This is a genomic window from Absiella sp. AM29-15, assembly GCF_003434225.1.
In the GTDB taxonomy this organism is placed as follows: Bacteria; Bacillota_I; Bacilli_A; order Erysipelotrichales; family Erysipelotrichaceae; genus Hoskinsella; species Hoskinsella hominis.
The window spans coordinates 288,357-401,873 of the sequence record NZ_QVFL01000001.1; the positions used below are offsets into that span (position 1 = coordinate 288,357).

A 113,517-nucleotide genomic window follows, 5' to 3' on the forward strand; every position below is an offset into this window, starting at 1 on the left:
TATCGCAAGCGAAGGTGTTTGATCATCGATATGCCCATAATCATTCATTATTCTAATCCATACAGCACCCACAATTTCATGATTCATTTCTGCCAAAAAGCATATATCATCTTTTTTACTCCCAAAATCTTTGATATAAACCTGTAAATCTTCATTATTTATAATACTTTTATCTGGTGGTTTTACACCTTGAGGGATGAATATTGCATCATAAAGGTAATCTTTCAATAGTGGATATTCTTCTGTTTTTATGTTTCTTATTATCAAATTCATCTTATTCATCATCAAACACGCTTTCAAATATCACTTGTGTTTCCTCGCTCATTTTTCTAACAAAACCACTTAATGATACCGCCGTAGGTATCCCATCTTTGTTTAATCGTAAGGGTTTCTGTGTACTTTTGGTGGGGCCAAAACGTAAATTCTTTAAACAATCTTTTGGTAGAGGGCGTGCCATAATCTCACTGCCATGCATACTTAATGCCGCAATTTCTGCGCAACAGGTTTGTGGTTCTTGATGCTTTTTATGTGGGATTTCCTTTTGTTCATCTTCTGATAGAATAGTTGTGATTGTTTCTGGTAATTCATCTTGATGGTTATAAAATTTTGCATTTGCACAGGCGTAATAGATAGCACCATTTACTTTCCTTCGACATATTGCTACATCTTTTGGAATTAGTGCGCCATATGTGTTCCCTGTGTTTGTCACAAGATATGTAAATGCATTTACTATCTTTTCTACTGGCATTCTTGCCATAACGCATAATGTGCCTTGTAGTAAAGCAACAGGATACAGCACATCCCCTTCTTTTAGACGCTTGATGGAAGGCATTTTTGAATGATGGCTTCCATAAATAACAGATAATGGTCCAGTATCTTTTGCTTTTTGTAACTCTTTGATATGTTCTTTTGACCAGAATGTAATATATCCTGCCATATGAATACCTCCTGCTATTTTTTAATTATAACACTTCTTTTCGCAAGTTTAATTATCAAATAATTTTTTTTACTGAAAAAGCAAAGATATGCCTGGATTCTATCAGGCAACATCGTTTTATAAAGATATCAAAGCACAAAAAAACTATACATGTATTTATGTATAGCTTTATTCATCCTTATCTGTTTCTGCAGTATTTTTACTTGGAAGCTTGAATACCTGTTCTCCAGGTTTACTTACCATGTATTTACCACGAGCAAAACGTTTCACATATTCAGGATCATTTAATTTGTTTTTTTCATCCGTTAACTGTTCTTTTTGTGTTTCTAAACTAGAAATTGCTGATTCAGATTCCGTGATTTCCTTACGTAGATTCATGGTTGTAATGAAATCAGAAGCAGCCATCCATATCATAAAGCATGATACTAAAATTGCCACAAGACTAAGAAATGTCCGAATCGGATGCTTTTTCTTTTTTACTTTTTTTGTTTCGTTTTTTTCTGACATTCCTTCTCCTCCTCTTCAGCATTTTTACAGGTACTTTTATTATACCAACTATTTTTGAATTTACAAGGAGAATTTTATGCTGTAAAGGTTTAAGAAAGCGCTTGATTCCATTGAAAAATTGTAAAAAGACCGATAAATAAAAGCGATAATAAATCATGATACCTAAAATAAAAAATAAAATAAGATACGCATCTGTGACGCCACCATTGATATGAAACAAGCCATAGAATAAAATCATTGTGAAAACGATAGGATACAGGAACTCCAGCGCTGCCTTTAAGAAACCAAAACGAAACGCTTTTTTGAAGCTGACAAGCATACTAAAACCAAAAGCAAAAACCCAGCCCATAAGAAAATGATAGAGAATTGATTGTACTTGGGTCGCAAGCAACATTATTTAAAGATTTTACTAATCATGGATTCTGAATTTTTGCCTTTTTTATTACTGACATAAGATAAAGATTCGATGAGTCCTCGAATAATGACATCTCCTCTTTCTGTGTCCAGCTTGCCTAATGTCAGATCCTTGCCACTAATGACCATCCAGCCTTGGGCGGTTTCGAGTAGAAACTCGCTGGCATCAAAACTGTCAATCTGTTTTACTCCTGTGATTTCTAATATTTTACGATCCTTTAATACCACATTATGGTAGGGATTCGTTTCAAAGCGTAATGGATTGCTAGATGTATCTTCCATAAATGAAACCTCCTTTTTCTCTATAGCTTATGATATAAAAAAACAGATAGAACTTATTTACTATCTGTTTTCTTTCTCTGTATAAAGCCAATCACCAATAATCCTGCTTCCGCAATAATCGCTGTTATCAAGGAATACGTACGTATCTGTTGGAAAGTATCTGCCATATCTGTCTGAATCACATACGCTTCATAGATCCCCTGAAGTTTGGCTGAAATAGATGTAATCATAGATTCATCTAAATGATAAGCTCCAGCTTTTGATACCTTTTCTAAAGCTTCAGCGCCTCTTTTTTGAATATCTAAAGAAGATGTGTTATGTTCAATATCTTTTGGTGTAACAATGGCTGTTAATGTTTTCTCATCAACGCCTAGTTGTTTAGCAATATCCTGATAAGAAGTGTGAATTTTATTCACGATTGTTTCAGAAGTAGGTGTAGATGGTTCATAAACAGCTGGTATAAAGGTGGATACAAATACAAGTATGCCTGCACATAATATTGTATATAATACGGATTTTAAATATTTCATTTTACATCCTCCCGTATCGCTGGACCGGATACTAAAGATGCATACACAAAGAAACGCTGTGGGGCAGGTGATTGATCAAATGGGTAACAGCTGTACATGATAAGATATTCTTTTTGGTCATTTAAACAATCTGTATCAAATTCTTCTGGTGTCATGATTTTGATATCATATACTTTATACTCATAATTTCCCCAACTAGTTTTTAGTTTCACGATATCGCCTTTTTCTACATATTGCAGCTGGTTAAAATGTGTCCCATTATGACCTGCCAATAAGATGGGACGTCCTTCTCCTGGCAAGCCGCTGTTCATATATTGTCCAACACCGATATCAAGAATTGATTCGTTATCTCCATAATATACAGGCTTATCTAAATGTACACGATCAATAGAAACATTGGCATATTGTTGCCCCTCTTTTGGAATTTTGATATCTTTTTTATTAATCAGTTTTTGCCCTTCTGACACCAAAGTTTTTACTTCTTCTACAGCATCTTTTGCGCTTTCTGAAGCTTTTGCATATGTTTGATCATATTGCTTCTGAAATTGTGTTCGATAGAATAAAACTACTGCTATACTACAGATCAATGCAATAAATACTATTATGATTTTATTTTTCATATACCCACCTCACTTCATTTGTAAATTATAACAGGTTTTGATTTGATATCAAAGAAAAAAGATATTCTCTAATCCTGGAGAACATCCTTTACATCTTCCTTTTTAATTAATTTTTCTTCTATTACCTCAAACATCAATGCGGCATCATTTTTATTTACCTGTTTGGGTGTAGATAAGACACGTACACTTAATTCACGATATCCAAAGATAACCTTAATGGTATCTCCTGGTTTTACATCGGTACTTGGTTTCGCTATTTTTCCATTCACGTAAACACGTTCATTGTCTGCAAGCTCTTTGGATACAGTTCTTCGTTTTAATATACGTGCGGTTTTTAAGTATTTATCTAAACGCATGATATCACCTCTACCCCAATAGTTTACCATTTATTCCTGTTGTTGGCGAGATAAAAGTTGTACAAATGCTTCTAATGCATAGGTTTCTTCCTGGGTTAATTCTTTTTTATCAAATAAAACCACAAAGGCCCCGTACCAGTCGCCATAGGCATTGATGGGATAAATAATACCACCATATTCTTTTGGATCTTTTTCATACACCTGACGAGGTTCAAAGACACGTTTACGATGAATATGACAATCTTCTAAGAAGGATTCCTTCAAAACAATCTCTTTCTTATGCAGCCATTCTTCCTGTATAAACATGACAGTATTTTGATACATCGCATGTAATGTAGAACACATAATTTCAATTTCTTCCATATGTTTTGACATCGCATCAAATTTTTGTATGACAATTCTACCGTTATCTATAAAAAATTCTATAGAATCTCCTTCTTTCAAACGATATTGCTTCCTTATCTCCTTAGGAATGACCAGTCTTCCCAGATCATCTAATCTTCTAACAATTCCTGTCGCTTTCATATTTATGACACTCCTTCATTCATTGTACTCATAGTATGCTCATGTGTTTTTTTTATATACAAATGAAAAATTTTGTCATTTAAAAAGTAAAATAAAAAAAATAAATATTATATATGTGATAATAACTTTAAAGGGTTAACATTTAATAAATAAAAAAGAGTAAAATGGGTATGTCATAAGAAATAGGAGTGATAGACATGATTAAAACAACTGGAGATGCTTGTTGCGACAGAATCCACGAACTTTGTGAAGAACGTAAAATTTCTTTAAACAAATTAAGTATCGTTTGTGGAATGACTCAGTCAACATTAAGCAACATTACTTCTGGAAGAAGTAAGAACCCAACTGTTTCTACAATCAAAAAAATCTGTGATGGATTAAACATCTCATTGACAGACTTCTTTGATTCAGAACACTTTACTAATTTAGATCAGGAAATTAAGTAATTGGGTAAAAAAAGCCAGGTCCTTATGGATCTGGTTTTTTTATACGCTGATTTTCCAAAGACATTGTTTCATATCCACTTTGCCAGATGGTTTAAAGACAACATGCTCTGCTTCTAAAAGCGCACGCTGTTCCTCCCATCCTGCCACTAAGGAACCATCGCTGTGTACAACACGATGGCATGGATAATCACCAAAGTAATCTGCATTGCGCAATGCTTTTCCTACCATACGACAGTTTTTGGGATGTCCGCATAGTTTTGCGATCAACTGATAAGATGCGACACATCCTTTTGGTATCTCTTCAACAATCGCATAGACATTGTAGTAAAAATCTTCATTCATCTAATCACCTTACTTTATTTGTAATATTTCTAAAACCCGTTTATTGCCAAGGGTTTTCACCAACTGTTTATAATTTGCCATACGTTCTTTATAATCTACTTTTGATTGACACATAAAAGATTCTTCTTCACATGCCTTGTTATCGCAAAAGTATACATTGTTTTTGATATATAATCGTATGGAAATCCCTTTGATTTCACCCAATTTCATGATACCACCATAATCAAATTTTACACGATTAGAGAATTGATGGCAGGTTGGACAATATGCTCCATTTTTTAAATTAAACACCTGAATAGTAATCATATCATCTTTCACTTCATGTGATAGATAATCAAATTCATAGCTGATAGCTTTCACAAGTTCTTCTACTGTTGAGATAAGTGAAAAGTCCACGACTTCTGTTTTTGGTTCAAAATGAATATCCCGAAGTAATGTAGTCCCCTGTATTTGCGCCAATGTTTGTAGATACCATATCCAAAAATCAGCTTCTCTTTGTTTTCTGGCATTTTCATCAGCGGATTCATCTTCATATTTATAAATCATACATGCGCAATATATTGTATCCAATTCTTCATATTCTAAATCTTCATCATTGTTGTTTTTATGATTATCATGCGATTCATTTTGTATCATATAAGCAAATGCCTGATATAGGTATCCCAGCATAAAATGCTCGTTAGTTTTTAAAACATTTTGGATATCCTCCAAATATTCGTTCATGATTTGTCTATGGTTCCATTCTTCTTGTTCATGATTTTTCATATATGTAAGGATTTCTGCCACTTTATTTTTTGGATAAATGGAATCAGGCCATTCTGATAATATTTTTTCCATACTGAAAAGTGCCAGTTTATTTCTTTCTTTTTGTTTTGCGCAAAGTAACTGGCGTGTCATAAGCAATAATTTGCCTGTATCTTCGATTTCCTGTATTGCTTGTACATAGATATCTTCCATTAGATCTACCCCTTTTTTAAAATGTATTCTATCAATAATTGAATATTCTCACATTTCTTACATAAACCTCCGATATAGACTTTTGTTTGACCATCTTCCATGATATAAGTAGCTTTGCGTACTTGAAATACATCATTCTTACAATTGGAACATTTTTTTATTTTAAGCTTTGATGGTTGTGTAGATTGGTTATTTATATTTATTTCCTTTCCACATGAAGCACAGATCAATTGTACTGTGTTGGTTTGTTGATCAAGTTTTATTCTAAATTCCTCTTGTTCGCAAGTACAGGCGATTGCCTGCATGTCTAATGGTTCCTTCGTCAATGATTGTAAGTAATTATCTACATCCTGTATAGTGATTTCTTTCCATCCTTCTTCATTACTCATTGTTTCATAAGAATATTTTGTTGTATGTGGATAATCATACGGGTGTAATTTATGGCATCTTGCCCAAGCAAGTTCTGGTACTGTTAATATTGCCTCAAAACCAAGATCACTCTTTAATTTTTTTCTACCTGCTACTACTGCATTATAATATGGCTTTGCGTTGATCAAGGCAACACAGCGAGCATACAAAAACTCATCTGCGGAAAAGTTTTCACCTTTATAAACACTTTGCGCAATCTTTCTGGTATCTAATCGATACAACAACTCTGCCATCATTTCATCAAAAGCAAAAATCAAATCATCGCCATATTTCGCCAATAATGCAATCAATGGTTCTAACACCGCATAATCATCTCCTTGTTTATCCCAATCCAGATAATCCGTAAAATAGAAAAAATCAATAGGTGTCATCTTTTTACTATGTAATATAAATTGTATAAAAAGTGGTGGTTTATTAGGTCCTGGCATTGCATAAAAACGTTCTTTTTCTGGCATTATATTCACCCCACATTTTCTTTATAATCCGCATATGCTTCATCAATGATATGTTCAAATCGATGATAATCTTCCCATGTTCCTACAAATTCTAAAGGTAAATCACAAAGATCATTGACTACCCAGACATTGTATTCATGGATATATTGTTCATAATATGCGCCCACAAATGGTAATATTTCATTACTGAAATCAGATATCCATAGCTTTCCATCGCAGTAATCTAAGAAAAAATCAACACCCAGCATTTCTTCTTTTCTAACCTTTTCTAATGCCTCTGGTTCATCTTCATGTATTTCGCCTTCAAAGTGATGTTGAATGATCCATGTCATAAAAAATCCTATATGGTTTGCGGCCATACGTTGAATTTGTATTTCATTTTCTTCTGTAATTTCCTCTGGCTTTTTCTTATACAGAAATAAAAAATTCTCATACGCCGCATCATAATAGTTATCCATACGATCGTAACTACTTTCCATACGCACAACATTTTTACCATATTTCCATTCTCTTTGCTGTTTTTCCGGTTGTTTTTCTTGCGTATTTTTTACTTTTTTAAACTTATCAAATAATCCCATTTTATACTCCTTTCACAGAATCCATTGTGATTCATTTATTATCTGAAAATCATTACCTAATTCTTTTTTTATATCCTCCAGCAATGATAAGCCAGTTTCGTATAAAGCTTTTCGCTCATCTTTGTGCATGAAAAAAGGCCCGGCTGGATCCTTCCAATCTATCAAAGACAATATCTTTTCATCATATGCTTCCAATGCTTCTATTAACGCTTTTGATAATCCTAATGATTGATAGGAAATTTCATACCCATAGATATCTTCTGTTGCCTGATCTTGCGCCCATAAGCTTGTGGCATAGTATTCTGGCATAAAGCGTAATTTATATTTCATGCCTGCCTGCATTTTGTTTCCAGAATATATCGTATCAAAATGTTCTATCATCTTATCACCTCTGTATCTCATAATGTCACAATTATAGACAATATTTTTATGAAGTTAAGTAAAAATTAGATTTCATTATCAGTTCCTTTGCCTGATTTATTTGTTTTTCATGCCATTTTGCGTACATGTTTTCATCATTTAGAATGGTGAAAAGCTCTTGCGCAATTGCTAAATGCTCCATATGTTTTTGCATATATTCTGTATAGTAATCGATTTGGGCTTTATCCATCCACGCTGTTTTATTTTTTGGATCATTTGATGAATTTTGATATAACTCCAACAAATTCTGGTTTGTTTTTTCATATTCATTTTTAGATTCTAATAATAAATTTAAATCTTTTTTTGCGCTTTCTTTATCATTCATACCTAAATAAAACGCGGCATTTTTTAGCAGTAAAATATAGTTTCTTACATCTAAAATATCCGATTTTTTATATTCTTTTATATAGAAATTTTTAATAGCTTTTATATCAGGATATTGATCAAAAAATGGAAAAAGTTCTTCTGTAATTAATTCTTTTATATCCTGTATTGCCATTTTTATATTTTTTTTGTTGAACAATCAAATACAAAAGGAAAGTTCTTTTCAGCTGCGACTTTACAAAACGACTCATCACTTTTTTCATCATAATATACCATACATAATGGATAAACATAACCTTTCAATTTACGAATGCCTTTATTTGTTTTCCTAATAGATGTTACTTCTATCTCATATACAAGCTCACGGTAAATCTTACAATAACGCTGTCTGGTTTTTGAAACTTTATGAAACCCATTTTGTTTTAATAATTCAAGAATATTTAATTTAATTTCTGAATCGATCATTGTTTTGATTTCCTTACTTGTCAATTCAGAAGCAACAATCTCATCATATTCTGATATTCTCCATGGTTTATTCTTTAAACACTTTTTTAATTCCTGATTAGATAAATTTGATTTCATTTTTAAATTCATAAAATGTATAAATCTAATTGCTACCACTATTATTGATATAAATACAATTAATTTCAATACTTTCACCTTCTTTTATCTTATCCATTCCTAAAACATAACTCATATCTTATTCTTAATATTCCACTCCTTTTCTGGCTGGTATATTTTGATCATATGGGTGCTTTTTCGCAATCATTTCCGTTTCATAATCGCATAATTCTTTTAATCTTGCGTCTGGATTTCTTCCAGTTAATACAATTTCTTTTGTGTCATGGTTTTCTATTAAAAATTTTAAAACACGTTCTAAGGAAATCATTTCCAAACCAATTACATCCAGTATCTCATCTAAAATTATACAATCATATCCAGTAGATGATGTTACTTCCTGCCATAGCTGTTGTTGAGCTATTATACACTTTGTCTTTTCTGTTTCATCCATTTGAAAATAGAACTTTCTGAATGGATAATGATATCGTACATCTATATGGGGTTGATTTTTTAAGAAGATGATTTCCCCACTTGTGCCATCTTTCAAAAATTGCGCAATCAAACATTTTTTGTGATGACCTGCCATACGTATCGCAAGACCAAGTGCAGCAGTTGTTTTACCTTTTCCTGAACCGTGATAAATATGTATCATAAAACACCTCCATATTTACCTTTAGTATATCATTTTTTCTTATATCTCTATAGAAAAAAAGTGCCCAATTTTCAGACACTTATAATTCATTTTCTGCATCTTCATCTAATGCTTCTATCAAAAAACTAACAGGACGAAACCCATCGTTACAGGATATCATCGCAGACTTTTTGTTTTTCATCCAGCCTTCATAAAAATCTTCTGCGCCATGTGATAATGCCATCACAAAAGACGACATACTTTCCCATGCACTATCGCACATTCCTTCAGGCTTACACCATCCATTTGTGATAAACACCATGCCTTCTTTCATATCACAAGCATGCTCTATTGAATTTTCATATTGCGCCATTAAGTCCTGATAACACGCAACTCTCATAACTGTAATTTTACATTTTTTCATAAACTATCCTGCCTTATTTAATCTTTGAAGATTCTTTTGCGTATAATTAAACATAACCACATTTGGGATATACGCAGCATATAACTTAATCAATATAAGTTAACTTCTCTCATTTCCATATCACATTTACAACTTTTCATATCATCAACTCCTATTCATCCCAATGCTTCGGTTGTGATAAGCATTCTTTGAAACTATTTGCGACAAAATAGCATTCATCTTCTTCCCATCCCATATCACCTGCACATACAGCATAAACTGATGCATCATCATATCGCATATTAAAGATGTAGAAATTGCCACATCCATCCATCGCAAATGGATAAGCAAACGGCATAAATTCAGAGAAATGATATAAGTCATAATATTCAATGACTTCTTCTAATGCTAAAAACTGATACTCTCGCTCGCCATATAAAAAGATACCACCATTGCTTTCAGATATCAATGTCTTATAATCTTCTGGAACCACTTGCGAAGGAAAGTTTTGTCCACGTAACCACGCATATAAGTTCTTGAAATCGTCATTAGTTGCGCCTTTATTTCTGGTATATATTGTATCAAAATGTTCTATCATCTCATCACCCCATTTATCTCATAATGCCACAATTATAGATGTTTTTTTACCGTAAGGATGTTTCAAAACACCACATTTATAAACATTCATTATATCTCCTATTACCATTATAACAAATATAGTTCTAAATTTTAAAATCGAATATGTAAATTGATAATACATGTTATAATTGTAACAAAGGCTGGTGGTTCATATGGTACAATATGAAATGTATTTTACAAATGAATATACAGAAGAAATCATTTCAGACTTGTGTAATATCATGAAATTACCTTATTCAGATGAAAAAGTAAATAAAGCAATGTCTGAAAAAGATATTTATAGTAAAGATAATTTATTAATTATACAAAATGAAGAGTGCTTTATATGTACGAATTGTAGTAATATTGAATACATTTACCCACTTATTATTCGTTGTCCTGATGCTTTATCAGAAGCTGTAAATCAATGTATGTTTATATGGGATCAACAGATTAGACTAGAATATTGTCAGGAACCATCAAAGGGTATTCCAAATGTTTATGGTAACGATAACACTCTTTTAAAGTATTTAGAGGATGTTTATCAAATGAGATTTTTATAAAATATTATATAAGTCACATACGATCAAAATATTAATTTTAAATTATACGTTTTATAAACAATAAAAAAGGCGAATGTATATTGATGATATGCACTCGCCTTTCTATTCATTACCATTTTATATATGTGTAATTTTTTCAATCAAACATGTATGTTTCTTATCCTTTTTCGCATAATTAATGCCAACAAATAAACACTCTTCTGCATAGTTGATTTTTTCTATATAGTTCTTATCTTTAATTTGCTGAATTGCTTCTTCAGCTGTTTTATCATATTTTAATTCTAAAATGATTGCAGGATAACCTGATATTTTAGGCGTAAACAAGAAATCTACATATCCTTTCCCTGATTTATCTTCTCTTGTGATTTCGTAATCATTCCTTGCTGACAAATAACATAGTGTGATAACACAAGACATACTGTTTCACTCTGTGCACCTGTCGGCGTCGTTATTATACTGCAAGAATGGTATCTCTTTATCATGAGCAATTTCAATCATTTCCGCTACTTTATCAGCATCGCCATCCATTGTAGCCTTTAATATCTCATTAGATTGTCTTACGATTTCTGATACTCCACCCATGTATTCTTCTTTTAATACATTTTGAAACTTGATCATTAATTCATGATTAGGTATCATTAAAAAGCCATATATGACCATGGAAGATAAGATTTCATCACGTGTATCTAATTGTAATTGTGCAGCATTATATCCTTCTAAATCAGCTCTTACTGGAATTCCAGAAACCATCTTCACAACATCTTCTCTTACTGCTTCTACATTATATTTGATACAATTTGAAATTTCATGCATTGGTCCTGTTTCTGTCCAATAGTTTTGACATACACCATCACTTAAAGCATTATTTACTGACCTTGGATTAAATAAACTACTACCATCACTTAGATGATATCCATCATACCAGTATTTTAATTCCTCATATGATACATCTTTACAATGTTATTAAAATATTCTTGAAAAGAAGTCCATGGATCAGGCAGCCTACTTAAATCAATATAAATTACATGGTGTTGATTCATATGTTCTTCAAATTCAGCTATTTTTGATATTTTTAATCCTTTGAATAATTCTCTACTATCATAACCTTTTGCGAAATAAGCAGCCAACATATTTGTATATCCTTTATCCAAAAACAGGCAGAAGACTCCAACTTCAATGGCGACAAGTAAGTTGGAATACACGCTGTGCACCCTTTAGATGTGAATGCAGCAATATGAAAATCTTGTCTTTTCTTCCTTCTTGTTTCTGTTTTTTCTATCACAATATTCCACATAATCTTTATAAGCATTTCACCTCTTTTCATGCTATCATTAGCTTAATTACAAAATAGAAAGGAGAGAATTAGATGAATCTAAATAATTTACAAGCATTTGCTCATAGTTTGATAGAGAATAATCGTGCTGAATGTGATTTTGTGGAATACAAAAAATCTTATAAACAAGAGGATAAGATTTTAAAAACAATTTGTGCATATGCGAATAATTTTATGAATCGAGATTATGGTTACTTGTTTATTGGTATTGAAGAACAAGATGATAAAGCTAGTGGTGTAAAGGCTATTCCTATTAGACCTATTACAGGTTTATTAGAGGGAGAATTAGAAGTAGCTGAAAATCATATAAAGTCTTTATTTAAGTATATACAGCCAACACCAACATGTCATTTCATCTCTGATCAAATTGATGGTAAATGGTATTTCATCGTTGTTGTAGAACCTAGCAATCGTTTAACAGAAGTCATTGATAAGGGAGCACATAAAACAAAACTTTCTAAAGGTGGTCGCTATATTCGTGTAAACAGAGATACTGTATTGCCTAATACTAGACAAGAATATGAGTTATTAAGAAAATTTGCAGGTTATTCATTTTGTGATGATTTTCATGCAACTGCAACCCTTGATGACTTAAATTATGAATATATGAAAGAATATCTTGTGAAAACAAATGCTGCACAAGATTTAAGAAAATTGCCAAAAGAAGAAATGGCGAAAATGCTAAAACTTATTGGTGAAGAGGAATCAAATAAAGACAAAATAAAGAACTTTGCTTTGTTAATGTTTGCCGATCGACCTGAAGATTATATTTCAGGTGCTCATATTGAAATTATTACAGAAAGTAGAGATGGTACTTCTAGGATGAGTGCAGAAAAGTTTGAAGGTCCTATTTGGATTCAAGCTCAACAAGTTAGAAACTATTTTAAAGACAGAATCGAACATTCCTATACAATTAGAGAAAGTGGAAATATTTATCATCGCATCGTCAAGAATTGGCCAGATATCGCTTGGAATGAGTTTTCAACGAATATGATTTTACATAAGAACTATGATAATCCTAATTATGGTGGTATTTATGTGTATTCAGACCATATTTCCTTTGCAAACCATAATCGCCCATTACCTCCTGTTTCCATTAAAGATTTAAATGAAAAAACAATTTTTGATATTCGTGCTTATTTAAATCCACAAATCAAAGATATGTTTTATAAGCTTCATTTAATTGAATCCTATGGTTCAGGTATTAGACGAGCTAAAACAGCTTTAAAAGAAAATGGCAATGATGCACCAATGTTTTTACCAGATAATGAAACAGACGATTATACACAAGTGATTATGTATATCAATAAAGAATATAAAGAATATGAAGATCTAGATAATAAACCAATTCAAAATGAAACAATCAAATTGCCTAAAAATCAGCAAATTGTTTATGACACGATTTTAAATAATCCAGGATTAAGAATTCCTGCATTAAGTAAATTATGTGGATTAAAAGAAACAAGTGTTGATAATGCAATTAGACAATTAAAGAAACATAATTTAATTGAATATATCGGAAATAAAAAAGATGGAGGTTACTTCAAAAAGTAAAAAGTACGGATTAAAGTACGGATTAAAGTACGGATTAAAAAAAGGGACTATAATGGTTAATTCAAATGCGTTCGTAATTGCTAATATCAATCAACTGTACTATGTATCTAATAACGCTCTACTCCTAATATAAAATTCATCTTTTTCAAATAATTACCCACATACAAATCCAAATTATGATGTTTAGGATTACAAAGACAACATTGTTTTTTAGAGAAATATCTTTATCCTTTTTCACTAACCAATCCGCATAGAACAGATATCCTATGTTTAATAAAATGCCAAACATGATCCACAAACCAAATAGCATTCCTTTTGTTGAATTATTTTCAATATGACAAAAAAAAGCTAAGATAATCGCAAGAATGATAAAGATAACGATGTCTAAAAATACCACAATTGTAGATACTGACATACGTTTTGCGTTTTGTTGGTCTTTTTCATTAAGAAACATCTTTTCTCGATATTTGATATTTAACACGATAATGGAAACAAATATATCTAAAGCAAGGATTCCACAACTTAATGCTGGCATCCATACAATATCTAAGAATATATCCATAATGAAGCTTAAAATCAATACAGAAACAAATACCTGTAGCGAGTGCATTTCAAAATCCAGTAAAAAATTTGTAAATTCTTTTTCATTATATCGAATCTGATCATCATATCCTGCGATAAGTGAAAACTCCTGATTGTTGATACAATATCCATAAGCAATAATAATTGTGCCACATACCAAGTTCAAAACTACCACATAAATCATATTCGTAATATGTGCTCCCTTAAAATATATTGCGACCATATAAATCAAAGAAAGAAGCAGCGACAAGCAAAATCCCCTTGTGAGCTTTTTTTGACATTCTACTTGTTGAAATGTATCATCAATTTGAAGTAATGTATCAACATGTATATGAAATATATTGGATAGTTTCGTGATACTATCAATATCTGGTTCAGATATATTACGTTCCCAATTACTGATTGCTTGTCGGCTCATACAGAGTCGATCTGCCAAATCTTGTTGCGAAAGTTTTTCTCTTTTACGATAATATTGAATTTGTTTGCCTATCATTGCCATAAGAATACCTCCTGTTCACAAACAGCATATAGGATACTAATGGAAATGTCCAGTAGATAAAGCGCAATGGTTTGTTGCGAAGAGTTACAGCTTTGCTTATTTACCAAATATGTCAAATATTTAACCAATCATGTAAATAACTTCGCCATTTTCTTCTATTATATTTATAATAATAGAGAAAGAGGTGGAGATCATCATGAAAACAGTACAACGTGCAGTATTAATGTTACGACGAAGTAAAAAAGAAACGATATCCTTTATCATGACATTAACAATATCCATTGGATTACTGTATTTGTTCGTTAATCTACAAATTGCGACAAAGCAAAATGAAATTAATATATTGGAAATCAGCGATACAACAGATTTAATTATGTTAATATTCACATTAGCAATTGCTGGGATTTGTGCATGGAACAGTTTTAACGCAAATACGTTTTTCCAAAAAGCAAAATCAAAAGAGCTGTGTGTTTATTTAAGCAGTGGAATGAATATTGTGACATTGTCAAAATATTTATTAGTCCAAAATTTTATCCTTTTAATAATTTCTACCATTTTAGGTGGTATCCTTGGCATAATCTTTAATCCCATTGTCAATCTTTTGATTATGATACTTACATCAACATCTTTGCCATTATTCAACATTACCATATATGGTACACTTACCTGGATAGCGATTCTGATTTTTGAATTTATATTTATGGTCATGTCAAATGTTGGCTATGCCTATCGTACAGAATTAAAATATCTTTTAGATAACAGTCATCGTTTAGATATTGGGGATACCCGAATGTTTAAAGCAAAAGATCCTTTATATTCTGTATTCTTTATTTTAGGCGCGATTATGCTGCTTATCCTGCCCGCAAAGGATATTTTTCCGATGGTAGGCTGTGTTATCGGTATTTTTGGTCTTCAAGGAATATTGCGATATGCAATTCCAAAACGTTTAGAACTTATGAAAAATCAACATACAAATCTAAACTCTGAGAAAATATTAATCGTCGGTGCGCTATACTCATTAGTAAAAACGATGTGTTTTTATATCATTATTTTATTTGCTTTATTAATCCTGATGAGTTGTTTCTTGTTTGCTTATGATATGTCAAATTATATGCGAATTGTTTTATGTATTGGCTATATGCTGCTGCTTATTATGATTGGAATCAGTATCTACTATAAATTAATCATTGAAGCAAAAAAACAGGTAGATGAATATTATCACCTACAGTTGCTTGGTTTCTTGAAAAAAGATTTAGAAAACATTGTAAAAAAAGAAATTCGTTTAATATTCTTAATCATATTGGCTGCGCCATTCCCCTATGCCATCATTATAGGTTTGAGATTTTTATTTATACAGAAGATAAGTTTCATTTTATGTTTATATGTTTTATTAAGTTATATAGTAGTTCTATCCTTGATTGGTTTATTTACAGAGCATATATATCTGAAAATCATTTTTCAAAAAGATAAAGGAGAAGAATAATCATGGAAAAAATAATTGAAGCAATAGATATTTCAAAAATATATGGCAGTCATTATGTTGGAAAGAATGTTACCAACAACCCAATTGCGGACGTTTTTCAGGCAAAGATTGCGGAGGTCATCAATAAAGTTCCGACAACCGTTGCACTTGATCATGTGGATTTAACGGTTCATCGTGGAGATTTTGTCTGTATTATGGGACCTAGTGGATCTGGTAAAACAACCTTGTTGAATGCAATTTCCACAATAGATCCTCCCACAAAAGGAAAGGTTCTGATCGAAGGTAAAAATATCAAAAAAATGGGAGATATTGAGATTGGAAATTTCCGCCATCAATATTTAGGTTTTATCTTCCAGAAATTCAATTTATTAGAAAATCTAACAGTTTTTGAAAATATCGCCATACCATTAACCATTGCGAAAACTAGTGATAAAGAAATTGAAACCCGTATTTTTGATATTGCAGATAAGGTAGGTATTAAAGAATTATTAGATAAATATCCAACGGAATGTTCTGGTGGACAATGTCAACGTGTAGCCATCGCCAGAGCATTGATTACTAATCCAAAACTAATTGTTGCGGATGAACCTACAGGAAATCTGGATTCCAAAAACTCTCATGAGATATTGCAGTTATTGAAAAAGTTAAATAAAGAAGAAGGTGTTACCATCTTAATGGTTACGCATGATTCTATGATTGCAAGTTATGCAAAACGTTTATTATTTATTATGGATGGCAAGATTGCGCAGGTATTGGATCGTGGAGATATGAAACAAAAAGAGTTTTATCATCAGATTATGGAAATCACTTCACATGAAGCAATGGAATTATTAGAAGACGAGGAATAATGAAAAAGTGATTTATAGTATATTACGCTATAAATCACTTTTTTCTTTTCATTACAAATTATGAGCGTTCGTTACAATATCAATTGAAAAATTTTATATAGAGTTCCTCCATTTTAGCGATATAATTATATAATCATTAATTTTTAGGTTCATTACCTTTCTCTAATTCTTCAATTGCCTCTTTAAATTGAGGTAAATAATCTTTTTCCAAAATTAGTAGCTCATTCAAAGCTGCCTTTGCATGATCATAAGAATTAATTAGTGGATTCGCTACTAAAGCTTCTAATGCAGCATGATAACTTCCAGTAACGGCAGCCTCCACAGCCAATTTTTCATATTCTTTAGCTGCATATATTTTACTCATCATATGTCCTGGCAATTTTGGAAAAGCAATTGGATGTATACCAGAAGCATTTACTAATGAAGTTGTAGTACATACACAATTAGGATCAAAATCTTGAATTGTTCCCATGCTTCTTACATCAGGACTAAAAATTTCATTTGTATTATTCCATAAAGCATTAATCAATGTAATGCCTGCTTCTCCATAGCCTTTTCCTCCACGTGTATTGCATGCAAGCTGATATGCTCTTGGATCTAGTTTTTCATATAATTCAAACGTTCTTTTTTCAATTACTTTAACACATTCTGCGCGTGTAGCATTTTCAGGCATTGTTAAATCATCAATGACATCACCAACATGTTTTTGTACATGTTTAACCATACCTTCCCAGTGATTTTTAGAATATTTCTGTAAATCTTCAAAGTTTCCTGGAAAATCATAATAGAAACCTAAATATGGTCCCATTGGGATATAGCCAATAAACTCTTGTAAACTTACATCAACAAATTCTTTTCTTAATGCTGGTAAATTTATTTCTGACCATTTTAATAGTTCTTTGAATGCGTCATTTGTAACATCTTCCCCTTTATAGAAGACTTTACACCAAATCAAATGATTTAAGCCAATTACTTCTACAAATACATCATCAGGATTTTCCTTTCCATAGATTTCTTTCATCGCATTTCGAATAACTGTTGGACCATTGCATAAACCTGCAAATTTAATATCTGTATGGCGATTTAAAGCTTCCGCAATCATGCCTGATGGATTCGCCAAGTTTATTAAATAACAGCCAGATTTAGCATATTTTTTAATTGCGTCTGCAATATCTAACATAGCTGGAATAGTTTTAAATCCCATAATCATGCCACCTGGCGCTGTCGTTTCTTGACCAATTAAACCATGTTTGAAAGGAATTGTTTCATCTATATTTCTCATATCAGATTTACCTGGACGAATTGTAGAAATAACAAAGTCACAATTTTTTACTGCTTCCTCAAGATTCATTGTTAATATGATTTTGGTATTCATTCCAGCATCTTTAAACATCTTTTTTACATAGTTTCCAGTACAATTTAGACGATAACTATCTATATCCATTAAACGCCATTCTTCTACTTTCATTGTTTCTCTTCTTTCAATCAGCATTTCTGCGATATCAGGTAAATAACTTGACCCTGATCCAATGTTTGCTAAAATCATTTTCTTTTCTTTCATAATATTTTTCCTCCTGTTTTTTATATCATATAGATTAGATTTCTATTTAATAGACCTTTTTATTTTTTTTCTGTAAGATTAACATTATTACAAGAGCACAAACAAACGCTATCCCAGCTCCTATACATCCATGTAAGAAATTAGTAGATGGACCTCCAATAAATCCCATAACATTTAAAAACGAACTTGGTCCAAATACATAATAACCTACATTCATAATACCTATATATAAACCAGAAACAGCACCTGCAATAGCTGTCGCAATCAAAGAATTTTTATTATTCAAAAATACTCCAAACACGCCTGGTTCAGAAACACCTCCAAGAAATAATGAAACAAAACAAGTAATGCCAAATTGTTTCTTATCTACTGATTTTTCTGTAAATATATATCCTGCTAAAGCACCAAGCATAACCCAATTGCCAATTACCATTGCTATTGGTAAGAATGTATACTCAACACCAGTAGACATAAGTGTTGTCACGCAAATGAAGAAAATTGGTTTTGTAAATCCAAACACAATTGAAAATACGCATAATGCTCCAACAAAAGCAGTTTCTAATGGTCCTGCTACACTATATAACCATGCTATAAATTGACCTAAAAATACCCCAATATAATTACCAATTGGTCCTAATAAACATAGACTTATTGGTAACATAATTAATATTGTTCCACAAGGTACAAAAATTACTTTTATAACATCAGGTATGTAGCGATTTAAAAATCTTTCTAAATAACTTTGAACCCAAGGTATTAGCATCATTGGAATCAAAGAATTGCTATAATCTACTAACGGCATTGGTAATCCAAATATAGTAAACGATGTGCCTTCTTTAATAATCTCTGTCAAAGCTGGATATAGCATAAAAGCTGCTAACGCCAATGTTATCAATGTATTGCATTTAAAATGTTTTGAAGCTGTGTAAGCTATCATTATTGGTAGAAAGTATAATATAGCTTGAGATACATAATAAAAGTTCTTATAAATATCTGATTCTTCACTTACAAGTTTTAAAAATTGTGGTCCTATCAAAACTGCAATCATATTGAAAATACCGATAACTACAAATAATGGTATCAATGGCGTTATACAAGCAGAAAATACATTTAATATATCATTACATATTTTCTTAATTGACCATTTTTCTTTTTGATTAAGGTTATCTAAATCTTCATCAATTTGTGATGTTTTAGCTAAACCCGTAATGTCGATTACTTCATTGTATACAGATTCAACTGCTGGTCCAATAATAACTTGAATTTCACCTGAACAAATTTGAACACCTACAACTCCTTCGATTTGTTTAACATCTTCTAAATTAACTAATCCTATATCTTTTAAGTTGAATCTAAGTCTTGTCATACAATGAAATACATTTGAAATGTTTTCCATACCACCCATTTTTTCTAAGATTTTTTGAGCCATTTCTCTTTTATTTTTCATTTTAATTCTCCTCGTATTTTTTTATAACGAATCATATTCGCGCGCAATATGATTTATTACTATAATAAAAACCTCACAAATTAGCTGTTTATAAGCTCTTTGTGAGGTTATGCCCTAATGGTAACAGTCCTCGTTATTACAAAGTCTATTTATATGTAACATAAGATATAACATTTCTTCTTCACTTATGTTCCACTTCAATTCTTCATCAAAATATTGATGAATATCTTTAATACATTGATAAGTATATGGAAATTCGTCAATCATTGTTTGAAATAATTTTTCATTATCACTTGATAATGCACTTTTTTTATTTCTCCGCTGAATCAAATATTGTACATGTGTAACAAATCTACAATAATTGAATCCGTCTTTATTTATTTCAATATTAAGGTTTCTTGTTAATATTTTACATATTTCTTCCATAAGATGATTGATATTAATATCGTTGTTTATATTTTTATCATAATGAGTTTCAGCTTCTAGTAAATGCATTGCGATAACTGCTGCTTCATCTTCTGGTAATTTTATTTGAAATCTCTTATTTAATATTTTAACGATATATTCACCAATTATCATTTCTTCATGGTGGAGATATTTCATTTCATAAGTAATACCAAATTCAAATTTAACTCCTTGTTTATATCTTTTTATTGCAAAATTTATATGATCTGCTAATGTAAAAAATAAGTTAGGATTTAATTTTTGTTGTAGTTTTGATGATGCATAATCAACAATTTTAGTAGATAAATTTACAATATCCTCAGGTAATTGTTGAATAAGATCAATGTATCTTTCATCGACGTCATAATAAGTTCTTGCTATTTTACTTAAATCTTTTATTTCACTTGGCATTTTTTCAAATCCAATACCTTTGCCAGAAACAATAATAATCTGACCCAAGCTATCTCTAGCAACAGCAAAATTATTATTAATTTTTTTAATTAATTCCATTTAATCACCACTTTCAAATTCAATTATTTTATCTCCTGCTATTATATTACCATTTAAAAGTCTTTTTTTATATCTAAATTTATCACCATTTAATAATATAATGATTGTTGACATATCTATATCATTCTTTTCCATATACTGTTGATCAAACGTTATCAGTTTTTCCCCTTTTTTTATTTTATCCCCTACAGAAACATATGATTGAAAATGCTCTCCATTAAGATTTACTGTATCAATACCAATGTGAATTAATATCTCTTTTTTATCCTTTGTTATTATGCCTATTGCGTGTTTTGTTGGAAAGAGTGAAGATATTTTCCCATTACATGGAGCTTTTATTGTGTTTTCACTAGGTATTATCATAACCCCATCCCCTAGTGTTTTAGAAGCAAATACATTATCTTTACAATTTATAATATCTTGGCATACTCCTGCAACTGGCGCACATAAATCGTTATCTTTTTTAAATAAATTCATCATAAGTATCCCTCCTACAAATAAAAACTCTCGCATGACTAACCTATAATGGTTATGCCTCACGAGAGTTACAGTCCATTTAATTCGCTTACATATTAGCATCAAATGAAAACGCTGTCAATGCTTTTTAGAAACTTTTTTAGTTGATTTACTTATTTATATAGTAACAACTACCATCTTTCTCACGCATTAGAAATTTATAATCTATTAAATATCTTCTAAGTAAAACAAAATCATCATAAACAGGTTTTAAAATTTCATTTACTTCTGCTTCAGAATATTTTTTGTTTTCATCAAATTGTGTTGCAATCATATTTAACACTGCTATTTTCTTATTTTGCTTTTTTGGCATCACATTTAAGTGCATTGGTTCTAATGTCATAAAATTACTTACATCACTTATCTTTACATCATTATTTATTTCCATATCACTTACCTCCTTAACTATTTTATTAATTATACCATAATTAGTATCAGAAAATTATATATGTAAAACTTTGTTCAAAAAATATTGCAGTTCATCACAAAATTATGCAGTTCATCACATATCTGTTGACTTAATTGAAACACCGCAGTTCATAACAAAATTCTACCATTCACAACAATTTTCTTGACATATTATCATTCTTCTATGAACGGGTATTCCACTTGTTGCAGATTTCTGCCGTTCGTTACAACTTCTATTGACAAGTTACTCTCCAATTTATCTTACATATAGAGAAAAACTGATGATATTCTCATCAGTTTTATGCATTTTTTATAACTAATTCATCTGTACGCTCTAAGATTTCTACCATCTTATATAACCAATCTTTCGTCTTAGGTAGCTTCATAGAAATTTTGCTGTTCACATAACGAATACGTGTATCTTTTGATATAGATGTCATCATTTCAAACAATTTTACACCATCAATTCTGGTAGACCATGCACTCGTAAATGTCACATTGACGAACTTCTGTTCCTCAGTAATATTTTCTACATGAGGTTCATTCAATAAGATATCCAGACGTTTCTTTTCAAATAATAATTGCACTGCTTTAGGCAGTTTTCCATAATTATCTTTGATTTCTTCCTGCATATCCAATAGCTCTTTTTTAGTTGTGATCGCATCCATACGCTGATACAATGTGATTTTTTCATAATCTTCATTCGCAAATTCGTGTGGGATATACGCATCTACTTTCACATTTGCTTTTTTCATCACAGGTTTTACTTCTTTTTTAATACCCTTCTTTTCCATGATGGCACTATTTAACATTTCAATGTACATATCAATACCTACAGTATCAATAAATCCTGCCTGCTGAGGTCCCAGCATATCGCCAGCACCACGAATGGTCAAATCTCGCATGGCAATTTTATATCCACTGCCCAATTGTGTAAATTCTTTGATAGATTTTAATCGTTTCATCGCAATTTCACTTAATTGTTTATCAGGTGAATACATCAGATATGCATAGGCCAAACGATCACTTCGGCCTACTCGGCCTTTGATCTGATATAACTGACTCAAACCAAAATGATCGGCATCTTCTATTAAAATCGTATTTGCATTTGGAATATCAATACCAGTTTCAATGATAGTTGTACATACCAAAACCTGATATTTATTATCCGTAAACTGCATCATGACATCTTCGATATCATCTCGCTCCATCTTTCCATGGGCAACTCCGACTTCAATATCCGGCAGCGCTTCTCTTAGTTTAGCGGCTACGTTATATATTTCTTTTACATTGTTGTATAAATAGAATACCTGCCCATTTCTTGCCAGTTCTCGTTGTATGATTTCTTTGATCATAGAGAAGTTTTTTTCAATAACATAGGTTTGTACCGGCATACGATTTAATGGTGGTGTTTCTAGTTGTGATAAAGAACGAATACCAATCAAAGACATTTGCAGGGTTCTTGGAATTGGCGTTGCACTCAGGCTTAATACATCGACACTGTTTTTTAATTCTTTGATTTTTTCTTTATGTTCTACACCAAATCGCTGTTCCTCATCGATAACTAAAAGTCCTAAGTCTTTATAAACAACATCTTTACTTAACAGACGATGGGTACCAATCAATATATCAATCGTTCCCTCTTTTAATCCTTCTAAGATTTTTCTTTGATCTGCAGGTGTGATAAATCGATTGATAACTGCGATCGTGACAGGGAAATTTTCAAATCGTTTGATAAAGGTTTTATAGTGCTGTAAAGATAAAATTGTTGTTGGACATAAGAATGCGACCTGTTTATTATCCACAACTGCTTTGAATGCTGCACGGGCTGCGACTTCTGTTTTCCCAAATCCTACATCCCCACATAATAAACGATCCATTGGTTTATGGCTTTCCATATCCTTTTTTATTTCTCGAACAGCAATATCCTGATCTACTGTCAATTCATAAGGGAAATCTTTTTCAAATTGTTCCTGCATGGGGGTATCTTTACTGAAAGCGAATCCGATATTTTCATCACGGTTAGCATACAGATGAATCAAACGATCTGCCAGTTCCGCAATCTTTTCACTAACCTTTTTCTTGGTCTTTTCCCAATCATTGCTGCCAAGCTTATTCAGCTTTGGCGAAGCACCTTCTTTGGATACAAACTTTCTAATCAAACGGAATTGTTCAAGTGGTACCAATAGCTCCGCATCACCTTTATATACGATATGTAAAAAGTCCTTGTGGACACCATCCATCACTTTATTGATAATCCCCATATAGCGACCAATACCATGCTGATTATGTACAACATAGTCGCCAACATTCAACTCTTGATAATCGTGTAAAACTTCCGCTTCTTTAAATTTATTACTAAAACGGCTAGCTTTTTTTATTGTGTGAAACAGTTCTTTACTAGTATATACGCTGATATTTTCTTTTAGACAGGTAAAACCTTCTACCATCTTCTTACAAAGAATGGAAATACCTTCTTCCAGTGTATCCTGTTCCTTAACCTTACGATAAGCGATATTTTCTTCATTTAGAATCTTTTCTACTTGTGGAATTTCTTTATCATCCAGACATAACAATACACGGCGTTTTCTGGATTCAGTGATGATTTCTTTCATTGTTCGCTCTAAGTTGATATCTCCCAGAGCCATCGTCATGATTTGTGAAGATACAGGTTTTTTATAATCCACAAACATGTTAAATTCAATGGTTTGATGTTTGGCAAGTACTTTATTTAATTCTTCAAATACCTGAAATTTATATAATGCCTGTCCTTCTTGAAACAGTTCCTGAAGATAGGCAATATTTTCTTCCAGGATATGCTTATTTGCTTCTTTGACTTCTTCTTTACTGGATACAATAATCCATGCTTTCTGCATATAATCAAAGATTGTCGCATGTTCATCCAGATATGCATAGTAACGATATAGTCTTGCTTCCGGCATACGATTACTGATGGCATCTAAATCTTCATCTATACGATTTTTTAATGTTTCACGATAGCTTTCATGTAGCTGCGTTTCTTGTTTTGATAGTTCTTCATTTACACGTTCTGTGATACAGGCAATTTCTTTATCTGTGAATAACAGATCACTTGCTGGTACAATGTGTGCTTCCTTGATGACCTCAATGGTTCTTTGTGTAGAAATATCAAAGAAACGAATACTATCAATGATATTATCAAAGAATTCTATACGCAAAGGATGTTCATAATTCATGGAATAAACATCAATGATACCACCACGGGCGGCATAGCATAATGGCTGATCTACACGATTGACATAGGTATATCCTGCCTCAAACAGTAACGCTTTTAAATCATCGTATTCAATTTCTTGATCTGTTTTCAATGAGATGAAATGCTGTTGAAATACTTCTGGAGATGGCATATAGCGAATAGCGGCTGCCGTATTCAATACCACAATACGTGGTTTTCCATCCATCATTGCTGCCATAGACTCCATCTGATTTGCTTTACTTTCAGGTGAAGCTGCAATTGCTTCTACACGTAAAGAATCTTCCATGACGAAAAGCAGCACATCGTCTTCTAGCAGGGTGGTTAAACGCTCGTAAAGCTTTTGTGCTGTATAAGTATTATTCTTGATCACAAACAGATTTTTTGGCTGTTGTTTGAAAGCCGCAGCCAATAGTAATGCTTCCTCACTTAAGGATAAATTGCCCAGATTGCTTTGCTTATGCAGAATGCTTTGTAAGGCTTCATTATCCTTTAGTTCTCTTAATAAGATATCCATGTTCTCACCTATTTCTTATTGAAATTACTCATGGTATCCACAAAGGAATGCGTGATGGAAAAGATAGCGGCATCTTTCGCATTTGCGACAGCTTTTTCATACTCTGCCTGATCTTCTTTTCTAATTTTTCCAAGTACCCAGTCAACAACAGGGACCCGTGCATCTTTGCCGATACCAACGCGAATACGTTTAAAGTCTTGGGTATGTAAATGTGCAATGATACTTTTTACACCATTTTGTCCTCCGGCACTGCCTTTTTCACGTAGACGGATTTTACCAACTGGCATATCCATATCATCATAAATGACAAGAATATCCTCCACATCCACATGATAGAATTTCACAGCTTCAATCAATGCCTCTCCACTGTTATTCATATACGTTTGTGGTTTCATTAACATGACCTGTTCCCCACCGATACGGGTAGTCGCAATGAGTGCCTTAAACTTTTTCTGTTCGATAGAAACTCCACATTCTTTCGCAATTTCATCCATGACTTTGAATCCAGAATTGTGTCTTGTATTTTCATATTCCTTACCAGGATTTCCTAATCCTACGATAATTTTCATGTTCATCACCTCAATAGCTTTTACATTATAACGCAAAACTATGAAAAAGCATAACTATTTTGTTCTTTTTTCTATAATATATTTTCAAGTACCAAAACATTCTTCAAAAATGTAGAAACCATGTAAAAATTCTTTTCTTTATATATGAAAAATGACCACTTATATGAAAATATAGGCCACCTATCGTTTTATACTAGATGAAAGAAGGATTGATTGCTATACTGTAACTGTCAAAGGGGTGATCGTATGCAGGTAGAGGTAAAAATTGATGATCATTATACAGAACCAAAAGTTATCATCTTAACTGATAAAATGAATGATGAAATAAATGAACTCATCAAAAAGATATCAGATGAAACACCACAGGTGATTTTAGGTTTTCAAGATAATATCATGCGAATTTTAGAGGAAGAGCATATCATACACATTTATTCAGAAAATGGTAAGATACTGGCAGAAACAGATGATGGCATATATCAACTGCGTTTACGTTTATATGAAGTGGAGAAACGTCTGGATTCACATCGATTTATACGGATTTCTAATTCAGAAATTGTCAATCTTAGTAAGATTAAGGAATTTGATTTAAGTTTTGTCGGCACCATTTGTGTTTCTTTATCAAATGGTAAAGTCACTTATGTTTCACGCCGTTATGTCACAAAAATGAAACGTATATTAGGAATATGAGGTGAAGAAAATGAAAAAACAAATGATTCTAAGAGGTTTATTAGGCTTTCCATTAGGTATCGCTATTGGTTATGTTATTACAATTATCATTTCTTTGATATGGGCACATGGATATTATTCTCCTGTGATTCCAGATTTAATTGATTATGTAGGAAGTGAAATTTATGCTGTGATTTTACAGACTTTCCTGTGTGGTGTTATGGGTAGTGGCTTTGCGATGGCTTCGATGATATGGGAGCATGAGGAGTGGAGTATCGCAAAACAAACAGGATTATATTTTATGATATCCGCTATGTTAATGCTGCCAATTGCTTATGTTTTAAACTGGATGGAACATACATTCATGGGATTTATCACATATCTTAGCATATTTATCTTTATCTTCGTTATCGTTTGGCTCACGCAATATTTTATATGGAAAATTAAAATAAAAAGATTAAACAGGGGTGTATATCATCTAAAAAAGAAGTATACTGAATAAGAATAAAATAAGGGAGGATTTCGTATGAGAATTATTGTTTTAGTGGATAATCATACACATTCTGATTTAAGCGCTCAGCATGGTTTGTCAATATATGTAGAAACACAAAAGCATCGAATTTTGATAGATTGTGGGCAGGATGATACATTTATCAAGAATGCTGAATTATTAGGAATTGATTTAAAGCTTGTGGATATTTGTATTATCACACATGGGCATTATGATCATGGTGGTGGATTGCCATATTTTATGGAAATCAATAAAACTGCGGATATCTATATTCAGGAGCAGGCTAAACAAGCATTTTATTCAGGAAGAAATGATGGATATCATTACATGGGATTACCGAAAACTATCCTACACTCTTCACGTATTACCTGGTTATCTTCCAATTTTACCATAGATGATGGTATGATGATAATACAAAATACTTGTCATTTATACCCGGAACCAGTGTTGAATTCTTCTTTGATGGTAGAACATCAAAATGGTTTAGAAAAAGATTCATTTAATCATGAACAAAGTGTGATTATCAAAGATAAAGAAACCGTCTTATTTGGAGGATGTGCACATCAGGGTATCTTAAATATTTTATCCTGTGCGAAAAAGATTGCGCCTGATATTGCTTATGTTTTTAGTGGTTTTCATTTATCCAGTAATTCCCGTGGCGTATTAGAAAATGATGAAACCATGCATCAATTGATGGAATGTTTAAAGAAGGAACCCATTGCGTTTTATACAGGACATTGTACAGGGGAAAAATGTTTTGAAGATTTAGAGAAAGCTTGCCCGAATGTTCATGGATTTTATTGCGGTTTTACTTTAGAAATATAAAATATCCGACCATATTGGAGTTGTATTCCATTTTGGTCGGACTTTTTTAATGTTTTTTCAATAGATGTTGGTAAATGATATTGAAGGAAACAATTTGAAAGATAAGAAATGCTGCCAGATAAAATACCATAACTTTTGTGTTTTCCAATACTTCTAATGATCCTAATATTGAGAATATTACTGTAGAAGCACTAATGATCATTATATTTATGATGAATATATATCGTGCTGATTGATTAGCAAGTTTATTTTTTAATTCATCATGTTGCTCGATATGTTGATTTTCAAGTATTTCTGTGAATTCTTGTTTATGATCAGGATGATTCCAGTAGAAATATTTCATCACAAATGCAATTCCTGGCACAATGCCGGCTCCGGCAAATCCAAACAATAAACCATCAAGCTTCGTTTCTGTAGTAAGAGCAAAGTATAAACAAACCGCACCAATGAAGATGTATATGATACCAGTGATAAAATTACTTTTTTTCATTTGATTTACTCCTTTCATGAAGAAATATTTCTTCTATACAAATGCCAAAAAAATCAGAGATGATAAAGGCCAATTCCAAAGAGGGATTATATTTGCCATTTTCAATAGAACTGACTGTCTGTCGGGATACTTTGATTGCTTTCGCAAATTCTTCCTGACTTAATCCTAAGTTCTTTCTTAACTCTTCAACCTTATTTTCCAATCTTAGGCCTCCTCTCTAATGTAAAGGTTCCTTTACACCTATAATTTAACATACCTTTCGTATTATATCAAGGTTCCTTTACATATCCATATGAATATTATTCGATACTACTTAAATTTAAACTTTTTCCAATAAAAGATACAACATCATGATGATTGAATCCTATCAGCCATTCATATTTTTTTGAAACAATATAATAATCTGACCAGCCAATATCTAAAAATGCGGTTTGATTTAATAAATCTAGTGTTTGAATTAAATCTTTCACATAACTTTCAAATATCCAAAACTTTTCACCTGTATCATAAAAACCTCCACGATCAATCAAAAAATATACCATATTCTTTTCCGATATAATATTTGTTAACTGATGATACCACTCTGTATAATTTACAGGATAAGATCCCCTAAAATCTTTCATACTTTTCTTACTGTAGCCATTTATATTCGCCCAATGTAAGCCATTTTTATATGTTTTAGATTTATCCGCATAACGCTCACAAATTTTATAATAAACATCTTCTGCTTGTGTATCAGAAAGCTTATGAAAACGTTCTTTTGAAACACCACTTTTTTCAATAAGCTCACTTTCAAATCGTAGTAATGCAATTCCTTCTAAATATTTTTTCATATAATCTATCCCCTTTTTCTTGTCTATTATATAACGATTTTTCATAAAATATATATTTTTATTCATACATAAAACATCCATCTAGCATATCACCAGATGGATGTCATTCTACAATAGTTCATTTAATTTTTTCAATATACTTGCTGCATTGATTTCATATTTCTCTAATAATTCTTCTGGCTTACCACTTTCTCCAAAGGTGTCCATCACTGCAACTGGTATCACTTTACATGAATAATCATTTTGTACGATTACTTCACTTACTGCACTGAATAAACCGCCGATTACACTATGTTCTTCACATGTGATGATGACATCATAAAAACTTATCTTATTATACCTTCTCAAATCATATTATTCGCGTTATACTTAATATATTAATATAGAAAAATGGGAGAAATATATATGAATGAACAGAAAATAATACAATTAAAAGAACACATAAAAGCTGTATTCTTTGATATTGATGGAACATATTATGATCAAATTACCCATCGCATCCCTGATTCAAATATTCAGGCTGTCAAAGCACTTCAACAACATGGATACAAAGTAGCACTAGCAAGTGCCAGACCTTTTTCCAGTGCTATAGAGCTGCCTGTTTTAAAAGATATAAACTGGGATGGAATCGTATCCGCTGGTGGTCAAGAGGTTTATGATGAACATTATCAACTGATTGAGGAAAATAGCTTCTCACAAGATGAATTAAATGAAATATTTCGTATTGCCCAGAAACATCAGATTCCTGCTTATATTGTAGGCGATGACAACTTTTTTACAATGGATAGTTCTCTTTTAGAACCCTTTAAATCACGCTTTCACTTAACCGTTGATAAGATACATCCCTATCATGGAGAAAAGGCTTTATTGATAACATTGCTTATGCCGATTGGTTTTTCATATGAACCTTATTTTCAACATATGCCAAATGTTCGCATTCAATATACTGGAGGAACCAATACTGATTTATTCCCTAAAGATGTCACAAAACCTAGTGGTATTCATACATTAATGAAATATTGGAACTTAGCAGATAATGCATATATGGCATTTGGCGATAGTGGAAGTGATATTGAAATGATGGAAGATGCCATGCTTGGTGTATGTATGGGCAATGGCAGCGAACAATGTAAACAATCAGCAGATATCTTATGTGGCAGAAGTGATCAGGATGGTATTTATAACTTTCTAAAAAGTTTTGATTTCATATAATCTTTGATATTAAACGAATTTTTGGGATATAACGACTACATATATAATTATAAAAGAAAAAAAGCCAGACATTTTGTCTGACTTAATTATTCTCTAAATCCGCACCATTAGATGCTATCACTTTCTTGTAGTAATAGAAAGATTTTTTCTTACTACGTTTTCCAGTACCATTTCCATAATCATCATAATCTACATAAATCATACCATAACGTTTTGTCATTTCTGATGTTCCAGAAGATACTAAGTCAATAGGACCCCACCATGCATATCCAAATACATCCACACCATCTTTGATAGCTTCATGCATTTGTTCGATATGAGCTTTCATATATTCAATACGATAATCATCCTCTACATAACCATTTTCATCTACATGATCTACAGCACCTAAGCCATTTTCTGAGATAAAGATTGGCAAATGATAACGATCATAAATATGATTTAATGTAATTCTAAATCCGATTGGATCAATTGGCCATCCCCATGCAGACATCTTCAAGTTAGGATTTTTAATATCTGATACTAATCTTCCTGTTGGCTTAGGTACTGTTTCACCTTTGTAACGCATAACATATGTCATGTAATAACTGATTGTGATGAAATCTACACAGCCTTCTTTTAAAATCTTTTCATCATTTGGTTCCATTTTGATATGAATATCATTTTCATCAAAGAAGCGTTGCATGTAATATGGATATTCCCCTTTTGCCTGTACATCTGTAAAGAACCAGTTGAAATGATCTTCAAATAATACCTGTAGCTGATCTTCTGGTTTTGCGCTTTCTGCATAGTTTTCTAAACGACACAGCATATTTCCCATTTTTGCGTTTAGATCGATTTCATGACATTTCTTAACTGCTAATGCACTTGCGACCATTTGATTGTGTACAGCCTGGAATTTCAATTGCCAATTACCCAGATAGTTATTACCTGATTCTGGTGTTGGTGCACCATCTAAGATCATTCCACTACTTGTAAAAGGATTAGATAATACATTATTGATTTCATTAAATGTTAACCAGTATTTTACTTTTCCCTTATATCGTTTAATGACTGTTTCTACATATTTTACAAAGGCATCTACCGTATGACGACTTAAGAAACCGCCATATTCTTCCGCTAAGTGTAAAGGTGTATCAAAATGAGATAATGTTACCATTGGTTCGATTCCATATTTTATACATTCATCGAATACATGATCATAAAATTGTAGACCTTCTTCATTTGGTGTATCATCATCGCCATTTGGAAAAATTCTTGACCAGGAAATACTCATTCTAAAAACTTTAAATCCCATTTCTGCGAATAGTGCAATATCTTCTTTATAATGATGATAGAAGTCAATGCCACGTCTTTTCGGAAGCTCCCAGTTTTCCGGATGTAGTTTCATATCTTCTACCATTTCTTTTGATGCGGCATTGTGTGGTACATGTACATCATAAGGTCCTTCTGTTGCTCGTATTTCTTTTGTGATCAATCGTGCAAAGTCAGAAGTCGCAGGTCCTCTGCCTCCTTCATTCCAGGCACCTTCTATTTGATTTGCGGCAGTTGCGCCACCCCATAAAAACCCTTTTGGAAATTCTGAATTCATAATAAATTAGCTCCTTTTTCTATTTATTCATCTCATATAAAGCATTAAAGACTGGCATCATTTTCTGAGCCATTCTCAGCTCTGTATTGATTGTCATAATGGTATCCTGTGCATGGATAAACAGTAATGAATATTCTGTTTCTTCTCCACTTACCTGTCCCTGTATTACTTTTGTTTGTGCAATATGTGCTTTTACAATATCATCTTCTGCTTTTTTTAACAGTTCCTCTGCTTTATCAAAATGGAATAATGCCATTTCTTCTAAGGACTGATCAATATTTTCTCTACCATTACCAGCATTTAAAATTACTTCCATGGCAACAACATTAATATCTGTTTTATTTTCCATGTGCAACACATCCTATTCTTCAGTTACTTTTGCTTGTTTAGCGGCAAGCTTTGCGGCTTTTTTAGCTGCCTTTTCTTTTTCTTTGATGATTTCTTTCTCTGCCATATCTTTATCAGCGGCTTTAAAGAATGGATACCATACAACAGCTGCGACTGCTAAGTTGATCAAAACGATAACTGCATTTCTCCAATCTCCACCAGACATGATAAATGCACAAATTGGATTTGGTAAGAAGTTCATGTCGAAGTTTACATAATGAATTGTGCCAAAGCCGTATGTTAAACACAACCATGTAATTGCAGGCAATAATATACTTAAAACAACGGTTGGTATAAACATGAATGGGTTATTAACAATTGCGCCATACTGCAATGGTTCATTGATATTGAAACAGCTTGGAATAATTGTCGCTTTCCCTAACAGACGATAACGTTTGCTTTTTGCGAATAACATCATGATAGCGACAGGTAGTGTTGCGCCCTGTCCACCAATGTGATAATAACGACTTGCGCCAAAGGAATATACATTTGTTGCGGCTTTACCAGCAGCCATCATTGCTGCATTTTCTGCAATCGCTGCCTGTGTAATTGTACGTGTAACAGGAGTAAATACCCATCCACTGATACCAAAGAAATAGAAGATATTCTGTAAACATACGATTGTAATAAATCCAGGCAAACTCTGTGCAAACCCGGTTACTGGTTTCATTAAGAACTGAACCATTGTAAATACATCAACCTTAAGCACAAATGTCACAATATATCCTGCAAATAAGCTTAGTAAAATTGCGATAATATTATCAAACCAGTTTTTTACGAAATCTGGCAATACACTATCTTCACCAAAGAAAGAAAATCTTGCCAGACAACGATAGATCACTGCCACAATTAATCCTACAAACATTGCGGTAAACATACCACCAGCGCCAAATTTACCTAAATCAACAAGGGAACCACCATCGGTTTTTGTGATATTCATACATAACATGAACGTACCGATACCTGTAAAACCAGCAATCAGGGAACGGTCTTTCTTTTCTTCCTTTACCAGACAGTTATAAGGAATAATAAATACGACAAACAATCCGATTAAGCCAAAGGAATACTGGCTAAGTGGTGATAAATCTGGTAATTCTGGGAAAAACTTTAATAGAATTGACCATAAACTTGGAATGGCACTTACCATTGAGAATGGTACGATATACAAGATAGCATCTGCCACAATACTGAACCAGTAATTTGATGTTATCTTATTTGAAATTGGTACTAAATACTTTTCTATCCATGCTTGAATCTTTTTCATAATCCTTTTCCTCTCTTATTTTTATTCTTCCATTAAATCTAATGCTGTTTCTAAAATACTTTCCCCATCCAAAGCAGCATAATCATCAGGGTCTATGGATGTAACTTTTACACCATGATCATTTAGCTGATTTTGATATTTCGCTACTTCACTTGAAAAGTGAGGTCCCAGCAACAATACATCAATTTTATCTGCGTATTCCATTACCTGTGATTTACTGACTGCATGTACACTAACGTCTAATCCCTGCTGTTTCGCAATCTTTCGCATATTTGCTGCCATAAATCCGGTAGATGCGCCAATTCCACATGCTAATAAAATTCTTATCATTTTTCATTTCTCCTTTCTCTTTCGACACCTATACTATAATCAAGATTCAAGTTTTCTTCTAACACACTTTTTTCCGACATGCCGGCAATATAGATGACTTGCCACCTAAGAGGAAAAATTATAATTTTTCTTTATATCACATTTGATATAAGATATATATATCCTACCATAGTAAGGTATAAAATAAATAGGATTCATAAAATACATATGATATAATCAAACAAGGGATAACAGGAGATATTAACATCATGAAAAAGGATAAAATGATTGAATTGATCAATGTTTTAAAAAGTTCATCTGCATGGCTTTCATCTGCCTCTTTATCAAAAATGATAGGTGTTAGTGAAAGGACAATTCGCAATTATATTAATGAAATAAATGAAGAACAGTGCCAGCTGATTGAATCTTCAAAATATGGCTATCGTATCCGTACCGATTTACCAGATACAATCGAAGATAAAACAGAAGAAATTATAGATGCACGTTCCCATCTGGTTTTATCAAAGCTACTATCATCTAAAGAAGGTATTTCTGTATTTGATATCGCAGAAGAACTGCATGTGAGTGAAAGCACCATTATGAATAATGTCTTGCCAAAGATTAAAAAGTTAGTGAAAAATTTCAATATAAAAATTCAAACGCACGATTACCAATTTTATTTAAGCGGCAATGAACAGGATAAAAGAAAACTGGTAGGTCATATTGCGACTAATAATGTATATGGCTATTTTACATCTACAGAAACCTTAAAAAAGCTGTTTCCTTCCTTTGATATCGATCAGGTTTTACATGAACTGTACAACATCTGTCAGGATTGTGAATTGTTGTTGAATAATTATGCTTTAAACAATCTTCTGGTACATATATTGATTATCATTATTCGCTTAGAATCAAAAAATACGTTAAATACATCGGATAACTTAATTGATGCCAATAAATTGATTGAACATTTTGACCAGAAGAATGAAATAATCGAGCTTGCGAACAGAATTGCACAATTCTTTGAAAATACATATAACAGTACCATTCCTGAAAAAGATTTCCAACAGATTCTTATATTAATTGCTTTATCAATAGAACACTATTCATTTGATGATTTAGATTTTAATAAACTTTCTAATTTTATTGATCAACGGTTTTTAGATAATATCATGTTGATTGCGCAGGAAATGATTACCCGTTATGATATTCCAAAGATTGATGATGATTTTCTTCTTCAATTTACTTTGCATATGTATAATGTTTATCAACGTGCTACTTATCATGTAAGTTATCCAAATCCAATTGGTTCTCAAATAAAGAAGGATTATGCGCCAATTTATGATATGGCTGTATTCTTTGCACATAAATTTGCGGTACTTTATCATATAGAAATTAATGAAGATGAGATTGCCTTTATCGCATTCCATATTGGTGCTTATTTAGAACGAAATAAGAGTAGAAAAGATATTGTTTCCTGCATTGTGATTGTGGAAGATTATCATGACTTTGCTAGAAAACTTGTGAATGATTTAGAAGCTAATTTCCATGATGAAATGGTTATTTTAGATGTAATGTCCTATAATCGTTTTGTATTACTTAAACCTAAAAGTGATCTATTATTAACCACTATACAATCAACAATCCAACATCCGCATAAAATTACAATTAATCCCATTCTGACAAAACAGAATATATTTAAAATATGGAATGAAATTGAAGAAATTCAAGAAGTAAAGAAACGTATTTACGCAAAAGTCTTTCTAGAACAGATGCTATATCCAGAGCTGTTTGTGAGAAATGTATATTTGAATAATGTTCAAGAATATATTGAATATTTAGGACAGCTTTGTATTGATCAAAAATTTATACAGCCAAATTTCATTAAAGATGTATTATTGAGAGAATCCGTTTCTAGTACGGCTTTTACAGATTGTCTGGCAATTCCACATGCGATCAATCAATATGCAGAGCACTCTTTCATTTGTGTATTACATAATGATACGCCAATTCCATGGGGCAGGCATCAGGTAAAATTTGTGTTGATGATTGGTATTGCTCAACAGGATATGAAATATTTTAAAGATGCTTTTGACCTGATTATTGATTTGTATTCTTCTGTTGATAAAACCGTACAAATATTAAATACAGACACCTTTGAAGAATTTAAAGAAGTATTTATATCATCTAAAGCATAACAAAAATTGGAAGAATTACTCCTCCAATTTTTTTACATTTTCACAAGTATAGCGTGGCAATCCTTTACTATGTTTCCCATATTCTATTGCCTCTTTAGGGCAACGAGAAATACATGCCATACAGTGGGTACATTGATTTCCCCATACCGGTTTGCCATTTGAAAGCTGAATATTATGGAGAGGACAAACATTTGCACACTTGCCACAAGAAATACAATCATCAAGAACATAGAACTTTTTCGCATGGACAAACAATGGATAAAAGAGCTTATTTATAACACTACTGCTGATTTTGTCATTAAAAGATACATTAGGATGCTTAAAGCTTTGTCCATTTTTGATACAAACCGCAGCCAGATCGATAACCTTTTCTGCACGACCAATTATTTTAGAAGCTTCTTCCTTTGTTGGAGTAGAAAACATCGCTATATAATTCTCTGGCATGATAATTTCCATACAGCCACGATTGTTCATCTTTATATCCTGACAAAGTTTTTCAATATATTTACCAGCATTACCAATACTACCACCACAAGTCATCACAAAATAGATATCCTGATTACCTTGAAGTGGTGTATTCTTTAACCAGTGTTCTACAATACGTGGAATTCTCCATGCATAAGTAGGCACAACGATTACCCATGGCCGTTTGGATTGTAATGGTGAAAAATCGTTATCTTTGATTTTTTCAAATAGATGCAATACTTCATCATTAATCATTTTACCTATTCTTTTCGCAATATATGCACTGTTTCCTGTGCCTGAAAAATATAATATCATAAACACTGCCCTCCTATTTATAATATATGATAATAGATAAGTTATCTTCTTTTAATTCTGCCTCAACCCGCCAATGCATAGCTTCTGCCATATCTTTTACATTCGCAAGTCCTAATCCACTGGATGTATGATGACGTGATGGATCGCCTTTGTAGAAACGATCAAACAGCTTATCTACTTCAAGATTTTCTTCATTTACCTGATTACTAAAACGCATGAAATTCTGTTTTTGAATAATAGAAAAAGAAGTGTTTCCGTATTTTAATACATTATGAATTAGATTCTGAAAGATTCTTGTCACAAATTCTTTATTTGCATGAACCATAAGCTGTTCATTTTCAAATGCAATATATGGCTCTATTTGTTTCTTTTCAAAATCATAATAATAGGACGCAAATACTTTACACAATATTGGATATATTTGTATTTCAGAAGTTTCAATGGTAAATTCATCATCATTTAATTTAGAATGCATAAATAAATCTTCTAACATATTTTTTAAGGATATCAATCGTGCCCGGATAACATCAATATATTTATTTCTTTCTGTTTCCTGTTTACTTTCCTGTAACAGATCTAAATATCCCTGCATGCTGGTTAATGGTGTTCGCATATCATGTGACATACCCGCAATCAAAGTCTGCATTTCTCGTTCCTTTTTCAATGCAATTTCTTCATGCTTAGAGATCTCTTCATATAAGCCATTAATATCTTTACAAAGCTCTTTTATTTCTTGAAAGCTTGTGGATGATGCGATTTCAAAATGACTCATACACTCATTTTTATATGTAATTTGACGATGAATGGTCTGTATATCTTTTTTCAGCAACAAAAAAGAGGTTAAGCTTATGATAAAACAAATGCCTAATATCAGACAAAGTATCCACATATGCTTACCCTCCCATCTTATATATCTGTTTTCTGAAGTACAATTGCACTGCCTATATTATATACTAAAATAAAAGCTATGGACATCATAAATGCATGTGAAACTACAGGCCCAGATACTGGTAATATGGTTGAAAAGAAATAGCTTAATGTATATTCGCTCGCAAATGATATATGTAAAAGATTAAAGATAGAATCTAAGAATGGTTGTAACATACCAGATGCGATAAGAAATAATAACACGATACCAAACGTTTTATTATGAAATATCGTGGATAAGAAAATAATCAATGAAAACAGTGCGCACATAAGTAATAACATCATAGAAAAATCTATAAAAATCTCCTGTGCAGGATTTATCATAAAGTTATCAATAAAACATATGCCAAGTATCCAGCCAATGAGGTAGTTCAATGCCAGAATGATAAATGAAATTACCAATGCTACCATTATTTTTGAAAGAATGACTGCTTTTCTACCACCTTCTAAAACAGCTGTATTTTTAATATAGCCACTGGTGTATTCACTACATACAAATGAAGTAAAATAGATACCTAATACAAGACTTCCAAAGCCAAAACCGAAAGTTTGTACCAACTGATTCAAAGATTTGATGGATGCATCTACCGATATATAAAAACCTGGTTCTTTTGATATACCTTCATCCACAAAGCTTGTGGACTGTTCTGCGGACAACTGCATATAAAAACATGTGATAAACACTAAGATATATATCAATACAGATATCCAAAAGCCTTTACTTTTGATCAATCGTTTAGTTTCTGCTTTTATCATATTCAACATGATCATTCCCTCCGATTCTTTCTAAAAAATAAGATTCTAAGTCCTGTTTCTGATAAAACATGGAAGAAATCGCAATATCATTTTGCGCAAGGATAAGATTCACCTGTGCACTATCAATATCATCAAATATCCATAGTTCATTTTGTTCATGTACCTGATAATGCTGCATACCTAATTTCGTTTCTAATAGTGTCACAGCTTTTTGTATATTATCCACTTTCACAGATAAATAATCCATGCATTTTAGGGCGAGTTCTTCCTTACTGATTTCTTCAATCAGCTTGCCATCACGAATCATGCCATAACGAGTCGCAATTTTACTTAACTCTCCTAAGATATGACTACTGATAATAATCGTCATTTTCTTTGTTTCATTCAGATATTGAATCATCTCTCTGATCTCACGGATTCCTTCTGGATCAAGGCCGTTGATTGGTTCATCTAAAATTAATAAATCAGGATTTCCTAGCAAAGCCATTGCGATTCCTAATCGTTGTTTCATCCCAAGTGAGAATTTTTTTACAGGCTTTTTACTTTTTGAATCGAGTTTCACCAACTTCAACAGTTCATGAATCTTTTGTGTATCATGTAATCCCATGGCAGTTGCTTTGATATCCATATTATCGTAAGCACTCATTCCAGGATATAAACCAGCATTTTCTATCAAAGAACCTATACGTCTTGCGCTCATGCGGTTTCTTTCTTCTCCAAACAGTTTAATTTGACCACTATCAGGTGAAACAAGACCACAGATCATCTTTAACGTTGTGGATTTACCAGCACCGTTTCTTCCAATAAATCCATAAATATCTCCTTTTTTTATTTTCATATTTATATGATCCACTGCGTAAATATGTTTATACGCTTTTGATATATTGGTTAGTTCTACAACATCACTACTCATATCGTTTCCTCCTTCAATTTACATAAGCATTATAAAAAATAAAGTATTAGAAATTATCAAGCAAATATAAAGAAAGTATAAAGAAATAACTGAATATCATCATTCAGCCATTTTAAATCCGATTCCCCATACTGTTTTTATATACTCCTCAGCTACTTGTGTTCTTATTTTTTTACGTATATTACTCATATGTGTATTGATGGTTTTATCATCCCCATAATAGGTATCATTCCAAGCGTATTCATATATTTCTTCCTTTGTGAAAACCCGCTTGGGATTTCTGATCAATAGCTCTAATATTAAATACTCATGCTTTGTCAGATTTAGATATGTATCGTTTATTTTCGCATCATATTGTTCACTATCTAATAGTAACTGTTTATATTGTAAAGCTGTATTTATACTTGTTTTATTGCTTTTTCTAAGCTGTACCTGAATTCTAGCCAATAATTCTTCTAGTTCAAATGGTTTACATAGATAATCATCTGCGCCTGCACCTAATACATTTACCTTACTGTCTAAGCTATCCTTTGCGCTTAATACAATCACTGGTACATTTGAATGCTTACGGATATCCTCTAAAAGTTCTTCACCAGATAATCCTGGCAACATCAGATCTAAGATAATTAAATCATAATCATTTATGGAATAATATAATCTGCCTTCTGTACCTGAATAAGCCTGATCACATTGAAAACCTTGCTTCTGTAGATAATCCTGAATCATTGCGTTGATATCATTATGATCCTCAATAATTAATAAATGCATGTTATCACAATCCTTTACATCACATTATTATACATTCATTCGATATTGATTGCCACCTGATTTTTTCGCCTCATACATTAAAGCGTCTGCCTTTTGAAAGATATCCTGGTAGTTACATGCTTGTGTAATCATTTGAACGCCAATACTTGTCGTAATTGTGATATCATAATTTTCTAATTCGATTGCCTTTACTTTTTTCAGGATGCTCTCTGCTGTTTCTTTTACATATTCTAATGTAAAGATATTCTTCATAAATATACAGAATTCATCACCGCCGATTCTTCCAATATCATCAATTTCTCTAGTTTCTTCTTTTAAAATTTCCACGACTTTCAATAAAAGCTTATCACCGGATAAATGTCCATAATGATCATTTATGTTTTTGAATTTATCTATATCGATCACAAATAACGCCATATATTGATCACTTTGATAATTTTCTACTGCCTGCGTTACATGTTTTTGGAAGGCTGTTTTGTTTAAGAGCTTAGTGAAATCCTCAATTTCTGAATTACGTTGAAGTTCTTCATTCTCTTTTAAGATTGTCTTTTGTTCATTTAAAAGTTCTTCCAATTCTACTTTATTTAATAAACTCTTTTTCAGGTCATTTTGCCATTGTTCATCTTCTTTACACTTGTCCAGATAATATTTATAAAGAGAATCTGGCAGCTTTTCATCCTCATGAAACATAATATTCATTTTGATACGGCAGTCATCTAAACGTGACTGATTTTTATAATCTGGATAATTTTCTAATATACTTTCCATGAATTTAAAAACTTTTTCACACATCTCTTTTTCCTGTAATTCAATTAGAAAAGAAAAAGCATCAAAAAGGTTTTTTAAAATATGTAAATGGTCTAAACTTTCTTGATAAGTAAGATACATTTCATCTACACACTCTTTGATTTTGTCATGATCTTTCTTTTTACATGCGAGAATCAGTTTGTAAAGCATAAAATCATCTTCCACTGTTTTTAAGTGATAATGCTTCAGATAGTAATCTAAATAAGGATACCATTGATCATAGATGTCTTTATTATTAGTTTTAATACTACAGCCAATCATATTCACAATGTTAATCCCATCACTTTCTTTGATGGATGCGATATCTGTCAGATTTCTGGTAGCGGCACTTTTCAATAAAAATTCATATGCTTTTTCATACATTTGCATATTAAAAAACAAAACCCCAATATTATTTTCTATAAAGTAGGTAAAGTTTAATTCTGGATGCTCTAATGCTATATAATAAGCTTTCAACATATATTCTATTGATGATATTTGATCCCCCAGTGCACCATAAAGAATGCCCGCAAGATTATTTAAAATCATTTCATAAAACACATTTTCAGTTTTCTTACAAAGCTGCAGGCCATGTAAAGATTGTGCTAAGGATTTTGTATATTCTCCTATGACATAATAATATTTGGATATATGATAAACGCCAATTACTTCATGATAAACACTTTTCTGTTTTTTTGCTTCTACTTCAAGTTCTAAAGCTACATGATATATACTTTCTTCATCACTTTTTGCTCTAAATGCTTGTATTTTTGAAACATATTCATCAAGTAACACGAACATCACATCTCCTTTACAAGTTTATTTCTAGTATAACACAATTTCTTTGAAACATAGAAAAAAAAGGAGAAACATTTTCGTTTCTCCGAGTGTTTTTAAGCTTTTTCAGGACTGTAACAGATTTTTAATCTTCTTTGGTTTCCTTCGCCTTCGCTAACTGTGGAAATATTTTTCATATTGGATAAGCAGTTATGTATTGCTTTTCTTTCATCAGCTGGCATTGGATCTAATACAGCATCTGTTTTTGTTCTCTGCACTGTTTTTGCGACACGGATAGCTAAAGAAGTAACCTTCTGATATTTTTCTTCTTTATAGCCATTGATATCAATCAATACCCCTACACGGCGTTTAAATTCACTTGATGCCGCAGATTTTAAAACGTTGTTCATAGACTGTAAAGTCTGTCCGTTTTTACCAATTAAAATGGCATTGTTTTCTGCGTCAATGTTCACATGGAAGAATCCATTTTCTTCACTTACCTCTACTGTAGCAGGCATGTTGATACCATTGAAATAATTCATCATGTATTCTTTCATGAATTCTTTGATATCATTGTCACAATATACGCTTGCAGTTACCTTGCTGCCTAAGCCAAGGAAACCACTTGTTTCTTCCAAAATCGTATATGTCAGATCTTCTACATTTACACCTTTATCAGCAGCGGCTTCTTTTAAAAGTTCTTCCAGATTTTTACTGGTATATGTTTTCATAAGAAACCCTCCTAGTCTTTAATGAAGAATTTATGAATAATAATATTCTGGATAACTCTCGCAATAGAGTTTACTAACCAATAGAATGACATACCAAGAGGCCAGTTAATCGCTAGGATTGCGATCATACCAGTACTCATATACATCATCATATTCATAGAACCCATCATACCCTTAGGTGCATTTTTAGGTTCTGCATATTTTTTTTCTTTTACATGGTTCTTTTTCTTTCTGTGTTCCTGCAGCCATTGAGGAAGTTTGAAAGAAATCAACTGGAATAATACCATCAATACAAAGATTACCATTGCGGCATAGTGTCCAGCATTGAATCCCTGAATTGGTGTATTTACCAATGAGATACCAGCAAATTTACCAGTAACAACGCTATAAGCACGCATGGTTGCCTGATACATACCAAGGATAACAGGGAACTGAATGAATGTAATAACGATTGTTCCAAATGGATTAATCTTATATTTACTATAAAGTGCCTGTGTTTCCTGCGCCATCATCAGCTTACTGCGTTCATCATTTTTACCAGCATATTTTGCCTGAATACGATTCAACTCTGGCTGAAGTGTCTGCATACGCTGACTTGCGACCTGAGATTTGATTGAGAATAAGAAGATTAATAACTGAATCAATAATGTAGCGGCGATAATACCAATACCACCATCTGTAAATCCAGCTACTAAGTTAATCAACTGTGCAATTGGGAATACGATCAATCCTTCAAACCAGCCTTCATCCATCATGTCACCAAAAGATGTTGGTTTCAATGTGATTAAATCCGTATCCTTTAAATCTTTATACTCTTTTTTTACTTCTTCATTGTAATCTGTAGATACGATTTTCTTTTCTACGGTTTCTTCTTTTAAAGTAATAATGCTTTTTACATATGTCTTACCAGAACGATCACGTGGAACTGTACATCCAGTTAATGTAATCATCATCAGCATTACTACCAGGAGAAGTTTCTTTTTACTTTTTAAAATACTTTTCATCACTTAGTCTCCTCACTATTTTGTCTACCTTTATATTTTAACTTTTTTAACCAATCTTTCCAAGAGTTTTTTGTTGTTTTGATAACTTTCTTCATGATATTTTGGACGAACAAGTATAATTGTGTCAAAATTCTCATCAAATGTATAGATATCGTGTACCATTTCACGCACTTGACGCTTTATTTTATTTCTAATAACAGCGTTTCCCATTCTTTTACCAACAGAAATACCTACACGTGCATGATCCTCTTTTCTTGGTTTTACATAAATGGAGAATGAAGGGCATGCATAAAACTTTTTATAATTCATAATTTCTGAAAATTCCTGTGTTTTCTTTACACGAAATTCTTTCTTCATGTTTCATCTCTCCTTTCAAAACTTAGAAATCAAAAAAATCGCCTTTAAGGCGACTTTTTATGCTGATAACACTTTTCTACCTTTGCTACGACGACGTGCTAATACTTTACGTCCTCCAACAGTAGCCATTCTGGCTCTGAATCCATGTGTTTTCTGGTGTTTTCTTTTGCTCGGTTGATATGTTCTTTTCATAAGAGCCACCTCCACTTCTTTTCACTTTTTATACAAATTGAGCATTGCTGTTAAATTATACATAAAATCAATAGTAAAGTCAATAAAACATGAAAAGAAAATGAAAATAACCATGTGACATCTATCAGAAATTTATGGAAATCAAATCATCATCATGATAAATGAGAATAAATTATTTCCTGCATGAATCCCTACGGATACAATAATCGTATCACTTCGCTCGTAGGCATATCCTAAGATCAATCCAATTCCTGCATATAATATAAGGTATACAAAATCATTGATATTACCATTAAAAAGGGAACTGGATACATGAATCAATCCAAAAAATATACTACTGATGACAAGAGCTGCTGATACACCCATTTTTTCTTTGACAAAAGTATATATACCACCTCTAAAAATGGTTTCTTCTAATACAGGTGCGATCAAACAAGTATAAAAGAACGTATAAAAAGGGGAAATTAAAGAATTTGTTTCAATGATCTGCTGGTTTTGGCTGGTATCTGTCTGCGTCACAAAGCTAATGATGATACTTAAACCAAAGTTTACCACCAGAATAAGTACAATCGCATAAACAATCATCCTTATATACTTCTTAGGCTCTGAGCGAAACTTTTCCACAGAAGGTTTCCAAACAGTTCTTGCGATATAAATACTTGCGGCTGTAACCATTAGATATAAGACCACAAGTACGGGTATACTCATGATTGTTGCATATGGATTTAACATGAGTGTAATCTTTTTAGCGATTTCTGGTACAAATTTAAGAAAAATTACGAAATATATAATCAAAAGCAATAAAACACGCCTGCTATTCATTGTGGGTTTCTTATTATCTTCAAGCATTTTAACACCTCCAATGTTCGTATTATAGCATATGTTGTGGAATTCTATCTATCCTATGCGCTGAAATGGTGGAAAAGAACTGGTTTTATACACCAAAATGTTCCCAATTTTGAAAGTTTTCCACCAAAACAGGGGAAATCATGGCGAAAATCCCACTATTTTTTACTTTTCCCCATGTTTTTCTGCTTATCCACATGCTTTCCACATGTGTTTTTTGCCCACTTTTCCACATAATGTGGAAACTGTGGATTGTGCAAATAAGCCTTATTTTATCGGTTATTTTGATGTGGATTATCTTTCCACAATGCTGTGGAAATCAACTTTTTTTTCCACTTTTCCACTTTCTACACTTATCCACTGTGGAGTTTCCACCAGTTTTCCATGTGGATAAATGTGTAAAAATAAAATACACCCTTAAAATTGCATGTTTTCAACCTATTTTCCTGTGGAAAACTATTTTTTACTTATCTGTCATAGAATTTTTCCACACATTATAGTAAAATAGAACACAAAGGGGTTGTGTGAAATGGCAAATATGGTAAATGAACAGTTAGAAGAAATATGGCAAAGCACCTTGGCACTCATCAAAAGCAGTAATCACTTTGATGATGCGAACTTTAATACCTGGTTCAAAGAGAGTGCCCAATTGTATGATATCGTCGATGATATGGCCACCATTGTCGTTCCTTATAAGATACATAAGCAGGTATTGATGGAGAATATTGATTTTCTTCAGGAAAAACTTTCACAGGTTGTGGAAAAACCAGTATCCATTCAGATATTATTGAAAAATGAAGTCGCACAGATGACACCACAATCCGTTGTAAAGCGAAGAAATGATATCTTATTTGAAGATAAGATCAAAAAGGATTATACATTTGACAGCTTCGTAGTAGGGAAAAACAATCGTGAAGCCCATGCCGCTGCCTTATCTGTATGTTACTATCCTGGAAAATTCAACAATCCACTCTTTATCTTCGGTAATTCAGGATTGGGGAAAACCCATTTACTACATGCGATTGGCAATTATGTAAAAGAAAACAAGCCGGATGAAAAACTATTGTATATCTATAGTGAAGACTTTGTGACATTATTGATTGAAGCGATGAAAAACAAAAATGTAGAGGAAATAAAAGAAAAGATATGTGAAGTTGATTATCTGTTGATTGATGATATCCAGCGTTTAAAACAGAGTACCTCACAAGAGATCTTCTTTAACCTTTACAATAAGCTGGTAAATGATAATAAACAGATCGTTATCACCAGCGATATTCATCCAACAGAGTTAAAAGGTATTGAAAATCGTTTGATTTCACGTTTCAGCAGTGGCTTATCCGTATCTGTGGGAAGTCCTGAATTTGAAACAGCAAAAGCCATCTTAAAGAAAAAGATGGAGGGCAGGAAAGATGAAATACTGATTGAAGATGAAGTATTAGACTATTTGGCAACAAAATTTAGCAGTGATGTAAGAAAACTAGAAGGAAGCTTAAATGAGTTATTCTTTAAAGCAATATTATATAACCCGGAAACTATAGATTTAAAATTCGCAAAAGAAATTTTTAAAGAGAACCCAAGTATTCCACAAGATGATGCATTAGACGCAAAACGTATCAAAACCGCCGTATGTGAGTATTATGGCTTAACCAGAACACAGATTGAATCAAAATCAAGAACGAAAAATATCGCCAATGCAAGACATATTGCTGTATATTTATGTAGAACATTATTAAATATGCCGTTTGTAAAGATTGGATTTGAATTTGGGAACCGTGATCACTCAACAATCATGGCTTCTTATGAGAAAATGGTAAAACTTTTAAAAGACAAAGAAAGCTTTCAAACAGCTGTATTTCAGATCAAAAACAAGCTTGGTGTAAAAGATTAAGAGTTTTCAACACAATTCCACATTTACTACACAGTCAAAATTTGTTAGAATATACGTATGTTATGCGGTATTTTGGAGTTTTCCACATTTTCCACATACTTATTATTATAGTATTATAAAAGAAAAAGAAAGAAGGGAGTCTACCCATGTATTTTAAAGTAGCGAAAAAGAATTTCTATAACGCATTGTCAGTAGCAGCAAGAGCAATTTCAACATTCTCACCATTACCTGCATTCTCTGGTATTAAGATTGACGCAAAAGAAGACTGTCTGGTGTTGACGGGAAGTGATTCTGATGTATCTATTCAAACCAAACTGGTAAAGAGTGAAGATTGTAATTTAGAAATCCGTGATATGGGATCAATCGTTATTGAAGCAAAATATATATTGGAAATCGTTCGTAAAATCAATGCTGATGAAATTGAATTTGAAGTGATTGATGGATGTTCTACCAAGATCAGTGGCAACACTGCAGAATTCAGAATTAACGGTATGCGTGCAAACGAATATCCTGCCATTGATTTCTCTAAACCAAAAGAATGCTTTACAATGGAAGAAGATATTCTTCGTCGTATCATTTTACAAACAAGCTTTGCGACAAGTGATAAAGAAACACGTCCTGTATTAACAGGTGTAAACTTTGCATGTGATGGCACAACATTAAACTGTGTTGCGACAGACTCTTATCGTTTAGCGAAGAAAACAATCGAAATTAAAGAGAGCTTAAATTTTAATATTACAGTACCTGCCAAATCTTTACAGGAGGTTGTAAAGACATTAGAAGATGAAGGTGAAGTTGAAATCGCAGTAAATGATAAGAAAGCACAGTTTATTATCAATGATACGATTGTACAGACACGTTTGATTGATGGTGTCTATCCAGAAACAAACCGTTTGATTCCATTGACATTTGATTATGAACTAACAATTGATGCGAAAGATTTATTAGATGCTATTGACCGTGCTAGCTTTATCAAAAATGATGGTGTTTCAGTCATTAAATTCTCATTAAGTGAAGATGAATGTGTCTTATCAAGTAAATCTGTAGAGGTTGGATCTTCTACTGAAGTCTTGAATAGCGCAAGCTTTGTGGGAAACAGATTAGAAATCAGCTGTAATGGACGCTATGTATTTGATGCAATCAAAGCATTGAGCGGTTCCTTAGTAAAATTCAGTCTGTGTGGAGAAATGAAACCATTCATTATCCAGTCTGTGGATGATGCTTCTGTATTACAGCTTGTATTGCCTGTACGTACATACGCTTAATATTTATGATGGACTCTCTTATGAGAGTCTTTTTGTTTTTAAGGGCATGATAGATAATGAATATTGCAAAGGAGAAAAATATGTATATACCAGATTATGAAAAGGGGATTTTATCCACAATGAGTGCAATCAGGGCTTACTTTGGATTAGATACCTATCAAAAAATAGATGATGAATTATACGCATGGTTACAAGATCATTGCTTTCAACAAGTTGTGGTGATGTTGATTGATGGTATGGGTGCTTATCAGATTGATCGATATTGTGAAGAAAAGGGCTTTTTAAAGACGTATCAAAAGAAAATTGTTGATACAGTATATCCACCAACCACAGTAGCCGCTACCACCGCCATATTGAACGGAAAACAGCCTTGTGTAAATGCATGGTTAGGATGGCAACAATACTTTTTAGAATGTGATGAAAATATTGTGATGTTTTTTGATGAAGATTTTTATACAGAACAAAAGAAAGAAAAAGGTTATGTTCAAAAACAGCTTCCTGTCACCAATATGATAGAAGAATGTATACAAAAGGGAATTCAGGCGAGTTCTATATATCCAGCATGGAGAGAAAATGGCGCAAAAAATTTTCAAGAACTTTGTGATAAGGTAGTTGAAAAAAGTCATGGAAATGATCGATTGGTTTATGCCTATTGGGATCAATATGATAGTATCATGCATACGTATGGCGCTACACATAAGAAAAGTGTAGAAATGTTACGTAGTTTTGATGACATTCTACAACACACGATGAAAGAATTACCTGAAACAACAGGCCTTATGATCATCGCAGACCATGGGCATATTGATGTTAGAAATGACTTTTTAAATCGTTATCCTGATCTTGTGGAATGTTTTGAGCATCTGCCTGCACTTGAACCTAGAACCATAGCTTTTTATATCCAAAAGGATAAACAAGAAATATTTAAAAAATTATTTTTATCCTATTTTGGTAGTGATTTTAAATTATTTACAAAACAGGAAATCATCGATATGAAATTGTTTGGAAATGAAGCATCACATCCAAGATTTCAAGACTTTTTAGGGGATTTTATCGCATGCGCCATATCTGATTTGAATTTAGATTATGATGATTGTAATATTATTTTAGGCTCTCATGCGGGTGCAACGAAGGAAGAAATTCAGATACCGGTTATTTTATATGAAGGTAAGAAAAAAGTGAGAAATTTTTCCAATTAGATGTTTCTTAACTTTTATATAAAAAAATGGAGAATTTTGATTTCTCCATCTTTTTATAAATTATTGAACGCATTAAATATTTAATTTTTTTATTTGCATACTCACTTGGGATTGTTCATTTTTGGATAATTCATCTTCGTTACTTATTTTATGAATACTATCTTTTACTATATAATAACCTACCATTTTGTCTTTCTTCTTAAAGACATACAATAATGGAAAACCTTTAGCAGAAAAGCTGTTACAAAATTTATAGTATTTTTCTAGCATAGCATTTGGATTATCGAATCGAATATTTATTTTCTCAATCATTATTTCTTTATCATAAATTTCTTCTTGATAATTAGGTATATATATGTGTGAGAAAACATAGGTTAATGCTTTTTCTTGTTCATTTTTATTTAATTCAAATAAACTTATAACATCTATCTTAGTTAATACACTTTCGTTTTGTTTCTTTAATTTTTCGTAACCCTTTATCATGCTTTTTTCATTCTCCTTTAATTTCTCACTTTTCTTTTCCAAAGACACGTTTATGTTCACGTTTCCAATAAAGATCATCTAAATATTTATAAAAATCTTCACGAGAATCATCTAGATGTTCAATGATGTGATAAGGATCAATGACTTTATCCGCATGTTCCTTTAAAATTTCTACCGTTAATTTTACTTTTTCATCACTGACACCAAACATACCTGTATTGATACGTAGTAGTTCATCATCTTTGGTATATAGAAATAAGTCTATTTGATAAGCATTGCCACCATTGATTGGTGCTTTTGCGACCATATGAAACCATATTTTTAAAATACGGATATCATCATAGGCTACATATTGGTAACAGCTTTCTACATCGTTTTTCCATGCTGCTTTCAATAGTTGAATATATTTTCGTTTAGTTTCATCAAAATAATAAATCCCTTTTTCATGAAATTCATATAAATCATATGGAAACTTATCTACGACAATAAAATCAGACCAGCTGACGATAAGCGCAAAAATAAATGATAGTAATAAAGTAAACCAGTGATATTGTATGTCTATCTTTTGCGTTTCTAAGATATGTGGGATATTTGCGATGAATAATACAATCCATGAGCTAAAAAACCAGATGATAGGAAATGTAATACATTCTATCAAAATAATTTTTTTGCGACTGTGTTTTTGATGATTCCAGGAAGATATCAATGAACCAGCTTCTTCGTATGGCGTTTTTTCTTTTTTGTGTTGTAAGATTTCTTCATACTTTTCTACCGTATAGGCAATTAAGGGGGCATTACTGTCTTTGATATCCGCACATAATTTTTCTTTAAGTTCCATGTCATTATGCTGTGCTTTTAATTCAATTAGTTGATGATCCATCAAATCTTGTAAAGATATTTCATTCGCATAATAACGCTTGATTTCCTCTATGGTGATTCCCAGTTCTCGAAACAGTTTAATCTCTTTTAGCTTTTTTACATCATGTTCCGTAAAGTCACGATATTTACTATCTTCTTTTCGCTGTATTTTTATTAAGCCCATTTCTTCGTAAAAACGAATAGAATGAACAGAAATACCAACTTCTTGTTCCACTTGTTTGATTTTCATAGTGTAACACCTCATCTTTCACCTTCAGTTAACACCTTAGAGGTACTCTAGAGTCAACCTTTTTTGTATAAATACTTTATTTTACCTATATAATGGGTGGTTTTATGTATTTTGTCAATCATTGAAATAAATTATATATCGTTTGGTCATGATAAATGTTAAATTACAGGAGTAATGGTCATGATAAATGTTAAAAATATAAAAAGATGGTCATGAAAATTGTTGAAGTGCATAAAAGAATGGGATATACTAAGAAATATCAAGGAGGTGCTTATATGGAACGTTTCATTATGGATGAATTGGTGAAATGGAAAACGAAAAAGAAGCGTAAACCATTAATTATTCATGGGGCTAGACAAACAGGGAAAACCTGGATTATGCAAGAATTTGGTAAAAGATATTTTGATACATGTATTTATATAAATTTTGAAAATAATGAACGAATGAAAAATACATTTGAACAAGATTATGATATTAAACGAATATTAACAGCATTGAAAATTGAAGCAAACCAAAGCTTTCAAGCAGAGAACACGTTGCTGATTTTTGATGAGATCCAAGAGGTACCCAAAGCCATGACGGCTTTAAAATATTTTTATGAAAATGCTCCAGAATACAATATCGTAGCTGCTGGTTCTTTGCTAGGAATGTCTTTACATGCAGGCACTTCATTTCCTGTAGGAAAGGTAGAATTCCTACATCTTTATCCTTTGAATTTTAGAGAGTTTTTAACAGCATTAAATGAAGATGCTTTAGCTGATCTTCTGATTCAAAATGATTTTGCATTATTAAACACATTTCGTACAAAGTATATAGAATTATTGAAAAAATATTATTATATCGGTGGAATGCCAGAAGCTATCATGACATTCATAGAAACAGATGATATGAGAGAAGTACGCAAAGTTCAAAATGAATTATTGTTGTATTATGAAAGTGATTTTTCCAAACATGCGCCAGTAGAACAATATCCCAGAATTCAAATGGTATGGAATAGTATTCCTGCACAATTGGCAAAAGAAAATCGTAAGTTCATCTATGGAATTATTAGAGAAGGGGCAAGAGCAAAAGATTATGAGATAGCAATACAATGGTTGATGGATTATGGATTAGTTCATAAAAGTTATCGTATAAACAAGCCAGGATTACCTTTGATATCTTATATGGATCAATCATCTTTTAAAATGTTTATGTTGGATATTGGTTTGTTGGCGGCAAAAGGTGAATTATCTGCCAAAACATTGTTGGAAGGAAATCGAATATTTGAAGAGTTTAAGGGTGCATTGACAGAGCAGTTTGTTGCACAGGAATTCGTTTCTAATCAACATAAACTCTATTATTATGCTTCTAACAATTCATCTGGAGAAATTGATTTTATGATTCAAAAAGAAGAACATGTGATACCGATCGAAGTGAAAGCAGAAGAAAATTTAAGAGCACAATCACTAAAAGCTTATTGTAAAAAATATGAACCTGAAATAGCGATACGTGCCTCGATGTCTGCATATCGTAAAGAAGATTGGATGTGCAATGTTCCATTGTTTGATGTGGCTTATTATATAAATTCAATAGATTAATATATTCTACAATTTTTGAGGTATTTTTATAAAAGCAATCAGTGATGGTACTGACTGCTTTTTTTGATAATCATATAAAAAAACATGATTTTCTAAAAATTCATCAACTATGTCTGATATGGATGACACAGGAATGGAACAAGTTGGAAAAAACATGAAAAAAAGGTTGAAAACATAGGATAAAATCAACAAAAACAGCTTGAAATATGATATAATATAGAAGTATGTGAAAGAGGTTTTGTGATGAAAATAAAGATAAACAGTGAGTACATTACATTAGGTCAATTATTGAAGATGACAGACTTTATCCAAAGCGGTGGAGAAGCAAAGTTTGCGGTAAAAGAATTACATATTACGGTAAATGGAGAAATGGAAGATCGTCGAGGAAGAAAGCTGAGAAGTGGTGATGTCATCATCATAGAAGACCAAGAATTTACACTTGTATGATGTTGTCACAGTTGAACCTGTATCATTATCGGAATTATGATCAGGTTGATATTTCTTTTTCCAAAGGTATTCAATTACTGACTGGTAAAAATGCTCAGGGAAAAACAAATATACTGGAGGCAATTCTTTATTTGTCTACGACAAGATCTCATCGGACAAAAGATGATCAGGATTTGATTAGAAAAGGCAGTGATGCTTTTTTTATGAAGGGAATGATTTTAAAAGAGAATCGTAAAGAAGATATCCGTATCACGGTTAATGAAAAAGGGAAGAATCTGTTTATTTATGGAAATCCTATCAATAAAGTAAGTGACTTTATCGGAGAATTTAATGCGGTGATGTTTTGTCCGGATGACATGATGCTGTTTAATGCCTCTCCAAGGGTTAGAAGACGCTTTGTGGATATGGAATTGAGTAAGGTAAGTAAAAAGTATACGATTACACTTACAAAGGCTCAAAAGCTCTTAAAAGAGCGAAATTCATATTTAAAACAGGATAGTGTGGATGATACATTCTTGGAAGTAGTGACAGATCAATTGATTGATGCATCTGTCATTGTAATGAAACAGCGGTTTTTTTTCTTGAAAAAACTGCTTGTGAAGTGCCAGACTTTTTATGAAAAGCTGACACAGGATGATACTATGCTGGATATTGAATATATCAGTTGTGTTGAATTTGATGAAAATGAAGAAGAATTAAAGAAACGTTTGAAGCTTCGATATCAAAAATCACTCCAAAGAGATAAATTCATGAAACAGACGACGCATGGGATACATAAAGAAGATTTTATTTTTAAGCTGAATGATCAAGATCTCAATAGTTATGCTTCACAGGGACAAAAACGCAGTGTGCTGCTGGCAATGAAAATCGGTATGGTATACATGATTGAAGAAATCATCCATGAATATCCGGTGTTGCTGCTGGACGATGTGTTTTCAGAACTTGATGAAACAAGAAAAATGAAATTACTAACCTTTCTGCCGGAAAGTGTGCAGATATTTATAACAACGACAGATCAGCTGGAATTAAAGGATATTGAATGTAAAAGAGATGTCTGTGTCTATCATGTTGATCATGGTACGATTCAAAGATGTGAAGGAGGAAATGCGCATGGATGAGAATCAGTTGAAAGAGATAGAAGAAATGGAAAATATCAAGGTTGACCATTCCTATACCGCGGATGATATACAGGTATTGGAAGGATTGGAAGCAGTCCGTAAAAGACCTGGTATGTATATTGGTTCTACCAGTGAACGAGGACTTCACCATCTTGTATGGGAAATCGTCGATAACTCTATTGATGAGGCGTTGGCAGGGTTTGCGACAGATATTGAAATCACAATTGAAAAAGATAACATCATTCGTGTTGTCGATAATGGACGTGGTATGCCAACCGGTATCGTTGAAAAAACTGGTATTTCTGGTGTAGAAACCATCTTTACCGTACTACATGCTGGAGGTAAATTCGGTGGTGGTGCCTATAAGGTATCTGGTGGTCTGCATGGTGTAGGTGCCAGTGTCGTGAACGCATTGAGTGAATGGCTGGAAGTTACTGTTTATCAAAATGGAAAGACGCATTTCTTACGTTTTGAGGATGGAGGAAAACCAGCAGCACCATTAAAAATCATTGGTGATAGTGAACGTCATGGTTCTATGGTACGTTTTAAAGCAGATCCTACGATTTTCCAGGAAACACAGGTATATGATTTTGAAACACTAAACGTCAGAATCCGTCAGCTGGCATTCTTAAACAAAGGAATCAAACTGGTATTAACGGATGAAAGAGAAGAAGAACCTAAGCGAATTGAATACAAATACGATGGTGGTATTCAGGAATATGTCGCTTATCTGAATAAAAATAAAGCACCACTACATGAACAAATCGTTTATGTGGAAGGTGTAGAAAATGGAATCTTAGCAGAAATCGCAATGCAGTATAACGATGGCTATATTCCAAATATCTATTCTTTCTGTAATAACATCAATACTGCAGAAGGTGGAACCCATGAAGATGGTTTCCGTCTGGCATTATCACGTACGGTGAACGCTTATGCCAGAGAAGCAGGTATGATCAAGAAAGATGAAACACTTGCAGGAGAAGATTGTCGTGAGGGATTGACCGCAATCATTTCTGTGAAGCATCCTGATCCTCAGTATGAAGGACAGACCAAAACAAAATTAGGAAACAGTGAAGTCAGAAAAATCGTTTCCAGTATCCTGGGAGAACAATTAGAACGTTTCTTCTTAGAGAATCCGGAAACAGCAAAGATTATCATTGATAAATGTATTCTTGCCAGCAAGGCACGTATGGCTGCGAAAAAAGCCCGTGAATTAACACGTCGTAAGAGTGCGCTTGAAATCAGCAGCCTGCCAGGTAAACTTGCGGACTGTAGTAGTAAAGATGCATCTGAATGTGAAATCTATATTGTCGAAGGGGATTCTGCCGGCGGTAGTGCCAAACAGGGCAGAAACTCCAAATTTCAGGCAATCCTGCCACTTCGTGGTAAGATTCTAAACGTAGAAAAAGCTAGATTACAACGTATCTTTGAAAACAATGAAATTCGTTCCATGGTCACAGCCTTTGGTTGTGGTATTGGTGAAGAAATGGATATCAGTAAGCTTCGTTATCACAAAATCATTATCATGACCGATGCCGATGTCGATGGCGCACATATTTGTACATTGATGTTAACGTTCTTCTATCGTTTCTTACGCCCAATCATTGAGGGTGGATATGTATATATCGCAATGCCTCCATTGTTTAAATTACAAAAGGGCACGAAGGTCGAATATGTATATACAGAATCTGAACGTGATGAAAAACTTGCGGCAATGGGTGATAATGTTGGTATCCAACGATATAAAGGTTTAGGAGAAATGAATCCTGAGCAGTTATGGGAAACAACTATGGACCCAGCGTTCCGTACATTGAAACAGGTAAATATTGAAGATGCAATCAAAGCAGATGAAGTATTTGAAATGTTGATGGGCGAAGACGTAGAACCTAGACGTCAGTTTATTCAGGAAAATGCAGAATATGCAAATCTGGATATTTAAGGAGGGAATGATTAGATGGATATAAACAAGGATAGATTATTACAGGTTGATATATATGAAACGATGCGTTCCTCCTTTCTGGACTATTCTATGTCCGTTATTGTCGATCGTGCGTTGCCAGATGTACGTGATGGATTAAAACCAGTACATCGTCGTATCTTATATGCGATGAATGATATGGGAATTGTGGCAAGTAAGCCATTTAAGAAATCAGCACGTATTGTCGGTGAAGTTATTGGTAAGTATCACCCTCATGGTGATACTGCTGTATATGATGCAATGGTTCGTATGGCACAGGATTTCAGTTATCGTTATATGTTGGTGCAAGGTCATGGTAACTTTGGATCTATGGATGGCGATGGCGCTGCGGCTATGCGTTATACGGAAGCACGTATGAGTAAAATCGCAATGGAAATGATGAAGGATATCAATAAAAATACAGTTGATTTTCGACCTAACTATGATCAGGAAGAAATGGAACCAGTTGTTTTACCTTCACGTTTTCCAAACTTATTAGTAAATGGTGCAGTTGGTATTGCGGTAGGTATGGCAACCAATATACCACCACATAACCTAAATGAAACCATTGATGCGGCACTTGCGATTATGGATAATCCAGAAATTACAGTGATGGATTTAATGGAAAATTATATTCAGGGACCAGACTTTCCAACAGGTGGTATCATCCTAGGAAGAGCTGGCATTAAACAGGCTTATGAAACAGGTAGAGGAACCGTTGTTGTACGTGCGAAAACGCATGTGGAGGAAATGGATAACGGTAAACACCGTATTGTCGTTACTGAAGTTCCTTATCAGGTAAATAAAGCAAATTTAATTGAAAAAATCGCCAATTTGGTAAGAGATAAACAAATCGAAGGTATCACGTACCTTAACGATGAATCTAACCGTGAAGGTGTGCGTATCGTCATTGAATTAAGAAAAGATGTACAAAGCGATGTTGTATTAAATCAGCTGTTCCGTTTGACTTCTTTACAGACATCCTTTGGATGTAATATGTTGTCACTGGTGCCAAAAGGCAATCAGAGTGCTCCTAAGCAAATGGGCTTAAAAGAGATGTTGCAGCATTATATTGACCATCAGATTGACGTCACCATACGTCGTACACAGTTTGAATTGAAAAAAGCAGAAGATCGCGCACACATCTTAGAAGGTTTACGTATTGCGTTAGATCATATTGATGAAATTATACATATTATCCGTTCTTCAGCGAATGAAGCTACCGCTCGTACAGAGTTGATGGAACGCTTTGATTTAAGTGAAATTCAGGCCAATGCAATTCTTGAAATGAGACTTCGTCGATTGACAGGTTTGGAACGTGATAAGATTGAAAATGAATATCAGGAATTATTGATTCAGATTGCGGATTTAAAAGATATCCTGGCAAATCATTCCAGAGTTGTTCAGATTATCCGCGATGAATTAACAGAAGTAAAAAATCGTTTTGGTGATGAACGTCGTACAGAAATCAGTGAAGCTGACTTCGATATGCAGGATGAAGATTTAATTCCAGTGGAAGATGTTGTTATCACGATGACGACAAATGGATACATCAAACGTATGCCAACGGATACTTATCGTACACAAAATCGTGGCGGTCGTGGTGTCAAAGGTATGGCAGTCAATGAAGATGATGTTGTGGATATGTTGATTACAATGTCTACACATGATTATCTATTGATGTTCACAAATATTGGTAAAGTATATCGTATTAAGGGATATCAGATTCCAAATGCTTCAAGAACCGCAAAAGGTTTGCCAATCGTAAATCTGTTGAACCTAGATAAAGAAGAAAAAGTTTGTACATTAGTACCTGTGAAACGTGAATCAGAATCAGCTTATTTATTCTTTGTCACAAAGAATGGTTTAATCAAACGTACGCCAATGGAAGAATTTGATTCTATACGTCAAAATGGTAAAATTGCTATTTCTTTACGTGATGGTGATGAACTTGTAGGCGTAAAAGAAACAACAGGTGATGATGAAATCATCATTGCTGGTTCTAATGGCAAGGCAGTTCGTTTCAATGAAAATGATACACGCCCTATGGGTAGAACCGCAAGTGGTGTCAAAGGCTTCAATACAGATGGAAGCATCGTTGTTGGTGTAGCAACCAATCGTGATGGTACACATCTATTGGCAGTAAGTGAAAACGGTTATGGTAAACGTACACCAATTAGTGAATATCGTTTGACAACACGTGGCGCAAAAGGTGTTAAGACAATCAATGTCACTGAGAAAACAGGAAATCTGGTTTCTGTACGTGCAGTAAATGGCGATGAAGATGTCATGATTATCACAAATGCTGGTATTATTATCCGTATTTCTGTCGATAATATTGGTGTTTACAGTCGTAATACACAAGGTGTTCGATTGATTCATGTCGGTGATGATGAATCTGTTTCTAAAGTCGCAATCGTTGAGGCAGAAGCAGAGGAAGAAGAAGTAGAAACATCAGAAAATGTTGTAGAAAACAACGAAACTTCTGTGAGCGAACAAGAAGTCATTGACAATGAAAACAAAGAATGATATAAAATAAACAAACGTTGATAAGGATAAGTAATAAATACATTCAGGCATAGAGAGATAACGGTTGGTGTAAGTTATCGCTGAAGATTTATGAAATCAACCTTGGAGTGAACAGGTGAATAAAGTAATCTGTTTCGGTAGCACCGTTATCGCTTTGAGATATTTGATTCTTAGGAATCAAATAAAAAAGGGTGGCAACACGAGGTATCGTCCCTTTAGGACAATACCTCTTTTTTATTTATATGGAGGTATAGAATATGTTAGATATGAAGTTTCTACGCAAAAATCCTGAACTTGTGAAAGAAAACATTCGTAAAAAGTTCCAGGACCACAAGATTGAACTGGTTGATAAAGTCATCGAATTAGATAAGGAAAATCGTGCCTTAAAACAAAAAGGTGATGATTTAAGAAACCAGCGTAACAAATTAAGTAAACAAATCGGCGCATTGATGGGTCAGGGTAAAAAAGAAGAAGCTGAACAGGTAAAAGCTCAGGTTCAGGCAATGGCTGATGAAATGAAAACTACAGAAGAAAAGGAAACTGAATTAAGTACTGAAATCAAACAGATCATGATGCAGATTCCTAATATGATTGATCCTAGTGTTCCTATTGGAAAAGATGATAGTGAAAATGTTGAACTTGAAAAATTCGGTGAACCTGTTGTTCCTGATTTTGAAATTCCTTATCACACAGAAATTATGGAAGCCTTTGAAGGCATTGACTTAGACAGTGCTAGAAAAGTTGCTGGTAATGGTTTCTATTATTTAATGGGAGATATCGCAAGACTACATTCTGCTGTTATCTCTTACGCAAGAGATTTTATGATCAATAGAGGATTTACTTATGTTGTTCCTCCATTCATGATTAGAAGTGATGTTGTAACTGGTGTTATGAGCTTCGCGGAAATGGAAGGTATGATGTATAAAATTGAAGGTGAAGATTTATACTTGATTGGTACTTCTGAACACTCTATGATTGGTAAATTTATTGATACGATTTTAGATGAAAAGAAGCTGCCTTATACGTATACAAGTTATTCTCCATGTTTCCGTAAAGAAAAAGGTGCACACGGTATTGAAGAACGTGGTGTTTACCGTATTCACCAGTTTGAAAAACAGGAAATGATTGTTGTATGTAAACCAGAAGAAAGTGCAGAATGGTTTGTGAAACTGTATATGAATACAGTAGATTTATTCAGAAGCTTAGATATCCCTGTTAGAGCGTTAGAATGCTGTTCAGGTGACCTAGCAGACCTGAAATGTAAATCTGTGGATGTAGAGGCTTGGAGTCCACGTCAGAAAAAATACTTTGAAGTTGGTAGCTGTTCTAATCTAACTGATGCGCAGGCAAGAAGACTTGGTATTCGTGTAAAAGGTGAGAATGGAAAATATTTCGCTCATACATTAAATAATACAGTTGTTGCGCCACCTAGAATGTTAATTGCTTTCTTGGAAAATAACTTAAACGCTGATGGCTCAGTGAATATTCCAGAAGTATTAAGACCATACATGGGTGGCACTGAAAAATTAGTTCCTAAGAAATAAATCATTTAAAGAATCCTAAAGTTTGGATACTCAAACAAAAAGGATTCTTTTTTAGTTTCACGTGAAACATAATTAATATAATCATTTAATGATTAAAAAAACTATTTTATATATCTTGAAAAATTTAAAAAATGATAAGTGTTTTGATTGAGTTAAATAGCTGATATTTTTCTGAAATTCTTTGGTGCTTTGATTTTATGACAAAATAACGGCTTGAAATAATACGTATATTAATTTATAAAATACACTATTATTATAATATAAATTAAAATTTAATAATATATGAATGGCATTTGTGATATGCAATGAAATTTACTTTTACGAGTATTTATCTTATTTAATTTAATAGATTTTAGTAAGTAAATGTTTCACGTGAAACAAATTTATTGGGATTAATAAAAAATCATGAAATAGTATTAGCGATTAATTAAGTGTATTATGATTTTGATGAATGAACATACTGTGGATATTCTATTATAAGTAAAATTCTATAAATAACATTATTGATTTTTTAACATGAAGAAAAAGTAAAAAAATTTTTTTGATATTAGTCGATAAATTATACTTTTTATAACCATAGAATACAATCATCTTTATAGAATTTTCATATTCTAGTTTATGATAGAAAAAACATTTATCTTTCTATCATATTTCAATTTGAATAAAAAAAGATAACCTAATAATCAAAAGTATACTTATAGAAAAATATGGTATCATTTGAAATGTTATAATTATATAGATCTTTTTATATGAGTAATTTAATTATAAATCAAAATTTTATTATGTTGAAAAATCATCAATTTAATTTTTAAAATCATTGTTAAATATAGAGTTGATCTAAAAAACTTTTATTGATTTAATGAATTATTTAACTGAATGGAAAAGTTGAGCATTTGTGATTTTGAAAACAATAAAAACATCAAAAAGCATAAAAAAACGAAAAAAACAAGGCTGAAATATTTAATATATTATAATATAAATTTACCGATGGATATTGGATATTTAGATAATTAATAATACATTTTGTGTTCTTTTGATTTGCATTGAAATATAAAAAGCAAGATAACTACGCATCTCGTTGCAACAAAAAAAACGAAAAAATTGTTTCACGTGAAACAATAAAAAAGCCAGGTTGTATTATCCATAAAAAGTGGTTGAAATTTACTTAATCTGTGTTATAATATAAAAGCTACTACAATGATACACACTGAATTAGGTCAGGTCGGGAACGAAGCAGCCTTAAGGTGGCTCTGTCATGTGTGGTAGCACTTTTTTATTTCTGAGGTAAAAACTATGAATGAAAAGTATATGAGAGAAGCAATCAAACTTGCAAAAAAAGCTGAAGAAAAAGATGAAGTGCCTATTGGCTGTGTCATTGTGAAAAATGATAAAATTATTGCAAGAGGATATAATTTAAGAGAGAGTAAACAACAATCTATTGCTCATGCAGAAATTATGGCAATTCAAAAAGCTTGTAAAAAAGTTGGCAGTTGGCGTTTAGAAGATTGTGAATTATATGTTACATTAGAACCATGTTCCATGTGTACTGGCGCTATTTTACAGTCAAGAATAAACAAAGTCATATATGGTGCGAAAGATCCTAAAGGTGGATGCATTGAGAGCTGTATTAAACTATATGAATATAAAGGGTTTAACCATTATCCAAAAACAACTGGTGGTATATTAGAAGAAGAATGTGCACAGTTGCTAAAAGATTTTTTCAAAAAGAAACGAGAAAAGAAGAAAAAGCAAATAACCAAGGATTAATAAATATCCTACTATTTGCTTTTTTTATTATTTTTTCCTCAATAGAATGATATATTTATATTTTAGAAATTTTTTGTTCAATGGAAAATATAATAAGAATACTGCAGATATAAATCTTCTTTCTTATATGAAGAAAGATAATTTCTTCGTATAAGAACATTTTCAATTTAGCTTAAATATTGCTGTATTCCATGGTATAATAATCACTAGAGAAAGCAGGTGAAGTATGGCATATAAAGCACTATATCGTACCTATCGTCCTAATAGTTTTGAAGAAGTTGCAGGACAGGAACATGTTGTAAAAACACTACAACATGCTGTAGAACAAAATAAGATTGCACATGCATATTTATTCTGTGGACCTAGAGGTACTGGAAAAACTTCAATTGCAAAAATATTTGCTAAAATGGTGAATTGCGAGAGCAAAGATCATAGACCATGTGGGGAATGTGAAAACTGCAAGGCTGTAGTAAATGGTACGCATCCAGATATTATTGAAATAGATGCAGCAAGTAATAATGGTGTTGAAGAAGTAAGAAATCTGATTGAAAAAGTAAAATATGCGCCATTAAAAGGGCGTTATAAAGTATATATTATTGATGAGGTTCATATGATGTCAGCTGGAGCATTTAATGCTTTGCTGAAAACGATAGAAGAACCACCTGCACATGTTATCTTTATACTGGCCACTACGGAGCCTCATAAAGTATTGCCTACAATCATTTCTAGGTGTCAGCGATTTGATTTTACTAAAGTACCAGATAGTGATATCATAAATCGATTGCATACAATCTTAGAAGCAGAGCATATTACATGTGAGGATGAGGTAATCCGCATTATAGCACAGCTTGCTGATGGGGGATTAAGAGATGCTTTATCAATTCTTGATCAGTGTATTGCATACGCACAGGATAATATTGAAGTTCATCATATCAATGAGATATATGGTATTACTACAGTACCTGATAAACTAGAATTATTAAATCAAATATTCGATAAAAAAGCATTAGAGTTAATGGATAAAATTGATTATCTGATTAATAAAGGAATTGATATCAAAAGATTAACAAACGATTTGATAGAAATATTAAAAGAAACAATTATTTTTGAATACACGAAAGAAGCAAAGCTACTTCATGTATTGAATTCTGATGAAGCTTTAGGTATTATTCAAAAAGTTTCTATTAAGAAACGGTTTGATATGATTAGCTTATTGATGGAAACATATGATAAGTATAGAACTGCTGCAAATGCTAGCTCTTATTTTGAGGTTTGTTTATTGAAAATGCTTGATCTAGCTGCTTCAACTGAACAGGTGGTACAAGTACAGCAGATTCAACAACAGCCTGTAATACAAAAACAACCAGAAAGGGTTGTGAAACAACAAACAAATGTTTCACGTGAAACATTTGTGCCAAAACAGGAAGCACCAAAGCCACAGCTGTTTGTACCAGAAGATGATCCATATGAGGAAGAAGTACAACCAACATTCTTTGAAGAAGAACCTATGCCAATAAAAGCACCAGTACATCGCGAGAATAAGAAAGCACAGCCAATAGATGATGAGTATATCTTAGGTTTATTAGCTGGTGCAAATAAACCAGAGAAGGCAAGTGATTTGGAGAACTTTAAACACATTGAAGAATATACAATTAATTTAAAATGGGCAAAATTTGCAAATTTGATAAAACATGGTAAAATCGTTGGTGCTGGCAGTAACTATATCGTACTTGCTGTTGATAACCAGGCAGAGGCAAATCAAATAAATGAATTAGATAGCAATAATGAGTTATGTGCATTCTTACAGGAGTTATTGAAGAAATCGAAAAAGATTTTCGCAATTTCAGCTGAACAGAATAAGAGGGTTATAGGCGCATTCAAAGAGCGAATGGTAAATGGCACATTACCAGATCCTATCCGTGTTGAAAGTGTCATCGTCAATAACGAAGAAACAAGAGAAAAAACACAAGAAGAAATTGTGTTAGATTTATTTGGAAAAGACAATATAACAGTGATGGAGGAATAAGATTATGAATATGCAAGCATTATTGAAACAGGCACAGAAGATGCAGAAAGATTTAGCAAAAGTAGAAAGTGAATTAAATGAAAAAGAATATGAAGCTACGATGGGTGGTGGAGTTGTAAAAGTTGCAGTTAAAGGTATGCAGGTTGAGTCAATTCAAATAGATGAAACTTTATTAGATAAAGATGGAAAAGAAGATTTAGAAGAAATGTTAAAAGCAGCATTAAATGATGCTTTCAATCAAGCTGTAGAAGATAAAGAAAAGACAATGAATGCAATTACTGGTGGAGTGAAAATGCCAGGAGGCTTCTAATGTATCCTAAACAATTTGAGAAGCTTGTAGAATGTTTAAGAAACCTTCCAGGTGTAGGTTTGAAAACAGCAGAACGATACGCATTCCAAATATTGGAATGGGATGAAGATAAAATAAATGAGTTCATCGATTGCTTAACACACATCAAAGAGGGAAGTTTAAAACATTGTCAGATATGTGGCAATCTTGCGGAAGATGAAAAATGTGAGATATGTAAAGATCATACAAGAGATGATTCTATTATCTGCGTGGTACAGAGTCCTAAAGATGTTATCGCCATGGAAAAGACAAGAGAGTATGCAGGTGTCTATCATGTGCTTAACGGAGTCATTTCTACATCAAAAGGTATATTACCTGATGATATTAATATTGCTTCCTTATTAGATAGAATCAATGAAGATACAAAGGAAATCATCCTTGCGACAAATCCTACAGTGGAAGGAGAAACGACTGCATTATATATATCTAAATTATTAGAAAAATATCCAGTAACAGTTACAAGAATCGCTCATGGTTTGCCAATGGGTGGTCATTTAGATTATGCAGATGAGTTAACATTGATTAAAGCAATTGAAGGTCGTAAAAAAATGTAAGAAATCGTGGAATACACGATTTTTTCTTTGCCAATTCATGATAAAATATAGATAAAGAAAAGGTGGGATACTATGTCATCTATCGCTTATATTACAGATCATCAGATGATTGAATATCATCGGCTTAATGGTAATCGAATCATTAATTTCTGGAAACCCAGCACCATGAAAAAAATCAGTGATTTTAATCTAGGCGATTACTTGTTTTTTCTTGCAAAAGGCACAGAAAAAGGTGAAAAACGAGAAAAAGGTATCTTAGGTTATGGAAAATTAGAAAAGACATATACCTTGACTTTTTCTCAGATGTGGGCTAAGTTTGGCACAAAGAATGGATATCCTACCAAAGAAGCATTAGAAGAAGCAATTATAAAAATCACAAAGACGCATGAACTACCTGAATATCTAAGTTGTTTTCAATTGGAAGAAGTAACATTCTTTCAAGCACCTGTTTATTTAAGTGAAATAGGTATGGAAATTTCCAACAAAATAGAAAGTTATATTTATATTGATAAAACAGATGTTCAAAATACTAGTAAAATCCTTCAGTTAGCAAATGATGTAGGTATAGATATGTGGTCAGCTTTATTTCATAAAGAAACTGAATCGGTATTTATTAAAGACGCACAAATTAATTTTATTCAAAACATATGTCAAAAAGTAAAAACAAATATGTATAGTCGTTATGAAGAAACAAGAATACAAAAATATTGTAAAACGATAATGACGGATCATCAAAAAATGATAAGTAAAACAGAATTTATCGATGTACAAAAAGATATGATATCCATATATATTCCATGTTTAATCAATGTGAGTGATTTTAATATGAAGCTACAATATTGCATTGGACATTATATGCTATATGAAAGTTATATCAAAATGAGTGAATTTGCTGAGGAAATGGAAGTGTTTATAGTATTCAATCGAGAAATTGATGAAAGCACAAGAAAATTATTAAAAATAGGAAATATTAAATATAAAGAAAAGCTGGCTATTGTATAATCAGCCAACATAGAGAAAGTTGAAGAATTGCAGAAAATACTGCCATAATCTGAAACTTTCTTTTCTTTGTCTTATGATGGAAACATAACATACCCAGGATAGCACCTAAAGCTCCAAAGAAAAACATATAACATAGTAATGTAAATTCTGAAATACGATATTGGTGATGTTTCGCTTTGTATTTATCCCATCCATATATAAAAAATACAAAACAATTCCACACACTATAAATAATTAATAGCTCATTCATAGCGCAGATAAAGCTCGTTTGCTTTTTGAAACACAATTATGATCATATTGAATATTGATGATATCCAAAATATCTTGAAACATCTTTTTGCCATCATGATCTTTTTTATATTCATATTCAATCTCATAATCTTCTTTACCATTATAGTAATTATGATCTAAACAAATTTCCGCAAAACCATTGAAAATCACAGCACGATCAGTCGTCAAAGAAGTCAACTTTACAATCGGCTCATCAATTTTCATATCCTGAAACAATTGTTTGATTTCAGAATCATTAAAGGCAGAGATATCATTGGTTGGCACAAGTTTTTCAAACTCTAATAAACCATCTTCTGTATGTTTCTTCAAAGTAAAAATAAACTGACCTTCTTTTTCACGGATACGCATAGAACCATAGTTCTTTCTAATCTGAAGATCCTTTGTATCATAATACGTATTGACTTGACGTATAAACTTGACATCATCATATTGACTTACAAGTTTTTCAAACTGTTCTTTTGTTAATAAAACCTTATATTCTATTTCTAAATTTTCATTCATCTTTTCATCACCCTAGGTTATATGGTACAATATTATCAATGTAAAAGGAAGTGATTTGTGATGAAATATGAAATCGTTTCAAAAGTAGATGAAAAATCTCATATTGTATCTGATAAAATCAGAAAGACATTACAAGGGGCTGGATGGATAGAAGATGAAAAAACTGCAGAATTAATTATCTGTGTTGGAGGCGATGGAACATTATTATATGGTGTTCATCAATTTCTTGATCGAATCAATGATTTAAAATTTATTGGGATCCATACAGGCACTTTAGGGTTCTTCACAGATTATACGGAAAGCGAATTAGATGAGTGCCTTCATGATATGCTTCAAAAAGAACCACATATTTATGAATCAGGTTTATTACGTATGGACTTAGATGATCGTGATGAACCGATTTATGCGTTAAATGAGATGCGTATTGAAAACGTCATAAAATCACAATCCGTAGATGTTTATATTGATGATGAGTTTTTTGAAACATGTCGTGGATCAGGAATATGTTTATCAACGCAGGCAGGCTCTACTGCATACAATCGGGGACTTGGTGGGGCAGTGATTGATTGTGGTCTGTCTGTTATGCAGCTGGCAGAAATCACAGCGATACAACATTCAAAACACCGTTCTTTGGGTAGTCCATATATCATGATGGAAAATAGAATCGTAACACTTCGTGCAGATACATTTGATACGGCAATTTTGTGTTATGACCACTTGAATACACCATTAAAAAATACCAAAACCATTATTTGTCAAATGACAGATAAGAAGGTAAAGTTCGCAAGATATCGTCATTATAGTTATCTAAAACGTTTAAAAAATCTATATTAAAAAAGTCAGATCCATTCGATCTGACTTATTCATATACGTAGTCTGATAATTTCTTTGCTTTACGGCTGGTATTCATAATAATACCGAATACAATCATGTAAGATAACATACTGGAACCACCATAAGATAAGAGTGGTAATGTGATACCGGTAATTGGAAGAAGTCCAATCAGCATGCCAATATTTTGAAATTGCTGATACAACAACAATCCTAGAAATCCGGTAATCATATATTTTTCTATCATGTTCTTCGACAAGGAAGCAATATGACAGATATGTAAATCCAGGAATAAACATAAACCAACGACAAATACAGTTCCTATGAATCCCCAGGTCTGACCAATCACAGCAAATATCAAATCGGTTTGTGCTTCAGGCAGGGTAACATACGCCTGACCCATGCCATGACCCATTAAACCTGCAGAGCCAATCACCATCTGTGAAAGATATAGCTGATGGCCTTTCCCGTTGATATCCGATTCAGGATTTAGCCAACTGGTTATACGCCCTAATTTATAACCACCTTCACCACCAATTAATTTATTTAAAAGGTCAAAGTGGAAGAAATACATATAGAAGAATAAGGCAAGTACAAATGCAATACATCCAAATATAATCATAATCCATTCACGCTTAATACCAGAACACATGACCATAGCGCCGATGGCAATTACAATAATCAATACAACACCGGTATCTGGTTGTAATAGAATTAAAATCATAGGTGGAAGTGCCCATTTCGCAATTTCAATGATCATATTGAAATCTTGTTCATACGATTCCGTGATTTTTTGTTTGTTATGTTCATCTATAATATTTGCGACGATAATAATTAATACGATTTTTATAAACTCACTTGGCTGAAAGGTCCCAACTCCGGGAAAGATATACCAGGAAGTCGCACCATTCGCTGTATGAAAAAAAGGAATATCTCTTAAAGTAAAGTGATAAAATACTTTATCTACCAGCAATAATGCCAGCAACGCTAATAATATCCAGTATCCAATCTTCGCAAAGGAATACAGGGAATCATTTCCTAAATACATCATCGCACCAATTACGATATAACCAAATACATACCACATAATTTGTTTCATTAAGTAACTCATTCCAGCATCAGTACCTAACATACCAAATGCAGAATAAATAGCCGTAAGACTTGTAAACATCATCACAATGATAATGCCCATCAATGTATAATCAAACTTATCGGTGCTCTTTGCACGCGATAATCCCAGCTTCATTGGCATCAACTCCATTTTCTCAAGCGTATTTATTATAACACGTTTTAAAACTGTTATGTGATGGTTACGTGTAAAACTTCTTAAGATTTAGACTGATTTTTCAAAAGGAAAGAAAAGCCTTTGAAAAAGGGAGAAAAAAGATATTTTGATCATGTAAAATAAACAAGCGAAAACCTCACAAAAACAAGTGAAAATTTGATATAATATATAATCGAAGTGGAGTTGATACTATGAGTAAAAAACCTAGCTATACACCGATGATGAAACATTATCTGGAAGTAAAGGAACAACATAAAGACGCAATTATATTTTATCGATTAGGAGATTTTTATGAAATGTTTTTTGATGATGCGAAAACCGCTAGTCAGGAGCTTGATCTGGTTTTAACAGGTAGAAATGCTGGTGTGGAGGAACGTGTGCCAATGTGTGGTATTCCTTATCATGCCGCAAAAGGATACATAGAGCGCTTGATACAAAAGGGATATAAAGTCGCAATTGTAGAACAGCTGGAAGATCCTGCACTTGCCAAGGGGCTGGTAAAACGTGATGTTATCAAAATTGTAACTCCTGGAACCATTATGGATGAAGTAAGTGATGAAAAGAATACAGTATACATTGCTTCACTTCATGATTACCAATTTGGTTTGGCAGTAATTTTATGTGAAATGACAACTGGTGAAATGCGTGCACAGTTAATTGATAAGCAGGTTATGGCAATTCAAAAGGTATTGCTGGGCAATAATGTAAAAGAAGTTGTTGTGGAGGAAAAATTTGATAAAAAGATTATTAAAATGATTGAAGATATCCAGTCTATTACGATATCTTATGAAAATAATATTGAGATCAAAGAAGAATACCAGCACTTATTAAGCAGGGTAGAAGATGCTCGTATCCATCATACATTCGGTATTTTAATGAATTATCTGGAAGAAACACAGAAACGTAATATGGCGCATCTGCAACAGGTGGAAATGGTATATGAAAATGAATTCCTACAGATGGATTTCTCCACGAAACAAAACCTAGAATTAACCCAGAGTATCCGGAATAACTCCAAATCTTTGACCTTATGGAGTTTTTTAGACAAATGCCGCAGCTCTATGGGTTCTCGTTTATTAAAAAAATGGATAGAATATCCTTTGGTTAATCCAATCGCTATTAATAAACGTCTGGATGCTATTGAATACTTAAACGATAATTTTATCACAAAGGATGAGTTGAAAGAACATTTAGGTTATGTATATGATATGGAGCGTTTAAGTGCCCGCGTGGCTTATGGAAACGCCAATGCAAGAGATATTTTGCGTTTAGTGAAAACACTGGAACATGCACCAATGATATTTGATGTATTTAAAGATTGCGCAAGCTATAGTGAATTTAAAGATATTGATCCATGTAGTGAATTATATGATATGATCAATGGCGCTATCGTAGATAATCCACCATTAACATTGAAAGATGGCGGTGTCTTTGTGGATGGATATAATGAAGAACTGGACCGTGTTCGTGAAATTGGTAAACATGGCAAGGACTGGATTCTGGAGCTTGAAAATAAAGAACGTGAACGTACAGGCGTGAAGTCTTTGAAAATAGGATATAATCGTGTATTTGGTTATTATATCGAAGTCACAAAAGCTAATCTTTCTTCTATCAAAGAAGAATTCGGCTATGTTAGAAAACAGACCTTAAGTAATGCAGAACGTTTTGTTACACAGGAATTAAAGGAAAAAGAAGATGCCATCGTTCATGCACAAGAACGAAGTATCCGCCTAGAAACAGAGTTGTTTAATGATTTGTTGAATCAAATAAAAGTATATTTACCAAAACTGCATGATTTATCTGCGGCATTGTCTACGATTGATGCCTTATTCTCACTATCTGAAATCAGCAGTGAAAATGGTTATACCAGACCAAAATTCCATCCGGAACATAAAATATATTTAGAAGAAGCACGTCACCCGATTCTTGATAAAATGATGAAAACAACACGCTATGTTTCTAATAATCTGGATATGGATGAGAATCATGATATTTTAATTATCACCGGTCCAAACATGGGTGGTAAATCTACGTTTATGCGTCAGACTGCATTACTTGTAATTATGGCACAGATTGGTTGTTTTGTGCCCGCAAGAAAAGCAGATATGCCAATCTTTGATCAAATCTTTACCAGAATTGGCGCAAGTGATGATATCATGAGTGGGCAGTCAACATTCATGGTAGAAATGATGGAAGCAAATAATGCCTTGAAAAATGCAACAGAAAATTCATTGATTTTGTTTGATGAAATAGGGCGAGGTACTTCTACTTATGATGGTATGGCACTGGCACAGGCAATGATTGAATACATTGAACGCAATATCAAAGCAAAAACGTTATTTTCAACCCATTATCATGAATTGACGGATATGGAAGATAAGAGTCCTTCTATCCATAATGTACATGTGGATGTACATGAAGAAGATGAACATGTTACATTCTTGTATCGTGTTGTGGATGGAAAAGCTGATAAATCTTATGGTATCAATGTCGCAAGATTAGCGCATTTGCCTTCCTCTGTTTTAGATCGTGCAAAACAAATTCTGGATAATCTGGAAACACAGCCTAACACATTAAAAGATTTAAAAGAACCGGTTGTGATTGAAAAAGAAAATCCAAAACATGTTGAAACAATCGCTAAAATTTCGGCAGTCGATGTTAATAAAATGACACCAATGGAAGCAATGCAATTTTTATATGAATTAAAAAATCAATTAAATTAACATAAGGAGGTGGCCGCATGGGAAAAATCAATCGTCTGGATGAACATTTATCCAATATGATTGCTGCCGGTGAGGTAGTAGAAAGACCAATGGGTATCGTAAAGGAATTAGTAGAAAACTGTATCGATGCACATGCAAAGAATGTTGAAATTCAAATACTGCAGGGTGGTATTGATACCATAACCATTATTGACGATGGGGATGGTATGGATGCCCAGGACGCTACACTGGCTTTTGAACGACATGCGACCAGCAAGCTGAAAGAAGTCAATGATTTATGGAATATTCATACCATGGGATTTCGTGGAGAAGCACTTCCATCTATCGCTTCTGTTTCACATGTATTACTGCGTACCAATAATGGCACAGACTCTACTGAAGTTGAAATCAATTATGGTAAATTGATGAGCGCAAAGCCATGTGGAACACCACGCGGCACAATGATTGAAGTCAAGAATCTTTTTCAAAAGACGCCAGCCCGTTTTAAACACTTGAAAAGTCCACAATATGAATTTTCATTAATCAGTGATGTTGTTCAGAAATTTGCATTATCCCATCCGGAAATTGGTTTTAATTTATCCCATGATGGCAGAACCATATTTAAAACACGTGGTAATGGCTCTTTATTAGAAGTGCTTATGCAAATCTATGGTAGGGATACTGCCAAAACAGCTATCCAATTAGATGGCAGTGACAATGATTATAAAATCAGTGGTTATGCTATGCAGCCACAATTTAATCGTGCCACAAAGTATTATATGTTGATGTATATCAATGGTCGTATGATACGTAATTATCACTTACAAAAGGCAATTATGGATGCTTATAGCCATTATCTGCCTAAGGAAAGATATCCAATCGTTGTGATGAATATGGAAATGGATGCCCAGTTAGTGGATGTTAATGTCCATCCCAGCAAATGGGAAATTCGTTTATCTAAGGAAAAGCAACTAGAAAAACTCGTATATGAAACCATCAGTGAAGCATTGAAAAATCAGTTACAGGTACCTGAAGTCAAGAAGAGTGAATTAAAGAAAGAAAAAGTAGAAATACAAGAATTTGATTTCACATATGAGCGAGAAGAACCAGTGAAGAAGCTTCATGATGATATCAATGATTCTTTTGTTCACCCACAAAATAATCCAGAACCGATCATTGAGGATATCCCACTTCCAGCACCAAAGGAAATAAAAAAGGAAAAACCTGTGATTACATATCCACAAAAATCCTATCCGACTGGAGTACGTGAAACATTTGTGAAAGAAAAGGATATCAAATATCAAACATCCAAAAAAGTAGAACCTGTTAAAGAAGAAAAGAAAACTGAACCAATTCAAAAAGAACCAATTACACCAAAGCCAGAGAAAAAAATAGAAGAAGTCAAAGAGCTGGAAGTCATCGTGGAACCACCAAAGCAGGAAGAAGTAAAGCCTGTATTAGAACCTGTACTTGCGAAAAATCCAAGTCTACCACAGCTTCAGGTCATTGGGCAATTTCACAACTGTTATATCATTGCACAGGGTGAAAAAGGCTTATATATCATTGATCAGCACGCTGCACAGGAACGTTATCATTATGAAATTATACGTAAACAGATATTGGAGGGTGTGAAGGATACCCAACCATTATTATTGCCAATTACCATTGAAAGTTCTATTTCTGCCGTATCCCAAGTTGATACCATCAATGCAATGCTAGAACAGCTTGGTATTCATTTAGATGTATTTGGAAACAATACCTTTATCGTTCGTGAGCTTCCTGTATGGATGAAAGATACAGAAGAAGAAGCATTTATTCGTGATATGATTGATTATTTTGAACAAGATAATGAAACGGGTATTGATAAATTAAGAAAACACGCCATCGCAACCATGGCATGTCACAGTTCTATTCGTTTCCATCGCACACTTACCATGGAGGAAATGAAACAGGTCATCGCAGATTTAGGCAAATGTGAACAGCCATTCCACTGTCCACATGGCAGACCAACTTTGATTTGTTTAAGCGATAATGATTTAATCAAAGAATTTGAAAGAGGGTAGTCAAATGGAAAAAGTTTTAGTAATCGTTGGACCTACTGGCGTAGGCAAAACAGCATTAAGTGTGAAACTTGCACAGTCATTTCAAGGTGAAATCATCAGTGGTGACTCCATGCAGGTATATAAAGAAATGAACATCGGTACTGCCAAGGTAAGACCAGAAGAAACACAAGGCATTCCACATTACTTGATAGATGATTATGCTCTTACGCAGGAATATAATGTAAAAGTATTCCAGGAAAAAGCCAGAGGATATATGCATCAAATATCAGAAAATGGAAAATTGCCGATCATCTGTGGTGGAACGGGATTATATATCAAATCAACATTATATGATTATGAATTTGTAGATCAAGAAGAAAACAATGAATTTATGGATTTCTTACATACCCTTGGAAAAGATCAGTTATGGAGTCTGTTAAAGGTGATTGATCCTAAGGCATGTGAAAACCTTCATCCTAATAATCGTCAGCGTTTATGTCGTGCTTTATATATGGCACATACAGGCCAAAAGAAAAGTGATATTGTAGAATCACAAACACACCAGCCTATCTATGATGCTTATATCATCGGTTTAACAATGGAGCGTGAACAGCTTTATGAAAGAATCAATCGTCGTGTAGATATCATGATGGAGGAAGGTTTATTAGAAGAAATTGAAGGAATTGTGAAACAATATCCGGATTGTTGGAATTTTAATAGCTTTAAAGGCATTGGATATAAAGAATGGAAAGGGTATTTTGATGGAACTTCCACGAAGGAAGATTGTATAGAATTAATCAAAAAGAACTCCAGAAACTTTGCGAAGCGCCAATACACTTGGTTTAAAAACCAGATGCAGGTACATTGGTATGATATACAAGATCAAGAATATCCAGAAAATGTCATGCATGATATAGATGAATGGATGCATCATAAATAAAAAAGGAGACACCTATGGAAGAAACGCCGTTACAGCGAATGGAGCTGTTAATACAAAAAGAAGGTATTGAACGATTGAAACAGGCATGTGTCATGGTTGTTGGTGTCGGCGGTGTTGGATCTTATGCTGCTGAAGCACTCGCACGTTGTGGGATTGGCACTTTGATTCTGGTTGATGGCGATACTGTCGCAATCAGTAATTTAAATCGCCAAATTCATGCGACCTATGAAACACTACATCAGTCCAAAACAAAGGTCATGAAAGAGCGTATTGAAACATATCGAAAAGATTGTCATATCATCTGTCACGATATCTTCTATAATGCAGATCAAAACGAACTGTTATTCCAACAGCCAGTAGACTTTGTAGTGGATGCGATTGATACTATGTCCTCTAAATTGGAATTAATAAGATATTGCGTCGAACATAAGATTCCGTTTATCTCAAGTATGGGGATGGCGAATCGTATGGATCCTACGAAAATAGAAATCACGGATTTAATGAAAACCAACTATGATCCTGTCGCAAAAATTATGCGTAATCTGGTTCGTAAAAATAAAATCAAAGGGAAAATACCTGTTTTATTTTCTACCGAACAGCCAATGACACAGGCGGTCATTGTCAATGAAAATGGCGCAACCAGAAAACAAAAAATGCCACCAGCAAGCTCACCATTTGTGCCAAGTGCAGCGGGACTTGCTGCCGCAAGTTATGCAGTCAGAGTGATTTTAAATCAAAAATAGATAACATATATGGTATCATTTCATTAGAAAATGAGCCGTATTTTTATGTTTTGTCCAAAAATAATTTACTTAACAAGTCTTAAGATACATTGAAATGATGTTTTTACTGTGATATAACCTACATAGAGCAACCATTATAAATGGTATGAGTATACGTAAGTAGTGGATTTCATGGAAATATTAACGTTTATGGGAGAAGTATTTCTGGATACATTAATTGATCATTTCTCAAATAAAAAGGTTTCTAAGAAAACAAGAATTATTTGTGTTATTATCTTTACGCTTATTTCATTAGCTTATATTGCTTTGTTTACATTAATGACTTATATTGGTATCACCACATGGCATAGTGATAGGGAAACTGCATTAAAAATGTTAGCGTGTAGTTTATTGTTCCTGTTAGCATTTTTTGCATATGCTTATCAAATCAAAGAAAAAAGAAACGATTTTAAAACGAATATTAAAAAATAAATCATGTGTATTAATCATATAAATTAAAAAAAGATATATTTGTTTTAAGGGCTTTATAATGCATAAAGGTTTGTGTGTTTTAGTATGAAAACTAAGCCACAAATCTTTTCTTTTTCTGATAGCTACATGATTTCCATTAAATGTTAAAAATATATTCATTGACAAGCGATACACATTGCGTTATTGTATATATATCAAAAATATTTGATGTGAGGAGGGTGCTTTATGAAGGATTATTCAAAAGACGCAAAGATTTTTAAAGCACTTTGTGATGAAAAAAGATTATATATCTTGGAACTGTTAAAAGGTGGAGAGAAATGTGCTTGCGCATTGATTGAAGATATGAAAATAGGACAGTCCGCATTATCTTATCACATGAAAAAATTGTGTGAGTCAGGTATTGTTGTAAGCAGACAAGATGGTAAATGGACACATTATCGCCTTAGCGAAGCTGGTATAAAAGAGGCACAAAATCGATTAGCACAATTGACCAAATAAAGACTAAGAAGTCATCTTCTGATGGCTTTTAAAAAGCTAAAACACATCAAAAAAATTTGATATATAAAAAGGAGTGATTGTTTGGAAATCTTAGAAACGATATTGATTTTTATTCAAAATCAAATATTAGGAATGAAATGGTTAAATGAATTCTTAGGCAAGATATTGTCAGGATTAGGAATTGATTTGAATACAAGATTAGGTGGAAGTATACAATTTTTTATTTATGATGTTATAAAAATCACGATCCTATTGTGTGTTCTGATTTTCATCATATCTTATATACAAAGCTATTTTCCACCTGAAAGAAGTAAGAAAATATTAGGGAAATTCCATGGGATATGGGCAAATATCATTTCCGCATTGTTAGGAACCGTAACACCTTTTTGTTCATGTTCATCGATACCATTATTTATTGGCTTTAGTAGTGCAGGCTTGCCTTTAGGGGTAACATTTTCCTTTCTAATATCTTCCCCTATGGTTGATATTGGCAGTTTGTTGTTACTGATGAGTATATTTGGCGCTAAAATTGCGTTTGCTTATGTGATAATAGGATTAGTCATTGCGGTAATCGGAGGAACATTGATTGAGAAACTGCATATGGAAAAGTATGTAGAAGATTTTATACAAAATGCGAGCCATGTGGATATTGACTCTCCTACACTTACACGAAAAGATCGAATACAATACGCAAAAGATCAAGTGATGGAAACATTTAAGAAAGTATTTCCATATATCATCATTGGCGTTGGTATTGGTGCACTTATTCATAATTGGATACCAGAAAGCTGGGTAGAAGGCATCTTAGGAAGTAAAAATCCATTTGGCGTTATCCTTGCGACACTGATTGGCGTTCCTATGTATGCGGATATATTTGGGACAATACCAGTTGCGGAGGCATTGCTTGCGAAAGGTGCACAATTAGGCACAATCTTAGCATTTATGATGGCTGTCACAACATTAAGTCTGCCATCTATGATTATGTTAAAAAAGGCAATTAAGCCTAAATTATTGACATTATTTGTAGCTATTTGTGTCATTGGCATCATCATAGTTGGTTATTTATTTAATGTATTTCATGCATTCTTAATTTAAAAACGGAGGTAAAATAGAATGAAATTATTTGGAAAAAAAGAAGAAAAGAAATCTTGTTGCTGTGGAGGTGAGTGTACACCTGAAACAATAAAAAAGGCAGAAGAAACAAAAAGTGAAAAAGGAATCAAAATCTTAGGTTCTGGATGTGCAAAATGTAATGCGTTAGAAAATGCAACACGTACAGCGTTATCTGAATTACATATGGATATGGAAATTGATCACATCACAGATTTTGTACAAATTGCCAGTTATGGAGTTATGTCCACACCTGCACTTGTCTTTGATCACAAAGTGGTATCTTATGGAAAGGTGTTAACCGTGGAAGAAGTAAAAAAATTATTAATCAGTTCCTATGGGAATAAACAAGTATAAGAAAGTGTGTTTTATGATATGAAAACAAAACCAAAAGTCGCTTTTATTTGTGTACATAATTCTTGTAGAAGTCAGATTGCGGAAGCATTAGGAAAGTTTATCGCTTCTGATGTATTTGAAAGTTACTCAGCTGGTACGGAAACAAAGCCACAAATCAATCAAGATGCTGTGCGGTTGATGAAGAAAATGTATGGTATAGATATGGAAAAAAGCCAGTATTCAAAACTGATATCCACATTACCTGATATAGATATCATTATCACAATGGGATGTAATGTACAATGTCCTCACATGCCTTGTCAATACCATGAAGATTGGGGATTAGAAGATCCAACTGGAAAAGATGATGCATGTTTTGAAGATGTGATATCCACTATACATCAGAAAATAGAAGCATTATCACACAAAATTACGAATGGTCAAATTAATCAATAAGAAATAGGTGATAAGAAACGGTTAGTCATTCAGATTAACTGTTTTCTTTTTTGTGTATCTTCGTTTAAATGTCAAATATTCTAAAAAAAATGTTATAAATCTAAAAAATATATTAAAATGTAAGCGTATAAAACCTATAATTTAGGTGTCGATGATGAGGAATACGTATTCAAAGAAAAGGAGAACTTTATGGAAAAGTTAGAACAGTTTTTACAGAAATTTATCGGACCTATCGCAAAAGCTATGAGTGAAAATGATACGATTCAGTCAGTAGCAGAAGGATTTATGAGAACTGGACCTGTAACATTTGGTGTCTGCATCTTTGTGATTCTAGGAAATCTGCCATTTGATGGCTATTCAGACTGGTTAATAAGTATTGGATTAAAAGAGCATTTTGAAGCTATTTCAAATGCCAGCTTAAACATTCTTGGTTTATATATTTCATTCTGTGTGGCGCACTCTTTTGCGAAAAGAAAAGGAGATAACGCTTTATCTTGTGGAATCCTTTCACTGTTAAGTTATTTGATTATTATCCCTCAAAGTGTTGCTGGGGCAGAAGGGGCAATTGCGGCATTTGATCTGAAATATTTAAGTGGCACAGGTATTCTGGTTGCGTTGATTTTCGCTGTGATTGTAGGACATTTATTTCACTATTTATCAAATAAAGGTATGAAATTCAAAATGCCAGATGGTGTTCCACCTATGGTTAGTGAATCATTTGAACCAATCTTCATCTCTATGATTATTGTTGGATTTGCATTCTTCGTACGTGTTGGCTTTGGATATACACCTTATGGAAACTTTGTTAATTTCTTTGATCAGACCATTGGCGCATTCATTATTAAAATCGGTTTATCTTTACCAACGATCTTCCTATTATACTTTGCGGCTAATTTATTATGGTTCTTTGGTATCCATCCAAACACTGTATATAGTGCATTCGTACCTTTACAAATGACATTGATTATGACAAATATTGCTGATTTCCAGGCAGGTAGACCACTAACTTATTTAACAATCACATTGGTATCCATGTTTGCGTCTTTCGGTGGTAATGGTAATACAATCGGACTTTGTTTATCTATGTTCACTGCGAAGAGCGAACGTTATAAAAAGATGTTGAAATTGGCATTCATACCTAACTTATTTAATATCAATGAACCATTAATTTTCGGTATGCCAGTTATGTTGAATCCAGTGTTCTTTATCCCTATGGTATTCTGTAATGTTGTGATGGGATTGATTGGATTATTTGCGACTAAAATCTTTACATTTACCTTTAATCCAGCGATGTCTTTACTTCCTTGGACAACACCATTCTTCGTAAAAGCATTACTTGCTGGTGGCGTTTCTCTATTGGTTATGGTATTGATTCTGCTTGCGGTAAATACAATAATGTACTATCCATTCTTCAAAATTGCGGATAAGAAAGCATGTGAAGAAGAAGCAGCCGCAAGACTTGAAAAAGAAGGTGAATTGGTTGAGTAAATTAAGTAAAGATTTTCTATGGGGAGGTGCCATTGCCGCTAATCAGGCAGAGGGTGCTTACCTTGAAGATGGAAAAGGCTTATCCTTGATGGATATCGCAACTGCTGGAAAAAAAGGAGTATCCCGACACTTCACCAAAGGTGTACAAGAGGATGTATATTATCCAAACCATGAAGGTATTGATTTTTATCACCATTATAAAGAAGATCTTTCTCTGTTTCAGGAAATGGGATTTCGCTGTTTCCGTACTTCTATCGCTTGGACAAGAATTTTTCCAAACGGAGATGAGGAAACACCCAATGAAGCAGGTTTAGCATACTATGATGATTTATTTCAAGATATGCTTGATAAAGGCATGGAGCCAGTGGTTACCATTTCTCACTATGAGATGCCACTTCATCTTGTACAAAAATATGGAGGATGGGCAAATCGTAAATTAATAGATTTCTACTTACGCTTTTGTGAAGTAATCTTCAAACGATACAAAGGCAAAGTAAAATACTGGATGACATTTAATGAAATTAATTCCGTGATTCTTATGCCTGAAATTGCTGGTGTATTAGATCGTATGAAAGATGACTTCCAGACAAGAAGCTATCAGGCAGCACATCACCAGTTTGTCGCAAGTGCAAAAGCAGTCGCTATGGGACATCAGATTGATCCTGAAAATAAAATTGGATGTATGGTGTTAACACTGGTAAAATATCCATTAACCGCAAAACCAGAGGATGTGATGTTAGCGGAACAAAATATGCGAAAAGGAACCTTTGCGTTCACAGATATTCAAGTGCGTGGGCACTATCCCGCTTATGTAAAAAAACATGTAGAACGATTAGGTATCCATGTACAAATAGAACAAGGTGATTTAGAAGCCATGCAACAAGGATGTGTAGATTATATCGGCTTTTCTTACTATTCATCCTCAGCCGCAACGACCGATCCAAATGTAGAAAAAACAGGTGGCAACATGGTATCCGGTGTGAAGAATCCATATATTCCAACAAGTGCATGGGGATGGCAGATTGATGCATTGGGATTACGTTACATCTTAAATCGTTTCTATGAACGATATGAAATACCTTTATTTATCGTAGAGAATGGTCTGGGAGCCTATGATCAGATAAATGAAGATGGATATATTGAAGATGATTATAGAATTGCATACTTAAGAGAACATATCAAAGAAATGAAGAACGCAATCTTAGAAGACGGTGTGGATATCATTGGTTATACACCATGGGGCTGCATTGATTTGGTATCCGCTGGTACAGGAGAAATGAGTAAGCGTTATGGATTTATTTATGTAGATCGAGATGATGAAGGAAAAGGTACATTAGAGCGAAAGAAAAAGAAATCTTTTGACTGGTATCGGCAGGTAATCGCAAGTGATGGTGAAATTTTATGAGAATCGCAGTATTTGATGTTGGTGGCACATTTATCAAATCATGTTTTATGGTCGATGAAGAAATTACCATGGCTAAAAAAACACCAACACCTTATGACAGTCAGGAAGCTTTCTTAAATATCATAGAAGACAGATTAAAGGAGATGGATGATGTGGAAGGCATCGCCTTCTCCATGCCTGGGGTCATCGATGTAAATCGCAAATATATTTTTGCGGGAGGAAGTTTAACCTACAACAACCATACAGATATTAAAGAATGGGAAAAACGTTTCCAACTTCCGATTGAGATTGAAAATGATGCTCGTTGCGCCGCAATCGCAGAACTTGAGGCAGGCGAAATGTTAGGTATTACACAAGGACTTGTATTAACCTTTGGCACAGGTGTTGGTGGTGGCATCATCGTTAATGGTGACATCTATAAAGGTGCTCACTTAATCGCAGGGGAAGTCAGTGTCATCTATTCAAAAGATAAAGATACTTATGGCTCTAAGGGATTATTTGGTGCTATTGGCAGTGTAAAAAATCTTGTGAAAGAAATCGCAGATGCGAAAGGAATCGATACACAAAATGGGGAAGAAGTATTTGAATGGATCAAGCATAAGGATGAAATCAGTACACGCATCTTTGAACGATATTGTGATGAAGTCATACAGGAGCTGCATAATATCCAATGTTTATTAGATCCACAACGTATCTGTATTGGTGGGGGTGCTAGTGAAAATCCAATCTTTATCGAAGGGCTAAAAAAGGCATCAGAAAAATTCTACAGTACCTTCCCATTTAAATTTCCGCATGCGGATATCGTTAAATGCAAGTACTGTAATAACGCAAATATATTAGGTGCTTATTACCATTATAAAAGAAGTCATGTATCATAAGCTGTTCTTATATTGAATCGGACTGCTTTGTGTGATTTCTTTAAACACTTTATTAAAATGACTTTGATTAGAAAATTGCAGGATCTCAGAAATTTCTGCTAAAGAGTAGGTAGAATTTTTTATCAAAAACTGAGCTTCCGCAATTTTCTTTTCATTAATATAACGTTTCAAAGATTTCCCAGTTACCTTCTTAAATTGAGAAGAAAGATAGCTGGGATTCATACCAATCTCATCCGCAATATCATCTAATGCCAAAGGTTTATGTAGATTTTCAGATATGTAGTTTTTACATTTTCTTACCCAATATGGATTTTGAATATGCCGATAACGTTTCACTAGATTAGTGAAATCCGTTATAGAATCTGCGATGATTTTAAATAACTCTGCAGGTGCCATACATTGATCTACTTTTGTGATATACACATCACTCAAGGTATAGGCGTTGGCAATTGGAACACCGACATCAATCACAGCTCTTGTGAATAAGGTAATAGCCGCAACGATTTTATATTTCATAGACTGTACATGATCTTGAGATAGATAACGGTTATCTTTGATCTGCGCAAGTTCATTCATAAAAATACGTGCCTGGGTACTTTTACCTTCCTGGATATATTTTATGATTTTCTTTTCATAGGAGTAGCTAAATTCATGCATAGAAGTTTCACGGATCACAAACAGTTCATTTTGTAGTAAATTTTCCTGTTTTAAAGGATTTACACCAGCCTGTTTAAAATTGTTTTTTAAAACATTTGGATCCAGAGCTTCACCAGTAATGATTTGATAAATGAATAAAAAATATTCACTGGTCTTATTATAAAGATATGGTAGCTTTATAAAATCTTCAATCGTATAAGAGGATTGCACATGACTCATAAACGGATAATCAGATGGTCGATCCTGTGTGGTAATCTTTTTATGAAAGATGGGACCTATACAAATATAAGCAATATCTTCTACAGCATAATGAAAAAACAGATATACTTCCTGATGATAAAAATGGATAAAAGTTTTGTATGGATTGATCTGGGAGGTTTTTATGATCTGTGCAAAATAGTTCTGTTCCAGACGCAGAAAATTATCTGGGGATGCTAAAATCTGTAGATCTTTTGACAATAAGAAAACGGGCATGTTGATGTTTGCATAAATTGCAGGAAGCAAATCCTTTAATTCCTGTTTCGTTTGTATCATCGATATCACCCTTTCATTATCATTTTACAATGCCATAATAAAAAAAGAAATATATTATAAGAAAAGAGGAATGAATAATGTTTAAAAAAGACTTTTTATGGGGTGGCGCAACAGCTGCGAATCAATTTGAAGGCGGCTATCAAGAAGGTGGCAGAGGTCTTGCGACATCAGATACAAAAACCAATGGCTCACTAACAAGAAAAAGAAAACACAGCTTTTTAGATGAACATAATCAAATTGTTTACCTTCATGGCTCTGATTATATTCCAAAAGGATACAAAGCAGTTTTAGATGATGCGATGTATTATCCAAGCCATCGTGCGGTAGATTTTTATCACCATTATAAAGAAGATATCCAATTACTTGCGGAAATGGGATTCAAATGTTTCCGCATGTCTATCAGTTGGACAAGAATATATCCAAAAGGTATTGAGGAACAGCCAAATGAAGAAGGATTAGCATTTTATGATCAGGTATTTGATGAGTGTTTAAAATATGGAATTGAGCCAGTTGTCACCATCAACCATTTTGATATGCCGCTATACCTTTCTGAGCAGTATGATGGATGGCTGAGTCGTTCCACTATTGACTGTTTCTTAAATTATTGTCGAACAATATTTGAGCGATACAAAGGAAAAGTTAAATACTGGATGACCTTTAATGAAATTAATTTATTACGAGGTTATGATACCTTAGGTGTTCATGAAATGGATCAACAGAAATACTATCAGGCAATCCATCATATCTTTATCGCTAGCGCAAAAGCTGTAAAACTGGGACATGAAATTGATGAAAACAACCAAATTGGTATGATGTTAGCTCATATTTTAACATATCCTGAAACATGTAATCCATGTGATGTGGAACAGGAAATTTTAGTATCAAGAAACCTGAAATATTTCTTTGCGGATGTACAATGCCGTGGTTATTATCCATCATATATCTTGAAGAAGTTAGAAAATCAATCAATTCATATAAAGAAAGAAGAAGGCGATGATGAAATCCTGAAACAAGGTTGTGTTGATTACATTGGATTCAGCTATTATAATTCTGGTGTTATTACAACACGTTCTGATGCGAAAGAAACATTAGGTAATGGTATCAAGCTTGCGCAAAATCCTTATCTACAAGAAAGTGAGTGGAAATGGCCAATCGATCCAAAAGGCTTACGAATCTCTTTGAATATCTTGTGGGATCGTTATCAAAAACCATTGTTTATCGTAGAGAATGGCTTAGGCGCAGAAGATCATATAGAAGCTGATGGCAGTATCCATGATGATTATCGCATATCTTATCTAAGAGATCACATTATAGAGATGAAAAAAGCAGTGGAAATCGATGGTGTAGATTTGATGGGATATACACCATGGGGATGCATTGACTTAGTTTCCGCAGGAACAGGGGAAATGAAAAAACGTTATGGCTTTGTATATGTTGATATGGATGATGAAGGAAACGGTTCCTTAACACGAAGTCATAAAGATTCCTTTGATTGGTATAAAAAAGTAATCGAAAGTAATGGAGAAATTCTGTAATTATAAATATGGTGCGTAAGAAATTAAATACGCATCATTTTTTTTGTAAATGATGAAAAGTATTAGAAAGGCTTGTTCTATTTCTTTGTGGTGGAAGTGATGTATAATAGTGATAGGAAAAGGGAGGCAGTATGATATGAAAGTTATAAAAATCATCATGGCATGTTTACTTACATTATCACTTAGTTCATGTGCTGATAAACATAAAGAATATGCATTTTATCCAGATATTAAAGAATTAAAAATGCCAAGTGGCATTTACTACAAGGATCATATCTATTGGGAAATGAAGGATAAAACAGATCATGTGGAAGGAGAAAAAGCAGGCACACTAAAATCTGTCGCAAAAGAGAATTATTTTCCTGAGAAGGAATACAGTGGCACATCAGATTTAAAAAACTACCTGGGAAGTGATTTATATGAAAATCATCAAACGTTATATCTAAAGACAAAAGACACAATTCATGTGTTTAAATACCTGACAGAAATGGAATTATCTGAAGAAGTAAAAGAGCTTGATCAGGAAGAAAATGAGGGAATGCCTGCGCCACATTTTGTATATCAGAATATGATGTATTTTAATGATTATGGACCTGTGGAAGTATTAGATTATTTTAAGGAAGTAGGAGAAATCAAAGAAGTATTCCTTGTCGCAAAACAGAATTTCACAGGCAATGGTGCTGTGGGAGATAAGTTATATGCAACAGATTTCCAGAATCGTTTTATGTTATTGAAAAGCGTGAATAGTAATAATTATTATGTGTACGAGAATGGAGCATATCAAGAATAATAACAGTAGTATGATAAGAATACCGCTATATAAATTTACTATATAGCGGTTTTTATTGCTAATATAGGGTAACTAGATTATAATAGGACCAAGAAAGCGGAGGGATTACATGATTTTAGAAGCGAATGGGTTGAAAAAAAGCTTTGATGGCAACGAAGTGCTTCATGGTGTTTCCTTCTCTATTTCATCTGGAAAAGCCTTAGGGTTATTAGGAAGAAATGGAGCTGGAAAAACAACTACTATACGAATATTGATGGATGTATTCAAAGCAAATGAAGGAAGCATTACAATAGATGGCAAACCATTTAAAGCAAGTGATTATAAAATAGGATATTTACCAGAAGAACGAGGCTTGTATCCCAAGAAACGTGTTGATGAACAATTATTATACTTAGCAGCTTTGCGTGGCTTATCTAAAAATGAGGCAAAAGCAAATTTAAAGAAATGGTTGAAGCGTTTAAATATTGAAGAATACGAAAAGCGTAAATTAGATACATTATCAAAAGGCAATCAACAAAAAGTACAACTGGCACAGACTTTGATGTGTGATCCAGATATTGTGATATTAGATGAGCCTTTTAGTGGTCTGGACCCTGTAAATTCACAGGTATTAAAAGAAGTCGTTATGGAACTGATACAAAATGGCAAGTTGGTGATTTTCTCATCTCATCAAATGAATTATGTAGAAGAGTTCTGTGAAAGTATCGTGATTTTACATCATGGTGATGTAGTCTTAAGTGGGGAATTAAAACAAATAAAAAAAGAGTTTGGTAAAAATCGTTTGGTTATTTCAACGCTTAATCAAAAGGCTGAAGAGCTTAAAGTACTATGTGATACAAATTTAAGCAATGCTGTAAAATGCAGTGAAATAAAAAATGATGAAGTTATTGTAGAGCTGCATGAAGGTGTTCATAAACAGGATATGTTGCGTATATTACTAGATCATGATATGGATATTGAAAAGTTTATGATATATGAGCCTTCCTTAACGGATATCTTTGTCGCAAAGGCAGGTGATGAAGCATGAAACAGTTCTTTGAAGTATTTAAGTTTGAATTTGCAGGATTTTTAAAAGGAAAATGGTTTCGTGTTTCTACGATATTGATTTGTGTACTTGTCACAGTTGTCATGTTTGTGCCAAGATTTATCGATATTAATAACAAATCAGATGGAGTATCCACAACTTCAGAAACAATTGGTATTTATGATCCCAATCATGTATTTGAAGAGGATAATCTATTAAAACAAGCATTTCCAGAAGCTAAATTTGTGAAGCAGACAAGTGATGAAGATATGAAAGCAGCCGTAAAAAAAGGTGAGCTTGATTCAGGTATATCTGTTAAAGATGATAAAACATTCGATTATCAGGTATTAGATACCAGTATGAATGATATGACAATGAATATTTTTACTTCCGTTATGGAAGTGCAATACAAAATAAAAATGCTTTCTTCTATGGGACTAAGTGAGGAACAAATAGCAAATGTTGTCGCAACACCAATAAAGGGAGATACCGTTATTTTAGGAAAAGATGGTCGTAGTAATTATTTCTATACCTATATCATGATTTTTGCGATGTATTTTGTCATCATATTTTATGGGCAAATGACCGCTACCAATGTTGCCAGTGAAAAAGGTAATCGTTCTATGGAAATCTGAATTACTAGCACAAGTACCAATGCACTTATTTTTGGGAAAGTGTTGGCGGGAGCTGTCGCAAGTATTTTGCAGGTAGGTGTCATGCTTGGTGTCAGTATAATGGCTTACCAATATAATGCGGATATTTGGAATCATACACTTGATTTCTTATTCAATATACCAGTGAATGTTTTGTTGTCCTTTGCTTTATTTGGTACACTGGGTTACTTATTCTATACCTTTATTTATGGAGCAATGGGTTCTATGGTTTCAAAAGTAGAGGAAGTATCTTCCGCAGTTTCTCCGATTACAATTATATTTGTTATTGCATTTTTTATAACATTCTTTTCGGTAATGGTAAATCCAGGAACTATTTTATCCACAATAGCATCCTATGTTCCGTTTACATCATGTATGGCAATGTTTGCCCGTGTAGCAATGGGTAGTGTAGAACTATGGCAGATTATTTTATCTGCAGTTATACTAGCAGTATCTACGGCAGGTGTAGGATTGTTAGGAGCTAAATTATATCGTAATGGAACTTTGTCTTATGGTAACAATTTTAAGATATCTCAAATATTTAAAAATCTAAAACACAAAGACTAGGAATATTATATAGAAGCACAATATTATTATAAAAACTGATGAATTTCACAGTTTTTCTTTTCAAGATTTTTTTATATAAGATACAAGTGTAATAAATAAGACAACGATAGCGCCACAGAACAATATCGTGCATAAACATTTATTTAAAGGTAAATACTTACCTAAAAGAAATACAATGATGCCAATTACAAGAGATACATCCTGATAGGTGATTATGAATTCAGTGGTTATTTTGCTTGTTTGATTCTGTTTATATTCTGTAAAGAACATTATTGCGACAATCATCATTGCACCTAATAATATCGAAAGAAGTAATATTTGAGAGAAATTGCCAAAAGATTTGTGTAACATGATCAGTTGTAAAACAGCTGACAACAGGAATGCTAGTGCACATGTTATTTTTGTTTTTTTTGTACGTCATAAGATTTCCTTTCTTTTTAAGCTTCTAGTCTTAATAGTAACAGAATTGATTTTAGAATCAAGAAATATTTATAAAAAAAGTTAAATTCATGAAATAATAGATTAGAAAATGTTATAATAGTGCTATATAAAAACATAGGAGGAGCGTAAAATGGCGTATAATTTTTATATTAAGAGAATTGATTCAAGAAAGGGAAAAGCAATCACTTTAGAGGGAATAGAACATATTTTAAAAGAAATGTCTCATGAGTACACTATTGATCAAACAGGAATTATCACGACTAAAACACCTGATGGATTTGAGATGAGTATCAATATAGGACCATATCTAATTTATGAAGGAGTGAATTCAAATCGAAAGATTTGTATTTATTTTAATCAAAAAGAACCTTGGTTCAATGTAGAAAGCGAAATGGATTTATTGCCAATCATTGATCTAGCCGAAAAACTAAATGCTGTTGTGGAAGGTGATGAAGGTGAAGTATATACGAAAGAAATGATTTTGAAAGGTAGGTAATCCCTATAAAAAAATTAAAATAATTATCGTCTGTCTACTTACCATTATGATCTCAGCATGTAGTTCCAATCCTAAAGAATATGCATTTGATTTAGCATTTGAGGAATTAAAATTCCCAAGTGGTATTTATTATAAAGACCATATTTATTGGGAAATGGCACGAAAGGTGGATAAGGAAGAAGGAGAAAAAATTAGTACTTTAAAATCAGTGGCAAAAGAAAACTTCTTTCCTAGTAGCGAGCTTATGGGTACCTATGATTTAGAAAATTGTATTGATCAAGAGATTTATCAAAAAGATGATACTTTGTATTTGAAAACAATAGAGGGTGTTCGTGTTTATCAATATATCACAAAAATGATATTAAATGATGAAGTAAAAGAATTTAAAGTAGAAGAAGGTGTTGACGGTGGTATGTCTGCACCACATTTTGTATATCAGGATATGCGGTACTTTACATATTATGGGCAACCAGTAGATAATTTTGATTCTTTCAAAGAAGTTGGATAAACTAAGGAAAAATATGCTGTCGCAAATAAAAACTTAAAACCAGTGAAATTGGTAGACGTGCCTTATATCAATTAACTTCTATAAATTCTTATAGAACAAGTCATATATGCTATTTATCAGAAAAATGATTTGTTTAGATTATCAAGTAAATAAGGAGATTTTGAAATGCAAGATTATAAAAGTTCAGGTAAATGCTTGTTAGATGAGGATATGAATGAAATCAATTTTAAAGAAAAATTAGAAGAAATACTAAATGAAATAAAAGCTGGAAAAAGGAAAACCATATCATTAGCTGAAGCAAGAAAAATCTATGGAAACAGAAAATGGCACTAGTATGCATGGTGTATTCTTTTAGATAAATGCAAATAGAAAAATAAAAATCCCGCTATACTAAGTGATTGCATAACGGGATTTTTTTCTATATAAAGTTTAATCGCTTATCTTCCACAAATCGTTTTCTACTTGGGTTTCCTTCACAACGATAGATTTTCTTATTTTTAATATCATAAATACAAGACCAAACAGTATCAGCATTTGTTCTTCGATCATACTGGCACATGAAACCATATTTCCCGGACAATATATCTTTGATCAGCTCAAAAGAGTAAGTATCTGTTTTCGATAAAGTATGTTGTGCTGTTTCATATCGTTCATGACTTCGCCAATCATCTATATTTTTTGGTTGATATTTTTGCATTTCATCTGATGTGAAACAATTGGCGGTTGCGACAAATGGATTTCTTTGTTTTTTAGGACAAATTTCTATTACTTTTTCAGGATTGCATTCTATAATTACCATTTCACCAGTGGCATCCATCATAGTAATCGTCTGTGCAGAACCTATGGGAACTTTTTTGATAAATGTGATTGCTTCTTTTACACTCTTACAATGTTCTAAGATATAACGAACAAGCATACCTGCATGAAGTCCTGGTTTTCTTACACTTGGTGTCGGGCATATAAAAGTTAGACCTACAGCTAATCCATAAGCATTCATGCCATCTTCCATTTGGGTAAATGCAGTCGTATTCCCAATGAAAGGAATAAATCCATCGTAACAATAATAACAACTATCATATTGCTTTTCTAAGCTTACCAGAAAATCACTGTTCCTGCCAAATAACATATGTTCATCATCCTTACACGCCATACAGGTACAATGATTATCCATTGTGAAACAATACATACCTAACAAGAAAGTATAAAAAATATCTTTTGAAATATGCGCACCATCACAGATTCCATTGATTTCTTCCAATATTTCTGGATAGTATTTTTGATAAATTGGAATACAATCATTCACAAAAGCCTTTCTCTTTTCATCATAGGCAAAGCTTATATTCTTTTCTAAATCTATTTTATTTTTGTATAACAAAGCTCCCCATCGATGCCCTGCATCATAATGGTTCTTCATAAATCTTGAATGATACATCTCTTATTTCCTCCTGTTTTATGAAGTGAGCTCAACTTCAATTAAAGAATAACAGAATAAAAATTTATATACAAGGCTTTCTACTAATGTAACAAAACTGAGGAAATATAATATGAAATGAAAGAAATTATTGGTCTAATTTATTATTTCAAATGAAAAAGGAAATAGGGAAATTATTTCCCGGAAAATAATCAAATCAAAAAGAGTTGTTTGTGCCTTAAAAGAATGTTATCATGAATATAGCTATATATTGATAATATAACTAAATATCATAAGAAACAGGAGGATAAGAAAAATGAAAAATTCTAAGATAGGATGGTACTTATTATGTCTATCTGTAGGCGGTATATTAGGAATTGCAACGTGGAATTTGATTGGTTAAATCTATAATACATAAGAAAACCAGGAACCTATATAGGAATTCCTGGTTTTGTTTATCTAATTAAAACTGCCATCCATTAAATTTAAAGGCTGTATCTGATACATTTTCTGGATCATATTCCTCCAGAATCTTAGCGTAGCGTTCTTTATAATCGTTATCAATTTTTGCCTGTGGGATAACCTTGCTGGCTTCATTTAAGAAGTGGAAGGAATCTCTTCCCATTGCCTGTCCACGCTGTGTATGTTTATCAAGTGCATAATCAGGAATTTCAGGCAATTTGCCCATAGCGAAGCTTTTGATACAGATATTTTTCAATAGGTCACTAGAACGATCTTTCTCAGATGAACACATATAACGAATTGCATGAATGAAATAAATTGTACGATCATTGTCCGCATAATCAAAATTCAATCTCATTTGTGATAACGCATTGACTACAACAGCAGCCATTGGATTACCCATTCCAATATCTTCTACAGAAATGGTAAGTAAACGTCGCCACAATTTTTCTTCCAGTTGAGGAGATGAGATATATAACTCATAAGCGAACATACAAGCTTGTTCCTCTAAGCCTCTACGAATAGATTTTTGTAACGCAGAAATTACTTCATCACAAGCATAACCATTACGTGTTGTGATTTTTGACCATGGGTCATACATTTGTTTTGCCATTATTCAAAGCCCTCCAATTCTTCTTCTACTTCTTCTGCTTCTTTTGTTAATTCCATCTTTTCATATACTTTAAAGAATGGATAGTAAATTGCCACACTTAATGCAATTAATACAAACATAAAGATTACATTTTTAAAATCTGAACCAGACATCCAAGCTTGTACAAAGAATGGAATAAAGCTTGGATCTGCGACATAACCTCTTGCGATGACACCTAATTCTTGTGCATAATAGCCCAAAACAACACAAATACTAGGAATCAAAATATATGGAATACCTAAGATTGGATTAAATACCATAGGCACACCGAATGTAATTGGCTCATTGATGGAACAAACACCTGGCACAACAGAGATACGTGCAAGTGATCTAAATTTAGCACTTTTGCTTTTCCACATCAGGATAATTAATCCAAGGGTACCACCAGCACCACCTAACATTGCATAACGGAATAACTGTAGATTCATAGAAGTAACAGCGCTAGCACCTGCAGCAATTGCTTCTGCATTGGCAGCTGTACCATTTAATCCAATCATAAATACAATAGGGAATACAACAGTTGTTCCATTGATACCTAAGAACCATAAACTATTTTTTACAAAGGCATAATGCCAAGTGAAACAGGCTTTAGATTTTCCAGTGGATTGTAACGCTCTCACTGGTTGCATCAATGTGGGATATGAGAATATCAACCACCTTGCGCTTATCGTCAAAACTCACGGACTCCCAATCGTTGAGGTAATTCGTGATACAGTCAATTTGCGTGTCCGAAACGGAATTAGCGGTGAGATCGGCCACCAGCTTTAACTGCTTTTGCCGTTCTGCGTCCAGCTCCTCGATCCTATTGTTTGCGTATTGCAGGAGCAGCGGGTTTGCCCCGGACAAAGTGTCCAGAAGTTTCTCAATCTCGCTTTCCGTCTTTGCCAGGGCAACACGGGCGGCGGTCAGTTTGGGGTTATAGCCCGGTTCCTTGCCGCCTTTCAGCGTGTGATACTTCCGCATTTTCTCCACCATCTCGCCATACACAAAGGACTCCATGCTTTGCGCCGTCAGCGTACCGGCACCCTCGCAGCTCCCGTTATCGGCCCGCTGCTTGCACCGCAGGTAAGTAACGCCGTTTTGGGCTCTCAAGCCCACCAGAGCATAGCCGCAGCGTCCGCACTTGATTTTCCCGGCCAGCCAGGTATTGTGGCATTTGCGGCCATTCTGGAATGAGGTGTTTTGTGACAGCTTACGCTGGACGGTCAGCCAAAGGCTGGAGGGGATGCGCCCCTGGTGGGGAGCGATTACAAGGATTTGTTCTTCACCCTCCCGGCCCTGGTAGAGATAGCAGCTATTGTCCCCCGTGAACATTTCCGGGGGGCTTTCGATTTTTACGCCCTGGGCTTTGAAGTATTCGTAGATGTCCATATCGGCTTGGACATAGACCGGGTTTCTCAGCAGTTTCGAGATAAAGGCCCGTTGCAGGGCTTTTCCATAGACATCAATGGAGTTTTTGACAAAGTACCGGGTTATATCGCCGTAGGAGCTGCTCGGCTCCGCATACATCTGGTACATCAGCTCGGCAAAATCCATTTCCGCATTTTCCACCAGCTTCTTTGTCTTGATCCCGTCCATGACGATGGGCTCAGTATCAAAACCGTATGGCGTCCGGCCCCGCATATAGTAGCCTTTGGTACACCGGGAATAAAAAGCGTCCTGCACGCGCATTTGGATGCTTTCCCGTTCCAGCTGGGCAAACACGATACAGATATTGAGCATCGCCCTGCCCATTGGGGTAGAGGTATCAAATTTTTCCGTACAGGACACAAACTCCACATTGTACTGCTTGAACAGCTCCATGAGCTTTGCAAAGTCCACAATGGAGCGGCTGATCCGATCCAGCTTGTAGACGATCACCCGCTTGATGAGCCCCAGCTTGATGTCCTGCAAAAGCCGCTGGAAGTCCGGGCGTTCAATATTCTTGCCGGAGTAACCTTTATCCTTGTACTCCCGGCCCTCACCGCCTTTCAATTCGTAACGGCAAAATTCAAACTGACTTTCAATGCTGATACTGTCCTTTTTGTCAATCGACTGCCGCCCATAAATCGCGTCAATTCTGTTATCCATAATTAGCTCCCTTTCCATAAATGGGAGCCAACCTACAACTATATTATACCTCTAATGCCCCCATGCAACAAGGATGACTCCGGCCTACCCCCTCTGTCCGGCGTACTTTACAAACACATCAAACAGCCGCCGCTCGACCTCACGGCTTCGCTTATCCCGCTCCTGCGGCGGGTAAATGGGGGTAACATTCTTGACGGTGATCGTCCGATCCCCAAGAACGGCAGTTTTGATCTCGCTTTCGTATTTGACCTGTGCCTGCATAAAATACCTCCCTCTTAAAACGGTATGGATAAAGGAAACGGCCAGCACCCGCATAGGGCGCTGGCCGCTTGACGGTGTGACCTCTGGACACTTTGTCCAGAAGTCAATAGGGGCTCCGCTCGTAGTAAGCCGCAGCCTCCTCCGGGGTGGTGTAGTCAAAAACCTCGTGGAGCTCCAGCATGACCTGTTCAATGTCGGCGGGCTTGAAGCCGCACCGCTCCATCGCAGAGATCACATAGCCCCGGCAGGCCCCCTCGCTCCACGGCTGGGAAAGCAGGGCCGCCAATTCTGGATCGTAGTTCATAGAGCGTTCCCCTTTTTCATAAAGATATAGGGGAGCGCCGCGCTCATTTTCTTGCCCCGTCATAAGACAGCATCCTCGGCGGCGGCGCTCCCCCGCAAAGAGGGCGGCGGCCCGGCACTGTGGCCTGGGGCCCCCGCGTCCTCTTTACGGAGAGGGAAAAAACTTCCTCTCATATACCCAGGACAAAAAAGGGGCAAATGGAGATGGTAATTAGAAATTTTCTCTTAAATATTTTTTCATCCGTTTGATGCCGCTTTCCACGGAACAACGGACGGCGCTTTTATCCACGCCCTCCTCGTGGGCAATCTGGCGGTAGCTCTTGCCGAGGATCAAGTGAGCGTCCACCCGGCGGCCCTGGATTTCCGGCAGGGAGTTGAGGGCGTTCCACAGACGGAAAAACATTTCTTTCCGATCCAGGAGCTCCTGGGGGCTGGGCTCGTGCAGACACGCGGAGTATTCGATCCCGTCATCGCAGTCCAGGGAATAAAACGCCTTGTTCCGGGTAAGCCGCCGCTGATAGGCCGCTTCATTCCTCCGGCTGGCCAGAAGCACCTCGGCCACTTCATCGGGCACCTCCACCAGCTCGTCCACTATGTACCAATAATAAAAATCTTTCATATTGATTGTAGTCATAACTTGTCCTCCATTTTGTTTCGGTGGGTTGGTTGATCGGAAACAAAATGGAGGGCTGGCGGGGAGCGGCACCCAGGGGAGCCGCCCCGTACCCCTGGACACTTTGTCCAGAAGTAAGGCAAGCAAAATGCGCTTGCACAGCACAAGGCCGCACAAGCGCATAAAGCGAGGAATTTATTTATATTAGAACAATTTTCGCAACCAATATCAGAATATCCTTGTCCGGTGCCTGGGTTTTTTTTGACAAATTAAGGGCATGGACAAGGCAAAGAAACACGGCGTACCTCCTTTGCCGCCGTGGGTATAAAAAAGCGGCGGCCTTGAAATGATTAGTTTCAAAACCGCCGTTTGACTTCTGCCCCTATTTGAGGCGCATAACAACACAGCCGCCAATCCAACGGTTTTTTTATATGCCGTTTCCGTTGGCGGCCCCCAAACAACTATTAACCTCAAGAAAAAATACAGAAAAGAGAATATAATACGGTGCCGATGCCAAGTAATATATACACTATTCTCAACCCGAACGAATATTTTGCGTCTGGATTTCTCGTTAAGAATTTTGGTAATTTTATTTTGTTGCAGATAAAACCGAATATCACAAAACCTGCACCAATCACAAGCGTTACATATTGCCAATACTCACTTAAAAACTTTTCTATAAACTCCATCACTTACCCATCCAATATTTCAAACAATACTCACTCAATTTTTCATAGTCAAACATATAATTAACGTCCATGAGATAATTTTCCATCATCGCCACGGAACTAATAAGCTGTAAATCTATTTTGCCATCTTCAAGCTGGTCATTCTTTAAGATGAACAGGCTTGTTTTCTTGTCCTGCGTCATTTCGGAATTAGTCTTTTTGCAATAAATAGGTTCATCAATCCAATCCCATTTAGGATCTACGGGAATAAGTACGATTTCAGGAATGTTATTATCGTCTATGCCATAGCCCATAAGCCAGTTGTAATATGTATGAACAGTTTTTGTTAGTTTTTTCTTTGTTGTCATTTTCCAGACAACGGCGGTCTGATAATCTTTCCCTGTCTTTTCCTTAAATACTTCCGCTACCTTTTTCATATTTTCTTCTTGTTTAGCGGTCAGCTTTCCTTGCAGCGGCTTAAAAATGTTTCCAAACAATCCCATGATTTTTCACCTTTCCTTTTTGTTATTGTTGCAGTCGTTTTTGCATTGAAAGTTTATCCTCTTTCCATGCTTCATACAATTCCTCGTTTTCTTCCCACAATTCTCTTAATTCAGAATTATCAGAAAGAATGGCACCAATAGCCGTTACTGCTTTTTGTTTGAGGGGAGAAAAGTCAAAACATTTTTGTGAACTTGTCCACTCAAAATAATCTTCCTCATCACACCTATACACAAAGCTGTTTATTACGCTGTCAATAACGGCCGCTGATACTAAAGCGTAATGCGCTTCATCATAGCCGATATATTCAGCCTGTATAACCTCATCAAAATATCTTTCCATATCGGCAATTATGTCTGATGATCCTTTAAGGTCAATCAAAGCGTCATACGCAGTATCATCATCAAACACACCATAATTCCATGCGCCCATATATCCTCCTTTATCTACCGGGCCACTTCTGGACAAAGTGTCCAGAAGTCCGCACCTAGGGTGTTCTTATAGTACATCTTCATGCCAGATTTGACGAAGCGTAATTCCTTTTTCAAAGGTTTCCTCTGTGCCATCTTCAAAATGGACTTCAACCCGAATAGCTTCTTCATTCTCGTCATTTTCCGATTGATTAACCCAGTCAACCCATTCGATTATTGGAGATAGTTCATCATTGTCCCTAACAATTCGATACCCTTCTCCCAGATTTTCAGATAAAACATCTTCAATTTTATCAAGCTGCATTGTCATTAACTCCTTTCCGTTTCATCATCTTCAATTTCAATCCATTCCCCGGTTTCGTCTTTCTCCATACACGTGCCATAAGGCAAGGACAACAGGGGCACTACGGTTGGGTCAATGCGGCAAATGTCTCGAATATCGTAAAAGCCGCCGTTTTCGTCATCTTCAATTTCATCGTCATCATCGGAAAAGAACCCCCAGCCGGTGTCCCAGCCCCATTCCTCACGCTCCGGCGCTACCCGTTCTGCCACCTTGATTTTATAACCCTCTTGAGCGATACGGTCAGTTGCATAGCAGAATAGGGGACCGTCCCAATCGGGAATGATAGGCGGCTTTCCATCGGCGGCACGTGCAACACGCAGTTCGGGATCATCTTCAAATTCTGCTTCCAAAAATTCTTTTAACCGCTTATCCAAAATTGCACTTATCGCCTGGTAGCTTTCCTCGGTATAAGGCAAAAGCAAATATGCGGCTTCTTCCTCCTCAATGCTATTCCATGTATGGTCTTTCAAAACAGCCAGAGCGCAATCACGGTAGTCCCGAAGATAGCCATAGGGGTTTGAGCGATTGTCCTGGGCATACCATTGAGCAAAGCCAGAGCCTACCCGATCAAAAAATTGTGTGGACAATTTTCCGTCCAGCTTGTCCCGGATAAACACACGCAAGTCGGGGCCATTCCCCGCCCTAACTGCTTCTACCACATTTCGGTACTGGGTAAGAAACGGATTACTCATTTGCCCTCGTTCCATAGCCCAACGCAGATAAACGGCCATAGAGTTGTAAGCGGCCAGTTCATCAACAGGCAAATGTAAATCCCGGATACGTTTTAGATGACTTTCCGCATTATCCATTTCCGCTAAATCATAGCCAATCGTATCTTCATCTGTAATTGCATTAAGGCGCGTGGGGTTAATGACCTCCAAGATTTCGTCCGGACATTTATCTATAAGTTCATCTACACTATTTTCTAACTTAAACTCCATTTCTTCCTTGTAGAGAGGGATAAGCTGATAAAAATTCACTTCGTCCCCGTCGGGGAGAGTGCAGAAGGATGAAGGTTCACCAAACACACCGGGGTTTAATAACATAGCCCCGCACAATTTTGTGCTTTCCGCAAATGGCTCACCGGAACTTATGGTATGTCCCCAGCCAAGCCAAGTATTTCTATCTCTAATAGGCAGGCGGGCAACCCACTTCAAAACATCAATAGGCCAATACCATTTTTCCTCTTGCCAATCTTTCTCCGACAATTTCCAATCCGGGGGAAGATTGATTAAAAGCTCTGCCCGTTCCAATTTTTTCTCTGTTAGTTCCTCTGGCACGTTCATTCTATGAGCGCCCATTCCAAATGTAACAAGGGTATAATAGTTATGATCTTTTCGCGGTGGAATAACGCAGATGTCCAAATGAATACCTGTGGAAACACTTTCGTGAAATACGTAATCATAATGACCGAAATATTTTTCAATGTGTTTCTCTACCGCATCCCAATCGGCCTCGTCATACATTTCGACTGGTTCTTCCGAAAGATACCCCTCACAATCGCTCACCAATTTCTGCGCTTCTGGATTGTCCGGCTCTAATTCCAGCCACCGCTTTCCATATTCAAGAGCAACAGCCGCCGTATCATCTGCCATGAGGTGAGCATATCCCATGCGAGCGTTCCAGTACGGGTCATTTTCTCCCTGTTTCCATACAGTTTCCAAAATGTCAATGGAGTGTTGGATAAGTTCCTTATCTACTTCATCATCATCTCCATGCGCCTTGTGATCTCCCAATACTGCCAAATTGCTATAAGCCCGGCCAAGCAATACGGTCAATTTATATCCACGCTCTTTTTCCGGGATAGCTTCAATGGCTTCAATACACCGGGAAAATTCATCGTTTTTATTCCACTGTTCAAGTTGTTCCAGCAAATTGTCCATACCATAATCCTCCTCCAGTTGACGTTTTCAAAACAAAAAAGCGTTTCTATCCGCGCAGAAAACTGCCTTGATAGAAACGCTTATATATACCAATATTATTGGGGGCATGACAAAAGCCCGATGCTACATAGTTATAGCACCGCTCCGCTTGCTTGCTTGCTTTAGGATGGCAGAAGTCATGTTGCTTGTCAACCCCTTTTTGAAAAGTTATTTATAGACATTATAGCAGAACATTTGAAGTATGGCAATATTCTTTTTGGAATGTTCGCCCCCTGCACTATCCGCTCCAAAGCGCCTGTTTTTCGGGTTTGCACGAAACGGCAAGCAGGGCAGGTGTGCCCACACCTGCTATTTTTGCGTGGCCGGTAGCCCCGCAAAAATGCTTGTTGGGGAGCTCCCCAAACCCGCTGGACTTCTGGACACTTTGTCCAGAAGTCCTTATTGTCTGCGGCCCCGGCGCTACCGCTCCTGGGCCTTATCTTCCCGCCCTTCTGGATAGCAGCGCAGGAAGTCGATGTTGCCCTTGACCGCCACAGCCTCACGCATATCCGCCTGGGCTTTGCGGTACTCGGCATAGAGGGCCTTTTTCTTTTCAGAGAGCTCACGCCGCCGCTTTTTCAGCGCGTCCATCTTTGGGAGTTTTGCCCCGTCCAAAAGCTCACTCATGGCGGCCTTTGCCGCCCGATAGTCAGAAAGCTCCGCCTCGTGCTGGGCCAGATATTTTTTAGAATACCGGGCCGCCTTGTAGCCGTCAAACACGGGCCTCGTCTTTGCGTACTGCACCACCGCCCCCATGAGCTGGGAAGTATGGGAGAGGGCGGCCTCGGTGTCCCGCAGCTCCCCGGCCAGGGTGTGAAAGCGATCCACCGCCGCCTCGGTGGTGGCCTCCAGCGCCGCATAGTCGGTCAGCCCATGCTCCCGGAGATACAGGAGCGCGGCGGCCATCTGTTTGAGGTTGTAGACCTTCGCCCACCGTTCATAGGCCGGGCCTTTGCCCTGGGCCAGCCGATTTTGAATGTCGATGATGAGATCGACGCGCCGGGGCGGGGGCGGGCCATCCTTTGGCAGCTCCGGGATCGGGCGCTCCCCGGCGATCACCGCCCGGATGTCCTCCGGGTCAAAGCCCAGGCCCAGGGTGGACGAGCGCAGGCGGGTGGGCTTATCCTGCCCAGGGGTCAGGAATGAGATCACCCCGCCTCGGCCATGCTTCACCGCAAAGCCGGACTCCTCCATGAGCCGCAGGAACGCCGCAAAGTCGGCGGGCTGTTTCCCCAGGGCCTCCACGATAGCCAGCCGCACCCGCTGCTGGGCCGAGGGCGGGCGTTCCCCGATCCATTGGCCGTAGTGGAGAAAGCGGTCCTTGCTGTGGAGCTTCGGGTTTTGGATCACAGACAGATCATGCTCCAGGCATACCCGGTCAGAGAGCCGCCGCAGGGCTGCCGCCGATCTGAAAAAATCCCGGAATTTCCCGGTATAGTCCAGGGTGGTGGAATTGTAGTAAATGTGATTATGGATGTGCTGGCGGTCTGTATGGGTGGCAACGAAAAAGGCGTGCTTCCCCTTTGTCCAGCGCATAGCCGTTTCATAGCCCACCCGGTTTGCCTCCTCCGGGGTGATCTCTCCAGGACGGAAGGACTGCCGGATCTGATAGCACAGCACATCCGCATCCCGCCGCTGCTCCCGGCCCGTGACGGCTTTGTACTTTGCCTTTGCCAGCAGAAACTCGGCATCGGCTGTGCGGTGGTCGCACTCATAGGCGGAAATGAGCTCCCCGCCTTGGGTTTTCTCCGGGTTTTGGCCGTAGTCGAAACGGTCTTTCAGCGATTGGGCAACAGTTTCCCCCTTGCTGATATGGTGGGTGATCAAGCGTGTTGTGGCCGTAGGCTCACCTCCTCCAGATAGACGAAAAGCGGGCGGCGGGAAAATCCCCGCCGCCCGGCACTTCTGGACAAAGTGTCCAGAGGTCATCAGCTAAACATAAAATCCTGCAAAGCGTATTTCACCCCATACAGGCGCTCCAGCAGCCACTCCCCGATGGCCGGGAGCCCAAAGGGGGAAACCAAAAACGCCAGCACCAGCATGGCAATACACCCGGTATGCAGCCCTGCGAAAAAACCGCAGGCCGCCAGCAGAACGAAAACCGTACACGCCAGCCAGCAGAGCGCCCCTGCGATGCAGGAGAGGAACGAGAGCACCGCCACAGCGAGGATCAGCGCCAGAACAAAGGGGGCCGCGATGATTTTCAAAATGATACGCATGGTTCATACCTCCTACAAAAGTTTGCTATTTGCCTCTATATGTATATTATAACTCAGTAAGAGGGGGCCAACAAGGATGACTCCGGCTGCCCCCACCTCTGGACAAAGTGTCCAGAAGCCGGGGCAGCCGGGGAGCGTTGCGCTCCCCGGCAAGGGTTAAAGCTCCACCACCGCCGACAGCTTTTTGAGCAGGTCGGACAGCGGCTCCCACAGGGTTTCATAGTCCCGCTGGAGGGCCTTGATCTCCTCCGGGTAAATGCCGCCGTAGGTGTTCGCCTGGATCGCCACCTGGTTTAGATTGTTGGAGCACCGCCGCTGGAGTGATACCAACTCCCGGACGGGCGAAAGGTCAACATGGAGCACATAGCCGTTGAGCGCCATTTTCCGCACATAGGCCCCCAGGTTACGGACACCCGCCTCGGCCATGCGCTCCCGGATCAGCGCCAACTCCTCCTCGGACACCATCACATGAAGATGGACAGGGCGGCGGCGCTTTTTCTGGCTCACCGTTCCTCGCGCTCCCGGCTCCGATAGGGGCGGGGCGGCTCCTTTACCTTGTCCAGCGGCTTTTCCTCCTCCGGGGGCTGGGGGGAGCCAAACACGCCGCACAGCCTTTTCATTTCCAGGTCGGCCCGATCCTGTTCCCTCTGTTTTTCCATACACATACCTCCTAACGCTCGCCCCTATCGGGGGCTTTCTTTTTTGGAGCCTCCGGCTCCCGGTGCTCCAGGGCCTCCCGCTGGGCGGCCTTGATTTGTTCGGCAATCGGCTGTTTTTCTTTCGCCTGTTTGTGGGCCTTAGCTGCTGCTTGACGCTCCACCCCACGGGCGCGGGCGGTAAGCTGCTCCGGGGTGACATACTCTTTCGCCACATAGCTGCCAAAGTCGGGATAAAACCAGGTCAGCCGCCTTTGTTCCGGGACATGGTGGGCGTCCTCCCATTTGCCTACCACCTGGGCCTGGGCATCCATCTGCCGCCGGATGTCCAGATTTTCACGGGAGGGCCGCAGTTCATAATCCTGCATTTCCCGCTCAGTCAGCGGCTGGGCATAGGTGATGGCACCCCACGCCTGGAACGCCTCACCCGTTACTTCCTGGCGGGTGAAATATAAATCCATGTGGACAGGACGGTTAAAGTAGCTGTTCGGGTAGGTTCCGATGCCGATGGGCCGCTGGGTGGAGTAGTATTTGTAGGTTTCCTTGTCCGGGGCCTGCTCTACCTCAAACACATGATAGCGCCGCTGATAGTCCTCAGCCCGGTTGTGAAAATCCCGTTCTGCCATATCCGGCTCGTTGTGGTAGTGGCCCCAAAAGAAGTCCCGGTGTCCGTCCGGCTCGTTGAATTGCCATGTCACATAGGGATTGGGGGCTTTGGGGTTTTCCCCCAGGACAAAGCCGCATTTGTTGTCAAACAGGATCATGCGGCGTATCACATAGCCTTGATTTTCTTCCAGAATACCGCCTCCTTGTCATAATCAAATAGGCCGCCACCTCTGGACAAAGTGTCCAGAAGTGACAGCGCGGGGATGTGGAAAGCATTTGGCTAAAACGGGGGTAGGTCATAGAAACATACGGCCCACCCCAAAACCGGCCCCGGAAAGCCTTGTGATCAGCGGGTTTTCCGGGGCCTAATTTTCCACATATCACCTCCGCTTTTTTCGCATATAGTCCCGCTTTTGCCGCCGCAGAGCGATCCGGGCGCAAGCCTCGGAGCAGTAGGCCATGCGTCCATCCACAGGGACAGCCCCGCCGCAGATGGGGCAGGGCTTACATTCCGGCCTGGGCCCCTCGGTCAAGAGTGCGGCCTCCAACGCCGGATCAAGGGGCAGGACAGCCTCCCGAAAATAGCGGCAGTATGCACCCGTCCAGCATTTGCCGAACATATAGCACTCTTGCTCCAGCGGCAGGCATCCATGTTCCTTGTCATAGTTGGCGCACCACTTCACCACCAGGGTGCGGATTTTCCTTTTTTCCTCGCGGGTCAGTTCACGTGCCAAGCCGTCACCTCCCGGCAGGGGGGTTCAAAAGCTCCCGGTAACAGGACACACAGCCGATCCCCCGCCAGTAGGGGCACCCGGAACACTGGGAGCCTTTGGGCGCTTTGGGGATGGAGGGGGCCAGGGGCCGGGGCTTCTGTTTCATCATTTTTTCGTAGGGGCTATTGGTGAAATTCATCCTTCATCCTCCTCGCTGTTTTCGTCCTCGTCCCAGGGCGGGCCGTCGTCCTCATAGTCCTCCTCGCCGTAGTCCTCCTCCGGCTCGGCGGCCTGCTGCTGTTTGGGCCGGATCACCTTGAAATAGAACGCGGCCCCGCCGCCGATCCCGGCCACCGCCAGGATGAGAAGGAGCGTCCCCATCTTGCCGCCTGTTTCCGGCTCCTCCGCAGGCTCCTCGGTTTCCGCAGACTCCGGGGCAACGCCCACGCATTTTCCCATATTGACAGCGCAGACGGCACAATCTGTATTGACGGCCCCCACCACGCATTTTTCAGAGCAGGCGCACACCGCCTGTTCCACGCCAGCGGCCTCGGCTGCGGCCAGCAGGTCGGCCTCGTCCACCACATTCAGAAAATAGGTTTCGTACTGTTCGCCCTCCTCGTCCACGGGCTTGTCGTAGTCAATGACGAAATAGAATGTAGCCCCGCCGCTGGTCTGGACGGTGATAAACTGCTTGTTGGTGTTTTCGTCATAGAGCAGGTCGCGGGTCACAAAACCGCCCTCCTCCGAAAAGCCCTGGCCGGGCTCTATGGTAGGCTCCGGCTCCGGGGCCAGGGTTTCCATTGTGGGATCGCCGTAGTCCTCATACTCGCCGCCCCCAGCATAGGCGGTGGTGCTGAATCCGCATAAAAGAACAGCGGCGCAAAGCGCCGCCGTCAAAGACTTCCATCGTTTCATATTCAATTTTCCTCCTTTTCCATAGGCCCCGACTTCTGGACACTTTGTCCAGAAGTACCCTCCCGGAGCTGCTGAAGCACCAGGGGTAGCTCCTCCAGGGAAATGCTCAGACCCCGCACGATGTCCACGATCTCGCTGTTTTCCGCCTCCAGCTTGTTTTTCTCCAGCTCCTTGAGCCGGGCCTGCTGCTCGTTGATTTTGGCCTTGACCTTTTCGATCTCGGCCTGGATTTTTTGGCTTTTGCTTGCCGCCATAGAGTACCTCCAATCATGGTAAACGCCCGTAGGCGTAGAAATGGGACTGCCAGTAGCTTGTATTCAAATTCGCGTAGCTGATGGGATCGCCCGCATGGATCATCATCCCGTCCCCCACATAGATACCACAGTGGGAAACGCCGCTTGTATCATAGGTGCCCTCAAAAAAGACCAGATCGCCGGGGCGGGGCGCGCTGGTGGGGGTGCAGATGTTGTAGAGCCCCTGGGCCCCCAGGCGGCCCACATCCCAGCCGGAGTGATTGATCACCCAGGATACGAAGCCGGAGCAGTCAAAGGAAGTGGCGGGGGAGCTGCCGCCCCACACATAGGGATAACCCAGGTACTTTTCCGCCTCGCCCAAGATAGCCGCAAAGGTTTCATCGTCCAGATATTCCTCCGGCACATCGTAGTCGGCGGGCGGTTTCGTGTATTTGTCCACATACCCGGACTCCGGGAACAGGTCGGGCCGGTTGCCCAGGCTGGACATATAGAGGGCATACCGGGCCAGCTCCTCCTCGCCCATAAGCTCCAGGGGGAGATGGGAAAGGTTTTTGTTTTCCAGCGTCACATAGCAGATATACCAGTTATACGGGACTTCCACCTCATAATCGTTGCCCTCGCTGTCTGTGCGGGTTTCCGTCCGGTAGCGCACCTCCACCACCACATCCTCGGTGAGAATGTATTGGCGGTCAAAGAGCATTTCCAGGGTGCCCTGTACCTGGGCAAGCGTCCATTCCCCCTCTTGAAGCACAGAGAGGATGGAGATGAGCACATAGGGATCGTGTTCAATCCCGTCCAGGTCAAAATGGTATTCGTCATAGTCGTGGGTGCTTTCGTAGGTGTCCAGGTAGTTTTGCAGCTCCGCCTCCATATCCGCATAGGCGGCCTCAGCCCCCAGGATGTCCTCATCCTTTGATGGATAGGTGGTAGCGCCCACGGCCCCCGCGCCGGAGTTGCCAAACATCACCAGGGAGGACGAACAGGACTGCATGATAAAGAGCAGGAGCACACAGGCCAGGGCCAGGAGCACCCCCACGGGATGCCGCTTGATGAAGCCCACCGCCTGGGCTCCGGCTCTTTCCGTGGCGGCGGCAGTCTGTTTTGCCGCCTTTGCCGCCCCAGCCCTGGCGGTCTGCCGTGCCTGCTTGCGGTATTGCCGTTTCTGCCAAAACCGTTTCCAGGCATTTTTCTCCAGCTCCGGGTGCTCCTGGGCCGCCACGCGGAACTGATGATCCGCCGCAGCCTTGATATATTTGGACTCCGCCCGCTGGACAGCCTTTGCCGGGTGTTCCCGGATTTTCTTCTTGACGAAGCGGGAGCCATGCCGCAGGGCGGTTTCACCCGCCAGCTCGGAACGGTGGGCTCCCTCGGTGCCCACATTCTCCTGTTCCACCTCAAAGAGCTTGCCATGCACGAAGCCGTGAACCGTACCGCCAGCGGCCCGGCCCACCCGCCTCACCGGGCCGGGCTTTTTGGGTGGCTTCTGCTTTGCCAGCTTATCTTTGGCCGCCTCCAGCTTTTCCCCGCGCTTTTCCATACGGAGCTTGGACGCGGCGGCCTGTTCCTGCTGGCTCTTTTGCCGAAATTTTGACTTCTGGACACTTTGTCCAGAGGTGCCGCTGTCCGCAGCCCCAGCATCACCTGGGGAGCCGCCCCCAGCGGCCTCGCCAGGATCGGCGGTGCTCTCCCAGGAGCCTGGGCGTTCCATTGGCTCTTGTTTTGGCCTATTCGGTTTTCGCTTCATTCTTCAAATCCTCCGGGCGGGTGGTGAGCAGGTTGTAAATCTCCCCTTTGGGGAAACGGTCAACAAAGGGGATGGTCACATCCCCATAGAACAGCAGGCCCTCGCCGGAATTGCTGTGGGTGATATAGGAAAGCTGGTGCTCGGAAATGCCGAGCTGCTTTGCCAGGATCGCCCGGTCACTTTGGGCCTGGGCCAACAGGATCATAAAGTCGGTGTTGTCCAAAATGGCCTCGATCTCCCGGCTGGCTAACAGGTCTTTCACATTCTGCGTAAGTGCGCTGGGGACGCAGCCCTTTTTGCGGAGCATCTTCCACACGGCCACAAAGTAGCTGGCGGTGAGGGCATCCCGGAGCAAAATGTGAAACTCGTCAAAGTAGCACCAGGTCGAAATGCCGTTGTGGAAATTCACGTTGACCGCCGAAGTGACAAAATCGTTGGTGATGTGCATGGCGATCTTCCGCAGGTTTTCCCCCAGCCCTTTGAGGACGATGCACACCACGCGGGCGGTCAAGTCCACATTGGTCGGGTGGTTGAACAGGTTGAGGGAGCCGGTGCAGTAGAGCTCCAGGGCGGTTGCCACCCGCCGGGCCTCCGGCTCCGGCTGTTTCAGAAGCTCCTCATACAAGTCCTGGAGCAAGGGCGGCTTGCCGTCCCCGATCCCCAGGGCCATATCCCGGTAGATGAGCCGCACACAGCGGTCGATCACCGTCTTTTCGATAGGCTGTAAACCATCCTTGCCGCCCACCACCAGCTCGCACAGGGACAACAAAAAATCCGCTTTCATGGAAAGCGGGCTCTCGTCCTCGTCTATATCCAACCGGATGTCCATAGGGTTGATATGGTTGGGAGAACCGGGGGCGATCTCAATGACCTGCCCGCCCAGCCGCCGCACCAGAGGGGCATACTCGCCCATTGGATCGACGATCAAAATTCTGTCCTGGGGGATGGTGAGGAACACGTTTAGGAGCTCACGCTTTGCGGCAAAACTCTTGCCGGAGCCAGTAGAGCCCAGGTACAGGCCGTTGGCCGATTTCAGCTTTTTCCGGTCAGCCATGATGACATTGTGGGAAAGGGCGTTCATCCCGTAATAGAGGGACAGCCCCGCCATCCGCAGCTCCCGCGTCATAAAGGGAATGAAAATCGCCGTGGAGCTGGTCGTCATGCCCCGCTGGATTTCCACCTCGTTATAGCCCAGGGCCAGGGAGGACACAAAGCCCTGCTCCTGCTGCCAGTCCAGCCGCTTCAAGGCACAGTTATATTTCTGTGCGATGCCGCCCACAGTGAAAATATCATTTTCCAGCCGCTGGCGGGTGAGAGCGATATTCACCACCGTAAAGGTTAAGAGGAACATCCGCTCGTTGCGGGATTGCAGGTCGGCCAGCAGCTCCGCCGCGTCTTTGGAAAAGGTAATGAGGTCGGGGGGCAGGATGTCGGGATCATACCCGGCCCGCACCGCCTTGCGCTGTTCTTCCACCTTCATTTTTCCAATGTCGGACAGCTTGCCTTTTACCGTTTTAATGGCCTTGAGCTGATCCACCGTCTGAATGTGCAAGGTGACGGTCAGCTCCGCGTCCAGCTCCAGGATTTCCGCCAGGAGCTTGTCGGAGAGCTCCGAAGCCATGATCTGCAAATAGGAAGCCGCACCCCAATACTGGCCCACCCGGAACAGGCGGGACTGCCGAAAGTCGAAGCTGTCCGGCGCGATATAGTCTTTGGTACCCAGCCCTGTTTTGGGAATGTCCTGCCAGGAGAAGCGGAACGGCTCCCGGCTGCCGGGGTGCATCTGGCTGTGGAGCAGGGCCAGCCGCGCCCGCCCGTCCAGGGGCTCCGAGGGCACTCCAAGCCGTTTGAGGTTGCCTGTCACATCGGCCTCCACACGCTCCAGCCGGGGCCGGGCCTCCCCGATCCCATCGGCGGGGAGGCCAAAGGTGATATACTTGGAACGCTCGATCCCGTTGTTTGACCGGGCGATCTGGTTTTTTAACATCCCGGTAAATTCAGCCCGGACGCTGTTGAAGTCATCCTGGGCCTGGGGGATGTTCACCCGGTATTTGTTCCGGGAACGGGAGCGGCAGTTGATAAAGGAGAGCTGGAACGGCAAAGAGGTGTCAAAGTAGTTGAGGAACGAGCTCCAGCCGCCGAAAATCGCCGTCTGATCCTCGGTGCTTGCCACGGAATAGTTGATGTCCTCATATTCCACCGTCTTTGTATAGAGCCCGCCGGGGAGCTGGCACACCCCGTCCGGGTGCATCACCAGATAAGGGATCGTCTGCTGGGCAGACAACGCAGCTTTCCGGTCAGCGGCCTTTCCGGGGCCGCGCTTTTGATTTTTTGCTTTCTGCAATCGCATCCTCCTTTCCCGCAGCGCCCCGCTGGGTGAACGGGGCGTAAATGTTTTCGGTTCGGTAGGGCCTCACCCCAGGCCGCAGGAAACGGGCCCGGATGATGTTTCGCACCACCTTTTCCAGCGGGAGCCCGTCTTTCTCATACATAGCCAGCAAAAACGCGGGGAGCGCCACCGCCATCATAAGGAACATGGCCCCGGTGTTGCCGATGGAGCTGCGGGCCAGCAGGTAGGACGGGACGCCCACCGCCGCCGCGATCCCGAAGCACACAAGCTGGCGTTTCGTCAGATTAAAGGCAAGTTTGGTTTTGACCTTTGATAAATCGTTGGGAACATTTACATAGGGAATTTTTAGTCACTCCTTTCCGGCCCGGCCACCTCTGGACACTTTGTCCAGAAGTCCAGGCAGTTTTAACGCAGGGCCTCCGCGATCCCCGCCATGATATACTCCGCGCAGGGCAGGGCGATGGCGTTGCCCAGGGCCTTGTACCGCTGGGACGCGCTGATCTCCCTGCCATCGGCCCCGTACTTCGTCCACCCCTCCGGCAAGCCCATCAGCCGCTCACATTCCAATTCCGTAGGGAAACGAATACAGCCGCCCGCCGGATCGTCCTCGTACCAAAAAGCGAACGGCGTCACCGTACCGGCTAACAGAGTGGGAAAAGGGTCAGTTGGAAATCCGAAGCTGTTTTGGAACGCTGTTTGTTCCCCCTCCTTGGCGGCCCCCCGCATACGGAACCCTTGAAAGGGTCTGGTGACGGGTACGCGCCCCCCTGTTTCAAGAACAGGGCCTCGATCTCCGCCGGGGGCGGGCAGCCCGCCCGCTGTGCAAGGCGCAGGAAGTGGGAGCATTGGGCGGGGCTTAAACAATATTGCGGGAGCACGCCGCCCTCCAAAGTCTGCCACAAGAAAGACGCGCTGGCGTCGGGCCAGACGGGGCCTTGCCCAGTGTTGGGCGTCCAGGAGCCGCCATGCGAGATCGGGGCATCCCCCTCGCACCATTCCGGCGTTTGCCCATCTTCCCGAAGCAGGCATTGAAATTCCGGTGTTTGTGAAAGCGGATAGGACGGCTCTAAAGTCCATCCGGTCATTTGAAGAAAACGCTCCCATGACGTTTTCCCAAACAGAGATAACTGGATATAGATCATTGGTGGCCTTTCTCATTTCTTGAATGATACGGATGGCGTGAAAAAACAGGCCGGACTTGGTGCCGTCCAGCCCCTCACGCCTGCCGATCTGTGAAAGATTTTGACAGGGGGAGCCAAAGGTCAGCACATGGACAGGCGGGATGGCCCCGCCGTCCAGTTTGGTGATGTCCCCCAGGTGGGCCATATCCGGGAAGTGCCGCCGGGTGATAGAGATAGGGGCGGCCTCGATCTCGCTTGCCCACAGGGGGCGGATGCCGCACCGCGACGCCGCCAGGGGGAAAACCCCGATCCCGTCAAACAGGCTCCCCAAAGTGAGCCCGCTCACAAGCCCTCCTTTTGATCCGCTGCTTCTGGACACTTTGTCCAGAAGTCCGGGATCGTGGGCTCCACCTCATTTCCCCACACATCCCAGCCGGGCGGGGACTGTCTTGCGAACAGCTCCACACGGGGCAGATCGCCCATAAGGGCCACGATCTTTTCACGGGCCTCCTCCGGCTTGCGGCTGTGCTCCCGGACGGGGGAAATGATAAACTGGTGAATATTCGCCGCCTGCCGTTTGGGGTGTCCCCGTGTCGCCAGCAGGCAGACCTCCGCGTTGCCCCGTGTCCAAAAGCCCAGGCCGTAAAACCAGCCGGGGGACTTGCGGTTTTGTTTGAGCCAGACGAAAGCCACGCTTTTATAAGTGAAGCCCCACGCCTGGATCAGCCGCAGGGCCTCCGGGAGCTGCGGGAATGTGGCCCACAAAAAAAGCGCGCTGTCCTTGGCCGCAAGGTCGGCCACAGGCAACGCACATAGCTCCGATATGCTCATGGTTGGGTAATGGTTTTCCGCCGCCCCCTGTACCTTTTTCGCTGTGTAGCGCCAGGGGGGATCGGCATAAATGATAGAATAGCGTCCGATAGTTAAACTCCTTTCTCCCCAGCCTCCACCGCTGCCCGCGCCGCACGGATGCGCTCGCTGGCGGCGGCGTAGTAGGCCGGGACGGTTTCAAAACAAATAAAGCGGCGGCCTGTGTTGAGGGCAGCCACCGCCGTTGAGCCGGAGCCAGCGCAGATGTCCGCCACCACCTCGCCGGGCCGGGTATAGGTCTTGATGAAATACTCGCACAGCTCCACAGGTTTTTGCGTGGGGTGGATGGTACGCTGGACGGTGGGAAAGGCCAGCACATTTCCGGGAAAGCGCAGGCCGTCCTCCGAGCCGCTGCCGGAGCGGATGAATTTTCCGTAGTTGGTGCTGTCCCCACGGTTGCCCGCGATTTTCTTGTAGGGCTTACCTTGTTCAAACTGCGGATTATAAAGCGGAAGTTTCTGATAGAACACCAGAATGTTCTCCGTCTTTTTCAGCGGGGCCCGCCTCGCGTTGAGGAAACCTGTGCACCGGCTCTTGTACCACACCCATTCATAGCGGAGCATGGGGAGGTTGGAGGCCCCCAGCACCTTATCATAGGGGCACTGTGCGAAGAACAGCACCGCCCCCTCCGGCTTGACGGCCCATTTCACCGCCTCCCACAGCTCCGGGAGGGGCAGCGGCACATCCCAAAAGTTCCGGGTGGTGCCATAGGGCGGATCGGTCAAGAGCATATCCACCGAATGACGGGGCAGAGAGCGCAGCCCCGCGATGCCGTCTTGCAGGAACAGGCCCTCTGGGGATTTCTGGACACTTTGTCCAGAGGTATCGAATGTCGTTTTTTCCATTGAAGCGCCTCCTCTCAATGCGCCCCGAAGATGCGCTGGGCGATGCCGCCCGTCTTAAACAGCATAAAGCAGAGCAAAACCGTGTAGCCCACAATGCCCCAAATCGCCCCAATGGGATCTCCGCTGGTGACGATCCCCTGGACGAGCACCGCATAGATGGCAACACACACCAGAATGAGCATCCCTTGAAAGCCCACGGCGAACAGGGAACGCAGATAATTCTGGCCCGTCTGCCCCACCTCCCGGTGGGCCAGGGTAGCCATAGGGATGGGGGCCAAGCTGGTCAGCAAATAGATTTCCAACATCCTGCCATAGACCAGTACAAAAATGACAATGCCCAGCGCCCACATGGTCACACCGATAAGAGAGGATTGGAGCCACAGGCCGAGAAGCGGGCCCAACTCCATGCCCTCCAGGGTGGTTTCCAGCTCCGCCATCATATCCGGCGTAATGTCCGTGGAGCCCTGGATGAGCCCGCCCGCCTGGGCGATCACAGACTGCGACACATCGAACACCGCCATCACGATATTAAAGGTATTGGACAGGATGAGGATGGCACAAGCCGTTTTGAACATCCATTTATAGATATTCGCCACATCAAACTCGTGCATATTGTTCTTTTCCAAAAGCATCTGTATCAGCTCATAGGTGGCAACAAAGGTCAGCACCAGACCGGCAATCGGTAAGATCACCGTTTCGGAAAGCTGGCGTATAAGGGAGAAAACCCCGGCGTTCCAGGCCGCCGGGGTAGTCCCCACTTGTACCGCGATCTCCCCGACCTGGGCGTTGACGTAATCGGTGAGCCCCTCCAGGTTGCCCATGATCCCGCCAATCAGCAGCTCTTTGAGCCAGTTCGTGAGCCAGTCGGTGAGAAAATCCATAAGCCGCTACCTTAAAACAGACCGGACAGCAGGGGGATCAAGGTGGTGCCCAGCAGGATGATGCCGCCGCCCGCCATGAGCTGTTTTATCCCCAATTAGGTGTAAAACTCTGCTCGATGGCGGGCGGCGGCGTACAAAAAATCTATATGGTATTTTTAAGAGAACCGTCCCGGCGGGGCAGGTCAGGCAGTGACCTGTTCCACCTCCGGGATGGGGTTGAGATTAAAATGAATTTCGATAGAAATGTGTCTTGTTTTATCTTCGTCAATGCTCTCATGCACGACGATTTCTTTGATTAAGCGGTTAAGGGTGGCTGCGTCCAGCTCTGTGATGTTGGCGTATTCCTGAATGGCTTCCACCCATTGTTTTGCATCATTGGCAAGCTGGACTTCATCGGACAGCCGCTTTCTGCCCTCGGACACTTTTGTTTTAAGCTCCGTCTGCTCGGTCTGTGTCTTTTCCAGCATGGTGTTGAAATTCTGTTCACTGATACGCCCTGCAATCATATCCTCATAAAGCCGCATTACCATTTTGTCCAGAATCTCAATCCGTTCCTCGTCCCTTGTAAGGGAGCGTTCCATTGCTTCCCGCTGTTCCCGCTGCTCGGCTTCACAGGTATTGGTCAGGCGGTCGGCAACCGCTTCCCCGTCCATCAGGGCAGCTCTGGCACATTCCCGGATTTTCCGCAGCACATGGCTGTAAAGGGTGTCATAGTCAATCCGATGCTGGGTGCAGTGGTTCTTTCCAAAGGCATTGTAGGTCTTGCAGGAATAAATCTGCTGAGGATGTTTTGCGTTTGTGTAGCGTACCGTCAGCGACTTCCCACACTCGCCGCATTTTATCAGTCCGGCAAACAGGCTGATTTCATTGGTCTGCCCCGGACGCTGGCGGGATTTCAGCTTATTCTGCACAATGTCAAAGCTCATGCGGTCAATCAGCGGTTCATGCTGCCCCTCCACCACAATCCAGTCCTCCGGCTTCTTTTCCCCAATCGTGCCGATTTTGAAACGGTAGTCCTTTTTCTGGGAAGCAATCGCCCCGGTGTAGACGGGATTCATCAAAAGGTCTTTGATAACGGAGAAGTCCCACATATACCGTCCTTTTTCTGGGTCTTTCTTTTCCCATTTGGTGCGGGTATTGCGAAGCCCCCGTTCCCGGTTCCACCATGTGGGGCAGGGGATTTT

The 113,517-nt window shown here is 37.0% G+C and carries 126 protein-coding genes, 1 other RNA gene, 2 pseudogenes and 1 other annotated feature (1 of these 130 cut by a window edge); of the genes and pseudogenes, 45 read left to right on the plus strand and 84 right to left on the minus strand.

What is annotated here, in order from left to right; genetic code table 11:
• The 9 genes from DW761_RS01435 to DW761_RS01475 form a co-directional block, all read right to left on the minus strand.
• A protein-coding gene (locus DW761_RS01435) for a GNAT family N-acetyltransferase (RefSeq protein WP_117516300.1) crosses the window boundary here: on the minus strand, positions 1-273 show its 5' portion. The gene continues 210 nt to the left of window position 1, outside the view; the window shows 273 of its 483 coding nt (coding positions 1-273); the start codon lies at positions 271-273; its stop codon lies off the left edge, out of view.
• Position 274: 1 nt separating this feature from the next.
• Positions 275-937, minus strand: a complete 663-nt coding sequence (locus DW761_RS01440) for a hypothetical protein (protein ID WP_117516210.1) — start codon at positions 935-937, stop codon at positions 275-277.
• A gap of 168 nt (positions 938-1,105) precedes the next feature.
• Positions 1,106-1,444, minus strand: coding sequence for an FtsB family cell division protein (locus DW761_RS01445; RefSeq protein WP_117452663.1), 339 nt, complete (start codon positions 1,442-1,444; stop codon positions 1,106-1,108).
• Positions 1,380-1,838 carry a spore cortex biosynthesis protein YabQ gene (gene yabQ / locus DW761_RS21790; RefSeq protein WP_117452662.1) on the minus strand — a complete coding sequence of 153 codons (459 nt, stop codon included), beginning with the start codon at positions 1,836-1,838 and terminating at the stop codon, positions 1,380-1,382. The genes DW761_RS01445 and yabQ overlap by 65 nt, the downstream gene beginning before the upstream one ends.
• Entirely contained in the window at positions 1,838-2,140 is a 303-nt protein-coding gene (gene yabP / locus DW761_RS01455) for a sporulation protein YabP (RefSeq protein ID WP_117452661.1), read from the minus strand. The genes yabQ and yabP overlap by 1 nt, the downstream gene beginning before the upstream one ends.
• Positions 2,141-2,193: 53 nt before the next feature.
• A complete protein-coding gene (locus DW761_RS01460; RefSeq protein ID WP_117516211.1) occupies positions 2,194-2,670 on the minus strand; it encodes a hypothetical protein in 477 nt (158 codons plus the stop codon).
• A complete protein-coding gene (locus DW761_RS01465; RefSeq protein ID WP_117516212.1) occupies positions 2,667-3,290 on the minus strand; it encodes a class D sortase in 624 nt (207 codons plus the stop codon). Before DW761_RS01465 ends, DW761_RS01460 begins: the two co-directional genes overlap by 4 nt.
• 68 nt (positions 3,291-3,358) lie before the next feature.
• On the minus strand, positions 3,359-3,646 hold the full coding sequence (locus DW761_RS01470) for an RNA-binding S4 domain-containing protein (protein ID WP_117452658.1): 288 nt from the start codon (positions 3,644-3,646) through the stop codon (positions 3,359-3,361).
• Between the two features lie 30 nt (positions 3,647-3,676).
• Positions 3,677-4,171, minus strand: a complete 495-nt coding sequence (locus tag DW761_RS01475; protein WP_117452657.1) for an AbrB/MazE/SpoVT family DNA-binding domain-containing protein — start codon at positions 4,169-4,171, stop codon at positions 3,677-3,679.
• 197 nt (positions 4,172-4,368) lie between these two features.
• Between DW761_RS01475 and DW761_RS01480 the strand changes: the two genes are divergently transcribed.
• Positions 4,369-4,617, plus strand: coding sequence for a helix-turn-helix domain-containing protein (locus tag DW761_RS01480; protein WP_117452656.1), 249 nt, complete (start codon positions 4,369-4,371; stop codon positions 4,615-4,617).
• 39 nt (positions 4,618-4,656) lie between these two features.
• Here DW761_RS01480 and DW761_RS01485 read toward each other — a convergent pair whose 3' ends face one another.
• The 10 genes from DW761_RS01485 to DW761_RS01530 all read right to left on the minus strand — a co-directional run bounded on the left by DW761_RS01485 (position 4,657) and on the right by DW761_RS01530 (position 10,315).
• Complete coding sequence (locus tag DW761_RS01485) at positions 4,657-4,959, minus strand: MGMT family protein (RefSeq protein WP_117452655.1); 303 nt, start codon at positions 4,957-4,959, stop codon at positions 4,657-4,659.
• A 9-nt stretch (positions 4,960-4,968) separates the two neighbouring features.
• On the minus strand, positions 4,969-5,916 hold the full coding sequence (locus DW761_RS01490; protein ID WP_117452654.1) for a hypothetical protein: 948 nt from the start codon (positions 5,914-5,916) through the stop codon (positions 4,969-4,971).
• Positions 5,917-5,921: 5 nt separating this feature from the next.
• Complete coding sequence (locus tag DW761_RS01495) at positions 5,922-6,800, minus strand: DUF4240 domain-containing protein (RefSeq protein WP_117516213.1); 879 nt, start codon at positions 6,798-6,800, stop codon at positions 5,922-5,924.
• A gap of 5 nt (positions 6,801-6,805) precedes the next feature.
• A complete protein-coding gene (locus tag DW761_RS01500) occupies positions 6,806-7,378 on the minus strand; it encodes a hypothetical protein (RefSeq protein WP_199483645.1) in 573 nt (190 codons plus the stop codon).
• Positions 7,379-7,390: 12 nt separating this feature from the next.
• Positions 7,391-7,759 carry a hypothetical protein gene (locus tag DW761_RS01505; RefSeq protein WP_117516214.1) on the minus strand — a complete coding sequence of 123 codons (369 nt, stop codon included), beginning with the start codon at positions 7,757-7,759 and terminating at the stop codon, positions 7,391-7,393.
• A 46-nt stretch (positions 7,760-7,805) separates the two neighbouring features.
• On the minus strand, positions 7,806-8,321 hold the full coding sequence (locus DW761_RS01510; RefSeq protein WP_147323295.1) for a hypothetical protein: 516 nt from the start codon (positions 8,319-8,321) through the stop codon (positions 7,806-7,808).
• The gene (locus DW761_RS01515; protein WP_117516216.1) at positions 8,300-8,716 is read right to left on the minus strand and encodes a hypothetical protein; all 417 of its coding nucleotides are present in this window, start codon (positions 8,714-8,716) and stop codon (positions 8,300-8,302) included. Before DW761_RS01515 ends, DW761_RS01510 begins: the two co-directional genes overlap by 22 nt.
• A 112-nt stretch (positions 8,717-8,828) precedes the next feature.
• The gene (locus DW761_RS01520) at positions 8,829-9,335 is read right to left on the minus strand and encodes a cob(I)yrinic acid a,c-diamide adenosyltransferase (protein ID WP_117516217.1); all 507 of its coding nucleotides are present in this window, start codon (positions 9,333-9,335) and stop codon (positions 8,829-8,831) included.
• A gap of 79 nt (positions 9,336-9,414) precedes the next feature.
• Complete coding sequence (locus DW761_RS01525) at positions 9,415-9,738, minus strand: TIGR04076 family protein (protein WP_117516218.1); 324 nt, start codon at positions 9,736-9,738, stop codon at positions 9,415-9,417.
• Positions 9,739-9,889: 151 nt separating this feature from the next.
• Positions 9,890-10,315 carry an SMI1/KNR4 family protein gene (locus DW761_RS01530; protein ID WP_117452648.1) on the minus strand — a complete coding sequence of 142 codons (426 nt, stop codon included), beginning with the start codon at positions 10,313-10,315 and terminating at the stop codon, positions 9,890-9,892.
• Between the two features lie 193 nt (positions 10,316-10,508).
• Between DW761_RS01530 and DW761_RS01535 the strand changes: the two genes are divergently transcribed.
• Positions 10,509-10,898, plus strand: coding sequence for a hypothetical protein (locus tag DW761_RS01535; protein ID WP_117516219.1), 390 nt, complete (start codon positions 10,509-10,511; stop codon positions 10,896-10,898).
• 117 nt (positions 10,899-11,015) lie between these two features.
• Here DW761_RS01535 and DW761_RS01540 read toward each other — a convergent pair whose 3' ends face one another.
• The 3 genes from DW761_RS01540 to DW761_RS01550 form a co-directional block, all read right to left on the minus strand.
• On the minus strand, positions 11,016-11,288 hold the full coding sequence (locus DW761_RS01540; RefSeq protein ID WP_233512998.1) for a PD-(D/E)XK nuclease domain-containing protein: 273 nt from the start codon (positions 11,286-11,288) through the stop codon (positions 11,016-11,018).
• Between the two features lie 33 nt (positions 11,289-11,321).
• Positions 11,322-11,711, minus strand: a complete 390-nt coding sequence (locus DW761_RS01545) for a hypothetical protein (protein ID WP_117516221.1) — start codon at positions 11,709-11,711, stop codon at positions 11,322-11,324.
• A gap of 116 nt (positions 11,712-11,827) precedes the next feature.
• The gene (locus DW761_RS01550) at positions 11,828-12,100 is read right to left on the minus strand and encodes an AAA family ATPase (RefSeq protein WP_117516222.1); all 273 of its coding nucleotides are present in this window, start codon (positions 12,098-12,100) and stop codon (positions 11,828-11,830) included.
• Positions 12,101-12,264: 164 nt separating this feature from the next.
• Between DW761_RS01550 and DW761_RS01555 the strand changes: the two genes are divergently transcribed.
• Positions 12,265-13,785, plus strand: a complete 1,521-nt coding sequence (locus DW761_RS01555) for an RNA-binding domain-containing protein (RefSeq protein ID WP_117516223.1) — start codon at positions 12,265-12,267, stop codon at positions 13,783-13,785.
• Positions 13,786-13,930: 145 nt separating this feature from the next.
• On the opposite strand, the gene DW761_RS01560 is transcribed toward DW761_RS01555, so the two are convergent.
• Complete coding sequence (locus DW761_RS01560) at positions 13,931-14,866, minus strand: helix-turn-helix domain-containing protein (protein ID WP_117516224.1); 936 nt, start codon at positions 14,864-14,866, stop codon at positions 13,931-13,933.
• 196 nt (positions 14,867-15,062) lie between these two features.
• Here DW761_RS01560 and DW761_RS01565 point away from each other — a divergent pair, with 196 nt between their 5' ends.
• Positions 15,063-16,349 carry an FtsX-like permease family protein gene (locus DW761_RS01565; RefSeq protein ID WP_117516225.1) on the plus strand — a complete coding sequence of 429 codons (1,287 nt, stop codon included), beginning with the start codon at positions 15,063-15,065 and terminating at the stop codon, positions 16,347-16,349.
• A 2-nt stretch (positions 16,350-16,351) separates the two neighbouring features.
• Positions 16,352-17,197, plus strand: a complete 846-nt coding sequence (locus DW761_RS01570) for an ABC transporter ATP-binding protein (protein WP_117516226.1) — start codon at positions 16,352-16,354, stop codon at positions 17,195-17,197.
• Positions 17,198-17,333: 136 nt separating this feature from the next.
• On the opposite strand, the gene DW761_RS01575 is transcribed toward DW761_RS01570, so the two are convergent.
• The 7 genes from DW761_RS01575 to pth form a co-directional block, all read right to left on the minus strand.
• Positions 17,334-18,758, minus strand: a complete 1,425-nt coding sequence (locus DW761_RS01575) for a hypothetical protein (protein ID WP_117516227.1) — start codon at positions 18,756-18,758, stop codon at positions 17,334-17,336.
• 46 nt (positions 18,759-18,804) lie between these two features.
• Positions 18,805-20,205, minus strand: coding sequence for a PTS transporter subunit EIIC (locus tag DW761_RS01580; RefSeq protein ID WP_117516228.1), 1,401 nt, complete (start codon positions 20,203-20,205; stop codon positions 18,805-18,807).
• A gap of 114 nt (positions 20,206-20,319) precedes the next feature.
• A complete protein-coding gene (locus DW761_RS01585; protein WP_117516229.1) occupies positions 20,320-21,159 on the minus strand; it encodes a PRD domain-containing protein in 840 nt (279 codons plus the stop codon).
• Complete coding sequence (locus DW761_RS01590; protein WP_158553729.1) at positions 21,160-21,639, minus strand: PTS sugar transporter subunit IIA; 480 nt, start codon at positions 21,637-21,639, stop codon at positions 21,160-21,162. It lies immediately after the preceding gene.
• Between the two features lie 145 nt (positions 21,640-21,784).
• Positions 21,785-22,063, minus strand: coding sequence for a DUF2087 domain-containing protein (locus DW761_RS01595; RefSeq protein ID WP_117516231.1), 279 nt, complete (start codon positions 22,061-22,063; stop codon positions 21,785-21,787).
• 319 nt (positions 22,064-22,382) lie between these two features.
• Positions 22,383-25,832, minus strand: a complete 3,450-nt coding sequence (mfd, locus tag DW761_RS01600; RefSeq protein WP_117452638.1) for a transcription-repair coupling factor — start codon at positions 25,830-25,832, stop codon at positions 22,383-22,385.
• 8 nt (positions 25,833-25,840) lie between these two features.
• On the minus strand, positions 25,841-26,401 hold the full coding sequence (gene pth / locus DW761_RS01605; RefSeq protein WP_117452637.1) for an aminoacyl-tRNA hydrolase: 561 nt from the start codon (positions 26,399-26,401) through the stop codon (positions 25,841-25,843).
• Positions 26,402-26,647: 246 nt separating this feature from the next.
• On the opposite strand from pth, the gene DW761_RS01610 reads away from it, so the two are divergent.
• Genes DW761_RS01610 through DW761_RS01620 form a run of 3 tightly spaced genes read left to right on the plus strand, consistent with a single transcriptional unit; the run spans position 26,648 to position 28,403 of the window.
• On the plus strand, positions 26,648-27,088 hold the full coding sequence (locus tag DW761_RS01610) for a LytTR family DNA-binding domain-containing protein (protein WP_117452636.1): 441 nt from the start codon (positions 26,648-26,650) through the stop codon (positions 27,086-27,088).
• A gap of 10 nt (positions 27,089-27,098) precedes the next feature.
• Positions 27,099-27,569 (plus strand): DUF3021 domain-containing protein, encoded by a 471-nt coding sequence (locus tag DW761_RS01615; RefSeq protein ID WP_117452635.1) that lies wholly within the window; start codon positions 27,099-27,101, stop codon positions 27,567-27,569.
• Between the two features lie 24 nt (positions 27,570-27,593).
• Complete coding sequence (locus DW761_RS01620; protein WP_117452634.1) at positions 27,594-28,403, plus strand: MBL fold metallo-hydrolase; 810 nt, start codon at positions 27,594-27,596, stop codon at positions 28,401-28,403.
• 46 nt (positions 28,404-28,449) lie between these two features.
• Here DW761_RS01620 and DW761_RS01625 read toward each other — a convergent pair whose 3' ends face one another.
• The 4 genes from DW761_RS01625 to DW761_RS01640 form a co-directional block, all read right to left on the minus strand.
• Positions 28,450-28,893, minus strand: a complete 444-nt coding sequence (locus tag DW761_RS01625) for a hypothetical protein (protein WP_117516232.1) — start codon at positions 28,891-28,893, stop codon at positions 28,450-28,452.
• The gene (locus DW761_RS01630) at positions 28,880-29,095 is read right to left on the minus strand and encodes a helix-turn-helix transcriptional regulator (RefSeq protein WP_117452632.1); all 216 of its coding nucleotides are present in this window, start codon (positions 29,093-29,095) and stop codon (positions 28,880-28,882) included. The genes DW761_RS01625 and DW761_RS01630 overlap by 14 nt, the downstream gene beginning before the upstream one ends.
• Before the next feature lie 97 nt (positions 29,096-29,192).
• Positions 29,193-29,792, minus strand: coding sequence for a DUF6756 family protein (locus tag DW761_RS01635; protein WP_147323298.1), 600 nt, complete (start codon positions 29,790-29,792; stop codon positions 29,193-29,195).
• A 42-nt stretch (positions 29,793-29,834) separates the two neighbouring features.
• Entirely contained in the window at positions 29,835-30,074 is a 240-nt protein-coding gene (locus DW761_RS01640) for a transketolase C-terminal domain-containing protein (protein ID WP_117516234.1), read from the minus strand.
• 57 nt (positions 30,075-30,131) lie between these two features.
• Between DW761_RS01640 and DW761_RS01645 the strand changes: the two genes are divergently transcribed.
• Positions 30,132-30,938 (plus strand): HAD family hydrolase, encoded by an 807-nt coding sequence (locus DW761_RS01645; protein WP_158553730.1) that lies wholly within the window; start codon positions 30,132-30,134, stop codon positions 30,936-30,938.
• A gap of 82 nt (positions 30,939-31,020) precedes the next feature.
• On the opposite strand, the gene DW761_RS01650 is transcribed toward DW761_RS01645, so the two are convergent.
• From DW761_RS01650 to DW761_RS01665, 4 genes are read right to left on the minus strand one after another with little or no spacing between them, the layout of a single operon-like run.
• Positions 31,021-32,529, minus strand: coding sequence for a glycoside hydrolase family 1 protein (locus tag DW761_RS01650; protein ID WP_117516236.1), 1,509 nt, complete (start codon positions 32,527-32,529; stop codon positions 31,021-31,023).
• Between the two features lie 19 nt (positions 32,530-32,548).
• Complete coding sequence (locus DW761_RS01655) at positions 32,549-32,878, minus strand: PTS lactose/cellobiose transporter subunit IIA (protein WP_117452627.1); 330 nt, start codon at positions 32,876-32,878, stop codon at positions 32,549-32,551.
• A 12-nt stretch (positions 32,879-32,890) separates the two neighbouring features.
• Entirely contained in the window at positions 32,891-34,180 is a 1,290-nt protein-coding gene (locus DW761_RS01660; protein ID WP_117452626.1) for a PTS sugar transporter subunit IIC, read from the minus strand.
• A gap of 21 nt (positions 34,181-34,201) precedes the next feature.
• Positions 34,202-34,510, minus strand: coding sequence for a PTS sugar transporter subunit IIB (locus tag DW761_RS01665; RefSeq protein WP_117452625.1), 309 nt, complete (start codon positions 34,508-34,510; stop codon positions 34,202-34,204).
• Positions 34,511-34,758: 248 nt separating this feature from the next.
• On the opposite strand from DW761_RS01665, the gene DW761_RS01670 reads away from it, so the two are divergent.
• Positions 34,759-36,687 carry a BglG family transcription antiterminator gene (locus tag DW761_RS01670; RefSeq protein ID WP_117452624.1) on the plus strand — a complete coding sequence of 643 codons (1,929 nt, stop codon included), beginning with the start codon at positions 34,759-34,761 and terminating at the stop codon, positions 36,685-36,687.
• A 15-nt stretch (positions 36,688-36,702) separates the two neighbouring features.
• Here DW761_RS01670 and DW761_RS01675 read toward each other — a convergent pair whose 3' ends face one another.
• The 11 genes from DW761_RS01675 to DW761_RS01725 form a co-directional block, all read right to left on the minus strand.
• The gene (locus DW761_RS01675; protein WP_117452623.1) at positions 36,703-37,467 is read right to left on the minus strand and encodes an EFR1 family ferrodoxin; all 765 of its coding nucleotides are present in this window, start codon (positions 37,465-37,467) and stop codon (positions 36,703-36,705) included.
• A 13-nt stretch (positions 37,468-37,480) separates the two neighbouring features.
• Positions 37,481-38,356, minus strand: a complete 876-nt coding sequence (locus DW761_RS01680) for a sensor histidine kinase (RefSeq protein WP_233511350.1) — start codon at positions 38,354-38,356, stop codon at positions 37,481-37,483.
• A 17-nt stretch (positions 38,357-38,373) separates the two neighbouring features.
• Positions 38,374-39,159: an ABC transporter permease subunit gene (locus tag DW761_RS01685; RefSeq protein ID WP_158552187.1), complete on the minus strand. Its 786-nt coding sequence runs from the start codon at positions 39,157-39,159 to the stop codon at positions 38,374-38,376.
• Positions 39,131-40,063 carry an ATP-binding cassette domain-containing protein gene (locus DW761_RS01690; RefSeq protein ID WP_117452621.1) on the minus strand — a complete coding sequence of 311 codons (933 nt, stop codon included), beginning with the start codon at positions 40,061-40,063 and terminating at the stop codon, positions 39,131-39,133. The genes DW761_RS01685 and DW761_RS01690 overlap by 29 nt, the downstream gene beginning before the upstream one ends.
• Before the next feature lie 99 nt (positions 40,064-40,162).
• The gene (locus DW761_RS01695) at positions 40,163-40,831 is read right to left on the minus strand and encodes a response regulator transcription factor (protein ID WP_117452620.1); all 669 of its coding nucleotides are present in this window, start codon (positions 40,829-40,831) and stop codon (positions 40,163-40,165) included.
• Between the two features lie 27 nt (positions 40,832-40,858).
• Complete coding sequence (locus DW761_RS01700; RefSeq protein WP_117452619.1) at positions 40,859-42,418, minus strand: GGDEF domain-containing protein; 1,560 nt, start codon at positions 42,416-42,418, stop codon at positions 40,859-40,861.
• 92 nt (positions 42,419-42,510) lie between these two features.
• Positions 42,511-43,125 carry a protein jag gene (locus DW761_RS01705; RefSeq protein WP_117452618.1) on the minus strand — a complete coding sequence of 205 codons (615 nt, stop codon included), beginning with the start codon at positions 43,123-43,125 and terminating at the stop codon, positions 42,511-42,513.
• Positions 43,126-43,136: 11 nt separating this feature from the next.
• The gene (locus DW761_RS01710; RefSeq protein WP_117452617.1) at positions 43,137-44,129 is read right to left on the minus strand and encodes a YidC/Oxa1 family membrane protein insertase; all 993 of its coding nucleotides are present in this window, start codon (positions 44,127-44,129) and stop codon (positions 43,137-43,139) included.
• A 30-nt stretch (positions 44,130-44,159) separates the two neighbouring features.
• On the minus strand, positions 44,160-44,486 hold the full coding sequence (gene rnpA / locus DW761_RS01715) for a ribonuclease P protein component (protein ID WP_117452616.1): 327 nt from the start codon (positions 44,484-44,486) through the stop codon (positions 44,160-44,162).
• Between the two features lie 57 nt (positions 44,487-44,543).
• Entirely contained in the window at positions 44,544-44,678 is a 135-nt protein-coding gene (gene rpmH, locus DW761_RS01720; protein ID WP_008977969.1) for a 50S ribosomal protein L34, read from the minus strand.
• Between the two features lie 141 nt (positions 44,679-44,819).
• Positions 44,820-45,527, minus strand: coding sequence for a CPBP family intramembrane glutamic endopeptidase (locus tag DW761_RS01725; protein WP_117516237.1), 708 nt, complete (start codon positions 45,525-45,527; stop codon positions 44,820-44,822).
• A 526-nt stretch (positions 45,528-46,053) separates the two neighbouring features.
• Between DW761_RS01725 and dnaA the strand changes: the two genes are divergently transcribed.
• From dnaA to DW761_RS01740, 3 genes are all read left to right on the plus strand, one after another.
• Positions 46,054-47,412, plus strand: coding sequence for a chromosomal replication initiator protein DnaA (gene dnaA, locus DW761_RS01730; protein WP_117452613.1), 1,359 nt, complete (start codon positions 46,054-46,056; stop codon positions 47,410-47,412).
• A 146-nt stretch (positions 47,413-47,558) separates the two neighbouring features.
• A complete protein-coding gene (gene dnaN / locus DW761_RS01735) occupies positions 47,559-48,677 on the plus strand; it encodes a DNA polymerase III subunit beta (RefSeq protein WP_117452612.1) in 1,119 nt (372 codons plus the stop codon).
• An 80-nt stretch (positions 48,678-48,757) separates the two neighbouring features.
• Positions 48,758-49,876, plus strand: coding sequence for an alkaline phosphatase family protein (locus DW761_RS01740; RefSeq protein WP_158553731.1), 1,119 nt, complete (start codon positions 48,758-48,760; stop codon positions 49,874-49,876).
• Between the two features lie 72 nt (positions 49,877-49,948).
• On the opposite strand, the gene DW761_RS01745 is transcribed toward DW761_RS01740, so the two are convergent.
• Positions 49,949-50,401, minus strand: coding sequence for a hypothetical protein (locus DW761_RS01745; protein ID WP_233512999.1), 453 nt, complete (start codon positions 50,399-50,401; stop codon positions 49,949-49,951).
• Complete coding sequence (locus DW761_RS01750) at positions 50,385-51,467, minus strand: MerR family transcriptional regulator (RefSeq protein ID WP_158553732.1); 1,083 nt, start codon at positions 51,465-51,467, stop codon at positions 50,385-50,387. Before DW761_RS01750 ends, DW761_RS01745 begins: the two co-directional genes overlap by 17 nt.
• A 275-nt stretch (positions 51,468-51,742) precedes the next feature.
• Here DW761_RS01750 and DW761_RS01755 point away from each other — a divergent pair, with 275 nt between their 5' ends.
• From DW761_RS01755 to DW761_RS01810, 12 genes are all read left to right on the plus strand, one after another.
• Positions 51,743-53,044, plus strand: a complete 1,302-nt coding sequence (locus DW761_RS01755; protein ID WP_117516301.1) for an ATP-binding protein — start codon at positions 51,743-51,745, stop codon at positions 53,042-53,044.
• Positions 53,045-53,287: 243 nt separating this feature from the next.
• Positions 53,288-53,491 (plus strand): S4 domain-containing protein YaaA, encoded by a 204-nt coding sequence (gene yaaA, locus DW761_RS01760; RefSeq protein WP_117452606.1) that lies wholly within the window; start codon positions 53,288-53,290, stop codon positions 53,489-53,491.
• Entirely contained in the window at positions 53,488-54,609 is a 1,122-nt protein-coding gene (gene recF / locus DW761_RS01765) for a DNA replication/repair protein RecF (RefSeq protein WP_117516241.1), read from the plus strand. The genes yaaA and recF overlap by 4 nt, the downstream gene beginning before the upstream one ends.
• Complete coding sequence (gene gyrB, locus DW761_RS01770; protein WP_117452604.1) at positions 54,602-56,548, plus strand: DNA topoisomerase (ATP-hydrolyzing) subunit B; 1,947 nt, start codon at positions 54,602-54,604, stop codon at positions 56,546-56,548. The genes recF and gyrB overlap by 8 nt, the downstream gene beginning before the upstream one ends.
• 15 nt (positions 56,549-56,563) lie before the next feature.
• Positions 56,564-59,095, plus strand: a complete 2,532-nt coding sequence (gene gyrA / locus DW761_RS01775; protein WP_117516242.1) for a DNA gyrase subunit A — start codon at positions 56,564-56,566, stop codon at positions 59,093-59,095.
• 8 nt (positions 59,096-59,103) lie between these two features.
• Positions 59,104-59,313: a binding site (T-box leader), on the plus strand.
• Between the two features lie 39 nt (positions 59,314-59,352).
• Positions 59,353-60,639, plus strand: a complete 1,287-nt coding sequence (gene serS, locus DW761_RS01780; protein ID WP_117516243.1) for a serine--tRNA ligase — start codon at positions 59,353-59,355, stop codon at positions 60,637-60,639.
• A gap of 1,181 nt (positions 60,640-61,820) precedes the next feature.
• An RNA gene (ffs, locus tag DW761_RS01785) (signal recognition particle sRNA small type) lies at positions 61,821-61,918 on the plus strand.
• 14 nt (positions 61,919-61,932) lie between these two features.
• Positions 61,933-62,406 (plus strand): tRNA adenosine(34) deaminase TadA, encoded by a 474-nt coding sequence (gene tadA, locus DW761_RS01790; RefSeq protein ID WP_117516244.1) that lies wholly within the window; start codon positions 61,933-61,935, stop codon positions 62,404-62,406.
• Positions 62,407-62,632: 226 nt separating this feature from the next.
• Positions 62,633-64,432, plus strand: a complete 1,800-nt coding sequence (dnaX, locus tag DW761_RS01795; RefSeq protein ID WP_117516245.1) for a DNA polymerase III subunit gamma/tau — start codon at positions 62,633-62,635, stop codon at positions 64,430-64,432.
• Between the two features lie 4 nt (positions 64,433-64,436).
• The gene (locus tag DW761_RS01800; protein ID WP_117516246.1) at positions 64,437-64,742 is read left to right on the plus strand and encodes a YbaB/EbfC family nucleoid-associated protein; all 306 of its coding nucleotides are present in this window, start codon (positions 64,437-64,439) and stop codon (positions 64,740-64,742) included.
• Complete coding sequence (gene recR, locus DW761_RS01805) at positions 64,742-65,335, plus strand: recombination mediator RecR (RefSeq protein ID WP_117516247.1); 594 nt, start codon at positions 64,742-64,744, stop codon at positions 65,333-65,335. The genes DW761_RS01800 and recR overlap by 1 nt, the downstream gene beginning before the upstream one ends.
• A 72-nt stretch (positions 65,336-65,407) precedes the next feature.
• Positions 65,408-66,337, plus strand: a complete 930-nt coding sequence (locus DW761_RS01810) for a hypothetical protein (protein ID WP_117516248.1) — start codon at positions 65,408-65,410, stop codon at positions 66,335-66,337.
• Here the strand turns inward: DW761_RS01810 and DW761_RS01815 are convergent.
• Both DW761_RS01815 and DW761_RS01820 read right to left on the minus strand, forming a co-directional pair.
• A complete protein-coding gene (locus DW761_RS01815) occupies positions 66,327-66,587 on the minus strand; it encodes a DUF1294 domain-containing protein (RefSeq protein WP_117516249.1) in 261 nt (86 codons plus the stop codon). The genes DW761_RS01810 and DW761_RS01815 overlap by 11 nt on opposite strands.
• Positions 66,584-67,129, minus strand: coding sequence for a CYTH domain-containing protein (locus tag DW761_RS01820; protein ID WP_117516250.1), 546 nt, complete (start codon positions 67,127-67,129; stop codon positions 66,584-66,586). Before DW761_RS01820 ends, DW761_RS01815 begins: the two co-directional genes overlap by 4 nt.
• 60 nt (positions 67,130-67,189) lie before the next feature.
• On the opposite strand from DW761_RS01820, the gene DW761_RS01825 reads away from it, so the two are divergent.
• A complete protein-coding gene (locus tag DW761_RS01825) occupies positions 67,190-67,963 on the plus strand; it encodes an NAD kinase (RefSeq protein ID WP_117516251.1) in 774 nt (257 codons plus the stop codon).
• 25 nt (positions 67,964-67,988) lie between these two features.
• Here DW761_RS01825 and DW761_RS01830 read toward each other — a convergent pair whose 3' ends face one another.
• Positions 67,989-69,206 (minus strand): FtsW/RodA/SpoVE family cell cycle protein, encoded by a 1,218-nt coding sequence (locus DW761_RS01830; protein WP_117452594.1) that lies wholly within the window; start codon positions 69,204-69,206, stop codon positions 67,989-67,991.
• A 230-nt stretch (positions 69,207-69,436) separates the two neighbouring features.
• On the opposite strand from DW761_RS01830, the gene mutS reads away from it, so the two are divergent.
• The 12 genes from mutS to DW761_RS01890 all read left to right on the plus strand — a co-directional run bounded on the left by mutS (position 69,437) and on the right by DW761_RS01890 (position 82,314).
• The gene (gene mutS, locus DW761_RS01835; protein WP_117516252.1) at positions 69,437-71,968 is read left to right on the plus strand and encodes a DNA mismatch repair protein MutS; all 2,532 of its coding nucleotides are present in this window, start codon (positions 69,437-69,439) and stop codon (positions 71,966-71,968) included.
• A 17-nt stretch (positions 71,969-71,985) separates the two neighbouring features.
• Positions 71,986-74,010, plus strand: a complete 2,025-nt coding sequence (mutL, locus tag DW761_RS01840; protein ID WP_117516253.1) for a DNA mismatch repair endonuclease MutL — start codon at positions 71,986-71,988, stop codon at positions 74,008-74,010.
• A 4-nt stretch (positions 74,011-74,014) separates the two neighbouring features.
• On the plus strand, positions 74,015-74,929 hold the full coding sequence (gene miaA, locus DW761_RS01845) for a tRNA (adenosine(37)-N6)-dimethylallyltransferase MiaA (RefSeq protein ID WP_117516254.1): 915 nt from the start codon (positions 74,015-74,017) through the stop codon (positions 74,927-74,929).
• 14 nt (positions 74,930-74,943) lie between these two features.
• The gene (locus DW761_RS01850; RefSeq protein WP_117516255.1) at positions 74,944-75,672 is read left to right on the plus strand and encodes a tRNA threonylcarbamoyladenosine dehydratase; all 729 of its coding nucleotides are present in this window, start codon (positions 74,944-74,946) and stop codon (positions 75,670-75,672) included.
• A 171-nt stretch (positions 75,673-75,843) separates the two neighbouring features.
• A complete protein-coding gene (locus DW761_RS01855) occupies positions 75,844-76,143 on the plus strand; it encodes a hypothetical protein (protein WP_117516256.1) in 300 nt (99 codons plus the stop codon).
• Positions 76,144-76,368: 225 nt separating this feature from the next.
• A complete protein-coding gene (locus tag DW761_RS01860; protein ID WP_117516257.1) occupies positions 76,369-76,641 on the plus strand; it encodes an ArsR/SmtB family transcription factor in 273 nt (90 codons plus the stop codon).
• A gap of 81 nt (positions 76,642-76,722) precedes the next feature.
• The gene (locus DW761_RS01865; protein ID WP_117516258.1) at positions 76,723-77,736 is read left to right on the plus strand and encodes a permease; all 1,014 of its coding nucleotides are present in this window, start codon (positions 76,723-76,725) and stop codon (positions 77,734-77,736) included.
• Between the two features lie 18 nt (positions 77,737-77,754).
• Positions 77,755-78,108 carry a thioredoxin family protein gene (locus tag DW761_RS01870; protein WP_117516259.1) on the plus strand — a complete coding sequence of 118 codons (354 nt, stop codon included), beginning with the start codon at positions 77,755-77,757 and terminating at the stop codon, positions 78,106-78,108.
• An 18-nt stretch (positions 78,109-78,126) separates the two neighbouring features.
• Positions 78,127-78,543, plus strand: coding sequence for an arsenate reductase ArsC (locus tag DW761_RS01875; RefSeq protein ID WP_117516260.1), 417 nt, complete (start codon positions 78,127-78,129; stop codon positions 78,541-78,543).
• Between the two features lie 189 nt (positions 78,544-78,732).
• Positions 78,733-80,031 (plus strand): PTS sugar transporter subunit IIC, encoded by a 1,299-nt coding sequence (locus tag DW761_RS01880; protein ID WP_117452584.1) that lies wholly within the window; start codon positions 78,733-78,735, stop codon positions 80,029-80,031.
• On the plus strand, positions 80,024-81,436 hold the full coding sequence (locus DW761_RS01885) for a 6-phospho-beta-glucosidase (protein WP_117516261.1): 1,413 nt from the start codon (positions 80,024-80,026) through the stop codon (positions 81,434-81,436). The genes DW761_RS01880 and DW761_RS01885 overlap by 8 nt, the downstream gene beginning before the upstream one ends.
• Positions 81,433-82,314: an ROK family protein gene (locus tag DW761_RS01890; RefSeq protein WP_117516262.1), complete on the plus strand. Its 882-nt coding sequence runs from the start codon at positions 81,433-81,435 to the stop codon at positions 82,312-82,314. Before DW761_RS01885 ends, DW761_RS01890 begins: the two co-directional genes overlap by 4 nt.
• Here DW761_RS01890 and DW761_RS01895 read toward each other — a convergent pair.
• Positions 82,309-83,505 carry a helix-turn-helix transcriptional regulator gene (locus tag DW761_RS01895; RefSeq protein ID WP_117516263.1) on the minus strand — a complete coding sequence of 399 codons (1,197 nt, stop codon included), beginning with the start codon at positions 83,503-83,505 and terminating at the stop codon, positions 82,309-82,311. The two genes, DW761_RS01890 and DW761_RS01895, sit on opposite strands and share 6 nt — an antisense overlap.
• Before the next feature lie 77 nt (positions 83,506-83,582).
• Between DW761_RS01895 and DW761_RS01900 the strand changes: the two genes are divergently transcribed.
• The 4 genes and pseudogenes from DW761_RS01900 to DW761_RS21305 all read left to right on the plus strand — a co-directional run bounded on the left by DW761_RS01900 (position 83,583) and on the right by DW761_RS21305 (position 88,074).
• Positions 83,583-85,040, plus strand: coding sequence for a glycoside hydrolase family 1 protein (locus tag DW761_RS01900; RefSeq protein WP_117516264.1), 1,458 nt, complete (start codon positions 83,583-83,585; stop codon positions 85,038-85,040).
• A gap of 136 nt (positions 85,041-85,176) precedes the next feature.
• A complete protein-coding gene (locus DW761_RS01905) occupies positions 85,177-85,830 on the plus strand; it encodes a hypothetical protein (RefSeq protein WP_117516265.1) in 654 nt (217 codons plus the stop codon).
• 109 nt (positions 85,831-85,939) lie between these two features.
• Positions 85,940-86,857 carry an ABC transporter ATP-binding protein gene (locus DW761_RS01910; RefSeq protein ID WP_117516266.1) on the plus strand — a complete coding sequence of 306 codons (918 nt, stop codon included), beginning with the start codon at positions 85,940-85,942 and terminating at the stop codon, positions 86,855-86,857.
• A pseudogene (locus tag DW761_RS21305) lies at positions 86,854-88,074 on the plus strand (ABC transporter permease). Before DW761_RS01910 ends, DW761_RS21305 begins: the two are co-directional and overlap by 4 nt.
• A gap of 60 nt (positions 88,075-88,134) precedes the next feature.
• Here DW761_RS21305 and DW761_RS01925 read toward each other — a convergent pair.
• On the minus strand, positions 88,135-88,425 hold the full coding sequence (locus tag DW761_RS01925; protein WP_233513000.1) for a hypothetical protein: 291 nt from the start codon (positions 88,423-88,425) through the stop codon (positions 88,135-88,137).
• 220 nt (positions 88,426-88,645) lie between these two features.
• Here DW761_RS01925 and DW761_RS01930 point away from each other — a divergent pair, with 220 nt between their 5' ends.
• The 3 genes from DW761_RS01930 to DW761_RS20955 all read left to right on the plus strand — a co-directional run bounded on the left by DW761_RS01930 (position 88,646) and on the right by DW761_RS20955 (position 89,852).
• Complete coding sequence (locus DW761_RS01930) at positions 88,646-89,011, plus strand: hypothetical protein (protein WP_117516269.1); 366 nt, start codon at positions 88,646-88,648, stop codon at positions 89,009-89,011.
• 46 nt (positions 89,012-89,057) lie between these two features.
• Positions 89,058-89,519: a hypothetical protein gene (locus DW761_RS01935; RefSeq protein WP_117516270.1), complete on the plus strand. Its 462-nt coding sequence runs from the start codon at positions 89,058-89,060 to the stop codon at positions 89,517-89,519.
• A gap of 165 nt (positions 89,520-89,684) precedes the next feature.
• Positions 89,685-89,852 carry a hypothetical protein gene (locus DW761_RS20955; protein ID WP_158552723.1) on the plus strand — a complete coding sequence of 56 codons (168 nt, stop codon included), beginning with the start codon at positions 89,685-89,687 and terminating at the stop codon, positions 89,850-89,852.
• 85 nt (positions 89,853-89,937) lie between these two features.
• Here DW761_RS20955 and DW761_RS01940 read toward each other — a convergent pair whose 3' ends face one another.
• The 28 genes and pseudogenes from DW761_RS01940 to DW761_RS02075 all read right to left on the minus strand — a co-directional run.
• Positions 89,938-90,951, minus strand: coding sequence for a C45 family autoproteolytic acyltransferase/hydolase (locus DW761_RS01940; protein ID WP_117516271.1), 1,014 nt, complete (start codon positions 90,949-90,951; stop codon positions 89,938-89,940).
• Positions 90,952-91,393: 442 nt separating this feature from the next.
• A complete protein-coding gene (locus DW761_RS01945; protein WP_117452572.1) occupies positions 91,394-92,005 on the minus strand; it encodes a hypothetical protein in 612 nt (203 codons plus the stop codon).
• A complete protein-coding gene (locus DW761_RS01950; protein ID WP_117516272.1) occupies positions 92,005-92,673 on the minus strand; it encodes a PTS transporter subunit EIIC in 669 nt (222 codons plus the stop codon). The genes DW761_RS01945 and DW761_RS01950 overlap by 1 nt, the downstream gene beginning before the upstream one ends.
• Positions 92,633-94,114, minus strand: a complete 1,482-nt coding sequence (locus DW761_RS01955) for a recombinase family protein (RefSeq protein ID WP_025483343.1) — start codon at positions 94,112-94,114, stop codon at positions 92,633-92,635. Before DW761_RS01955 ends, DW761_RS01950 begins: the two co-directional genes overlap by 41 nt.
• 84 nt (positions 94,115-94,198) lie before the next feature.
• Positions 94,199-94,375, minus strand: a complete 177-nt coding sequence (locus DW761_RS01960; protein WP_015563782.1) for a hypothetical protein — start codon at positions 94,373-94,375, stop codon at positions 94,199-94,201.
• A 103-nt stretch (positions 94,376-94,478) separates the two neighbouring features.
• A complete protein-coding gene (locus DW761_RS01965; protein ID WP_233513001.1) occupies positions 94,479-94,742 on the minus strand; it encodes a hypothetical protein in 264 nt (87 codons plus the stop codon).
• A gap of 147 nt (positions 94,743-94,889) precedes the next feature.
• On the minus strand, positions 94,890-95,312 hold the full coding sequence (locus DW761_RS01970) for a sigma-70 family RNA polymerase sigma factor (RefSeq protein WP_117516274.1): 423 nt from the start codon (positions 95,310-95,312) through the stop codon (positions 94,890-94,892).
• 667 nt (positions 95,313-95,979) lie between these two features.
• Positions 95,980-96,462, minus strand: coding sequence for a hypothetical protein (locus tag DW761_RS01980; protein ID WP_117516275.1), 483 nt, complete (start codon positions 96,460-96,462; stop codon positions 95,980-95,982).
• Positions 96,463-96,484: 22 nt separating this feature from the next.
• Entirely contained in the window at positions 96,485-96,892 is a 408-nt protein-coding gene (locus DW761_RS01985) for a DUF4259 domain-containing protein (protein WP_117516276.1), read from the minus strand.
• A 66-nt stretch (positions 96,893-96,958) separates the two neighbouring features.
• Positions 96,959-97,195 (minus strand): hypothetical protein, encoded by a 237-nt coding sequence (locus DW761_RS01990; RefSeq protein ID WP_015563776.1) that lies wholly within the window; start codon positions 97,193-97,195, stop codon positions 96,959-96,961.
• Between the two features lie 5 nt (positions 97,196-97,200).
• Complete coding sequence (locus DW761_RS01995) at positions 97,201-99,117, minus strand: immunity protein Imm33 domain-containing protein (protein WP_117516277.1); 1,917 nt, start codon at positions 99,115-99,117, stop codon at positions 97,201-97,203.
• A gap of 459 nt (positions 99,118-99,576) precedes the next feature.
• Positions 99,577-100,983: a relaxase/mobilization nuclease domain-containing protein gene (locus DW761_RS02000; protein WP_233513002.1), complete on the minus strand. Its 1,407-nt coding sequence runs from the start codon at positions 100,981-100,983 to the stop codon at positions 99,577-99,579.
• 101 nt (positions 100,984-101,084) lie between these two features.
• The gene (locus tag DW761_RS02005) at positions 101,085-101,375 is read right to left on the minus strand and encodes a CD1845 family protein (protein WP_015563774.1); all 291 of its coding nucleotides are present in this window, start codon (positions 101,373-101,375) and stop codon (positions 101,085-101,087) included.
• 156 nt (positions 101,376-101,531) lie between these two features.
• The gene (locus DW761_RS02010) at positions 101,532-101,882 is read right to left on the minus strand and encodes a plasmid mobilization protein (protein WP_002578766.1); all 351 of its coding nucleotides are present in this window, start codon (positions 101,880-101,882) and stop codon (positions 101,532-101,534) included.
• Positions 101,879-102,034 carry a hypothetical protein gene (locus DW761_RS21125; RefSeq protein WP_015563773.1) on the minus strand — a complete coding sequence of 52 codons (156 nt, stop codon included), beginning with the start codon at positions 102,032-102,034 and terminating at the stop codon, positions 101,879-101,881. Before DW761_RS21125 ends, DW761_RS02010 begins: the two co-directional genes overlap by 4 nt.
• 11 nt (positions 102,035-102,045) lie before the next feature.
• Positions 102,046-102,795, minus strand: a complete 750-nt coding sequence (locus tag DW761_RS02015) for a hypothetical protein (protein ID WP_199485572.1) — start codon at positions 102,793-102,795, stop codon at positions 102,046-102,048.
• A 222-nt stretch (positions 102,796-103,017) separates the two neighbouring features.
• Positions 103,018-103,371, minus strand: coding sequence for a cysteine-rich VLP protein (locus DW761_RS02020; protein ID WP_117516279.1), 354 nt, complete (start codon positions 103,369-103,371; stop codon positions 103,018-103,020).
• A gap of 174 nt (positions 103,372-103,545) precedes the next feature.
• Entirely contained in the window at positions 103,546-104,268 is a 723-nt protein-coding gene (locus tag DW761_RS02025) for a DUF4366 domain-containing protein (RefSeq protein ID WP_117516280.1), read from the minus strand.
• Positions 104,269-104,270: 2 nt separating this feature from the next.
• The gene (locus DW761_RS02030) at positions 104,271-104,522 is read right to left on the minus strand and encodes a DUF4315 family protein (RefSeq protein WP_025483358.1); all 252 of its coding nucleotides are present in this window, start codon (positions 104,520-104,522) and stop codon (positions 104,271-104,273) included.
• A gap of 13 nt (positions 104,523-104,535) precedes the next feature.
• Entirely contained in the window at positions 104,536-106,266 is a 1,731-nt protein-coding gene (locus DW761_RS02035; protein WP_117516281.1) for a C40 family peptidase, read from the minus strand.
• Positions 106,247-108,616, minus strand: coding sequence for a VirB4-like conjugal transfer ATPase, CD1110 family (locus DW761_RS02040; RefSeq protein WP_394336543.1), 2,370 nt, complete (start codon positions 108,614-108,616; stop codon positions 106,247-106,249). The genes DW761_RS02035 and DW761_RS02040 overlap by 20 nt, the downstream gene beginning before the upstream one ends.
• Positions 108,564-108,959 (minus strand): PrgI family protein, encoded by a 396-nt coding sequence (locus DW761_RS02045; RefSeq protein ID WP_117516282.1) that lies wholly within the window; start codon positions 108,957-108,959, stop codon positions 108,564-108,566. Before DW761_RS02045 ends, DW761_RS02040 begins: the two co-directional genes overlap by 53 nt.
• A 62-nt stretch (positions 108,960-109,021) precedes the next feature.
• Positions 109,022-110,083, minus strand: a complete 1,062-nt coding sequence (locus DW761_RS02050; protein WP_117516283.1) for a DNA cytosine methyltransferase — start codon at positions 110,081-110,083, stop codon at positions 109,022-109,024.
• The gene (locus DW761_RS02055; RefSeq protein ID WP_117516284.1) at positions 110,080-110,658 is read right to left on the minus strand and encodes an MT-A70 family methyltransferase; all 579 of its coding nucleotides are present in this window, start codon (positions 110,656-110,658) and stop codon (positions 110,080-110,082) included. Before DW761_RS02055 ends, DW761_RS02050 begins: the two co-directional genes overlap by 4 nt.
• Before the next feature lie 2 nt (positions 110,659-110,660).
• Entirely contained in the window at positions 110,661-111,452 is a 792-nt protein-coding gene (locus DW761_RS02060; RefSeq protein ID WP_117516285.1) for a DNA-methyltransferase, read from the minus strand.
• Positions 111,453-111,466: 14 nt separating this feature from the next.
• Positions 111,467-112,333, minus strand: coding sequence for a VirB6/TrbL-like conjugal transfer protein, CD1112 family (locus DW761_RS02065; RefSeq protein WP_117516286.1), 867 nt, complete (start codon positions 112,331-112,333; stop codon positions 111,467-111,469).
• Positions 112,334-112,344: 11 nt separating this feature from the next.
• Positions 112,345-112,425 (minus strand): annotated as a pseudogene (locus DW761_RS02070) (Maff2 family mobile element protein); the annotation flags it as partial.
• A 90-nt stretch (positions 112,426-112,515) separates the two neighbouring features.
• On the minus strand, positions 112,516-113,517 hold a 1,002-nt coding region (locus DW761_RS02075; RefSeq protein WP_117516304.1), incomplete at its 5' end, for a recombinase zinc beta ribbon domain-containing protein.

What these genes read in the sequence shown, in the direction of transcription:
- DW761_RS01440 (WP_117516210.1), bottom strand. Translation starts at nt 937, where the DNA reads ATGGCAGGATATATTACATTCTGGTCAAAAGAACATATCAAAGAGTTA.
- DW761_RS01445 (WP_117452663.1), bottom strand. Translation starts at nt 1,444, where the DNA reads ATGTCAGAAAAAAACGAAACAAAAAAAGTAAAAAAGAAAAAGCATCCG.
- yabQ (WP_117452662.1), bottom strand. Translation starts at nt 1,838, where the DNA reads ATGTTGCTTGCGACCCAAGTACAATCAATTCTCTATCATTTTCTTATG.
- yabP (WP_117452661.1), bottom strand. Translation starts at nt 2,140, where the DNA reads ATGGAAGATACATCTAGCAATCCATTACGCTTTGAAACGAATCCCTAC.
- DW761_RS01460 (WP_117516211.1), bottom strand. Translation starts at nt 2,670, where the DNA reads ATGAAATATTTAAAATCCGTATTATATACAATATTATGTGCAGGCATA.
- DW761_RS01465 (WP_117516212.1), bottom strand. Translation starts at nt 3,290, where the DNA reads ATGAAAAATAAAATCATAATAGTATTTATTGCATTGATCTGTAGTATA.
- DW761_RS01470 (WP_117452658.1), bottom strand. Translation starts at nt 3,646, where the DNA reads ATGCGTTTAGATAAATACTTAAAAACCGCACGTATATTAAAACGAAGA.
- DW761_RS01475 (WP_117452657.1), bottom strand. Translation starts at nt 4,171, where the DNA reads ATGAAAGCGACAGGAATTGTTAGAAGATTAGATGATCTGGGAAGACTG.
- DW761_RS01480 (WP_117452656.1), top strand. Translation starts at nt 4,369, where the DNA reads ATGATTAAAACAACTGGAGATGCTTGTTGCGACAGAATCCACGAACTT.
- DW761_RS01485 (WP_117452655.1), bottom strand. Translation starts at nt 4,959, where the DNA reads ATGAATGAAGATTTTTACTACAATGTCTATGCGATTGTTGAAGAGATA.
- DW761_RS01490 (WP_117452654.1), bottom strand. Translation starts at nt 5,916, where the DNA reads ATGGAAGATATCTATGTACAAGCAATACAGGAAATCGAAGATACAGGC.
- DW761_RS01495 (WP_117516213.1), bottom strand. Translation starts at nt 6,800, where the DNA reads ATGCCAGAAAAAGAACGTTTTTATGCAATGCCAGGACCTAATAAACCA.
- DW761_RS01500 (WP_199483645.1), bottom strand. Translation starts at nt 7,378, where the DNA reads ATGGGATTATTTGATAAGTTTAAAAAAGTAAAAAATACGCAAGAAAAA.
- DW761_RS01505 (WP_117516214.1), bottom strand. Translation starts at nt 7,759, where the DNA reads ATGATAGAACATTTTGATACGATATATTCTGGAAACAAAATGCAGGCA.
- DW761_RS01515 (WP_117516216.1), bottom strand. Translation starts at nt 8,716, where the DNA reads ATGAATTTAAAAATGAAATCAAATTTATCTAATCAGGAATTAAAAAAG.
- DW761_RS01520 (WP_117516217.1), bottom strand. Translation starts at nt 9,335, where the DNA reads ATGATACATATTTATCACGGTTCAGGAAAAGGTAAAACAACTGCTGCA.
- DW761_RS01525 (WP_117516218.1), bottom strand. Translation starts at nt 9,738, where the DNA reads ATGAAAAAATGTAAAATTACAGTTATGAGAGTTGCGTGTTATCAGGAC.
- DW761_RS01530 (WP_117452648.1), bottom strand. Translation starts at nt 10,315, where the DNA reads ATGATAGAACATTTTGATACAATATATACCAGAAATAAAGGCGCAACT.
- DW761_RS01535 (WP_117516219.1), top strand. Translation starts at nt 10,509, where the DNA reads ATGGTACAATATGAAATGTATTTTACAAATGAATATACAGAAGAAATC.
- DW761_RS01545 (WP_117516221.1), bottom strand. Translation starts at nt 11,711, where the DNA reads ATGCATGAAATTTCAAATTGTATCAAATATAATGTAGAAGCAGTAAGA.
- DW761_RS01555 (WP_117516223.1), top strand. Translation starts at nt 12,265, where the DNA reads ATGAATCTAAATAATTTACAAGCATTTGCTCATAGTTTGATAGAGAAT.
- DW761_RS01560 (WP_117516224.1), bottom strand. Translation starts at nt 14,866, where the DNA reads ATGGCAATGATAGGCAAACAAATTCAATATTATCGTAAAAGAGAAAAA.
- DW761_RS01565 (WP_117516225.1), top strand. Translation starts at nt 15,063, where the DNA reads ATGAAAACAGTACAACGTGCAGTATTAATGTTACGACGAAGTAAAAAA.
- DW761_RS01570 (WP_117516226.1), top strand. Translation starts at nt 16,352, where the DNA reads ATGGAAAAAATAATTGAAGCAATAGATATTTCAAAAATATATGGCAGT.
- DW761_RS01575 (WP_117516227.1), bottom strand. Translation starts at nt 18,758, where the DNA reads ATGAAAGAAAAGAAAATGATTTTAGCAAACATTGGATCAGGGTCAAGT.
- DW761_RS01580 (WP_117516228.1), bottom strand. Translation starts at nt 20,205, where the DNA reads ATGAAAAATAAAAGAGAAATGGCTCAAAAAATCTTAGAAAAAATGGGT.
- DW761_RS01585 (WP_117516229.1), bottom strand. Translation starts at nt 21,159, where the DNA reads ATGGAATTAATTAAAAAAATTAATAATAATTTTGCTGTTGCTAGAGAT.
- DW761_RS01590 (WP_158553729.1), bottom strand. Translation starts at nt 21,639, where the DNA reads ATGATGAATTTATTTAAAAAAGATAACGATTTATGTGCGCCAGTTGCA.
- DW761_RS01595 (WP_117516231.1), bottom strand. Translation starts at nt 22,063, where the DNA reads ATGGAAATAAATAATGATGTAAAGATAAGTGATGTAAGTAATTTTATG.
- mfd (WP_117452638.1), bottom strand. Translation starts at nt 25,832, where the DNA reads ATGGATATCTTATTAAGAGAACTAAAGGATAATGAAGCCTTACAAAGC.
- pth (WP_117452637.1), bottom strand. Translation starts at nt 26,401, where the DNA reads ATGAAAATTATCGTAGGATTAGGAAATCCTGGTAAGGAATATGAAAAT.
- DW761_RS01610 (WP_117452636.1), top strand. Translation starts at nt 26,648, where the DNA reads ATGCAGGTAGAGGTAAAAATTGATGATCATTATACAGAACCAAAAGTT.
- DW761_RS01615 (WP_117452635.1), top strand. Translation starts at nt 27,099, where the DNA reads ATGAAAAAACAAATGATTCTAAGAGGTTTATTAGGCTTTCCATTAGGT.
- DW761_RS01620 (WP_117452634.1), top strand. Translation starts at nt 27,594, where the DNA reads ATGAGAATTATTGTTTTAGTGGATAATCATACACATTCTGATTTAAGC.
- DW761_RS01625 (WP_117516232.1), bottom strand. Translation starts at nt 28,893, where the DNA reads ATGAAAAAAAGTAATTTTATCACTGGTATCATATACATCTTCATTGGT.
- DW761_RS01635 (WP_147323298.1), bottom strand. Translation starts at nt 29,792, where the DNA reads ATGAATAAAAATATATATTTTATGAAAAATCGTTATATAATAGACAAG.
- DW761_RS01645 (WP_158553730.1), top strand. Translation starts at nt 30,132, where the DNA reads ATGAATGAACAGAAAATAATACAATTAAAAGAACACATAAAAGCTGTA.
- DW761_RS01650 (WP_117516236.1), bottom strand. Translation starts at nt 32,529, where the DNA reads ATGAATTCAGAATTTCCAAAAGGGTTTTTATGGGGTGGCGCAACTGCC.
- DW761_RS01655 (WP_117452627.1), bottom strand. Translation starts at nt 32,878, where the DNA reads ATGGAAAATAAAACAGATATTAATGTTGTTGCCATGGAAGTAATTTTA.
- DW761_RS01660 (WP_117452626.1), bottom strand. Translation starts at nt 34,180, where the DNA reads ATGAAAAAGATTCAAGCATGGATAGAAAAGTATTTAGTACCAATTTCA.
- DW761_RS01665 (WP_117452625.1), bottom strand. Translation starts at nt 34,510, where the DNA reads ATGATAAGAATTTTATTAGCATGTGGAATTGGCGCATCTACCGGATTT.
- DW761_RS01670 (WP_117452624.1), top strand. Translation starts at nt 34,759, where the DNA reads ATGAAAAAGGATAAAATGATTGAATTGATCAATGTTTTAAAAAGTTCA.
- DW761_RS01675 (WP_117452623.1), bottom strand. Translation starts at nt 37,467, where the DNA reads ATGATATTATATTTTTCAGGCACAGGAAACAGTGCATATATTGCGAAA.
- DW761_RS01680 (WP_233511350.1), bottom strand. Translation starts at nt 38,356, where the DNA reads ATGTGGATACTTTGTCTGATATTAGGCATTTGTTTTATCATAAGCTTA.
- DW761_RS01685 (WP_158552187.1), bottom strand. Translation starts at nt 39,159, where the DNA reads ATGTTGAATATGATAAAAGCAGAAACTAAACGATTGATCAAAAGTAAA.
- DW761_RS01690 (WP_117452621.1), bottom strand. Translation starts at nt 40,063, where the DNA reads ATGAGTAGTGATGTTGTAGAACTAACCAATATATCAAAAGCGTATAAA.
- DW761_RS01695 (WP_117452620.1), bottom strand. Translation starts at nt 40,831, where the DNA reads ATGCATTTATTAATTATTGAGGATCATAATGATATCAACGCAATGATT.
- DW761_RS01700 (WP_117452619.1), bottom strand. Translation starts at nt 42,418, where the DNA reads ATGTTCGTGTTACTTGATGAATATGTTTCAAAAATACAAGCATTTAGA.
- DW761_RS01705 (WP_117452618.1), bottom strand. Translation starts at nt 43,125, where the DNA reads ATGAAAACATATACCAGTAAAAATCTGGAAGAACTTTTAAAAGAAGCC.
- DW761_RS01710 (WP_117452617.1), bottom strand. Translation starts at nt 44,129, where the DNA reads ATGAAAAGTATTTTAAAAAGTAAAAAGAAACTTCTCCTGGTAGTAATG.
- rnpA (WP_117452616.1), bottom strand. Translation starts at nt 44,486, where the DNA reads ATGAAGAAAGAATTTCGTGTAAAGAAAACACAGGAATTTTCAGAAATT.
- rpmH (WP_008977969.1), bottom strand. Translation starts at nt 44,678, where the DNA reads ATGAAAAGAACATATCAACCGAGCAAAAGAAAACACCAGAAAACACAT.
- DW761_RS01725 (WP_117516237.1), bottom strand. Translation starts at nt 45,527, where the DNA reads ATGCTTGAAGATAATAAGAAACCCACAATGAATAGCAGGCGTGTTTTA.
- dnaA (WP_117452613.1), top strand. Translation starts at nt 46,054, where the DNA reads ATGGCAAATATGGTAAATGAACAGTTAGAAGAAATATGGCAAAGCACC.
- dnaN (WP_117452612.1), top strand. Translation starts at nt 47,559, where the DNA reads ATGTATTTTAAAGTAGCGAAAAAGAATTTCTATAACGCATTGTCAGTA.
- DW761_RS01740 (WP_158553731.1), top strand. Translation starts at nt 48,758, where the DNA reads ATGTATATACCAGATTATGAAAAGGGGATTTTATCCACAATGAGTGCA.
- DW761_RS01750 (WP_158553732.1), bottom strand. Translation starts at nt 51,467, where the DNA reads ATGAAAATCAAACAAGTGGAACAAGAAGTTGGTATTTCTGTTCATTCT.
- DW761_RS01755 (WP_117516301.1), top strand. Translation starts at nt 51,743, where the DNA reads ATGGAACGTTTCATTATGGATGAATTGGTGAAATGGAAAACGAAAAAG.
- yaaA (WP_117452606.1), top strand. Translation starts at nt 53,288, where the DNA reads ATGAAAATAAAGATAAACAGTGAGTACATTACATTAGGTCAATTATTG.
- recF (WP_117516241.1), top strand. Translation starts at nt 53,488, where the DNA reads ATGATGTTGTCACAGTTGAACCTGTATCATTATCGGAATTATGATCAG.
- gyrB (WP_117452604.1), top strand. Translation starts at nt 54,602, where the DNA reads ATGGATGAGAATCAGTTGAAAGAGATAGAAGAAATGGAAAATATCAAG.
- gyrA (WP_117516242.1), top strand. Translation starts at nt 56,564, where the DNA reads ATGGATATAAACAAGGATAGATTATTACAGGTTGATATATATGAAACG.
- serS (WP_117516243.1), top strand. Translation starts at nt 59,353, where the DNA reads ATGTTAGATATGAAGTTTCTACGCAAAAATCCTGAACTTGTGAAAGAA.
- tadA (WP_117516244.1), top strand. Translation starts at nt 61,933, where the DNA reads ATGAATGAAAAGTATATGAGAGAAGCAATCAAACTTGCAAAAAAAGCT.
- dnaX (WP_117516245.1), top strand. Translation starts at nt 62,633, where the DNA reads ATGGCATATAAAGCACTATATCGTACCTATCGTCCTAATAGTTTTGAA.
- DW761_RS01800 (WP_117516246.1), top strand. Translation starts at nt 64,437, where the DNA reads ATGAATATGCAAGCATTATTGAAACAGGCACAGAAGATGCAGAAAGAT.
- recR (WP_117516247.1), top strand. Translation starts at nt 64,742, where the DNA reads ATGTATCCTAAACAATTTGAGAAGCTTGTAGAATGTTTAAGAAACCTT.
- DW761_RS01810 (WP_117516248.1), top strand. Translation starts at nt 65,408, where the DNA reads ATGTCATCTATCGCTTATATTACAGATCATCAGATGATTGAATATCAT.
- DW761_RS01815 (WP_117516249.1), bottom strand. Translation starts at nt 66,587, where the DNA reads ATGAATGAGCTATTAATTATTTATAGTGTGTGGAATTGTTTTGTATTT.
- DW761_RS01820 (WP_117516250.1), bottom strand. Translation starts at nt 67,129, where the DNA reads ATGAATGAAAATTTAGAAATAGAATATAAGGTTTTATTAACAAAAGAA.
- DW761_RS01825 (WP_117516251.1), top strand. Translation starts at nt 67,190, where the DNA reads ATGAAATATGAAATCGTTTCAAAAGTAGATGAAAAATCTCATATTGTA.
- DW761_RS01830 (WP_117452594.1), bottom strand. Translation starts at nt 69,206, where the DNA reads ATGAAGCTGGGATTATCGCGTGCAAAGAGCACCGATAAGTTTGATTAT.
- mutS (WP_117516252.1), top strand. Translation starts at nt 69,437, where the DNA reads ATGAGTAAAAAACCTAGCTATACACCGATGATGAAACATTATCTGGAA.
- mutL (WP_117516253.1), top strand. Translation starts at nt 71,986, where the DNA reads ATGGGAAAAATCAATCGTCTGGATGAACATTTATCCAATATGATTGCT.
- miaA (WP_117516254.1), top strand. Translation starts at nt 74,015, where the DNA reads ATGGAAAAAGTTTTAGTAATCGTTGGACCTACTGGCGTAGGCAAAACA.
- DW761_RS01850 (WP_117516255.1), top strand. Translation starts at nt 74,944, where the DNA reads ATGGAAGAAACGCCGTTACAGCGAATGGAGCTGTTAATACAAAAAGAA.
- DW761_RS01855 (WP_117516256.1), top strand. Translation starts at nt 75,844, where the DNA reads ATGGAAATATTAACGTTTATGGGAGAAGTATTTCTGGATACATTAATT.
- DW761_RS01860 (WP_117516257.1), top strand. Translation starts at nt 76,369, where the DNA reads ATGAAGGATTATTCAAAAGACGCAAAGATTTTTAAAGCACTTTGTGAT.
- DW761_RS01870 (WP_117516259.1), top strand. Translation starts at nt 77,755, where the DNA reads ATGAAATTATTTGGAAAAAAAGAAGAAAAGAAATCTTGTTGCTGTGGA.
- DW761_RS01875 (WP_117516260.1), top strand. Translation starts at nt 78,127, where the DNA reads ATGAAAACAAAACCAAAAGTCGCTTTTATTTGTGTACATAATTCTTGT.
- DW761_RS01880 (WP_117452584.1), top strand. Translation starts at nt 78,733, where the DNA reads ATGGAAAAGTTAGAACAGTTTTTACAGAAATTTATCGGACCTATCGCA.
- DW761_RS01890 (WP_117516262.1), top strand. Translation starts at nt 81,433, where the DNA reads ATGAGAATCGCAGTATTTGATGTTGGTGGCACATTTATCAAATCATGT.
- DW761_RS01895 (WP_117516263.1), bottom strand. Translation starts at nt 83,505, where the DNA reads ATGATACAAACGAAACAGGAATTAAAGGATTTGCTTCCTGCAATTTAT.
- DW761_RS01900 (WP_117516264.1), top strand. Translation starts at nt 83,583, where the DNA reads ATGTTTAAAAAAGACTTTTTATGGGGTGGCGCAACAGCTGCGAATCAA.
- DW761_RS01905 (WP_117516265.1), top strand. Translation starts at nt 85,177, where the DNA reads ATGAAAGTTATAAAAATCATCATGGCATGTTTACTTACATTATCACTT.
- DW761_RS01910 (WP_117516266.1), top strand. Translation starts at nt 85,940, where the DNA reads ATGATTTTAGAAGCGAATGGGTTGAAAAAAAGCTTTGATGGCAACGAA.
- DW761_RS01925 (WP_233513000.1), bottom strand. Translation starts at nt 88,425, where the DNA reads ATGTTACACAAATCTTTTGGCAATTTCTCTCAAATATTACTTCTTTCG.
- DW761_RS01930 (WP_117516269.1), top strand. Translation starts at nt 88,646, where the DNA reads ATGGCGTATAATTTTTATATTAAGAGAATTGATTCAAGAAAGGGAAAA.
- DW761_RS01935 (WP_117516270.1), top strand. Translation starts at nt 89,058, where the DNA reads ATGATCTCAGCATGTAGTTCCAATCCTAAAGAATATGCATTTGATTTA.
- DW761_RS20955 (WP_158552723.1), top strand. Translation starts at nt 89,685, where the DNA reads ATGCAAGATTATAAAAGTTCAGGTAAATGCTTGTTAGATGAGGATATG.
- DW761_RS01940 (WP_117516271.1), bottom strand. Translation starts at nt 90,951, where the DNA reads ATGTATCATTCAAGATTTATGAAGAACCATTATGATGCAGGGCATCGA.
- DW761_RS01945 (WP_117452572.1), bottom strand. Translation starts at nt 92,005, where the DNA reads ATGGCAAAACAAATGTATGACCCATGGTCAAAAATCACAACACGTAAT.
- DW761_RS01950 (WP_117516272.1), bottom strand. Translation starts at nt 92,673, where the DNA reads ATGCAACCAGTGAGAGCGTTACAATCCACTGGAAAATCTAAAGCCTGT.
- DW761_RS01955 (WP_025483343.1), bottom strand. Translation starts at nt 94,114, where the DNA reads ATGGATAACAGAATTGACGCGATTTATGGGCGGCAGTCGATTGACAAA.
- DW761_RS01960 (WP_015563782.1), bottom strand. Translation starts at nt 94,375, where the DNA reads ATGCAGGCACAGGTCAAATACGAAAGCGAGATCAAAACTGCCGTTCTT.
- DW761_RS01965 (WP_233513001.1), bottom strand. Translation starts at nt 94,742, where the DNA reads ATGACGGGGCAAGAAAATGAGCGCGGCGCTCCCCTATATCTTTATGAA.
- DW761_RS01970 (WP_117516274.1), bottom strand. Translation starts at nt 95,312, where the DNA reads ATGACTACAATCAATATGAAAGATTTTTATTATTGGTACATAGTGGAC.
- DW761_RS01980 (WP_117516275.1), bottom strand. Translation starts at nt 96,462, where the DNA reads ATGGGATTGTTTGGAAACATTTTTAAGCCGCTGCAAGGAAAGCTGACC.
- DW761_RS01985 (WP_117516276.1), bottom strand. Translation starts at nt 96,892, where the DNA reads ATGGGCGCATGGAATTATGGTGTGTTTGATGATGATACTGCGTATGAC.
- DW761_RS01990 (WP_015563776.1), bottom strand. Translation starts at nt 97,195, where the DNA reads ATGCAGCTTGATAAAATTGAAGATGTTTTATCTGAAAATCTGGGAGAA.
- DW761_RS01995 (WP_117516277.1), bottom strand. Translation starts at nt 99,117, where the DNA reads ATGGACAATTTGCTGGAACAACTTGAACAGTGGAATAAAAACGATGAA.
- DW761_RS02005 (WP_015563774.1), bottom strand. Translation starts at nt 101,375, where the DNA reads ATGCGTATCATTTTGAAAATCATCGCGGCCCCCTTTGTTCTGGCGCTG.
- DW761_RS21125 (WP_015563773.1), bottom strand. Translation starts at nt 102,034, where the DNA reads ATGGAAAAACAGAGGGAACAGGATCGGGCCGACCTGGAAATGAAAAGG.
- DW761_RS02015 (WP_199485572.1), bottom strand. Translation starts at nt 102,795, where the DNA reads ATGATCCTGTTTGACAACAAATGCGGCTTTGTCCTGGGGGAAAACCCC.
- DW761_RS02025 (WP_117516280.1), bottom strand. Translation starts at nt 104,268, where the DNA reads ATGAAACGATGGAAGTCTTTGACGGCGGCGCTTTGCGCCGCTGTTCTT.
- DW761_RS02030 (WP_025483358.1), bottom strand. Translation starts at nt 104,522, where the DNA reads ATGGCGGCAAGCAAAAGCCAAAAAATCCAGGCCGAGATCGAAAAGGTC.
- DW761_RS02035 (WP_117516281.1), bottom strand. Translation starts at nt 106,266, where the DNA reads ATGAAGCGAAAACCGAATAGGCCAAAACAAGAGCCAATGGAACGCCCA.
- DW761_RS02040 (WP_394336543.1), bottom strand. Translation starts at nt 108,616, where the DNA reads ATGCGATTGCAGAAAGCAAAAAATCAAAAGCGCGGCCCCGGAAAGGCC.
- DW761_RS02060 (WP_117516285.1), bottom strand. Translation starts at nt 111,452, where the DNA reads ATGGAAAAAACGACATTCGATACCTCTGGACAAAGTGTCCAGAAATCC.
- DW761_RS02065 (WP_117516286.1), bottom strand. Translation starts at nt 112,333, where the DNA reads ATGGATTTTCTCACCGACTGGCTCACGAACTGGCTCAAAGAGCTGCTG.